Source organism: Pedobacter sp. ISL-64 (genome assembly GCF_018613605.1).
In the GTDB taxonomy this organism is placed as follows: domain Bacteria; phylum Bacteroidota; class Bacteroidia; order Sphingobacteriales; family Sphingobacteriaceae; genus Pedobacter.
Map to the genome: position 1 here is coordinate 115,343 of NZ_JAGGPU010000009.1, position 91,599 is coordinate 206,941.

The window sequence follows — 91,599 nt, forward strand, 5'->3', positions numbered from 1 at the left end:
AGAAAAACTAGGTGTTGACGAAAGCGAAGTTACGCCAGAGGCTTCATTCACCAACGATTTAGGTGCAGATTCTTTAGATACCGTAGAATTGATTATGGAATTTGAAAAAGAATTCAATGTAGCTATTCCTGATGATCAGGCTGAAACCATCGGTACAGTTGGTCAAGCGATTGCTTATTTGGAAAAAAACGTTAAATAGAATTACGCTTTTTCAGTATAAATGGAATTAAAAAGAGTAGTAGTAACAGGGTTGGGTGCGCTCACTCCTATAGGCAATAATGTTCCCGATTTTTGGGAAGGATTGACTAACGGGGTGAGTGGCGCTGCTCCTATTAAGGGTTTTGATACTGAAAAGTTCAAAACCAAATTCGCTTGCGAGGTAAAAAACTTTAATCCTGAAGATTTTTTGGAGAAAAAGGAAGCCCGCAAGCTAGATCCGTTTGTACAATATGCTCTTGTAGCAACAGATGAGGCTGTTAAGGATGGTGGTTTTGATTTTGAAAAATTAGATACCAATCGGATCGGAGTTATCTGGGGCGCGGGCATAGGTGGGTTGAAAACTTTTTTGGATGAAATTTCGAATTTCGCTAAGGGAGATGGTACGCCAAGATACAATCCATTTTTTATCCCTAAAATGATTATTGATATTGCTCCAGGGCATATCTCGATCAAATACGGCTTACGTGGGCCAAATTTTGCAACCGTTTCGGCATGTGCTTCTTCAACAAACGCAATGATTGATGCATTTAACTATATCCGCTTGGGTATGGCTGATGTAATTATCAGCGGCGGTTCTGAAGCGATCATTAACGAAGCGGGCATGGGCGGTTTTAATGCCATGCATGCATTATCAACACGGAACGAAGATCCGGCAACGGCATCACGCCCTTTTGATAAAGACCGTGATGGTTTCGTAGCCGGTGAAGGTGCAGGAACCATTATTTTAGAAGAACTTGAACATGCAAAAGCAAGAGGTGCAAAAATTTATGCAGAGCTTGTTGGCGGTGGAATGAGTGCCGATGCTAATCACATCACTGCACCACATCCTGAAGGTTTAGGCGCTAGAATGGTAATGACCAATGCACTAAAAGACGCTGGTTTAACAACTGCTGATATAGACTATATCAATGTACACGGTACTTCTACGCCTCTTGGTGATATTAGTGAAACCAAAGCCATTGGTACATTATTTGGTGAGGATGCTTATCGTTTAAACATCAGCTCAACCAAATCGATGACTGGCCACCTTTTGGGTGCAGCTGGAGCTATTGAGGCTATTGCAGCAATTCTTTCTGTTAAAAATGATATTGTTCCTCCAACAATCAATCACTTTACAGATGATCCTGCATTTGACCCTAAATTGAATTTTACTTTTAACAAAGCGCAAAAACGTACCGTAAGAGCTGCTTTAAGTAATACTTTCGGTTTTGGCGGCCATAACGCTTCTGTTATTTTTAAGAAATACGAAGATTAATTTAAAACAGCCCTGCTATATAATTTTGTATGCTAATTAAAAATAGATAACTTAGTTAAATATGCTAATTAGCCGTTAATTGTGTTATTTATTTAATGCCGATATTAAAATTATATAAACTTTACCTCTCTCCCGAAAAGGAGTTTGTTAAAAAGCTGAAAAACATTTTGGGCTTTGTTCCAGGCAATGTTACGCTCTATAAAATGGCGTTCAGGCATCGTTCTGTAGCAAAAGTTTTAAAAAATGGAAGCAGGAGCAGCAACGAACGCTTAGAATTTTTAGGCGACGCTGTTTTAGGTTCGGTGATAGCAGAGCTGCTTTTTAAGCATTACCCCTACAAAGAAGAAGGTTTTTTAACCGAAATGCGTTCGAAGATTGTAAACCGGGCTAATTTAAATCAGTTAGCAAAGAAAATTGGTTTTGATAAGCTTATTCAGTTCGATCAGCGTTCAGTGAGCGTACAAACCAAGCACAATTCGATGCTGGGTGATGCTTTTGAAGCCATAGTGGGTGCCATTTACATGGATAAGGGTTACAACTTTACCAAAGAATTTTTATTGCGCAGGATTGTAAAACCACACATCGACATCCACACTTTAGAACTTACAGAAACCAATTTCAAAAGTAAATTGATCGAATGGTGCCAACGCCATGGTAAGGATGTAATGTTCGAACTGGCAGAGAATGGCGAAGGCGAAAGCGCTAAATTATTTACCATTAGTGCTGTAGTAGAGGGCGAAAAAGTAGGTACCGGACGAGATTATAACAAGAAAAATGCTGAAAAATTAGCCGCAGAGAAAGCTTGCGAAGCATTGAGCATATAACACTGGTTAATTGTTGAAACTGGTTAATCGGTTAACTGTAATGGCAAAGCCTTAAAACTTTCGATTTTTGCTAAAGACACACTCAACCCGAGCACTAAACTGACTAAAGACTTCGGACTAAGGACTCTCGACTGAGAACTAAAACCTACTTTCCCTTCCCTAGCGTATCCGTAAATTTCTTCGAAGATTCTTTAATGTATTTAATGTAATCGTAACTGTTCCAGTATTGAGCTTTATCAAATTCCGGGCGACAGTTTAACATGTATTTCTCTAAAGTATCGCCTCTTAATTCGGTATTGTTTTTAATAATGCTCTGGTTGAAGTATACGTCAATTTGCGATTGTTTGATTTCATTATCGGCATACCTGCCAAATCTCCGTGCATTTTTAGGGTCAGTGCCAAATAAGTTATATAGTGCATTTAAAGGACTGAATATAGCAGACAAAACGGTTGTTTTACCACCATTGTACACCCCCTTATTTTTAAACTCGCGCTTAATTTCGTCCAGATCCTCTTTTTTGGTATTTCCCCTAATGGTAACATCGGCTAGCGTAGTACTTCCTCTAACCAGATAAATTACCAGGTCTTTTTCATTGTTTACCACCACACGCTGATCGATCAGATCCCTTTTAATTACCAGTAGTGTATCACCAATTCTGGCCTTCAACTGGAACATACCAATGTCATTACTGCCCACACCTATTCCGGTGCGCAGGTTGGTAATTTCTGATAAGGCAATCCTGATATTCGAACCTTTTTCGATCACCACACCTTTCACAATAAAATCCTGTGCCTTTGTAATGAAGCCAATTGAGGTAAAGACGAAAAGTATAATGACAAATTTTAAATTTTTCATTGTGTGTTATTTGTGTTTCTCAATGTATCGGTATATTTCTTTGCCGATTCTTTGATGTATTTAACAGCATCGTAATTGCTCCAGTTAATGGTAGTGCTGCGTGTTGGGTAATAATCGAGCAAAAATTTATCGAGGTCTTTCCCTGTTAATGTTGTATTTTTCGAAACAAGGCTTTTATTAAAAAACTTATCCACTTCGATTAAACTTAATTCCTTTTTGTAATACCGGTTAAAGTTACGGGCTCTGGCTGGTGTTTTGCCAAAAAGCTCGTAAAAAAATGTTAAGGGGCTACCGCCAAAAGGACTGAGCAATACTAACGGTGGTTTACCTTCAAAAAACGAACCATTCCGTTTAAAATCCCTTTTTATTCCTTCCATTTCCTGTTTTTTGGTCTGGCCTTTAACCGTAACCTCTTCTAACATTGTGCTTCCTCTAACCAAATAGATTAACAGATCATCATCTGTTTTAACCACTACTTTTTGATCGTTCAGATTTCTTTTTTGGATCAGCAGGGTATCGCCATTCCGGGCGTTTAACTGAAAAATTCCGATATCGTTACTCGTTGCACCCATTTTACTGCGGATATTGGTAATCCCAGCCAAGGCAATCCGCACATTCGATCCTTTTTCGATCACGACACCTTTCAGCACAAAATCTTGAGCCTTGATTTTTAAGCCTTGTGTTAAGATGATCAATAAAAGAAAGAGGTTTAAATGATTCATGGTGTACTTAAAGTATCTAAATATTGTTTTGCTGATTTTTTAATGTATCCAGCGGCATCATAAGTATTCCAATCTTTAATCTGTTTATATTTCGGCCTGTAATCCAACATAAACTTATTCATTTGCTTACCCGTTAATGTTGTATTATTTTTGACAATTCTAACGTTAAAAAAACGGTCTATTTCCAATTCTCTGGTCTCATTTTCATAATAACGATCAAATCGCCTGGCATTTTTCCGCTCTGCACTAAACAGCTCCATGATGGCTGCGAGCGGGTAACGTGCATAATAAAGCGGATTTCTTTTCTTACCATAAAAATAAGTTTTCTTACGGTGTTCTAACCTAACAGCCAATAAGTTTTGTTGTTTGTTTTCTGCTTTAATTGTTACATCTTCCAACAGCATCTCGGCCCTGAATAGTTTTATAACCAAATCCTGATCATTGATGAGCACGACAGTAATATTGTCGAAGTGCCTTTTACTGATAACCAGGGTATCACCAATTTTGGCCTTGATCTGAAAGAAACCCATATCATTACTGCCAACCGATTGTTTGTTGTTGATATTGGTTACTACAGCCAATGCAATGCGGATCTGCGTTCCTTTTTCTAAAATAACGCCTTTAGCCGAAGTAATTTGAGCGAGCGTTTTTTTAGGCAAAAAGAACAATAGTAATGAAAGTGATAGCGTGATTAAAAATGCTTTCATATCTATAAGATATTTTTTGTAAAATTAACATTTGTTAATCTTGCAAACTGTTAAAGAAACGTTAATAACCATGAGAAAGCTATTGGGTGGATTTTATTTAGGCTATTCGGCAATCGTATTTTTTATACTCATGCTTATTGTTTGCCCCTTTATTCTGATCAGTACAGGTATTTTTAAGGAAAAAACAGGAAGAAAAATTTCATTCTATTTTTTAAAATTCTGGGCATGGAGCTTTAGCGTTTTAACTTTTTTATGGTTTACCGCAGGTGGAGAAAAAATTGACACTTCGCGGGCTTATATCTACGTAGGCAATCACAGTTCATTTTTAGATGCCGTGGCCATTGTAATCTGCATTCCACAGGCCTTCAGTCCACTGGGAAAGATCGAAATGCTTAAAATCCCGGTATTTGGATGGATTTACAAAAGTTTGGTGGTGATGATTGATCGAAGTAGCAGAGAAAGCCGAGACCATTCTGTAGCCGAACTGAGAAAAGACCTGGCCGATGGACAATCGATCCTGATTTTCCCCGAAGGGACAATGAATAAATCCAATCAGCCTTTAAATCCATTTTATGATGGCGCGTTTCGCCTGGCGATAGAAACCCAAACATCGATTTTACCTTTTGCGATATTGAACAGTAAGGAACATTTACCCCGAACAAACCCACTTTTACTCAACCCCGGGATGATTAGAACAGTATTTGGAGAAGCCATTGAGGCGAAGGGATTGGCTGCCGATGATCTGGAAATGTTAAAGGAAAAAACTTTCAACGCAATTTTAGCACTGTTAATAAAATAGCTAATCTTTATTTGAAAATGAGGGATTCGGTACTTTTGGCTAAAGCAGTCCTGCTCCGTTTTATCTCGATGGAAGAACCGGGGATGTTCACTCCCATCAGGTTTAGCAACAGAGGTTCTGCACCCTGTAGGTAACAGCCCCCTCCAAAAGCTGCCCAACTTTGTTAATTAAACCCGATTGTAGCGAGCACGCAGTGTAACGAAGTAAAGCGTAAAGCGGGGCTGGCAGCTCCCGAAGAAATACTGAACGCTGGTTTTCCCAATATTTAGAACATTGTTTTTTATTGTTATTTCCGTGCAGGTTCTGCCGCTTGGCCATTATTATTTCTCCTTTCGGCTTAAAACCCTATCTTTGCGCATGATAAAATCCATGACAGGATACGGCTTAGCAACAGCCGATTATGCAAATGCGAAGTATAGTGTCGAAATCAAATCGCTCAACAGTAAATTCCTGGAGCTGAATTTAAAATATCCTAAAGCTTTTTCTGATAAAGAGCTGATCCTGCGCAACATCTGCAGTAAAGACATCGAAAGAGGAAAGGTAAGTTTAAGCATCAATGTAGAGCGCACCAATGGTGAAGTTACAGGTGCTACCATCAATACGGCATTATTGAGTCACTACTACAAACAACTTATTGCCGTTAACAACGAATTGGGTGCTGGTAGCAGCAACTTATTGCAAACAGCATTAACTTTTCCTGATGTAATCAGTTACAAGGAAGAAAGTGTAAGTGAGGATGAGTGGAACCATTTATTTCAGATTTTCACCTCGGCTTTGGCCAATTTCAATAAATTCAGAGAAGATGAAGGCTCAGTTTTAAAGGCTGATTTAGAACTGAGAATTAAAAATATCCTTTCTTATTTCAAATCTGTTGAAGAATTAGAACCTAAAAGAATTACCGCAATCCGCGATAAATTTACCCAGTTTTTAGACGATGCTGTAGGCAAAGTAAATATCGATCAGAACCGTTTCGAGCAGGAATTGATCTACTACATTGATAAAATAGACATTACCGAGGAGAAAACACGTTTAAAAAGCCATTGCGATTATTTCTTGCAAACTTTAGCAAGCAAAGAAGCAAACGGTAAAAAAATGGGCTTCATTTCTCAGGAAATAGGAAGAGAAATTAATACCATGGGCGCTAAAGCAAATGACGCCCAGATGCAACAATTTGTTGTAGGTATGAAAGAAGAATTAGAAAAGATAAAAGAACAGTTATTAAACGTATTATAAGGAGAAAGACTAAAGACTAAAGCATAAAGCAGCTTTGGTCTTTCAGCTTTTTGCTTTCAGCTTACAAAATGAAACAAGGCAAATTAATCATATTTTCGGCACCATCAGGAGCAGGTAAAACCACTATAGTACACCATTTATTAACGAAATTTCCTGAGCTGAGCTTTTCTATTTCTGCGACTACCCGCGAATTGAGGGGGGCTGAAACACATGAAAACGATTACTATTTTATTAGTAAGGAAGAGTTTTTACACAAAGTTGCCCGCCAGGAATTTGTAGAGTTTGAAGAAGTTTATAACGGCACTTTTTATGGCACTTTACGTTCAGAGATTGAGCGCATCTGGAATGAGGACAAACATGTTATTTTCGACATTGATGTAGAAGGCGGTATCCGTTTGAAAAGAAAATATGAAGAAGATGCTTTAGCAATTTTTGTTCAGCCACCATCATTAGATGTTTTAAAAGAACGTTTAAGCGGCCGCGGAACAGATAGTCCGGAAAAATTACAGGAACGTTTTATCAAAGCTGAAAAAGAACTGCTTTATGCAGATAAGTTTGATGTGATTTTAAAAAATTACGATCTGGCTACAGCTTGTGCAGAAGCAGAGCAGTTGGTCGGAGATTTTTTGAAGAAATAGTTTTCTCAAAAAAATAGATTTTTTTAAATTAATCCGTCATTGCGAACCGCAGCGACGGGAAAAGAGTATAAGAGTGAAGCAATCTTTTTTTTTGCAAAATGGATTGCTTCGGCTCCCTCAGCCCAGCCTCGCAATGACGGATCATAAATACTGAAAACCGCAAACATGAAAACTGGTCTTTTCTTTGGTTCATACAACCCCATCCATACCGGGCATTTAATTATTGCCAATTACATGGCTAACCATACCGAGCTTGATGAAGTATGGTTGGTAGTTTCGCCACATAATCCGCTAAAAGATAAAAGTGGCTTAACCAATATGTACGACCGTTTGGAAATGGCCAAACTGGCGACAGAAAATGCAGAGCATATCCGAGTGAGCGATATTGAATTTTCGCTACCTCAACCATCATACACTATCGATACGCTCACCTACTTACATGAAAAATATCCTGAAAAGGAATTTGTGTTGATTATGGGCGCCGATAATCTGGTATCATTCAAAAAATGGAAAAACTACGAGGTGCTTTTAAAAAACTATCAGATTTATGTTTACCCACGCCCAGAGGCGAATGTAAGTGAATGGGAAAACCATCCTTCCATCACTTTTACCAAAACCCCTTTAATGGAAATTTCGTCAACTTTTATCCGCAAAGCCATTAAAGAGAAAAAGAATATCCAGTTTTTCCTGCCCGATAAAGTGATCGATTTCATTGAAGGCAAAGGAATGTATAAATAGCAGAGATCGATATTTCTAACCTATACAGCACCTAAAAAAACAACGGGCTTACAACATATTGTATTAAATCGATTACTTGGATTGGTTTTTGTTTAATTCGCCATTTGATTACTAATTTAGCGGCAGCAGATACAACAAAACACGTGAAAAAAAACTTATTTATACTCATTGCCCTTTGTGGCGCTGCATTCTCGGCAAGCGCACAACAGAAAACCTATTTAGAATTATTGGCCAATCAACCTAAATGGGTAGATTCGGTTTTTAACAAACTTAACCGTAGAGAACGTATTGCACAGATGTTCTTTGTTAGGGCACATACCAATCTGGGTAAAAAATATACCGATTCGGTTGGTCAGGTAATTAAAAAAGAACAATTGGGTGGGGTTATTTTTTTTCAGGGAGGCCCCGGTCGGCAGGTTTTAGCCACAAACGCTTATCAAAAACTGAGTCGGGTGCCATTAATAGTGGCAAATGATGGTGAATGGGGCCTGGGCATGCGTTTGGATAGTACCATTTCTTATCCTTATCAAATGACTTTGGGTGCCATCCAAAACAAAGAATTATTGTATAAAATGGGCCTTGAAGTGGCTAAAGATTACAAGCGCATGGGGATGCAGATGAATTTAGCTCCTGACGCGGATATCAATAACAACCCCAAAAACCCTGTAATCAATTACCGTTCTTTCGGCGAAAATAAATATAACGTAGCCACTAAAGTTGCCGCTTATATGAAAGGTATGCAGGATGGTGGCTTATTAACTACGTTGAAACATTTCCCTGGTCATGGCGATACCGATGTAGATTCGCATTACGATTTACCACAGCTTACTTTCTCTGCTACACGTTTAGATACATTGGAGATGTACCCTTTTAAAGAGCTGATTAAACAAGGTGCATCGGGGGTGATGATTGCCCACATGAACATCCCATCGTTAGATGCTACACCAAACCTACCTTCTACCCTATCTAAACCGATTGTTACGGGCATTTTGAAGCAGAAATTAGGCTTTAAAGGTTTGATTATTTCTGACGCGATGGATATGAAAGGCGTGGTAAAATATTTCAAAGATGGTGAAGCTGATTTAATGGGTATCATTGCTGGAAACGATATTATTGAGCTATCTGAAAACAGCGACAGGGCCATTAAATTGGTGCGTAAAGCCGTAAGGCAGGATCGTGTAAGTATGGCCGAAATAGACCAGAGTGTGCGTAAAATATTGACTGCAAAATACTGGGCAGGCCTGGCCAAACGCGATACGATTGTAACCCAAGGTGTTATTGCAGGTGTAAACCGCAAGTCGAGCAATGCTTTGGTGCAAGAGCTGGCAAATGCATCGGTAACGCTGTTAAAAGGTAAAGATTATATCAAGCGCCTCATCCCGATCAGAAGAACGGCCATTATCAGTATTGGTGTACCTTCGGTTACCACTTTCCAAAAAGAGGTTTCGAAAGGTTATTATAACTCTGTTTATTATGTGCTGGATAAAGATGCCAGTGCTACTCAGATTTCCAACATTGCCCGCGAAATCGGCGCATTCGACCAGGTGATTGTGGGTATTCACGATAGTCGTGCAAGACCAGCCAATAATATTCCGCTAAATGCAGGTGTAAAGAACTTTATTAAAGAATTATCGGCAAAGAATGCTGTTTTTGCGCTCTTTGCAAATCCATATAATCTGGCTGGTTTATCGGGTTTAGAAAACAGTAAAGGTTTGGTTGTTGCCTATCAAAAAGAAGATTATATGCAAATTTCAGCTGCTGCTGTAATTAATAACAGATTGGCACCAACAGGAAAGTTGCCTGTAGGCGTGGCGCCATTCTATAAATTTGGAGATGGTCTTTAACCCCTCCAACCCTCCCTTAAAAGAGAGGGCTTTAATTCGAAAAAGAATTGCATGCCGAATGAGTAAATCATCCGGCATTTTTTATTTATATATTTTAGCTCCGGAAATACAGAGTTTACAGATAATCAACCAATTGCTTTGGTCTTTCAGCTTTAGTCTTTTAGCTTTCCCTAAAACAATTTCACTTTCAAAACGATTATCTAATATAAAACCTTAATGTTATGATAGATCCAGAAGATGACAATTATTCAAACGATCCGAATGATGCTTTACGCAGAGAGGATGATGTTGAAAATATCAACGAAATTAATGGCGACGACACCAACATTGAACATGATAAAGATCTGTTGGAACAAGCCGACGAAGCATCAAGGGCTTCCTATGAGTTAAACCTCGATGATGAGCTAGATGGAGATGATTTAGACGATTAACAAAAAAGCCATCCTGATTTTACATCAGAACGGCTTTCTTGCTTTTTTAGGCTCCGGCTATTGTGGTTGGGCCTTAACCCTCACACCCTCTACCTTAAACCTCTATTTGGCCTTCGGCTTATAAGTTTGGGGATTAACCGCGGTGGTTGTCCATCCTTTTAAAAATGAAGTGATTTTCTTTACATCATGCCCGACTTTCTTTTTACCATTAGCGCCAATTTCTTCGGTTTCTAAGTAAGAAGAATTTTCGATGTGTAATACTTTGCCTTTCCCATCCAGAATTAAAAATACCGGAAAACCAAAACGTTGAGGGTAGCCTAAGCTGGCTAAAACAGTTTCGTTTTTATTTTCAGGGCTGTAATTAACCAGAACGGTTTCAAAATTATCGTTAATGTATTTTTTTAGCGTTGCTGTGCTGTCAACCAAATTATGGAATGCAATACACCAGCTGCACCAATTACCACCAACCTGTAACAAAACATGTTTATTTTCTTTGGCTGCTTTTGCAACCGCAGCAGCAATTTCAACTTTAGCGTCTGCTTTTGGGTTATAGATATGAACACCTTCTTTTTTCGCCTGACTAAACGCCGCTGTCGAAATTAACGCGGCAGTTAATAAAATGATTAATTTTTTCATGATTTTCGATGAATAATAGCAAATGTAATAAAGTCTAGTATTACAATGGATTATTTGCGAATTCTTTACAGAACGGAAACAGTCCGTAGAATGGAAAGGATTAAGAACGAAGGTTTAATCAAATATGAATTTTACATTATCCATCTCCAATTCTCCATCTTCATTTTACATATCTTTGTTTTCCAATGGATTTTTTAGACATACATACCCACAAAGTTGCCACCCAACCTGGGGTAACCAGCATTCAAAGTTTGTCGTTAACCAGCGATATCTTTTTGGCAATGCCTAAAACCAAGGCAATTTCTGTTGGGATCCATCCCTGGTTTGCTAAAATTGATCACCTCGAACTACAGATGAAATATCTAAGCGTTGTGGCCAATCAAACAAATGTGAAACAGATTGGAGAGTGTGGTTTAGATCGGTTGAGGGGTGAAAACCTGGAAAATCAGACCATAATCTTAGAAAATCAGATCGAATTGGCAGAAAAAATTAATAAACCATTGATTTTACATTGTGTTAAATGCTTTTCAGAGTTAATTGCAATTAAAGAACGATTAAAAGTTAAAGTACCGATGATTATCCATGGTTTTAACAAAAATGAGCAGCTTGGCCAACAGCTATTGGATAAAGGTTTCCTTCTTTCCTTTGGAATAACTGCTTTAAAAGAAAATTCGGGTGTAGCTAAGCTGATTCAAAGTACCGATCAATTTTTCCTGGAAACTGATGATTCGGATATCTCAATTGAAGAAATTTACCAAGCCACAGCCATTTTAAAAAAATGTAGCATTGATGAGCTTAAAGCTCGTATTTTTGCAGACTGGAATAAATTGATTTTAAAGAAATAACCACAGATAGATAACATCTGTGTTCATCTTTTACATCTGTGGTAAAATAGTAAATATATGTCTGATGTTAGCTGGCTTTCGCGCTCTGCCCTCCTTGTTGGGAATGATGGAATAGATAAACTCCAATCGAAACACGTTTTGGTTATCGGTTTGGGCGGTGTAGGCTCTTTTGCTGCCGAATTTATCTGCCGTTCAGGCATTGGCGAAATGACCATTGTTGATGGTGATATAGTTGACCCGACCAACCGGAACAGGCAGCTACCTGCTTTGGCGACCAATCATGGTGTGAGCAAAGCCGAAATAATGCAAGAGCGTTTATTGGCCATTAATCCCGAACTAAAACTTCACGTGGTAAATACTTTTCTTAGTCCTGAAAAATGCAGGGAAATTTTAGAATCTGGCTTTGATTACATTATGGATTGCATCGACAGTGTAATGCCAAAAATCACTTTATTGGGAACTGCTCTTGAAAAGAATATCCCTATTGTTAGCTCAATGGGTGCTGGTGGCAAAATGGATCCTACCAGAATAAGGATTACGTTACTTCCTGATACTTATCAATGCGTTTTTGCGAGTTATGTGCGTAAAAGGTTAAACAAACTTGCAAATGCCAGCAAAATAAAGGCTGTTTTCTCAACAGAAGAAATGGACAAAAACTCGATGATCATGACTGATGGGAGTAATTTCAAGCGCTCCGCTTATGGCACAGTTTCTTACCTGCCTGCAGCATTTGGCGGTGCCTGCGCCTCGGTTGTAATCCGCGATCTGCTTGGTCTGCCAATTGAAATGGCCGAACGCCCTGCAAGGATCAGCCATAAGACATTGAATAAAAGGAAAAGTAAAAAATCCTAATAGAGGTAGAATTGTTGATATCATGATTTCGGGAAAATTTTAAATTGTTGTAAGTTAGGGTAAGATAATAATGAATCTCTAGTAACCACCCCGCCCTATGGGCACCCCTCCAAAGGAGGGGAATAAAACACAAAGCAAGAAAATGCAAAGGAAAACTAACACCCCTGCCGATTTAGGCATCCAGAATTCCCCTCTCCCAGAGGGGTGTCCGCAGGACGGGGTGTTAAAAAGTACGTTACAAAAAGATTTAGTAATTAACGGAATAACACTAAAGCTAGCACCTATAACAGATTTACCTTATCAACCTCGACTAAAAGAAAAAGCTAAAGCATTGCGACAGGCTGGCAACTTACCAGAAGTTTTATTCTGGATGCAGGTAACGAAAAAGCGTTTCTACAAAATAGATTTTGACAGGCAACGTATAATCGGAAATTACATCGTTGATTTCTACATCAAACAACTTGGCTTAGTAATTGAAATCGATGGCTGTAGTCATGATGACAAACAGGATTATGATAAACTAAGAGAAGATTATTTAATCTCTTTGGGATTAAAAGTATATAGGATTACCGTTGACGATGTGATGAAAAATATGGATTTTGTAATCATGGGATTAGAGGATTATATCGTTAGAGTTTACGGGGATTAACTTACCGTAATTAAATCAATTAGATGCGACGTTAAAAACAATATTTAACCACCCCGCCCTGCGGGGTACCCCTCCAAAGGAGGGGAATTAAGAAAACAATATGCCCCAAGCCCTCAAAATTCTTCAGGCCTCCGCAGGTTCCGGTAAAACATTCAGTCTTACCGCTCATTACCTTACTCTGCTTTTTAGCGGAGACAATAAGTATCGTGAAATTTTAGCGGTAACCTTTACCAACAAGGCGACCGAAGAAATGAAAACGAGAATCCTGGAGGTGTTGCTCGGGCTAGCAAAAGGCAATCCATCGAAAAAAATCGAAGACTATCGGAAGCTTATTTTACTCGCCTATCCAATATTAAGTCCACAGGAGTTACAGTTTAAAGCAGACAAGATTTACCGGAAAATTTTGCACGATTACAGCCGTTTTTCGGTAAGTACGATTGATGGTTTTGTACAAAAAGTAATCCGTGGTTTTGCTTTCGAGTTGGGACTAAATGCCGATTATAATTTAGAAATGAATTATGACAAGGTAAAGGATGACCTCGTAAATAAACTGGACGAAGCTTTAGACCATAATAAACAGCTCTTACAATGGATCATCGATCTGGCTATCGAACGCATTAGTGACAATAAAAGCTGGAACTATAAATTCGAACTTTATAATTTAATTGGAGAAATATTTTCCGAACGTTTCCAGATTTTTGAAGATGCGGTAAGCACCCTTGGTTTAGAAAACGTCGACGAATTATTTAAAAAATACATAGAAGTTACCAAAACAGAAATCAAGAACTTTGAAGAGGAACTGATTTCTCTGGCAACCGAAGCGAATGAAGCCCTGAATGTAATCGGTGTAGAAACCGAACATCTCAAAGGGAAATCGCGTAGCCCGCTGGCTAAAATTATCCTGGTTGCAAGAGGCGATTTTTCTAAGATAGAACCACTATTCAATTTAATCGACGAACCCGATGAGTGGTTTCAAAAAAATGCAAATTTTCCGGAGGCTTACGATACGGTAAATCCGATCCTCCAGAAATTAAAAACGCATTATTTAGCACATTTACCAAATTATAGCCTGGCCATCGCTTTTAATAAAAATCTTTACTATTTAAGGTTGATGCAGGAAATTGCCGTATTATTGAAAGAGTACCGGGCTGAAAATGACAATCTGCTCATTAGCGATGCGCAAAAACTGATCTCCGGAATTACCGAAGATGCAGGTGATAACCCTTCTTTTATCTGGGAAAAAGTTGGCAACCGCTACCGTAATTTTTTATTCGACGAATTTCAGGATACCTCTACCAGCCAATGGGGAAGTTTTAAATCGCTCTTAACAAATGCGATGGCCACGCCTAGTCAGGATCTGATCGATCACCTGATTGTTGGCGATACCAAACAATCTATTTACCGCTGGCGCAATGGCGACTGGAACATCCTGCATAAATACGCCAAGTTAGACGTTGGCGCAGAGAATGTACTGGAGGAAAGTTTGGAAGAAAATTATAGAAGTGCCGAGAACATTATCACTTTTAACAATTTCCTTTACAAAGCTATCCCTTTAACGCTGCAGAACGAACTGAACGAAAACCTCGCAAGCAAACCTGAAAGCATCTCTAAATGGTGGCAGGAACAGCATTACCAACAGATTATTACTGATATTTATAGTGGCTCAACCCAGAACTTTGCCACCAATACCTTAAAGGGTGGAACCATCAAAATTAAAAAGTTCGGCAAAGATCATGCACCTAATGAAGCGCGTTTTACCGAAACCGTTTTCAGGGACATTGCTTTAGACGATATTGTTGAAGAAATAAATCATCTCAAAAACCAGCAGCAGTATGCCTTAAAGGATATTGCCATTTTGGTTCGTTCGAACAGTGAAGCCTTACTGACGGTTAAAAAATTAATGGGGCATAACTTACCGGTTTTATCGGGCGATGCTTTATTGATTTCGAACAACTCGGCTATCCAGCTCATCATCAATACCTTGAAAGTGCTCATTGGTTTAGAATCGCAAACAGCATTATATAAAGCCAATTGTATTGCGCTATATCTTTCCTTGCACGAGAAAGAGATCAATGCCAATTATTATTTAAACCTTAACAATAAGCCTTTAAACACACTCACCGAAGTTTTACCCGTAGCGTTGTGCGAGAACTGGCAAAGCTGGTTACAGCTTCCCTTGCCTGAACTGGTTGAGATTTTAATTGAAAGCTATGAGCTAAAAAACCTGACCGCCAATTTACCCTATTTGTTGGCTTTTAGAGATCTCACCGCTTCTGCCGGCAAGCTTGGCGAAAAAGGTATAATTTCCTTTTTAACCTGGTGGGAAGAAGATGGTATCAAAAAATCACTACCCTCGCCAGAAGGTGCAGATGCCATACAGATCATCACCATACATAAATCTAAAGGACTTGCCTTTAGGGCTGTTTTTGTACCTTTTTGCAACTGGGAAATTAAAGGTAAACCGAATGGCACTTTTTGGGTCTCTTCTGAAGAAACGGTTTACAAGGAACTTAAAGGGATTCCTTTAAAATACAATGAAGCCCTGGCCGATTCGGCCATTGCAAAGGCATATTATGAAGAGTTACTTTATAATAATATGGATGCATTGAATATGCTTTATGTGGCTACCACACGTTCAAAAGATTATTTGTACATCGCCACGATGGCAAAAAAAGAGCTAAAATTGTCCAATATGGGCGATGTGATCAATTTTACTTTCGATGAGCAGTTTGATGAAAACGGGGTATACGAAATCGTAGATAATGTCTCGATCGAAAGTAAATCAGAGGATTCGAATTTTATCAATTTAAATAGTTATCCAACCACAACCCGATTATCAGAGCTATATATCCCTTCAGAAGACAAACATCTAAAGCATTTGGTCAATATTGAAAAATCAGGAAGAAAAGGTTCGTTGTTACATGATATCCTGGCCAGTGCAAGTACTTCAAAAGAGGTAAATGATTATACAAGCAATCTGGTTTTGCAAGGCACTATCAAGGAAGAAGAAAAGCAGAAATTAATCGATTCGGCACTTGAAGTATTAAACAATCCCGAACTTAAGGCCATTTTGGATAAAGCGAGCGAAAGTATCGTAGAAAAAAATATTATTGATGCCCATGGTAAGCTTCATCGCCCCGATCGGGTTTTGATCAATGCAGATGAGGTAATTATTCTGGATTATAAATTTACCTTGGAAGAAAGCGACAAACACATCGAGCAGGTAAACATTTACAGAATATTGCTTACTGAAATGGGTTATCAAAATATCAGAACCTATCTTTTCTATGCAGTTAAAGGTAAGTTGAAATTAGTATAATATGCAGATGAAACCATTTTTACAGGAAGTTGCCGAAGATTTAGTTACCAGATTTGGAAATCAGCTTGAAAACTGTGCCATTGTTTTTAACAACAAACGGCCATCAGCCTATTTACAGAAACACTTCGCCGATATTATTGGCAAGCCTTTTTTTAGTCCCTCATTTTTTACCATACAAGAGTTTTTTGCCAGTTCTACAAGTTATAAAATAGCCGATTTTTACCTTCAGTTTTTTACTTTACACCGTATTTATAACCAACTGCTTGCTGAAGAGCAGCTAGAAAGCATTTCGAGCCATAAGTTTTTTCCCTTGGCCAAAATCATCCTAAGTGACTTTAATCAGATTGATGCCGACCTTGTTGATGCAGAGAAACTATACCGCGATCTGGAAGACATTTCAGTGATCAATAAAGATTTCGATTATTTAAGCCCTGAGCAGTATGAGTTCCTAGCCCAGTTCTGGACATCCTATTCTGAAGGAAAACACAAAAAACAACAGGAACTGTTCATCAGGATGTGGCGCAGGATGCCCAAGCTTTACCATAAATTCCACTCAACGCTTAAAGAACAGGGATATTTAACCAATGGCTCTGTTTATCGCCACCTTGCCGATAACATTACCGATCACCAGCAGTTTATTTCGAATTTTGATAAGGGCAAGATCATTTTCGTTGGTTTTAATGCTTTGAGCAGTGCTGAAGCTAAAATATTTACCCAACTACAAGAAGCTGATAAAGCATTGTTTTATTTTGATGCTGATACTTATTATTTAGATGATATATCGCAAGAAGCCGGTTTGTTCTTACGCAAAAACATGATCCAACTGGGTTTAAAAAATGTATTTGCCGACCATGAAAGTTTAATGAAAACTGCAGAACACCATGTGAAGGTTTTCAAAGTTCAAGGGCAATCGGCACAGGCCAAAATTCTGAATAATATTTTAGAGGAAGATTATACAGCTACTGAAACTGTTGGTAAAACAGTGGTGGTTTTGGCAGATGAAAGCCTATTGATTCCCACGCTGCAAACGATTCCAACTAACCTGAACGGAAAAGAAATTGACCTCAACGTAACGATGGGTTTTGCGCTGTCAACCTCAAGCATTTTTGGCTTGGTCGATTTATGGCTGGGCAGTCAGTTGGAGATTTTACAGCGGAATAAAGTAAGCTATAAAAATGTAGAGGCTTTTTTAACCCATCCCTTAACAGGCCTTACCCAAAAAATGCGGGATAAAATTTTAACCGCATTGTTAGAAGAAAACCAGGTGGAGATCGATCATAAACGATTACTACGCCAAAGTGGGCTGTTTGAAGCTTTTTATAAAAAAATTGATGATCCGCAGCATGTAGTAACCAATTTACTCGATGTATTGGATTATGTGTTAACAAGATTATCGAATGCGAAAACATTAAAAAAAATCGATGCAGAACTGTTTGTAAAAACCATACAGGAGCTAAATAGGCTACACGATACTTTTAGCAACCACATCGGTAAAGAGGAAATCCTTTTTGTAATTTACCTCGTTCAAAAATCGCTGCAGGCCATTGCGGTACCACTTTCAGGCGATCCACTGAATGGGATACAAGTAATGGGATTACTCGAAACCCGAAACTTAAATTTCGATAAAGTGGTAATTTTGGGATTCAATGAGGGTATTATTCCAAAATCATCCATTGGTAACAGTTTTATTCCTGATTCTATACGCCGTGTTTACGGCCTTCCGGTTCTTGAAAATCTTGATGCCATTTCATCTTACATGGTATACCGTCTATTACAAAGAGCAAAGAATATCAATTTTGTCTATAATAGCTTAACCGACGAGTCTACTTCAGGCGAAGCCAGCAGAATTTTAAAGCAGCTTGAGTACGAAAGCGGCTTCGATTTTGCATATAATGAGCTTAATCTGGAGGTAAAAACCGAGCCTTTTAAGGAAGTAAAGATCGAGAAAACCAATAATGCCTTTATCCAGGAAACGCTTCAGAAATACCTCGATAAAAAGAAGATACTTTCGCCATCGGCACTTACCCAGTATATCTCCAACCCGATAGATTTCTTTTTCAATTACATTGCAGGCATTAAAGAGCCTAAAGAGATCAGTGCAGTGGTAGAAGCCAACGAAATAGGTTCGATTTTACACAAAGTGATGGAGTATTTTTACGAGGATTTAAGGTCAGCTGAAATTACTGCAGAGCGGATTAAAGAGAAACGGAAACAGATTCCCACTTTGATACAAAAAGGTTTTAATGCCGTGATGTTTAAAAATCCCGATACAGTGATGGAATATAAGGGTATGCAAAAGGTAATTTTATCGATTGTTGATGCCTATGTAAACATCATTTTAAATCAGGATGAAGCACAAACGCCATTTACAATCATTAGCCTAGAGCAAAAAGTAGAAGCCGAAATCAGTTTCCCGCTTAAAGGAAGAGAAGCCAGCGTTAAAATATTTGGTTTTATAGACCGTGTTGACGTAAAAGATGGGGTAACTAAAATTATTGATTACAAAACAGGAAGTGATAAGTTAACCTTTAAAGACATCCCTGAATTATTCAATTCTGATGGCAAACATATCAACAAAGCTTTAATCCAAACTTTATTGTACACCTATGCTTATGAACAATTCTCGGGCAGAACTTTTGTAGAACCCAACCTGTATGTTGTAAAAACAATGAGCGTAGATGGCGTTTGGTTTAAGTCAGGCAGGCAAAACCTATCTGGAGCTTATTTGGAAGAAATTAAACCGGAGTTTCTTGCCGAGTTAAGAAAAAAGTTAACCGAACTTTTCGAAGCACCTTATTTCGTTGCCAGTGCCATTGAGGATAATTACAAATATTCGATTTATAAAACGCTGTTTGGAAAATAGGTTTGGCTAAAGCCAGTTAAGCATTCTGCATTTTAGCTGTTGGCTGAAGCCAACAGCTATGAATGATCGTCGTGTTGCAATATAAACCCTGCTATTCAATTCATTGCAGCCTGCTTCAGCTGGCTGTAACAATAACATATCTCCATCTGGCTTTAGCCAAAACTCAACCTTTAACATTTGCAAATAAAAAACCTTATATTGGTCTTAGTCAAAAACTTAAACTATGTCGCATGTAAGAATTTGGGTTCACCTGGTGTTCTCAACCAAAAACCGACATCCCTATTTAACAAAAAATATCCGCTATAAAGTTCAAAAGCACATTATGGAAAATTGTAGAGAAAAATCTATTTTTCTACAAGCAATTAATGGATATACCGAACATATACACTGTTTGATATCTCTAGGAAGAGAACAAACAATTGCAAAAGTAGCTCAGCTCATAAAAGGTGAATCATCATTTTGGATCAATAAAAATATGCTAACAGACATACCTTTTATGTGGCAAGATGACTATTTTGCCGTATCCGTTAGTGAATCTGGTTTGCAAGCAGTTACCAATTATATTAAAAATCAAGAAATTCATCACACCAAAAAATCTTTTGAATCTGAAGTCAAAAAATTTGAAGACAAGTATGGATTTATCTTAGAAAAAGAAGATCTTTAAAAATGCTAACCTTAAATTTCACAAAATTCCCCATACTCGAAACGGAACGCTTAATCCTCCGTGAACATGATCTTGCTGATGCCGAAGCACTTTTTGCCATGCGTACCAATGAAACGGTAATGAAATATATTGACAGAGAAAGGCCCAAAGATATTTTTGAGATCAAAGATTTTATCTCACGTTTTAGAAATGGTTATGAAAATGGTGATAACCTGGCCTGGGTAATTGCCTTAAAAGAAAACCCTAAACAAATGGTCGGTTCAGTAGGTTACTGGCGCACTGATTTTGCCAACCACAGGGCTGAAATTGGCTACATGCTCCATCCCGATTATTGGAGAAAAGGAATTATTTCGGAAGCATTAAAGAGATCAATTGCATTTGGCTTTGAAGAGGTTAATCTACACACCATCAGCGCCAACATTAATGTCGAAAACGATGCCTCAAGGCAAATGCTGATTAAACACGGTTTTGTAAAAGAAGCACATTTTAAACAAGATTATTATTTCAGGGGCCAATTTCTGGATAGCGAAATTTATGGCTTATTGAACCCAAATCATTAAATCATGGTAAAAAATGAGGCTTTTAATAAAAAGGGGCGTCATCTCGACCGGAGCATGGCGGAGCGGAGAGATCTATTATGCGCCAGTCTCCTATTTATACGATAGCAATAATATTATTCATTTTAAGAAGATATTTCGAAAAAAGCATAAGCTTTAATACAATAAGCGTATCAAAAACACAATCGCCCAATATTATTTCTTCTTTTAACAGCTAAACAAAAAATACAGCATCAAAATGGCTAAATAATTAGCAGAATTACCTATAATTATTACAAAACATAGGTATTATAGCCTTTGGTTTCAAAGCGATTAATAATTATATTTGCCACCGTTATTAAAATTTACAATGAGAGAAATCCAATTTAGAGAAGCACTACGCGAAGCCATGCAAGAAGAAATGCGTAAAGATGACCGCGTTTTTTTATTAGGTGAAGAAGTAGCAGAATATAACGGTGCGTACAAAGTAAGTCAGGGTATGCTTGATGAGTTTGGTGCGAAACGCATTATCGATACCCCGATTGCCGAATTAGGTTTCGCAGGTATTGCAACTGGTGCTGCAACAGCAGGCCTTATTCCAATTGTGGAATTCATGACCTTTAACTTCTCATTAGTAGCAATCGATCAGATTATCAACGGTGCCGCTAAAATTTTATCAATGAGCGGTGGTCAGTTCTCATGCCCTATGGTTTTCCGCGGCCCAACAGGTAACGCAGGTCAATTAGGTGCACAACACTCTCAAAACTTCGAAAACTGGTTTGCAAATACACCAGGATTAAAAGTGGTAGTTCCGGCTACACCTTACGATGCAAAAGGATTATTAAAGCAATCAATTATAGATCAGGATCCGGTTATTTTCATGGAGTCTGAAGTAATGTACGGCGATAAAGGCGATGTTCCTGAGGGTGAATATTATATCGAATTAGGAAAAGCAAATGTAACCAAACAAGGTACCGATGTAACCATCGTAACCTTCGGTAAAATGTTAACTCGCGTTGTAAACCCGGCGGTAGAAGAATTAACTAAAGAAGGAATCAATGTTGAGGTAATCGATTTGCGTACTGTACGTCCTATCGATTATGATACCATTATTGCTTCTGTCAAAAAAACAAACCGTTTGGTTGTTGTAGAAGAGGCCTGGCCTTTGGCATCTCTTTCTGGAGAGATTGCTTTCATGGTACAAAAACATGCATTCGATTATTTAGATGCACCGGTTTTACGAATCACCTGTGCCGACGTTCCACTTCCATACTCACCAACTTTAATCGCAGCAAGCTTACCAAATGCTGAACGTGTGGTTAAAGCGGTAAAAGAAGTAATGTACGTTAAAAAATAAAATTGTCAGTCTGAGCATAGTCGAAGACCAAAACATATAAATCCTCCAAAGAAATTTGGGGGATTTTTTCATTTCTCTTTTCCGTGTCCTCTGTGTTTCCCTGGCAAATATTCGAAAATTTATGTTCAGTAATCCTTCGGTTTCATCAGCCCCGCCATTCATTGCAATCTTTTTGGCCGGTTACCTATTCCATTTATCGTCATTGCGAAGAGAAACGACGAAGCAATATTCATGTAGAACGCACCAAAAAGTATTTCCATTCCTGTCGGGTTTAGTGAACCATGGCCTGTATAAGAAACACAATTCAGTTTCCTGCTCAAAGCAAAAAAATACGTGATAATTTTTATATTCGTTGCACAAAGAAACTCCTTCCATGTCCGAATACATAGCCGATCAAACCTTCGAAAAAGCCGATTTTACCTTACGGGCACTGCCAAAAGCAGAATACGAAAACTGTAAATTCATCAATTGTGATTTCTCCAGTTCAGATTTAAGCGGCGTTAAGCTTTTAGACTGCGAATTTATCTCCTGTAACTTAAGTCTGGTAAACCTTACCAAAACCTCATTTATTGATGTAAACTTTCAAGACTGTAAAATGCTCGGATTAAGGTTCGAAAACTGCAATGATTTTGGGCTGGCATTCTCTTTCGGTAATTGTAAACTAGACCATTCCTCTTTCTACAAACTGAAGCTTAAGAAAACGAACTTCAAAAATTCACAATTGCACGAGGTAGATTTTTCCGAATGCGACTTAACCAGCGCAATACTCGATAACTGCGATTTATTAAACGCAACTTTTGATAGGACCATTATCGAAAAAGCAGATTTTAGGACCGCATACAACTATTCCATCGACCCGGATAACAATAGGATTAAAAAAGCAAGATTCTCGAAATCGGGCATCGCAGGCCTTTTACAGAAATACGATATTCAGATCAGCGAATAGGTTTTTAAGAAATTTTGTAAATTCAGCTTACAAAACCACCGACCATGGAACAGCCCAAACCAGAAAACATTGATCAATACATTGCTAATTTCCCAATAGAAACGCAAAAGCTATTACAGCAAATCCGTGAAACTATACACAAAGCCGTACCAGAAGCCAAGGAAGTAATCAGTTATGTGATGCCCGCCTTTAAACAAAACACGGTGCTGGTTTATTTTGCGGGTTATGCCAAACACATTGGCTTTTATCCAACCGGTTCAGGAATTGAAGCATTTAAAGAAGAATTTACCCAGTATAAATGGAGTAAAGGAGCAGTACAGTTTCCTTTAGACAAACCTTTACCGCTAGATCTGATTACCAGAATCGCCAAGTTTAAAGCAGAAAGAGATTTAGAGAAAGTTAAAAAGAAAAAATCATAATATTCCTGGCTTCCTATCTGGGAAAAATAAAGGTATAATTATGGAAAACAGTTCAAAAAAGCATCTGTTTAGTAAACCCTTGCTAAACCGACGCCAGACAGATGAAAAAAATACTTTTACTCCTACTCCTCTTTATCTCTGCCAAATCATTTTGCCAGAAAACAACAGTTGTAGAAATTGAAACACTTTCGAAACCAGCAAAACTTATTCCTGTTGTTCCTACTTCTGAAATACTCAAAGTGTTGAAAGCAGATGTAGAAAGAAATGTTGAAAATCTACCCGACAGTTTGGTTTATTATGGTGAGCACCCTTTCCTAACGGGCATTTTAAATTCATATATAGATCACAGGCCATTTGTGATTTCTCCCGATATTTTCTGGTTATTGATCAGCCAGGGTTTTGCCCGGCATATCACTCAAAATACAGAAGAACTTAGGTCGCAGATGGTAAACTTTGAGGGTAGAAAAACCTTGACTATTGTTTCAGATAAAATCCAGCTTGGTAATCCCCAATCCGATTGGGCTTCAATTTTCCCGCAGTTTAACGAGCAGATTAACGATTATACCGGCAAAAAATTGGTCGGCATTTTAACTTCCGATTTCAGCACCACCACCCCCACCTCCAAGATTGTGAGCCAGGTTACGATTATGGAAGCCGTAAAATCTTATTTCGAATTCAAAGTGATTATCATTGGCTGCGGCATCCCAAAAATCACCATCGAAGGCACAACACAAGATTGGAAAAAATTACTGGAAAACACCAAACACCTTGCCAAGTACAAACTAGATTGGTGGACAAATGAACTCATCCCGATTATCGAAGAAATCATAGCGGCTAAAAAAGGAAAAGTGAATAAAGATTTCTGGATGAATATGGTAAAATACCATACCGAAAAGAAATATGGAACGGTAAATACCATTGACGGTTGGATTGTAAAGTTCTTCCCGTATACCAAAGAAGGAAACAAAACAGGTTTAAAACCAATTACCAGTGTAAACAATCTGGCTTCGGAAATTGTAAAAGTTCCTTTTATTTTGGAAGACGAGCAACACCATACAAAGCACAATATGGAAATCTGGGCTGGCTTTATCGGCCTTTCTCAAAACAATAAAGACTTTGCCATGAAACCAGAAATGAGCTGGGCGATCATCAATAAAAACAATGCTCCTTCTGAAACTTCTGTTTTCGATAATAAAACCCATGCCGATGATCTTTCCATGAGCAATATCAATGAAATTCCGAAAGCCTTATATAAGTTGGAAAGTATTGGTTCACTTAGGATCAAGTTCACTAAAAATATTGTTATCCCCGATGAACTTAGTAAAATCAAGATCAGAAGCTTAAATTTATACGGGAAAATTACTGAGGTGGAAACACAGAGGATTTTAAAACTTTTTCCAAACAGTTGGCTGATCATAAATGGCAAATCAGTCGATCGTTGATAAATATATCTACCATTTTTTTAAAACTTACTCACAAATTTCGGTGGAAAACTTCATTCTAAAAATCATTAAATCCCGCAAATCCTGATTAGCTTTGCTTCCTTTAATTTTTACCTTTAGGATATGTTAACCCACCATAAAATAATTGCAGCCGAGTTAAAAGTTGCAGAAAAACAAGTAACAGCAACCGTAAATCTGTTAGATGAAGGTGCAACTGTACCCTTTATTTCGCGTTACCGTAAAGAGGCCACAGGCAGTTTAGATGAGGTTGAAGTAGCTGCAATCCGTGATCGGGTTTTGCAGTTACGCGATTTAGACAAGCGCAGGGAAGCGATTTTGAAATCGATGACCGAGCTTGGCAAGTTAACCCCCGAACTGGAAAAAAAGATCAACGAAGCTGAAACCATTTCACTTCTAGAAGACATTTACCTGCCATTTAAACCTAAGCGTAAAACACGTGCATCAGTTGCAAAAGAAAAAGGATTAGAACCTTTGGCCCTGCAAATATTTGAGCAAAATACTTTTGATTTAGAGGCATCAGCTGATAAATTTATCGATGCTGAGAAAGGTGTAAACTCACTCGACGAAGCTTTAGCAGGTGCAAGGGATATCATTGCCGAAATGATTTCTGAAAATGTGGAAGCCCGTACCAAAATGCGCATCTACTTTCAGGAAAAATCTGCTTTTAAGTCGGAAGTAATTAAAGGAAAAGAAGAAGAAGGTATTAAATATAAAGATTACTTCGAATGGAGCGAGCCGGTTAAAACAGCGGCATCACACCGTGTTTTGGCCATGCGCCGCGGCGAAAAGGAACTGTTTTTAAGGCTAGACGCACTACCTCCGGCAGAAGATGCTATTGCCATTTTAGAAAACCAGTTTATTTTAGGCAATAATGCAGCTTCAAAGCAGGTTCAGCAGGCTTTAGAAGATGGCTATAAACGTTTGCTGGAACCGGCAATGGAAACAGAGCTCCGTGTATTTACCAAACAAAAAGCAGATGAAGAAGCCATCCGGGTTTTTGCCGAAAATGCACGTCAATTATTATTGGCAGCACCAATGGGACAAAAAAATGTATTGGCTATCGATCCCGGTTTCCGTACAGGCTGTAAAGTGGTTTGTTTAGATAAACAAGGGCAACTGTTAGAAAACACGGCCATTTACCCACACACCGGACAGGGAAATGTGAAAAATGCCGAATTTACTATCCAACAGCTTTGTGAAAAACATAATGTTGAAGCTATTGCCATTGGTAACGGTACCGCAGGAAGAGAAACCGAAGCTTTTGTTCGTGCGTTGAATTTACCGCACATCACCATTGTAATGGTTAACGAAAGTGGTGCTTCGATCTATTCGGCTTCTGATGTTGCCCGCGAGGAATTTCCAACTCAGGATATTACCGTTCGTGGTGCAATTTCAATCGGTCGCCGTTTAATGGATCCATTGGCCGAACTAGTAAAAATTGATCCGAAATCTATCGGTGTTGGACAATACCAGCATGATGTTGATCAGCATAAATTACAGGCAAGTTTAGATGATACCGTAATTAGTGCGGTAAACGCTGTTGGTGTAGAATTAAACACCGCCTCCAAACAGATCTTAGCCTATGTTTCTGGCTTGGGTCCAACTTTAGCACAAAATATTGTAGACTATAGAAATACGCATGGTGCTTTTAAAAACCGTGAAAGTTTGAAAAAAGTACCACGCTTGGGCGATAAAGCTTACGAGCAGGCAGCAGGTTTCTTACGCATCCGCAATGCAGAAAACGTTTTGGATACCAGCGGTGTTCACCCTGAGCGTTATGCTGTAGTAGATAAAATGGCTAAAGATCTGGGCACTACCGTTTCCGCTTTAATGAAAGACACGCAGCTGCAAAAACAGATTAAACCACAGCAATATGTAACGGACGAAATCGGTTTACCAACACTTACTGATATTTTAAAAGAACTGGCAAAACCTGGCCGTGACCCTCGTGAACAGTTTGAGGCCTTTAGCTTTACCGATGGCGTAAATGAGGTTTCAGATTTAAGAGTTGGAATGAAACTTCCTGGGATTGTAACCAACATTACCAACTTTGGTGCCTTTGTTGATATCGGCGTGCATCAAGATGGCTTGGTTCACACCAGTCAGCTGGCTAACCGTTTTGTAGCCAATCCAAATGATGTGGTTAAAGTGCATCAAAAAGTCGAAGTTACGGTTATGGAAGTTGATGCTGCCCGTAAAAGGATTTCGCTATCGATGAAAACTGAGGCCAGTCTGAAGTCGGAAGGCCGGAGCCGGGAGCCTAAAGAACATAAGCCAAAACAAGAATATAAACCCAATAACAGCAAGCCTAATTTTAAACCCCGCAATGAACCAAAAGATGCTGATGGAGATTTGCAGGAGAAATTGGCAAAGCTGAAAGGTATGTTTAAATAAAAAAATCGTCATTTCGAGCGGAGTGCAACGCAGTCGAGAAATCTATGAATAAATTTTTAATAGATTTCTCCACTACGGTCGAAATGACGATCTATCTATATCCTTAAACTCCAATCTTTTCTTCGGTAAGCTTTCAGGGTAATTTGTTTGAATGAACGAAATCATGGCTTCCCTTACGTGGCAACGTAAATCGAAAGCCCTGGACGAATTTGAAGCACTCATCAGAAATCTGACTTCAATGGCACCATCTTTAGTACTATCGGTAACCTGAACTACATTTACCCGTTTATCCCATAGTGGGTTTTCATTCAAAAGTCTTGTTAATTCCTGTCGCATAGGTTCAATAGGAATGGTATAATCGAGGTATAAAAAAACTGTTCCGAGCAGATCGGCCGAAACACGCGTCCAGTTTTGGAAGGGCTTTTCGATAAAATAAGTAATCGGCAGGATTAACCGCCGTTGATCCCAGATATTAACCACCACATAGGTTAAAGTAATCTCCTCTACCTTACCCCATTCGCCTTCCACAATCAAAACATCATCAATCCTGATCGGTTGGGTAAAGGCAATTTGAAAACCTGCCAATAAATTTCCAAGCGATTTCTGCGCGGCAAAGCCTATAATAATTCCGCCGATGCCAACTCCGGTAAGCAGCCCAGCCCCGATTTTGCGCATACTTTCAAAACTCAATAAAATAATAGCAGCAGTAATTAGAATAATAAGCGAAACAATAAATTTTCGAACAAACTGTAACTGTGTTCTGATTTTACGCTCTTTTAGGTTATTTTCTTTGTTTAGATCATATTTCAGGTAGAAATAATCTTCCAAAACGTTAATTGTCCTCACCAAAATAAGCGCAAAAGTAATCGTCAGGGCAATTTCTAATATCTTGGTTATTGGGAGACGATATGTTGGCGTCATCTCCATCAGCGTTAACGAGAAGTTAAGGAACAATAAGGGGATAAAAATAGCTACAGGCCTCCTCAAATGCTTTACTGTCGATTTTATAATGATAAAATCCCACCAACGCGAAAGCAGGATGAAAGTTTTGTGAATGATAAACTTGATTAAAATACCAAGAGATACCGCTATTAATCCAATGATAAGATTCTTAAAAAACAAAGGAATTGGATAACCGAAAATCTGGTCGATATATTGCATAAACGAAATTTGTGGTTAATAAATACGGCGATCAGCCAATGGATATTCTTATAACAGCTATATTTTTGGATTGTTTGCGAACAGAAAACCAAGAGCCGCAAATAAATTATTTACATTAGCATTTTGTAGATCTTCAAAAAAGAAAAGATGGATTTTTTCGATGCCAAAAGTATATTTTTCACGGTTCTTGAATATAAAATGAGCTATCTGGAATTCTTCGCGGTAATTACGGGGATTATTTCAGTTATTCTTTCAGCAAAAGCTAGCATTTGGAGCTGGCCCGCTGGCATTGTTAATGTATTTTTATCAGCCTTTTTATATTACCAAAACCAGCTTTACCCCGATATGTTTTTGATGGCTTTCTTTTTTATAACCAACATTATGGGCTGGTGGCGATGGACAAATCCAAAACCGGAAGAAGAAGACAAAAACAAAGAACTTAAAATTAGTTTTATGCCTGTAAGGCAGTTTTTAATCTTACTGGCGATAGGTCTTGTTGGCACATTGCTGATGGGTACTCTGGCCAGTCAGCTCCACAATTGGCTTCCACTACTCTTCAACCTGCCAAGTGCTTATCCTTTTGTCGATTCATTTATTTTTGTAATGAGTGTAATCACTACTTTTTTAATGATCCAGAAAAGAGTAGAATGTTGGATTATCTGGCTAATTATCGATACTGTAGCCACTTACCTGTACTTTTTAAAAGGTATCAAGTTTATGGGGGTAGAATATTTCATCTTCACCATTATTGCTGCTTTTGCATTGTGGCATTGGATAAAAGAATATAGAAGCTATACTAAAACGGCATGAAAAGAGGCTTAGTGATTGGCAAATTTATGCCGATTCATAATGGGCATATTGCATTGATTAACTTCGCTGCTTCGCAATGTGATGAGCTGATTGTATCAATGAGTTTTACTCATGAGGACAAGATTGATCCGGTTTTACGTTTTGAATGGATCAAAGAGATTTTTAAGGATCGGCCCGGCATCAAACCAGCCATTATTGCTGATGATTTTGATGATGAAACCCTGCCATTGAACGAAAGGACAAATAGTTGGGCGATCAGGATGCGGGAGGTATATCCAAAAATTGATATTCTTTTTAGCTCCGAGTTTTATGGAGCACCATTTGCCTCTAATTTACAAGCTGAACACATCTTATTTGACGAGCCAAGAAAATCCATCCCCGTTTCAGCAACCCTAATCAGAAACCATCCGTTTCAACATTGGGAATTTATTCCAAAAGAAGTCCGGCCATATTTTGTAAAGAAGATATGTTTTTACGGCCCAGAAAGCACAGGAAAATCGACAATGGCCGAAAAAATGGCTATGCATTATCAAACTACCTTCGTTCCGGAAGTCGCGCGCGAATTAATTACCTCGAACGATATTACTGTCGATGACATTATCAAAATCGGGACAGCACAAACTGAAAGGGTAAAAGAAAAAACCAACGTTGCGAATAAGATCATTTTTTGTGATACTGATCTAATTACTACAAAAATATACTCACGATACTATTTAAATGAGATTCCGGATATTCTAAACGATCTTGAAAATGAAATCAAGTACGATTTATATTTCCTGCTAGATATTGATGTAGAATGGGTAACTGATCATCTCCGCGATTTTGGAGATAGGCGGCTGGAGATGTTTAATCTGTTTAAGGATGAGCTCGAAAAACGTCGAATAGACTACATTCAAATCAGTGGCAATTATAGAGAGCGGGAAGAAAAGATCAAAAAAATTATAGATTCAATTTTGGCTTAAAGAATCTATTTTTTGTATCTTCAATTCAAATCCAAAAATGATATGACACTAAACAAGTGCTTCCTATCATCCCTGACAATATTGTAGTTAATAAAATTTACGAGCTAAGAGGTCTTAAAGTGATGCTTGATAGCGATTTGGCGGAGCTTTATGGAGTAGAAACTAAGGTTTTAAATCAAAGTATCCGCCGAAACATGGAACGTTTTCCCGGTGATTTCATGTTCCAGCTAACCGTTGAAGAATGGGAATTTTTGAGGTCACAAATTGTGACCTCAAAAAATGCAAAGTTTCGTATTCACTATTATTGCCGGTTTCGCTTTATGGAGCTGGATAAATGAATACAGGAAATAGCCTAAAACGCCGACAAATAATGCTTAACTTATTTAATCACATGCATACTTTAAAGTATAATATCCATTTTGCTGGTAAGCAATGTATTCTGGATAATTTATGTTATGATACTTTTGAAGTATGTTTTCAGTAAAGTTTATTATTTTCTGTTCACTATCCCTTAAATAAACAAACGAATACACATTCGTATAAATCTCTTTTGTTAAAGTATTATTCGTAACCTCATTTACTTTAACAACCTGGTTTTTACTTACATTACCAAAAAAACCAGGAAGAACCTCTCTAATTTGCATATACTTGATGGGATCAGTGCCTCCAGGCAAAGTTGTAGCAGGATTATTATCATAAGTAAACTCTGTTATACTATTGGAATTATAATATGGCGTAACACCCGTAATTTTTGAAATATTTCCATCCTTATAAAATAATGTATATTTGGTTTGAATATTAGAATCTTCGTCAAGAATGACTTCATCCAAAAAACCAGCAGAATTATATGTAAACTGATACTTATAATACCCCCTAAAGGTATTCGCGCGAATTATCCTTTTTTTATCATCTAAAACATAAGTCCAATCACCATAATATTTTGTCTTAAGCGTGATTAAGTTCGTTGCATAAACCACAGAAAAAGATGTGAAAGATGAATCCTGTGTACTTGCAATACCTGTTAAATTTTGTAAATCATCATATGAAATTGTTGCCGTTACCCCTTTTTTATCAAGATCATTAAAAGCTGTCACAGAAATGACCCTACACTTATTCTTGATTTGTGGTTTATCCAGGTTTTCGATTGGAGTTTCTTTATTACAAGAAACAAGAAGTATGGCAACAAATAATAGCGGGAGCGTTAAATATTTCATTTTTAAGAGCGGGTTATTTTTTGCTAAGATAATTTATTTAGACAGTCTACTCAAATTAGTAAGTATTAAAACTTGAGGTCGCAAATTGCGATCTCAAAATTAATTCAGGAAATCTGCTGTTAACCAGTGGTGCTACATCACCCCTGTTTTCTAAACGGGATTGTAGCGATATCCTTTTAAATTTGCATTGGCTTCGTTTACAATATCATTCTGAGGCACGAAGAATCTGCGACCGATGAAACAGATGCTTCGTACCTCAGCATGACAGCAGCATTTAAAAGATTTAGCGTAAAGCCCGGCTGAAACCAATCAAAGAATTTCTGGCTTTGCTTTCCACAACTTCAAAAAGATACAGCTTATTAGATGCTGAAATAAATTCAGCATGACGTCCGCCATATAAAAACTGCAAACTTTTTTCAATCAACTATTTGATAATAAAAGTATTCTATCTATCTTTGCAGTCCCAAATTTAATGGGAATAATAAATTGTTTAATAAATTAAATACAAGCAAGTGAATACGTTAAGTTACAAAACTGTCTCGGCCAATGCGAAAACTGTTAACAAACAGTGGATTGTTGTTGATGCGCAAGGCGAGATTTTGGGGCGCTTGTCATCGAAGATCGCTATGATCATCCGTGGTAAAAACAAGCCTGAGTACACCCCACACGTAGATTGCGGAGATAACGTTATCGTTATTAATGCAGACAAGGTTAAATTGACAGGAAACAAATTCAGCGAAAAGCAATATGTTTCTTATACTGGTTATCCAGGTGGTCAACGTTTTATTTCTCCTAAGGAGTTAATGGCGAAACACCCTCAACGTGTAATCGAGAAAGCGGTACGCGGTATGCTACCGAAAACTAAATTGGGTAAAAAATTATACACCAATCTTTTTGTGTATGCTGGTGAAACTCACCCTCATGCGGCTCAATCTCCAAAAACCATTAAACTTTAAGAAATGTCAGTTACTAACACTTCAGGAAGAAGAAAAACAGCTGTTGCACGTATCTACTTAAAAGATGGTGCTGGCGCAATTACCGTTAACGGTAAAGATCACAAAGTATATTTCCCAACTTTACCTTTGCAATATATCGTAAACCAAAGTTTAGAAGTTTCTGAGCTTGTAGGTCGTTATGATATCACTGTAAATGTACAGGGTGGTGGAGTAAAAGGACAAGCAGAAGCTGTTCGTTTAGCTATTGCTAAAGCGATTGTTGAACTAGATGCGGAGAAAAAACCTGCATTACGTGCTAAAGGACTAATGACGCGTGATATGCGTATGGTTGAGCGTAAGAAACCAGGACGTGCTAAAGCTCGTAAGAAATTCCAATTCAGTAAACGTTAATCACAGGAGGCAAAGACAATGGCAAGAACAACTTATCAAGACTTATTGGATGCAGGTGTACACTTTGGTCACCTTACCCGTAAATGGAATCCAAAAATGGCTCCTTACATTTTCATGGAGCGTAATGGAATTCACATTATAGATTTAAATAAAACTTTAACTAAAACTGAAGAAGCTGCGGCTGCGATTAAACAAATCGTAAAATCAGGACGTAAAGTATTATTTGTTTCAACAAAAAAACAAGCAAAAGGAATCGTAGCTGAACAAGCTAAAAAAGTAAACATGCCTTTCGTAACCGAGCGTTGGTTAGGTGGTATGTTAACTAACTTTGCTACTGTTCGCAAGTCAATCAAAAAGATGTCTAACATCGATAAAATGACTAAAGACGGCACTTATTCGATCTTATCTAAAAAAGAGCGTTTAATGATTCAGCGTGAGCGTATTAAATTAGAATCACTTTTAGGTGGTATTGCTGATTTAAACCGTTTACCTGCAGCTTTATTCTTAATTGATGTTAAGAAAGAACACATCGCAGTTACTGAAGCGTTAAAATTAAACATCCCTACTTTTGCGATGGTTGATACTAACTCTGATCCTTCTAACATCGATTTCCCTATCCCGGCGAATGATGATGCTACAAAATCAATCTCTTTAATTACTGATGTAATTATCAAAGCTATTGAAGAAGGTTTAGATGAGCGTAAACGCGAAAAAGATGATGAAGCTGAAAAAGAAGCAGTAGCAGCGAAAGTTGCAGCTGATGCACCTGAATCAAAAGAGCCTAGAGCAGCTGGTGAAAAAAGACCAACTACTAAAAAGGTAACTGCTGAAGCAGAAGTTGAAGCTCCTTCATCAGAAGAAACTAAAACAGAAGAATAGTAATATTTTTTAATTGCAGGTTACTGGTTTCAGGTTTTAAGTTGACTTAACATGAGTTTAACTTGACGCTTGTAACTTGTAACCTGTAATTGTTATAACAAGATTGTAAAATTTAAAAAAGGAAATAAAATGTCTACAGTACAAATTACTGCCGCTGATGTAAATAAACTACGCCAACAAACTGGTGCTGGTATGATGGATTGCAAAAAAGCATTATTAGAAGCTAATGGCGATTTCGAAGCTGCTGTTGATTTATTGCGCAAAAAAGGTCAAAAAGTATCTGCCGCTCGTTCTGGCAATGCTACATCTGAAGGCCTGGTATCAATCAATGTTTCTGCGGATGGCACAAATGGTAAATTAGTTGCTTTAGCTTGTGAAACTGAGCCAGTTTCTAAAGTTGAGGATTTCCGTAATCTAGCTCAAGCCGTTTTAGCTGCTGCAGTTGCCAACAATCCTGCTACTACTGAAGAATTATCAGCAATTGTTTTGGAAGACGGACGTACTGTTGCCGAAACCATAACTGAATTAACTGGTAAAATTGGGGAGAAAATCGTTATTCAAGAGTACGCAAATGTATCTGGCGAAAAAATTGTTTCTTATATCCACTCTAATGGTAAAATGGGCGTTTTAGTAGTATTTGAAGGTGCTAACGGTGCAGATATTACTGAAGCTGGTAAAGATGTTGCAATGCAAATTGCTGCAATGAACCCAGTTGCTGTTGATAAAGACGGTGTTGACCCTGCTACTATTGAACGTGAAATCGAGATTGCTAAAGACGTTATCCGTCAAGAAGGCAAACCAGAAGAAATGGTTGAGAAAATTGCTGCTGGTAAATTGAATAAATTCTACAAAGACAGTACTTTATTAAACCAGGAGTTTGTTAAAGATAGTTCTATCGATGTGCGTAAATATTTAGATAACACTTCTAAAGGTTTAACAGTAACGGCTTTCAAACGTGTACAATTAGGTGCGTAAGCACTTCTAGAATAATAAAAAGCTCCTGGTGAAAAATCAGGAGCTTTTTTTATTTGTTATCTCCAACAATAATCGTCATCTCGACTGAAACGCAGTGAAATGGAGAGATCTATCAAGATAGATTTCTCGACTACGTTGCACTCCGCTCGAAATGACGACCAGTTGCGCCACCCTACTTCCTCAAAGCAGTATAAGCACCAACTTCCTTACCCGAATCATCGAGCATACTCGCCACCAATTTATTTTTATCTGCTTTTATCTTGGTGATTGTTCTTGTTCCTGTCCTTGGGCCGCCGCCAATAATTAAAGGGTAATGGTTTAATGCTTTATCAGGCTGGTGCACCATGTACTTATGGGTATGACCACTTAAAACCAAATCAACTTTACCCTGATTCAACAATGGCTCAAATAGCTCAGTGCAATGTTTTGGTCCATGTGCATCGCCCGAAAAGCGTGGTGGAATATGCATCAATACAACTCTAAACGGTGCCGTTTTAAATTCCTTTGAATTTATTTCTGTCTTCAGCCATTCAGCCTGTTGAGCTCTATAATCATCAAAATCTACAATACCGGCATATACTGGATGCGCATCTTCTTTATCTTCACCAGTATCTAAAATCACAAAGCGAACAGGCCCTAAGGTAAAAGCTGCATGGCCAACATGCATATAATACTGCGGAAATTCACGTGCAAATTTACCACGTGTTTCGTGATTGCCCCTTACGTAGATAAAAGGTGTACGCTTTGCAAAATTATCTACACAGGGTTGCAGCATATGTTCGATAATCTGTTTCTCATCGGTTTGATAATCGAATATATCTCCATTAAAGAAAATAAAGTCTTGCTTCTTATCGGGAACAAGCGCTAACAATTGAGGGATTGATTCCGGGCGATCGTGCGTATCATTCATCATTAAGAACGAAACCTCGTCTTTCGCTCGGTCTGCATTCACAAATTCTTCAACAGCACTGCTTACCGTTACACCGTAGGTTAATTTGTAAGGCTGGAAATCTTTAATTTCTTTCGAAACAATTTTATAATAATATTTTGTTCCTGGTTTTAAATTTTTGAGTGTTACGGCATTTAACTTGCTATTAGCCTGCATTAAACCCAATTCGGCCTTTCCATATGCTTTTTGGCCAAGCTGATCTGCCTGTTCTCCAAATTCTACCCAGCCTGCAGCATTTTTATTGGTTAACCAAAGAATGGTCATCGAGTTATTGAAATTGGTTTGGAGATAAGGGCCTACTGCAATTTTAAAACCCTCTTCCTCAGCGGGTACATCTGCAATCGCCATTGCTGGAGCTACCAAAGTAGTAGCACCTAAAGTTAGTCCGGCCTTTAAAAAACCTCTTCTATTAGACTGATTTTCATTCATTTGGTTATTTTATCTTATTACCCAAATATATAGCTACAATATTTAACTTTGACCGTGTAAGATTAAATTTACTCAAACGTTTGATATGCCTAAAGTAATTTCCAATACCTCCTATTTTAAGGGCAACGATTTAAAAAAGAGTCAGAACATCATAATTAATGGCGCTCTAATTTCCAATATTAAGGCAAGCGGCAACAAAGAAACCAGCCATTCGCTCGTTGTACCAGGTTTTATAGATTTACAGATTTATGGTGCCGGCGACAGGTTATTTTCAGCCGAGCCAAGCAGCGAATCATTAAGCATCATGGAAAATGACCTGCTTAAAAAAGGCACTACAGGCTTTTTAGCTTGTATGGCAACAAATTCTCCTGAAGTTTTTGATGAATGTATCAAAGCAGCTAAAGAACACCGTATAGCTGCAAAAAATTTCTTGGGCCTACATTTAGAAGGACCATTTTTAAATCCAAAACGCTTAGGTGCCCATGTTCCCGCCTTTGTACGAAAGGCCTCGTTAGATGAAATTAAGAAATTAATTGATTTTGGTGATGGCGTAATTAAAATGATGACCATTGCCCCAGAACTGCAGGATGACGAAGTGATCCAATACTTATTAGACCATGGTGTCGTGGTTTCATTAGGGCATAGTAATGCAACCTTCGATGAGGCAATAGTCGCTTATAACAAGGGCATCCAGACCACTACACACCTTTTTAATGCCATGAGTCCTATCCATCACCGCGAACCGGGTATCCCGACCGCTGTTTTTAGCCACGACAAAGCTATGGCCAGCATTATTGCCGATGGTCAGCACCTGGATTTCGAAGTAGTTAAGTTTGCCCAAAAACTTTTAAAAGAACGTTTGTTCCTCATCACCGATGCGGTTACTGCTTGTTCAACAGGGCCGTATCAGCATGTTCAAAAAGGCAATAAATATGTTATGCCTGATGGTACACTTTCCGGCTCATCGCTCACGATGTTAGAAGCTGTTAAAAATTGCGTATTACATTGTGACATCAGCTTAAATGATACGGTTAAAATGGGAACGCTCTACCCTGCCCAATTGATCGGCATCGAAAATCTTACTGCAACGATAGAAACTGGGCATCAGGCAAACTTATTGGTACTTGATGATGACCTGAATTTAAAAGAGGTAATATTTAAAGGCGAAACGATATAATTAATTTAACATGTTCAAAAAAATCCTCGCAGCGATAATATTCTTGTCAGTTTATACCAGTAATTCCTGGGGACAAAAAATAGGTACTGCTTTTACAATAATACCCCTCGGAGTGAAGGGCGGAGATGATGAGAGCAATTTATCCTCTTATATGATTGCTCCAAAAGGTAGCGCAAATTATGTTTGTTTAGATGCAGGTACCATAAATGCCGGTATTCAAAAGGCCATTGAATATAAATCATTAAGAGGAATAAGCGAAGAGATTCAGCGAAAACAGATTAAGGGATATTTGATTTCACATGCACATTTAGATCATGTAGCAGGTTTGATTATCAACTCTCCAGCCGATACATCCAAAAACATCTACGGAATACCTTCTGTCCTGAATATTTTGAGGGATAAATATTTTACCTGGGATGCCTGGGCCAATTTTGCAAATGAAGGCGAAAAACCACAACTAAAAAAGTACATCTATTCACCGCTTAATGAAGGTGAAACTTATCCGCTTGATGGAACGGAAATGAAAGTGAGAGTTTTTGAGTTAAGTCATGGCAATCCCTATAAAAGTACTGCTTTTTTGATCAGTCACAATGATAGTTATGTATTGTACCTTGGAGATACCGGTGCAGATGAAATTGAAAAATCGGACAAACTTGCCAACTTATGGCAAACCATAGCGCCGATTATTAATGCAGGACAGTTAAAAGCAATCTTTTTGGAAGTTTCTTTCCCAAATGAACAGCCTGATAAACAATTATTCGGGCACCTTACACCAAAGCTTTTTTATAGTGAAATTGGCAAACTTAAAAGCTTAACAGATGGTGACGCCATTAAAAAAGTTTCTTTCATTGTAACCCATATTAAACCCCCGCAACATAGTGCCAAAAAAATAAAACAACAATTGCTTACTGAAAATATACTGAATTTAAACTTAATATTTCCTAAGCAAGGGAAGCTGTTAACCATTAATTAATATAAATGTAACATTAGCTACAGTAAGTCGGAGTATTTTTGCTTAAAAATTACTCATGAAAAAAACCTTACTTCTATTTACAACATTTCTATCTTTAATACTCTTAAAAATAGATGCTGTTGCGCAAAATGAAACAACAGCCTCTATAAATGGAATGGTTGTCGATGCTAAAGGGCCAATTAGCGGGGCTACTGTTATTGCCATACATGAACCATCAGGTTCGAGATATGCCACTTCTACCCGATCGGATGGCCGTTACAATTTACCAGCCATGCGTATTGGTGGCCCTTACTCCATTACCGTTTCTTTTATTGGCTTTAAAAATCAAACACAACGTATTGAAAAATTGGCCCTTGGCCAAAGTTCTACTTTAAATGTATCTTTAAGTGAAGACGCCAGTAATTTATCAGAAGTTACGGTATCAGGAAAACAAAGTAAAGTTTTTAACTCGGGAAGAACGGGTGCATCACAGAATATATCAAGAACAGCAATTCAAAATTTGCCAACTTTAAACAGAAGCTTTACCGATTTTGTGAAGCTTACCCCGCAGTTCTCTTTACAGTTTGGAAGCCCAAGTATTGCGGGAAGAAGTAACCTGGCCAACAATTTTACGGTTGATGGAGCGCTGTTTAATAATGCATTCGGTTTACAAGGTACCATTGGGAGCCAAACGAGTTCTCAACCGATTAATATGGATGCCTTCGAAGAAATTACAGTCAACATTGCACCATATGATATCCGTCAAAGCGGTTTTACAGGCGCTGCAATAAATGCGGTAACCAGAAGTGGTACAAATGAATTTCAAGGCTCTTTAAATACTTACTATAGAAATCAGGACCTGGTAAGTGATTACAACTATGCTGGATTAAAGGTGCCTGTAACCAACTTCAGCCTTAAAGGTTATGGTTTTACTTTAGGTGGACCGATTATTAAAAATAAATTATTCTTTTTTGCCAGTGGAGAATTGGAAAGAAGATCAGATCCAGGAACCGGATTTTCAGCTTCAAGGGGTGGAAGCACAGGACCAAATATATCTCAGGCAAAAGGCGAAGACTTAGATAAGTTAAGTTCTTTTTTACAATCACTTGGTTACGCCCCAGGGGCTTACGAAAATTATGCTTTAAAAACAAGGAGCGATAAACTATCTGCCAAATTAGACTATAATATTGATGATAAAAACACTTTAAGTTTAAAATATTTCTATTTCAGATCTTATAAAGATATTTTGCCAAGTAATAGCGGTGCTCCAAAAAATAACCGCCAGCCATCGCAGTTGGGCCTTCCTTTTCAATCGGCAGGATATGGTATAAACAACAACATGGATAATGTTAATCTTGAGTTTAGAACACGCTTTAACAATAAATTCTCTAATCAGTTAACTGTTGGTTACAACAGCATGAATGATTTCAGAGAATCAAAGGGTAACAAGCCTTTTCCACTTGTTGATATTATGAATCCTGATGGAAGTTCCTACACCGCCTTTGGCTATGAACCTTTTACTGCCTTTAATACCTTAAAAACTAAAGTTTACCAAATCACAGATAATTTTAATATTTATGCAGGCCGCCACGAAATAACATTGGGCGCCAATTATGAAGGCTACAGAACGCTTAACGGTTTCGCCCCCAACTATTATGGTGCCTATACCTTTAACAGCCTTGCCGATTTTTATAACAGCGCCAATAATGGTGTATCAAATGCAACGAAATACCAGGTTCAATATTCGGTTATGCCTGATGGATCATTCCCTTATGCAGATATCCAGTCGAATATGTATGGCTTGTATGCGCAAGATGCTTTTACGGTTAACGATCAGTTAAAATTAACCCTTGGCTTACGTGCAGATTTAACCAGCGTTTCTTCACCAGCATCACTAAACAACCCGAACGTGGAAAAGCTGACTTTCGAAAATGACGAAAAAATTGATGTGAGCAGATTTCCTAAAAGTTCTATTTTATGGTCGCCGCGTTTAGGCTTTAACTGGGATGTAAACCATGCCGGAAAAACACAAGTACGAGGCGGTACCGGGCTATTTACAGGAAGACCTCCACTGGTTTGGGTATCTAACCAGGCCAGCAACAATGGCGTTCAATTTGGTTCTGAATCGATTAACAACCCAACCAACAGACCATTTACCCCCAACGTTGATGCTTATAGAAATGTAAATAAGGCTACAGCAGCAAACAACACAGCCTACAATCTGGCAGTAGCCCAACAGGATTTTAAATTTATGCAGGTTTGGCGTTCAAATTTGGCTGTTGATCAGAAATTGCCTGGCGGTATAACCGGAACAATCGAAGCGCTATATTCAAAAGACATTAATTCTGTTTATTTCCGCAATGTGAATTTAAACACTTCGGCATATACCCTTTTAAAAGGTGCTGATAACCGTCCGAGGTACACCAGTTCAAGAATTTACGGATCAGCAACCCCTACTCCTACTAACCCCAACATTTCTGATGCAGTTGTAATGACCAATACCAATAAAGGCCATAGTTTAGCAATTACAGGAACATTATCAAAAGAGTTTGCAGGTGGTCTTTTTGCAACTGCAGGTTATACTTATACCGATTCGAGATCAGTTAATGATGGTGGCTCTATTGCTCAAAGTATGTGGAGAGACCGTCAGGTTTCTGGCAGCCCGAATACAGATGCACTTTCTTATTCAAGCTATATGGTTAAAAACCGCTTCATTGCATCTGTTGTTTACAGAAAAGAATACATTAACCACTTAGGTACAACATTCTCTATGTTCTATCAACTACAAGATGGCTTTAGATATTCCTATACTTATGGAAACGACTTAAACAATGATGGTTTAAGCGGAAACGACTTAATTTATGTTCCGGCAAATAAATCCGACATTGTTTTGGTACCAGAAAATGCTGCTGATACCCGCACACCTGATCAGCTTTGGGGTCAATTAAACAGCTACATCAGTCAAGACAATTATCTTAACAAGAAAAGAGGCCAGTATGCAGAAAGAAATGGCCTTGTTGGTAATGTAATCGGTACGCTTGATATTCGACTAGCACAAGATTTATTCGCAAACCTGAAAGGCAAAAAGCATTCTCTTCAGCTTACTTTTGATATTTTCAATTTCGGAAATATGATCAACAAAACCTGGGGAGTTCCAAAATTTGCCAATAGGGCTAACGGACTCCTTAACTTTAAAGGAGTGGATGCAACATCAGGTAAACCTACATTTTCTTTCCCTTACCTCAATGCAGATAACAGCGTGCCTTTGGTTAATACATTTTCAAGCAATATTGATGAAACTGCCCGTTGGAGAATCCAATTTGGATTAAGATATAGATTTAATCAATAATTTTTAAAAATCAAAAAATCAAAAAATGGCTGGATCGGATAACGATTCAGCCATTTTTTGATAAAAAGGGATAATGTAAATGTAACAAGCCGGCAATAATTGCTTAACATAATTAAAGTAGGTTTAAATATCTTCAATCTATCAATATTATGAAAAAACAATTTAAATTAACAGGCTTCGCTTTAATAGCGTTTGCTACATTATTAAGCTTTAGCGCTTGTAAAAAACAAGAAATTGAAACCAGCCAAAACGCTTTACCTAAAGTAAAAGTATTAGGCCTCTCTGCTTCAAATGCTACACTCACGGCACAAACTTTAGAAAATTTTGAGGTAGGCTCAACCAGTCCTAAAACGGCTTATGATGTTTCTCCTTCTGGCTCAGCAAGTGGAGATGACATTACAATTAGCGGAAAGTCATGGAATTTTTTCGATGCGTTAATCGGAAATCTTGCTGCTGATAAGAAAAATGGTTCATGGTCTGCCCGTATCCGTAACTCAGGAAAAATTACGATGCAGTTTGATATTGCAACCGGCATTAGTACGGCAAGCATTCAACATGCTACTTATGGCACAGATGCCGCCAGTCAATGGGGTTTATGGTATTCAACTAATGGTGGAAGCAGCTGGACCCAGTCGGGCACCAATATAACTAGTACATCAACTTTACAAATACAATCTTTCAGCCTAAATCTTACCGGAAATGTCCGCTTAGAAATCAGAAAACTTTCAGGCGCTTCAAACAGAATAAACTTTGATGATATTACCATTAATGATAACGGTGGTGGTACCGATCCAGGTACAAATCCTGTACTTACGGGCAAGAAGTTTTTATTCGATGCTTCAAAATTGGAAAATGCAGGTAGTGCCGATTGGCAGATAGACGCAGATGGCACAGAAAGCGTTCCGGGTTATCAAGGAGGAACCTCTGTTGAACTTAAAGCACAAAGATTTCCTACACCCTCATATATCGGTATAACTGCTTCAACTCCTGAAACCTACTGGAAAGGCGCCATGTCTGCCTGGGCTGTAGAATTGGTAAAACGTGGCGAACTGGTAGAAACTTTGCCAGGGGGTACTGCCATTACTTATGGCAATACCGCTAATCCCCAGGATTTAAAAAATTACGATGTTTACGTGGTTATTGAACCGAATAAATTATTTACTGCCGCCGAAAAAACGGCAATTATGAATTTTGTGGCCAATGGCGGCGGTTTAATGATGGTGGCCGATCATACTGCTGCAAGTACAGCCGGAACAGATGCAAATGGTTATAATCCTTCAGACCGAGATGGCGATGGCTACGATTCTCCAAGAGTTTGGAATGATTTGATGAGCAATAACGGCATTAACAACAACAAGCCTTTCGGCTTTAATGTAGATTATGTTGACATTAGCGAAAAACCAAGTACAAAGGTTTACTCCGGAACAAATACCAGTGCCAATCTGGTTTTAAATGGTGCTGCCGGAAATGCTTCAAAATTAGCTTTCTATAATGGTACAACTGCAACCTTGTTTCCGACAGAAAATTCTACAGTACAAGGATTATTTTGGAGAATGAGCAGCACATTAGGAAGTAATAATGGTGTAATGGCATTAATTTCGACATATGGAAGCGGAAGGGTAGCCTTTGTTGGCGATAGTTCGCCTTCTGATGATGGAACCGGCGATACGAACGATAATTTATTTAATGGTTGGTCTGGTGATGTACCATCTGGATACATCTCTCATCCAGCTTTGCATTTAAATGCCTCATTATGGCTTGCTAAAGCACAATAATTAATCCAATAACAGAAGGGGTGATATGAAAATATCGCCCTTTTTTATTTATATACCTAACCTAATTAAATATTTACATCAAATATTAAAACGATAGCCCGTAAGTAAAAAATTGTTAATATTTTTGAGGTCATGAAATACAAACGCATCCTATTAAAACTTAGCGGAGAATCGCTAATGGGCGACAAACAATATGGAATTGATAATGAACGCGTTAAACAATACGCAGAAGATATCAAAGCCGTACACGATAAAGGTTTAGAAATCGCAATCGTAATTGGAGGAGGAAATATTTTTAGAGGTTTAAGCGCCGAAAAAAGTGGGATGGACAGGGCACAGGCCGATTATATGGGCATGTTGGCAACAGTTATCAACTCTATGGCCTTACAAGATGCGTTGGAAAAAGTGGGGATTAAAACACGTTTACTTACTGCCATTAAAATGGAGCAGATCTGTGAGCCATTTATCCGCAGAAGAGCTGTTCGCCATTTAGAAAAAGGCCGTGTGGTTATTTTTGGTGCAGGAACGGGAAATCCATACTTCACAACCGATTCTGCAGCAGCTTTACGTGCTATCGAAATCAAAGCTGATGTTGTTTTAAAAGGAACACGTGTTGATGGGATTTATACGGCCGATCCTGAAAAAGATCCGTTGGCCACTAAATACGATGAAATTTCTTTTAGGGAAGTTTATGATAAGGGGCTTAATGTAATGGATATGACCGCATTTACCCTTTGCGAAGAAAACCAAGTGCCAATTATTGTGTTTGATATGAACAAACATGGCAATTTCATGAAAATCGCCAATGGCGAACCTATTGGAACCCTGGTTAAATAAGGAATAAAAATTATTATTTTTGTAGAAATACACACAATTATGAACGACCTCATACAATTACAATTAATGGATGCTCAATCTGCAATGGATAGAGCCATCGATCATTGTGAATCTGAATTAACTAAAATCAGAGCTGGTAAAGCATCAGCTGGAATGTTGGATGGTATTTTCGTGGATTATTATGGCGCAGCTACAGCATTATCACAAGTAGCCAGTATTAATACGCCTGATGCCAGAACAATCGTAATCCAACCTTGGGAAAAATCACTTTTAACTGCGATTGAAAAAGCTATTCAGGTAGCCAATATTGGTATCAATCCACAAAATGATGGTATTGTTATCCGCCTGGTTGTGCCGCCTTTAACAGAAGAGCGTAGAAAAGACTTGGTGAAAAAAGTAAAGGAAGAAGCCGAAAGAGGCCGCATTACCGTTCGTAACATCCGTAAGGATGCCAATACCAAAATTCAAAAACTGAAAGGCGAAGGTGTTTCTGATGACGAGATTAAAACAGGTGAAGGCGAAGTGCAAAAATTAACCGATGCTTATATCATCAAGGTTGACAAACACGCCGAAGCTAAAGAAAAAGATGTAATGACAGTTTAATCTGTATAAAATACAATCAGAAAGGGAATGGACTAAAATCTATTCCCTTTTTTATTGCTTTGCGCTTGAGCCCCTAACGTTTAAGATAGTGGGTAACGACACCTGCATGTTTTCAACAGGCTTTCCTACTTTCTTAAGCTTGTTCAATAAAATTTTCATCACGTTTTCTGCAATGGCCTCAAGAGGCTGTGCAATAGCTGTAACCGGAGGCTCGCAAAACTCCAGGATTTCGAAATCATCAAAAGAAACAACAGCCATATCCTTGTGGATCTGAATACCTAGTTTTCTAAAAGTTCTTAAACCGTCTAAACAAATATAGTTGGCAGCAAAAACTACCGCATCTAGCTGTTTCTCTGCTTTAAAAAACTTTATCATCTCCTCAATTGATTCGGCAGAGTTTACATATTTAATCTTCTTTACAATTGCCGGCAAGTTATATTTTTCTACAGCGCTTTCGTAACCCGCCAAGCGGTCTACCATCTGTTGTTGTAAGGTATCGATGGTTACAAAACCTATTCTTTTATAATTATTCTTAATGAGGTGCTCGGTAGCTTCGTAGGTACTGCTTAGATTATCGATTATTACATAATCTGTTTTAACGTCCTGTACATACCGATCGAAAAGTACCACCGGGGCGTCTGTTTGAATCAATTTTTTAACTTCTTCTTCCAAACCTTCAGGCAAGGCCATAATATAGCCATCAACATGCCTGTCTTTAAAAATCTGCAGCAATTCTATTGCCTTTTCGGTATCGTTCCTGGTACTGCTAAAAAGTATCTTATAACCAAGGCTCGAAGCAATTTCATCAATTCGGCGTGCTATACCCGAGAAAAAAGGTTCAGAAATATCATCAACCAAGAAGCCTATAATTTTTGTTTTGCCTGTTCTTAAACTTGTTGCAAGGGTATTGGGCTGATAATTTAATTCAGCAACCAGTTCTAAAACTTTTTTGGTAAGCGATTCGCTAATATTTTTTTCTCTTGCTTTCCCATTAATCACAAACGATACGGTGGTAATGGAAATATTTAATTGTTTAGCGATATCTTTAATCGAAACGCGTTTCTTCATCACAGGCATTGAACGAATAAAATTTTGATTGGTAATATAACAATATATCTATAAATATAGGAGGGTTATGAAAAAAACTAGGCTAAAAAGAAAAAGAGCAACCTATCCAGGATTGCTCAATTAACTAACTTATTATTCATAAAAAATGCTGTTGGGGAAGGAGTCGAACCTTCAAGGGGTAGTTAGCTACAGTTCAAAAAATTAATTTGTGGTCAACCCAATAAACTGCGTTTGTCCCATTATTCCCCACCACCGAGACAAGGAGGCGTGTCTGCCAATTTCACCACCCAACAATTTTAGTCATTAGTCCAAAGTCTGCAGTCATAAGTCTACTAAAGACTATGGACTCTTGACTTAGGACTAAAGCCGCTGTAGGGGAAGGAATCGAACCTTCAAGGAGTGGTTAGTACCGAAACCGGTATATTCCCATTATTCTCCGCCACCGAGACAAGGAGGTGTGTCTGCCTGTTTCACCACCCTACATTATGTTATGCAATTTTGAAAGAACGTTTCCTTTTTGTTAATTGCTTGATACAAATGTAAAGGAACAACCAATACCTTGCAAATATTTTAAACATTTAATTTTATTTTTATAATATTGATAAATATTCGTAAATTCGCTTATCATAATTCAAAAATATGCTTAAAAAAGACAATTCCAATTTAGAAATTGACAACCTCGACATCGATATATTGAAACAATTGATGCAGGATGCCACTAAACCTTATACAGAAATCGCTAAAGATCTGATTGTTTCGGGTGGAACGATACACGTTAGGATGAAGAAACTGCAGGAAATGGGCATTATTAAAGGCTCGCACTTAATCATTGATCCGCAGAAGGCTGGGTATGATATCTGTGCTTTTTTGGGTATTTACCTGGAGAAAGGAATCCAGTACAAAGATGCAGTTGCACAATTGAGCAAAATTAAAGAAGTAGTAGAATTGCATTATACTACCGGTGCCTACAGTATGTTTGCCAAAATTATCTGCAGGGATACCAATCATTTACGCCACGTTTTAAACGAAGAAATACAGGCCGTGAACGGTATTCAGCGCACGGAGACTTTAATCTCGTTAGAAGAGAGCATAAAGCGTCAGATTGAGCTGGGGTAAAGCAGAAAGACTAAAGGTGAAAGGCTAAAGCAAAAGATATTATTAAGAACATCGAGCTTAAATGATCTTATATGTCTTATATGGTAAAAATCATTAGGTAATGGTTAGTGGCTTATTTGAAAATGAGGGCTCAGTAATGCTTCGGGAACAATAGCCCCGTTATCTACTATAGCTCCGATAAAGGATCGGAGGCTGCCGCTGCTACCTGGTTTAGTAACAAAGGTTTGTGCAGGGTAAGCATCCAAGCAAAAATAGCATCAACTAAAGAGCCACCTAGGCCCGATTGAAGTGAACATGAAGCCGCAGGCGAAATAAAACGGAAAGCAGGAGGAAACGCAGATAGTTGTACAGAAACTGCTCTCCTAATTGCCTTTATATAATTTTTATCTGAAAATGAGCATTCAGTAATACTTCGGAAACAGCAGTCCCGTTATTCGCTATAGCTCCGATAAAGGATCGGAGGCTGCCACTGCTACCGGGTTTAGAAACAAAGGTTTGTGCAGGTAAGCACCCAGCCAAAAATAACACCACCTAAAGAGCCACCTAGGCCCGATTGAAGTGAAGATGAAGCCGCAGGCGAAATAAAACGAAAAGCGGGAAAAAACCCAGATAGTTCTACAGACGCTGCGCTCCTAATAGCTTTTATATAATTTTTTATTTGAAATGAGCATTCAATATTAATCGGGAACAGTAGTCCCGTTATTCGCTATAGCCGATGAAGAATCGGGCTGCCGCTACTACCGGGTTTAGGAACAAAGGTTTGTGTAGCTAAACACCCAGCCAAAAGTAGCACCACCTAACGAGCCACTTAGACCTGATTGGAGTGAGCATCCCGGCATTTTCAGTCGGGATAAAACGGAAAGCAGGAAGAAACCTGGATAATTATACAGGAATTGCTCTTCTAACCTTTAATATTATAATCTGATAACGAATGTCCTTCGACTACGCTCAGGGTGACATAACACTATAATACGTTGTTGTAAAAACTATTATTTTAGCTTAGTCGAGATATTAAGTCTGGAGCCAGGTTTATCAAGACAGATTTCTCGGCTGCGTTGCACTCCGCTCGAAATGACGGATCTATTTATTTCAACAACTGATAAGCAACAAGCGCAGCAACGTAAGCCATGGCTGTCATATAAGCCAATTGGATAACCGGCCATTTCCAGCCTTTAGTTTCGCGGTATACAATAGCTACTGTGCTCATACATTGCATGGCAAAAGCATAAAAAAGCATTAATGAAATGCCAGTAGCAAAAGTATATACAGGCAAACCGGTACGACTGTTAACCGAGGCCGACATGCGTTCTCTAATGGTGCTTGTATCCTCATCACCGCCATCGACGCTATAAATCGTAGCCATAGTACCTACAAAAGCTTCGCGGGCAGCAAAAGAGGTAATTAAACCAATGCCAATTTTCCAATCATAACCCAGCGGGCGGATGGCAGGCTCGATCCAATGGCCAAGAATGCCCACATAAGAGTTTTCCAATTTCTCGGTAGCCACCAGGGTTTTAATGTGATCTGTATTTTTTGTAGTATCGGCCAGAGCAGATTCGTATTTTTTATCGATACTTTCGAAACGGCTTCCCGGCCCGAAAGAGGCCATTACCCAAAGAATGATGGAAATGGCGATGATTACCTTACCCGCTTCGAAAACAAAAGTTTTTGATTTCTCGTACATGGTGTAGAACACATTTTTCCACCTTGGCATGCGGTAAACCGGCAACTCCATGATAAAATAAGATCTTTCTTTGGTTTTGATGATGAATTTCATTACCCAGGCCACCAGTACCGCAGCAATAATCCCTACCAGGTACATCACCATTAGCGCCAGTCCCTGCAGGTTAAAAACACCTAAAACGGTTTGAGAAGGAATAATTAACGAAATGATTAAAATATATACCGGAAGCCTTGCCGAACAGCTTACCAATGGGGTAACCATGATAGTAATCATCCTGTCTTTCCAGTTTTCGATATTTCTTGCAGCCATGATAGACGGAACTGCACAAGCCAAACCGCCGATCATCGGCACCACCGATTTACCGTTAAGGCCAACCTTGCTCATAATTTTATCCATCATAAAGGTAACACGGGCCATGTAGCCAGTATCTTCCAAAATGGATATAAAGGCAAAAAGGATTGCAATCTGTGGGATAAACACGAATATGCCGCCTAGCCCGGCAACAACACCATCCAATAACAGATCGGTAAGCATGCCCGCCGGCAAATATTCGTGACCGGTACTCGTTATAAAACCAAAACCAGTCTCAATCCAGTCCATTGGATAAGATGACCAGGCAAATATGGCATTGAAAATAACAAAAAGAATCAGCAAGAAAATGGCAAATCCCCATACTTTATGGGTTAAAATAGCATCTAATTTATCGCTGAAAGAAAACTTCTTTTCGGTACCCTTGTCAACAACCACATCAGATAAAATAGTACTGAGGTGTTTGTACCTGGCAATGGTTTCTGCAGCCTGAATTTTTGAAGACTCAAAATGGTGCGACTGCTCTATATTTTCAATTTCTTCCTGTTCTTTTTCGGTAAAGAAAGTTAAATGCTCATGTTGGTGCAAAACCTGCAGCGCATAATAATCGTTATCAGAATTAAGTTTCGATTTTATGGCATTAATAGCTTCAGGAGCCAGAAAATTCACATCTACATCCTGGAGCTGTGTGGCAATTTTATTGGTATTGGCAATAGCCTGTTTTAGTTTGTCAATCCCAATGTTGTTCCGTGCTGAAATGGGAACCACCTGGACACCCAGTTTCTCTGCAAGTTTATCCAGATTGATCTCGATCCCTTGTTTATCCGAAAGATCGATCATATTCAGGGCCAAAATCATAGGAATGCCTAAATCTGCCACTTGCGAATACAAAAGCATATTACGCTTTAAATTGGAAGCATCGGCAATGAGGACAATAACATCAGGATGGCTATTGTTTTTTTTATCTGCAAGTACTTGAAAAACGATGCTTTCATCAGCACTTTTCGGATATAAACTATACGTTCCCGGTAAATCTATTATTTCGGCTTCTTTACCATTGGCAAGTTTTGTAAAACCTGTTTTCTTATCGACAGTAATGCCTGGAAAATTTCCGATTTTTTGATTTAACCCTGTTAAACGGTTAAATAAAGTAGATTTACCTGTATTGGGATTACCAACTAACGCAACTTTAATATCCAAACCCAGCTTTTTATTGAATAATGATAACATCGGCTTCGCTTTTACGCAAGCAAAGCTGATAACCAGCAACACGGATCGCCATTGGATCGCCCAGAGGAGCAAAACGCTCTACTTCTACCACCTCACCCGGCAAGCAGCCCATCTCCATCAACTTTACAGACATATCTAAATCTGTAAAAGCTACAATTGTTCCTTTTTCTCCAACTTTTAGGTGCGACAGTTTCATGTGCTAAATTTGGCGCAAGTTAACCTTTCTTTAGATTTATTCCAAATAAGATAGTCGTGTGTGGGATATAAATTACACAGCTTTACCCTAAAATGATCTAGTTCCGCTGTCTGCCCCCGCCAAAGCCGCCACCGCCATTACCTCCACGGTTCCTGCCACCCTCTTCGCCTCCCCTGATGCGGTTTTTACCCCCCATGCGGTTAAGTGAATAGGTAAACGAAAACATAAAATAACGCTGCAGTACATTATAACTTACATCCTGGATGGTATTGTTATTGGCTGTACGGCTTACGCCCTGGTTTTCGTTCAGCAAATCGTTTACCGCCGCTTTAAAGGTTCCCCTGTTTTTAAAGAACTGTTTGCTGATGTAAGAATTAACCAGGGTAAAATGAGTATCAAAACCCTCTCCCCTTCCGGTATTCTGGTTATAATCGGCATCTATTGCCCAACGGATATCACCAGGGAATAAATAACTTACACTCACATTTGGACTAAAGGTATAATAACGCGTATTAGAATTAGGCTGAACCGAATAGGTTGCACGGTTAATCGAACCATTTAAACCAGCTGTTAAATCGAGCTTATCTAAATTGGAAACCAAGCGATAACCATTGGTAATAGACCAGCTATTGGTAATATTTTTTAAAGCGTTGGTAAAGTTTACATCCCTATCATAACTACCACTAACATTGATATGAAAGTTCAGCTTATTCTCTGCCATAATCGGCAAACTTAATGAAGAGGAAATAGACCCCGAGTAAACACCGTTTACATTCACTGGAGTAATAGCCAGTTTTCCCTGGTCTTCGCCACTTTGAATTAAGCTACTACTATTCGCAATCCGGTTTGAGGTTTGGGTAAGGTTTAAATTCACGAATAACGATCTGTTTTTTCCAACGGTAAACGTATTGTAGGCTACGCGAAGGGTATTATTGAATTCGGGTTTCAGATCGGGGTTACCAACGGGGATACTTTGTGTGTTGGTATTGTTCCGGATCGGCTGTAACTGCTGAATGGTTGGCTGGTTTGTGCTACCCCTATAGTTAAACACCAAGCGTTTACTGTTGCTAAAATTATACCTGAACATGGCCGAGGGCGTATAGTTGAAAATGTTCTGCTTGAGTACAAATCCCTTACTGATATTGTTATTTGTGCGATCAGTATTCTGAACCGCCATGCCCACATTCCAATTGTATTTTTTCGCCATTTTATTAAAGCTAAAACCTGCCGAGTTGGTTAAAATGGTATTTTCGTAGGCATTGCTAAAGGTTTCATCCAATAAATCGTATTGTAAGGTAGCTGGATTGAAATTATAGGTAAAACGATCGGATGTATTGTGGTTATAACCGTTCTGATAATTAAACTCCAAGCTCAAGGTTTTATCCAGGGGCTCGGTATATACCAATCTTGTATTCTGATTGATGGACTCGCTCTCCTGATCGTTAAACTGGTCGGTCGTTTTTTGAGTGGTCGTTCCGTTTTCTTTTCTGGTTTCAGGATTTGTATTGTAATTATCAGCATCGTTATTGTTGATGTTGGTACTGAAGTTTAATGAAAGTGTTCTTCCCCTTCGCATAAATTTTTTACGCAATAAAATGTTGTTGCTAATGGATGGTGCAGTATTATGATTTCTTAACGATTGTGATCCGGTAATCATATACTTATTAAAATCACGGGTATAGGTGCTGTTGTTTAAGCTCTCGTTATCGGTATAACTTAAATTCGGCTGTATCCGAAGTGATGTCAATGAATCAATCTTGGTATCAACCATAAAGTTTAAGCGGTGATTTAACCGATCGGAATTATTGGTCTGATTGTTCTTAAAAACCGTAGTTTCATCACCCAATAAATTTTGCCTTACACTGTTCGACAGAATAAGGTTGTCAGATTTATTAACGAAATAACTCAGGCTAATTTCGGTTTGATCGGCATATTCATCCGAAAAATTAAACCCGCCAGCCTTTGTATTGGTAATTCCGCCCCGGCCACCATTACTGCCGCCATTTCCTCCACCTAAACCACCACCAAAGTTTTGTTTGTTTACATTGTTGAACTGTGCAATTACGCTTAAGCGTTTGTCCTGATTAAAATGGTTGATGTTCGCATTTACATCGTAACGGTCGTTAGAACCATAACCTCCAGAACTGTTTCCGAAATAACCATTTTTCTTATCCTTTCTGGTGGTGATATTAATGATCTTGGTTCTCGAACCATCATCGATTCCGGTAAACTGTGCCTGATCTGACAGTTCATCAATAATCTGAATTTTATCGATCATATCGGCCGGAAGATTTTTAGTGGCCAATAAAGGATCGTTCCCAAAAAACTCTTTACCATCTACCTTAACTTTTGTAATGGTTTCGCCCTGGGCTTTTACTGTTCCGGCCTTATCTACCTCTACGCCTGGCAATTTCTTTAACAGATCCTCAACTACAGCATTCTCTACCACTTTAAACGAGCTTGCATTAAACTCGAGCGTATCCTTTTTTACTACAATTGGCGGAATTTCTGCTTTAATATCAACCGTTTGAAGGTCTATTGCGCCACCTTCTAAAACAATATCGCCCAAGGCCACATCTGTTTTATCTGCAGCGATTGTAAAATCTTTTGTAATATTCTTTAAGCCTAAAAATGCAGCATAAAGTCTGTAAGTACCCGGATTTAAGTTTTTGAAAACAAATTTTCCATCCTCGCTGGTACTCACTGCACCAACCATGCTCGAATCGGTTAGGTTTCTAACAGCCAAAGAAGCATAATCGATCGGTTTTTTATCTTTTGATTGAATAACCCGTCCGCTAACTGAACCCGTTTTCTGAGCGTAAACATAAAAAGATGATAAAATAAGTAGGAGCGTAAAAATTTGTTTCATTCGGTTAGTTTGGTTTATAGCATAGAGACTAGCGACTTTTACAAAGGTTTATTTTACTTAGGTAACATTTGAAATACACAAATGTCAATCACACATTTAATATGGAAACGAAATGGGCATAAAAAGAAAAGTCCCGATTTTCATCAGGACTCTCATTATTTTAAGCATTATACTTTACATTCTTATGCGCTGGCCGCCACCGCCACCGCGTTGACCTGGCATCTGCATATCTCCACTCATTGTTCTGCCACCAATACGGGTTAACGAATAAGTGAATGACAACATATAATAGCGTTTTAACACATTAAAGTTAACATCCTGAATTGATGTACCTGTAGCTGTTCTGCTTACTCCTGTATTCTGGTTAAGTGCATCATTAACAGAGAATTTAAATGTACCTCTGTTTTTAAAGAACTGACGGCTGATGTATGGATTAAGGATAGTATATTCCTGGTTATACAGATCGCCACCACCAAAATTTCTGAAATAATCAATATCTATGGCTAACCTGATATTGGCTGGCAATACATAACTTACATCGAAGCTTGGATTAATGGTATAAAACTGTGTATTGGCAGATTGTTGGGCTGAAAAGGATGAATTGGTATAGCTACCGGTGATACCACCCGTTAAATCAAATTTATCAACGTTGGTAACCAGTTTATAACCGTTGGAAATGGTATACGTATTGGTAATGTTTTTAACTGATGTGGTACCGCCCTGTGGAACAATGTAATTTACATTCCTGTTATAAGCTCCATTACCTGATATATTTAAGGTTAATTTACGCTCTGCCATTAAAGGTAAAGACCATGTTGCATTAGCATTACCTGCATAAACACCATCAACATTAATATAACTCACCTGTTGAATACCACTAGGCAGCTGTGCAACACTATTACCGATACTGTTGAAAGTTTGTGTCAAATTTAGTCCTGCAAAGAAAAATCTACCGTTTTCAATATTAAAGTTATTGAAATTAATCCTTAACTGGTTATTAAAAGAAGGTTTTAAAGCTGGGTTACCTACATAAATAGTTTGCGAATTTGTATTATCAGGAATTGGCTGAATCTGATCGATGCTTGGTTGAGTGGTAGAACCACGATAATTAATAAACAAGCGTTTACGGTTGCTAAAGTTATACCTGAACTGCGCAGAAGGGGTAATATTAATAAAATTCTGCGTACGCTTTAAGCCAGTAGTTAAATTCGTGTTCACCCTGTTGGTTTGCTGTGCAGCTACTCCAATATTCCAGTTATACTTTTTCTCTGTTGTTGTTAAACTAACGCCTGCCGCATTGGTAAGGGTACGGTTATTATAAATATTCGAGAAAGTATTGTCTACAAGGTCATATTGCAAAGTTAAAGGATTGTAATTAAGAACATCTCTTTGCGAATCGCTATTTGAATACCCATTCTGGTAATTAAATTCTACACTTAAGGTTTTATTTAAGGGCTCAGTATAAACTAATCGTGTCGTATTATTAATCGAATGACTGCTTGTATTATTCAACTGGTTGGTTAATGAATCTCTCTTTGAAGTACCAGTGGTAATCGTTTCATCTCTATAGTTAAGATTCGTACCATTATTATCATTAATACTGGTACTAACGTTTAACGAAAGGGTACGACCTCTACGTTTAAAACTTTTTCTTACTAATAAATTATTGCTAAACGCAGGCGTAGCTGCAGTTGTCGTGTTCCGTTGTAAACCTTCTGTTAATGAAGTTATAAAATTACGGGTATAGTCTGTAACGCTGTTCCCATCAGTTTCGGTATAGGTTACATTGGGTTGAATCTTGATCGATAACGAAGGGTCTATTTTAGTATCAACCATAAAATTGAAACGATGGTTGATCCGATCTGTAGTATTATCTAATTTCTGATTAATATCGGTTGTTCCTGTACCTAAAAGATTTTGTGTGCGCGAATTCTGCAACAGTTCGGATGTTGCTTTGTTAAAGAAATAACTGGCCTGAAACTGGGTCCCATCTTTATAGGTATCTGCAAAGTTTAAACCCGCTGCATTTGTATTGGTGATACCACCATTTCCACCAGCGCTACTTCCGCCTCCACCGCCGCCAAAACCGCCGCCTCCACGACCACCACCGCCTCCAAATCCGTTGCCTACACCACCGCCCTGACCAAAGTTTTGTTTGTTCACGTTGTTAAACTGGCCAATAAAACTAATCTGCCTGTCTTCATCAAACTTGTTGACGTTCAAACTTGCATCATATCGGTCATTGGAACCGTAGCCTACCGTACTGTTTCCAAAATAACCATGTTTCATGCCGCTTTTGGTTGTAATGTTCAGGATTTTATTTCTTGTTCCATCATCAATACCGGTAAACTGGGCCTGCTCGGAAAGCTCGTCAATTACCTGAATCTTATCAACCATATCGGCAGGAAGATTCTTTGTAGCCAATAAGGGATCGTTTCCAAAAAATTCTTTTCCATCCACCTTTACTTTGGTAATGGTTTCGCCCTGGGCTTTAATACTTCCATCTTTTGCCACCTCTACGCCTGGTACTTTTTTTAATAAATCTTCTACAACGGCATTTTCGCGTACCTTAATAGATTTGGCATCAAATTCAATGGTGTCTTTCTTTACCACAATTGGAATGGTTGCGGTAACGTTAACATCTTTTAAATCAACGCCATCGTCGCTCATGGCAATTTCGCCGGCATTTACTGCTGCTTTAGCCACTTCTATATCTTTAGTAGCTGTTTTTAAACCTAAAAAGGCGGAGTAGATTCTATATTTACCTGGGGCAATGCCCTTAAAACTAAAAGATCCATCCGGATTGGTTTGCCCTGAAGCAACAACACTCGAATCTTTTAAGCTCTTAACTGCTATTGTAGCAAAGTCAACCGGCTTTTTATCTTTCGCGTTAATTACTTTACCGCTTATTGAGCCAGTATTTTGAGCCTGGGCAATATATCCACAAAATAGGAGCACAATGAATATTGCCCGCTGAACGTTTTTTTTCATCAAAAAATTAGATATTATAATACAAAACTAAGCTATCAGACTAGGGAAAGGCGCAAAGGTTTGTTAAGGTGTGTTAAAAGCTTGGTAACATTTTAAATACAGCTTTTTAGCAAGGCGATCAGACCTAAAAGGAAGGTCGATCGAAGAGGGGATTATTTTTGTGGCGAAGGATAAGTTTTGTAGTACACTTTTGGACAGTTACAGTTCTTTTTAAAGATACTGCATCCACTTAAACCTATGGCCACAATTACACAGATGATACTAACTTTCGTTTTCATTGATTTTATTTTATTTTCAATTGCAATGAAGCTATTCCGGATACATTAATTGTTTTTGGTAAGCGGCGTATTCGTCATGGTTTCATTGAAATTTAATTTATGAAGCAATACATAACTAAAAACTGCCATAGATGCACCTAACATGTCGCAGCCAAAATCCCACCATTCTGCAGACCGGTAGGTAAAAACTTTCCATTGTAACAGTTCAATTCCGCCTCCAAGTACTGCATTGATAAGCAATATTTTAAAAATGGTTAATGTTCTGAAAGCAAAGGTATGCTGATATCTTATTTTCCCGTAGAAGAGTAATACAGATAAGACAAAGAAAAAACCCATATGGGTCATTTTATCAAAGCCTTTAAAGAAAAAACCGCTTCCACCTACCGAATCGGAAATTTCCATATTACAAAGCACTAAAACCACTATGGTCCATAGAACGGCCCATTTTTGCTGTTTCAGTGCTTCGTACAAAATATAATAATTAAGCCCCTACCAGTTCCTGGTAAGCTTCTGCTGTTAATAAATCCTCTACCTCAGCTAAATCAGCTAAAGATACTTTTACCATCCAACCTTTTCCATAAGGATCAGAGTTTACCAATTCCGGATTGTCGTTTAGCTCAGCATTAACTTCTAATACCGTGCCCGTAACCGGCATATATAAATCAGACACCGTTTTAACAGCTTCTACAGTACCAAAAACTTCTTCTTTTGCTACTTCGCTGCCTACGGTATTGATATCAACATAAACAATATCACCTAATTCGCGCTGAGCGAAATCAGTAACACCGATAATAGCTTCGTTACCTTCAACTTTAACCCACTCGTGGTCTTTAGTGTATTTTAATTCTGATGGAAAATTCATTATAATTTAACTTATTGAATATGAGTATTTTGTATTAGTTCTATTTTGATTGTTGCACACGTAATTGCAAACATTTATTCATTTGCTCATAATTCTAAGTATGTCAACGGCCCAAAAGTACAATTTAGTTTCACCAATAGCAACGCCTTAAAAAAAAGTTTTATCTATCAATCGATTCCATCTATTTAATTAACTTGGCTTGTTGTAAATACCGTAAAATGATTACATAGAAAACGAATTAAGCTATTAAGGGAATTGTTGATTGATATAAACCAACAATTCCCTGCTTGATAAGGAAGGTCTTCAGTATTACGGTAAAATAAAAACAGGTAAGCTATTACTACTAAGCCAAAAAGCTTGTGTACAACCTGATTTATATTCATTGTAGTAGTCAGACAAGTTTGGATACGAAGCAATTAATTCATCTATATGGGCTAATTTTGCATTAATATAGTTCACATTTGCTTGTCTAATTTGAAAAGCGGTACCTGTTAGTGATTTAACAGTAATATAGCAATTAGCCGCTGTACATTTATCTGGTGTAGTTTCCGATAAATCAGTGCCTCCATATTCATCAATTTTATAATAAGCAACTACAGGATTGTAAATATTGGTATTTGCGAACAAATCTTTAGTTTCGAGTAACACCTCCTTAATCCCTTTTGCAAGTCCACAGCCAGTGCTCATTGATCCAGTAACCGCGCAATGGGTGTCATAATAATAACCTGCCGTTACCGGATCACCAGATACTGGAGTAGGGGGAGTGTGACCTGGTCCAGTTTCACAAACATCACCAATTCCATTCCCATTCGTATCTTCCTGGCCAGGATTGTAATTATTGGGACAGTTATCAGAATAGTCGGGGTGTCCGTCACAATCAGAATCATCTAGATAAGGGCATGGTGTACCATCAGCTCGTAAATTCCTATTACCTTTGAACGTTGTAAGTTCTGGTTCTTCATTAGTAAATTGCTTCTCACAGCCTACAATAAAAAAGGCAAACAGCAATGCTAATCCAATTAGTTTAATTTTTTTCATAGTTTTAATTATTAGTTTATCCTGCTGTAAGATAGTATTAAAAATTAAGTCTAACTAGTTATGCATTCATGAATTATTAATACGAATCTCAAATCTTGTCTTGTATTTTAAACACTGAATTGGACTGCTTTATATTAGCTTGCAAAGCATATCTCTATAGGTTGGCATACAATTAATTTGCAACCGATCTATCCCATACTGGGCGTTTCACTTTAATTCCTACGCACCATCGTTACATATAAAAGTTCTAAAAATATTTTCCATTTTATAAATATAGAAACATATCGGCAATGGCTGCGGCCTTACGTGCATGCGTAGTGATGTCGGTTAATTTCCAAAACATGAAAATTTGAGTTCGACGTGGTTAATCGAACTCAAATTTTTAAATCCCAAAATGCAGTCTAATTCAATGTAAACCTTAAGCTAAATCCAAAGTTACTGAACGAAGTATTAAAAGTTTGCGAAGTATAAGGCTTGGTAATATTCGAATCGTAAAACAATTTGATATTAAATTTCTGATTCAACACATAATCTACACTCGGCCTTAATGTAATGTTCTTCGCGCCTGAAGAAACTTCGGCTTCGGTCACATCTGCACGGTAAATAACGGTTTTATTATCGCGGATAGCCACATCCAGTTTGAAATCCATGTTGTTATCCATTTTGAGGCTTTTAAACCATCCAAATGGGAAACGGAATTTATTGGTACGGTAGCCCAATCCTAAAACCATATTGTTTTCTGATAACTGCGCCAATTGGCTGTTTGATAAACTTAATCCCAATAAACGTGAACGGTTTAATTCGAAAGAAGCGGTCAGGTTATTTTTAAACCTGGTATCAACACCAACCAACGGAGAAAAATATTCAGAAATGGTTACCTGAGCAAACTGGTATTCCGGTAAAAAGTTATTATTTACATCTCTACTGCTAACCGCACCATTGGTTTCCTGGTAGCGCAATAATGAGTTAAAACCATTAATATTGTAGGCAGAGCGATAGCCGTGTCTGATATCGACAGACGAAAACTTATCGGCGATAAAAGGAATACGTGTTAAACCGCTATAGGTTAAACTCCAGTTTGGAAGTGGAATTTTAGGGAAGGCGTTCATTTTCGTTTTCCCGGCATCTTTGCCCGAATAAGCAGCCATAAAAGCAGAGATAATTACATCCTGACTTTCTTTGCTATAACCATCGGCATAACCGCCGTTTACACCCCCTGAATTTGGATTCTGAGCACCCAATCTTCTGGAGATAATGATCCTATTCGCCATAAACTGGTTAAACAGACCCGAAATTACCGTTGAATTATTTTCTTTGAAAGCCGTACCCAAAGCAATATACGATACGCTATAATCGCCCGTGGTGATAGCACTTAAGTTTTCGAACGATGATACACTGGCTACATACCTGAAATTGGTAGAAAAGTTTCTTGTTTGCGCCTTATTGGCTTTTAGCGTAATCCGTAAATCTTTAAATGGCTCTACCTGCCCGGTAAGCTGAAAATCTTCTCTGAGTGTGTTTACATACAGTTGGTTCTGTAAGGTATCAGTGGTTAGCCATCCGTTGTTTAATGCCATATCGCGAATATCGCGCTGACTTCCGAAAGCAAAGCCCAAGCCGGGTGCCCCCGTTGCATTATCGATACCAAAATACCTGGTGGTTGGCAGATAGCCCGGCAAGAAAATACCTTTGGTTTGTACAAAGCTGGCATTAACGTTTTTTACACTCGTTAATAGATTAATAAAAAATGTCTTAGCACCACTTCCTTCCTGGTCGTTGCCTGCCTTTCTGATAAAACCAAACTTGTTGTATAAAGTAGTTAGGTTTAAGGTTGGGTTTATCTGTACCGTTCTGCTGTTCTGTACCGTATTACCCAAATTAATATTCGGATCGCGTAAAGTAGAAAGCGGCTCAGTTTGCCAGTTAAAGTTGGTACCATAACGGGTTTTTACGGTAATCCAGTTTAGTCCTGGTATTTTATCAATTGGCAGGTTATAAGTAACGTTTAAATTATGGTTATAATCGGTTGTACGCCCTAAACGTTTTAAGTTTTGCCAAACGGTATCACGTTTTAAACCGTCAAGTCTTCCATCCGGTTCATCAATGATCGAATAATTTGTGGCATTAAAATCTAACTGTAACGAACGGGTAAGGTTCCAGGCGACACCATAAATCCTGCTCATGGTAAAGTTCTTGTTAAAGGTGGTACCGTAGCCACTCTGGTAAACCCCGATGGTATTATTCGGATCGTTATTCCGTAAGGTATTTTCTGAATATAAGCGATCTACATCTATTCTGAAATTAATGGCACTTGGAAAAATACTAAAGTTGAAATCCTTCAATAAAGCCAGCATGTTTGATTTAATAATCTTTTCAAACGGCGCTATTGTTTTGGCTTCTTTAGAATAACTGTACTGCAGCGATGCCCTATAGGTATTCTGAATGCTGCTCTGATTAATAAAATCGCGATGATTATATTGGGTATAAGCATAACTTGCGGCAAAATTTTCAATATCCCACAGCCTTATAGGTTTACTGTTATTAGTGCGCTCTTTTCTAACATTGGTAAAGTTTATGCCTCTTCTAACGGTATAATCCTGTGCAAAGTTTAAAATCGAATCTTTTTGTTCTTTTGTCGACTGCTCTAGCGCATTTTTAAGCTCGATATCTGGCGTTCTTGGATTGTACTGCGGAGTAGAAACCTGTTTAGAGTAACTCACAAACATTGGGATTTTCACACCCGATTTTTGCGGCAGAAACTTACCTAATTCCATAGCAGAAGAAACATCAAGCAATACATTATCCGCACGGTTCCGCTCGCTCACCTTCGAATCGATAGATCCGAAACCGATGGTAGATTTACTTCCGGAAATATTTACATCTGCAAAATCAGCCAATTTTAAGTTCAATCTTCCGGTAGCTGCCCAACCGCCTTTTTCGTCAAATTCAGTTAACCTCAATTCGTTAAACCAAACCAGTGCATTTTTATCAAGGCCATCGTCATTCCGTTCATCACTGGCAGCACGGAGCGGATTTTTAATCCCTACCATATACACCCTAACCTTGCTCATATCAGGTTGCCCTTTAACTATAATAGTTCTATTTCCGTCGGTATAGGTAAATGGAACATTTGTAGGCCATGGTTGTCCGTTGGCTTGTTTAGCTACGTTACGGGCCAGCTTGGCATTTTGGAAAAGTGTTAAATCAATATCCATTCTATTGGCTTCCGGCCAAATGGCATCAGGATCGCTTGTACCCGGATTGGTTACCTTTAACGGGATTACATATTCATAATAATTATCCTGGTTATCGGTTCCGATTCTTAAGAATGCGGCAACATCATTATCATTTAAAATTTGATTATTAACAGCCTCGGCATGAATAAACATTTCCAAATGTTTGTAAGACCTGAAATCGCTATAGGCTGTTTTAAATGCTGCTCTACCATAGCCATCTCTTAACGATTTTACAATAACCGATAGCGATTGCTCATTTAAACGTGTATCGCCACGATAGTTGCTATAGTCGCGCTCGCGAAGAATGCCCGGAGGGGTAACATATGGAATCGGTGAACGCTTTCCATTTTCTTCAATATTTACTGTCGAAACTTCAATAGTAGAATTATCAGGGGTAAGTGCGGGCAACGATGGATCGACGATTACCTGTGCAGCTTGGTTGGAAGCATTATATTCTCTCCACTCCCCACGGATTAACTGCAACTTGGCAAAACGCATCACCGCAGTATCAGCGAAATTGGTCATAAACATCCTGAAAAAACGGATCGATTTAAAATCCTGGATACCGCCTACTTTCTCCTGGTACTGACCGATTGGGATTCTGAATTGATACCATGAAACGGCCTGGGTATTTCCATTGGCCAATTTTACCTGCGAGGTAACCTTATCGGTAATAAAGTTCTGACCAACATTTAAATCTCCCGGGCGGATAGAAACTTTATACTGAAAATACTCATCACTTTGCGTCATGTTATTATCGCGGTTGATGTCTTCCCCATCGGGTAAAGAAGTAGATGCAGAATTTTCAAGTCCTAGTTCTTCTTGCGACTGTTGCGAAGTTTTAGAGTTTCCTTCCGTTCCATTATATTTTTCGTAGCGTTTAAGAATACCCGCGTTGATCTGATCTAATGCCGGACCTCTGAAATAAGTATAATTATCTGATGATGGATCGGCATCAAGTGCGGCAGAAGCGGTGGCATTTAACTGCGATTTAATCTGCGTAATTGCCGCAACAAATTTTACTTTTTCATCAGCATCTGATAATCCATCCAAACCCACATCCTGTGCTCTACGCGAACTGGCATTGTTATCGAAAGCCTGTACAACGGGTTGCAATTTGGGTACACGGCCCCAAGCGGTTTCTTCGTATTTGCTTGGGTCGTTTGTGGCTGGCAGACCATTTTCTAAGGATTTTCTGCCATCCTTAAGAATATCTTCTGAGATATTTCCCAAGTTAAAATACATGTCGCCACCGGTAGAATTTGGCTTATAGATGAATGGATCCATTACCCAAAACTCAATAAAACCCACATTTAAGGCTTCAAAATCGTTGGTTTCGATTTTTCTTTGGAAACCTCCCCAGTTATTTTTAGGCTGCAATAATGTTCCATCCGGTCTAAAATCTGTAGGGCGGAAGTTATATGGCCCCCTAACAGTTGGATAATAAGCCACATCGAAAGTGGTAATGTTTAAGGCCTGCCCGGTTGCCGTTTCTTTAAACGGAAAAACCTCCTGCTCAATTACCTCTCTAACATAGTGATTGGAAAGTTCTCCCCGGTTGCCCCTGATATTTGCAGGAGTGGTAGATGCCGCCGAATTATAAAAAGTTGGGTCGATGTTATAAAATGCAATTCTTGCCCGGTTGTAACCGTAAGATAAATCGTTGGATTTATCAAACTCTGAGAAAAGCTGTGGCGTACCTGATAGCTGCCAGGCAATGGCACTCTTTAAATCGATTACCGATCTGGATGCTTCGAAATCATCCAAGTAACTTACTCCGTTTTTACTGCCGGCAAAATTCAATGCCCTTGGGTGCCCAGGGATCAATTGTGCAAACTCTCCATAAAACGTTACACTCGAAGGTGCTTTGGTTGAAATGAACGGAAGTTTATCAACCAGTTTTGTTAAAAATCTTGATGGCGAGCTGTAGTTAATATCTGCTCCCCAAATGGTATTTGAAATAGGCTCTTCGCCGATGTTTACCTTTTGGGTTAAAGGTTTCTCGGTCAGGTTCATGATAGTACCGCCCAGATTTAGTTTATTGTTTACACGGTAATCTAAACGGGTTCCAAAAAGTGATCGTTGCTGCAGGCCAAAGGTTTCACTGTTTTCAGTAGTGATCCGAATCGGTTGACCAGACACCAAAAGTGCCTGGTTGATGATGCTCACCCGGCCACCCTGATAATCGACAGTAAAATCTATCCCCTCAGTTAATGGCATTGTTCCTGCAAAAACCTTTACCGATCCTTCCGGAACGTTAATGGCATTTAAACTAAATTCAGAAGAAATATCAGATTGGTAATTTACCTTAATGGTGTACCTGTTCTGGTTTTGGAACAACTGCTTAGCGATGGTTTGGGTTGAATCGTAAAGCGCAGTAAAAGTATATTTATTGATCAATGCCTGCTCGCTCGGTAAAAACTTCGCAGCTAAATCTTTACCAAATGGCTCAATCACAGGGAAAATAATTCTTCCATTTGCCGGATCGATGGTGATATAACCCGAATTGGTATTGGTTACCAACGAAGTTTGTCCATTGCTCCCCACGCCGAACATACTCGCCTGATTGGCATTGCTTGCGGTAGAATAAGACCCAAAAGCATTATTTGTGGCCACGAAATCGAAAACTCCATCGGGCCTGCGTTCATTTTGCTGGTTCAAACGATCAAATTCAGTTAAGGCAATCCACTGCTTATTTGCAGTATTTTGTCCTTCAGTCATTACCGGGTTATCCACACCGGTTTCGTTATCGATACGGTAAATATCAAGTTTAAAATTCTGACTGCTGATCTGGTACCCTCCGATAGAGTAAATATTTTTCATCATCAGATCCCATGTTGGCAATTGGATCTTGGTGGTTTCGTTCTTTAACAATTTAGCATAAAGTACTTTTGGATTTGCCGCATCAAAAGAAACATCGGTAGAAAACTCACCTACCTGATATTCCACACCGTTGTAGGTATAACGGTAGGCAACAGCTAAAACCTCATCAGCATTTAATGGGTTGTTCAACGATAAATAACCCAACTGTGGCTGAAAGGTAAACTCACGCTCGGTTAACTTTCTGGCGTAAACCAGTTTAGCAAAGTTATCGGTATTGCTGCTATTGGCCGGTGTTGTCTGGAAGAAAGAAAGGACGGCATTAGAATTTGTCTGTCTTATAGCACCGCCCTGATAAGCATTTAACTGCGAGATCAAGTTGTTAGACTGTTGCGGGAAACCCGTAGCGGTAGTTCCTGCCGGCAGACCGGAAGTTCCTCCGGTAATTAAATTATTGTTAAAAGGAACATTTTCACCCAAATCCATCAAACCCAATACATCTCTGGAGTCGGTAGTATTACCTGCCTTATTGGTAATCCATACCTCAATTTTGGTAATCTGAATCGGAGAGGTAATAATAGGTGCGTTAGCAAGATTTTTATTGTAGTTATTCCTAAAATATTGTGAGAGGAAATAGTGTTTATTGGCTTCGTAGCTATCAATATTTACCGTGGTGGTATTTTGTTGCGCCCCATTGGTAATTTTAATTTCCCGTGATTGAGATTTTTGTTGCGTGTAAACACTTGTTACGTTTAAACGCCCAAATTTTAATTGTGTTTTAATACCGAAGAGTGCCTGGGTTCCGGTAATTAAAGAGGTATTTAAAGGCAAGCTTACATTACCCGCTTCAATTTTTTGGATAATATCATCAGGTCCGCCGGTATAATCGAGCTTAATCTGATTTTCGAAATCAAATTGGGCCTCGGTATTGTAATTACTTTTAATTTTTAGTTTGGTTCCGATATTACCAACCAGATCCATCTGGATTCTTTGGTTAAAATCGAAATTGGTCTGTACCCTTTGTCTTTCGTTAAAAAGCGGGTTTTCATTCTTATTTACCCGGCCTAAAAAGGTGAGTTCTGCCTCTCCACGGGGCTGAATATCAATGGTTGTTCCACCAAATAATTTTTCGAAAGCTTTGCTGTTTACCTGGATCTGAGGAATGATGCCAGTGCTTCTGTAATCACTTACTTCTGCATTTGAAATGCTACGCCAGTTACCGCGTTTTATCTCGCTGTTAACCAATCGCTGGTATTCATCAATGGTTAAATATTGTGTGTTTAAAACAAATTTTTCGCCAATTAACTCCTTTACCACATAACGTTTATTCTTGGCATCGTATTCTACAACACGTTTTAAATTGCTAGGTGCCGGATAAAACGGATTAACGGCCGGACTAAGTCCTAAATGCTCTTTCTCGCGTAAACTAAAATTATTTTTTGGGGTAATAGTATCCGCTTTGCTTGGAACAACTTGAGAGAAAGCGTTTTGAGAAGCAATTAAGAAAAGAGGGATGAGAAACAGAAATGTAGATATTCTCTTCAAAGGCAGTAGATCTATAAAGTTTTTAAAGCTTGTTTAATTAGTTGCTCTACCGAAAGTGTTCCCTCTGTCACTTTTAAAATCTGGTCTATAGTTTTTTCGGCGGTTTGTTTGGCGAATCCGAGCATTACTAATGCTGATAACGCTTCATCTTTAACAGTATTGTGTTGAGGCATAGAAATTAATGAATCTACCCCTTCTTTTTTTAATTTATCCTGCAACTCTAAAACCAGGCGTTGTGCGGTTTTAGCGCCTAAGCCCTTAATTCTTTGAATTAGAGGCAAATCTGCTTTAACAATTGCGGTCTGGATTTCTATAGGTGTGATAGATGATAAAATCATTCTGCCTGTATTTGGCCCAATTCCCGATACCGATATTAAATGTAAAAATAAACGGCGTTCGCCTTCATCGGCGAAGCCGTATAATGTATGTGCATCTTCTTTTACATGCAGCCAGGTGTATAGTTTACACCTTTCTGCATCAGCTAAAGCGCTGTATGTATTTAAAGAAATGTTTATATGATAGCCTATACCTCCGGCTTCAACCACAACATATGCTGGGTTCTTGAATGTCAATTTACCATCAATATAGGCGTACATGTAATTCTACTTTTTAGTTGTTTTTCCAAATATACCTTTTCGTTTCGATGTTGCAATTTCTTCTTTTGCTTGCACATCTACAACAGCAATGGTAACCATATTGACGATTTCGCGTACAGAACTACCTAATTGAACAATATGAACAGGTTTATTCAGTCCTAACAAGATCGGCCCCACCGCTTCGGCACCGCCTAACTCTTGTAACAATTTGTATGCAATGTTTCCAGACTCCAGATTTGGGAACACTAAAGTGTTCGCCGGAGCATCGGCCAACGTGCTAAATGGAAAATTATCTTTCAGCAGTTCGTTGTTGATGGCAAAGTTTCCTTGCATCTCTCCATCCACAATTACCTCTGGATGATTTTTATGCAGGAGTTTAACCGTTTCCCTTACTTTATTTGGTGTTACACCATCGTTTGAACCAAAGTTTGAATACGATAATAAAGCGATACGGGGCTTGATGTTAAACTGCTTAACAGATTTATCAAGCAATAAAGTAATATCTACCAGTTCTTCTGCTGTTGGATCTACATTTACAGTGGTATCGCCGAAGAAAACAGGACCTTTTTTGGTCATCATCATGTACATACCAGCAACGCGTTTTACACTCGGATCAACACCGATTACGTGTAAAGCAGGTTTAATGGTAGATCCATAATTTTTGGTCAGGCCCGAAATCATCGCATCTGCTTCGCCAAACTCAACCATCGATGCGCCATAGTAGTTACGGTCTCTCAATAATTTAGTGGCATCAGTTAATGAAACCCCTTTACGCTGACGTTTTTGATAAAGCGCCTCGGCATATTGTTTGGTTTTATCAGGATTCTGCATCTGATCGATGATCTCAACACCTTCTAACTCTAAACCGTGTTCATCAATAATGGCCTGTATTTTATCTTTATTTCCTAAAAGGATCGGAATAGCGATATTCTCATCGTTAACAATCTGTGCGGCCTTTAAAATCTTGTAATTATCGGCTTCAGCAAATACGACTCTTTTTGGATCTGTTTTAGCTTTTGTAGTGATGGCACGCATAATGGCATCATCCAAACCAAGGCGTTTTCTCAGTTCTTCGCTATAGGCATCCCAATCGGTAATAATTTTACGGGCTACGCCACTTTCAATTGCTGCTTTAGCTACCGCGATAGAAACTTCTGTAATTAATCTAAAATCAACAGGTTTTGGGATAATATATTCTTTACCAAATTTAAGGTTACGGGCGTTATAAGCTAAGTTTACCGATTCTGGAACAGATTTTTTAGCTAATTCTGCAATGGCTTTAACGGCAGCGATTTTCATCGGCTCGTTAATGCCTGTTGCACGAACATCAAGCGCACCACGAAAAATATAAGGGAAACCTAAAACGTTATTTACCTGGTTCGGATAATCAGAACGGCCGGTAGCCATAATAATATCTTTACGGGTTTTAATCGCCAGTTCGTAGGCAATCTCCGGATTAGGGTTGGCCATCGCAAAAACGATAGGGTTTTTGGCCATCGAAGTCAGCATTTCTGCTGTAACACAATCTGCTGATGAAAGACCGATAAATACATCAGAATCTTTCATGGCCTCTGCCAAAGTGTTGATTTTCCTGTCGGTAGCAAATTCAGCTTTAATATCATCAAGTACTTCACGGTCTTTACGGATCACGCCAGAACGGTCGCACATAACGATGTTTTCTTTTTTAGCACCCAAAGAAACATAAAGTTTGGTACAAGAAATTGCAGCGGCACCAGCACCATTAACTACAATTTTGATCTTATCCATTTTTTTCTTGAAGATTTCGCAAGCGTTCAACAATGCCGCAGCCGAAATAATCGCTGTACCATGTTGATCATCATGCATTACCGGAATGTTCATTTCTTCCTTTAAGCGACGCTCAATTTCGAAACATTCTGGTGCTTTGATATCTTCTAAGTTAACACCACCAAATGTTGGCTCCAAAGCCTTAACAATTTTCACAAAATCATCAACATTTTTGGTATCCAACTCTAAATCAAATACATCAATATCAGCAAATATCTTGAAAAGTAAACCTTTTCCTTCCATTACCGGTTTTCCGGCTTCCGGGCCAATATCGCCTAAACCTAAAACGGCTGTACCGTTACTGATTACCGCAACCAGGTTACCCTTTGCGGTATATTTATAAACATCTTCTTTATTTTCTGCAATCTTCAAACACGGCTCTGCAACGCCAGGAGAATACGCTAAAGTTAAATCTCTTTGCGATGTTGTAGGTTTTGTGGGTACTACTTGTATCTTTCCTGGACGGCCTTGCGAGTGGTAATCAAGCGCATCTTGCTTTCTAGTGGTCTTACTCATTACGTAACTTATTAGTGACGGGGGCAAAGGTACAATTCTTTTTATGAGGCATAAAATAAAAAGCCCCTCAAAAAAGTTAAATAAGACGTTACACTAAGCTACCGTTACACTAATTGGATTAAACCAAGCACTGTTAATAGAATTTCAGATTTTTTAATCAAGAAATGAATGCCATTGTCAGGTTTGCCCTGTTATCCTCTGTTGATTTTCAGGATCATCCCTACTTGCAAACCAGCTTTTGATAAACGGTTATCTCTTCTGATGCTCTGAACGGTTGCACCGTCAAATTTCTCTGCAATTTCAGACAGGGTATCGCCGGTTTTAACCTTGTAACTTAAAAACGATGATGGTGCTTTTAATGGCGTCCGGTTTTTGGCGTAAATCTTTAGTTTTTGTCCCAGCACCAGCGTTTTGCTTTTTAAACCGTTCCAAACCCTTAAATCCTGTACCTCTACACCATATTTATCGGCTACAGTTGTTAAGTTCTGTCCTGAGCTAACTTTATGATAAACTACTGAGGATGTAGCTATACTTTTGGTTTTCTTCTTTCTTAAATCTCTTGCATCATCGGTACTGGCGGCTAGTACTTTCATGTTCACAGCCACGTCCTGATTGTTGAGCACATCATAAATACCTGCATAATCAACATCCCTTAACTTAGGCATTACAATACGCTTCGGCTCATCATCTGTACCATTTACGATCTTTTTCTTGTAGGATGGATTTAAGGCCATAATCGCCGCCTCATCAATATTTAACACTTTTGCAAGCATAGACAGCGACACGAAACGGGTAGTTTGAACCGTATCGGTTTTTAAGAACATGCTCGAGGCTTGCGCGGTAATCTGATGTTTGCCAGAATAATTCATTACATAAACTGCGGCAATAAATGCCGGCACATAATTTCTGGTTTCTTTAGGTAAAAACTGTCTGATTACCCAAAAATCCCTCGATCCTGCTTTATCAATAGCCCGGTTAACATTCCCCTTTCCGCAGTTATAAGCGGCAATGGCCAACAGCCAATCGCCAAGCTCTTCAAAAGCATCTCTAAAATAGGCTGCCGCTGCATAACTGGCCTGGATGGGATCTTTACGTTCATCCACAAAGTTATCCATCTTTAGGCCATAGGCCTTACCAGTGCCGAACATAAACTGCCAGATACCTGTTGCTCCTACTCTAGAAATGGCATGCGGATTCATCTGTGATTCGACGATCGTTAAATATTTTATTTCCTGTGGAATATTATAATCTTTTAAGGCTTTATCAAAAATCGGGAAATAATAGCTAGATAAGCCGATCATTTTCCCGAACATATCTTTACGCTTGGCATAAATATCGATATACTGCTGAACGTACTCGTTGTAAGGAAGAGGTACCGTTTTAGCAATAGAATCGAGCCTGAGTTTATAGATAAAGTTCTGGCCCATGGTTAATGGGTTTTCTGAAACAGCCGGTACAGCTACGGTATCGGTATTGATAAAGATGTTGTTGTGAATCTTCGGAAGACTATCCAGTTTGAGCGTTTGTTGCGCGGAAGAAGAAGAAATGTATCCTAAACAAGCGCAAATTGAAGCAAAAAGTAATTTTTTAATCATGGGCTATTGGTTCAAATTTCCATTAACTGTGGCTTATGTCCTCACAAACCTTTATACAGACTCGTCTTTTCATAACAAGGAAAAGAGTAAGAACCTGCGAACCTTCTAGACAACGCCTAGAAAAACAGTTAATAAAATGCCATTGCCATACTTAACTATAATGCTTGGTAACTCGCAATGACGATAAAACTATGATAAAAATGCCTGAGAAAAAGCCAAAAGCTTATCTTCCTCAAAATGTTTGGCTGTAAACTGTATACTTAACGGCAATCCTGCTGCATTATTGCCTAGTGGCAAAGCAATAGCCGGATTTCCGCTTAAAGAAGGCAATACGGTAAATATATCGGCCATATACATCACAATTGCATCCTGAACATTATCGCCAATTTTAAAAGCTGCTGTTGGTGCCACAGGAGAAAGAATTAAATCATAATCCTGAAACAAAACATCCATTTTTTCTCTGATCAACCGGCGAACCTGCTGTGCTTTCTGATAGTAAGCATCGTAATATCCCGCACTTAAAACAAAAGTACCTAAAAGGATGCGGCGTTTTACTTCCTCGCCAAAACCTTCGGCGCGTGATAATTTATAAAGTTCATTTAGCGATTTCGCCTCTAGGTTACGATGTCCGTAATGAACGCCATCATAACGCGAAAGATTTGAAGAGGCTTCGGCCGTTGTTAAGATATAATAGGCCGGAACCAGATAACCCAACAGATCAAAAGAAACATACTCAACAGTGTGTCCATCTGACTTGAGCTGCTCGATTGATTTTAAAATAGCCGATTTGATTTCGGGATCGAGGGCTTCGCTCTCAATAGTTTCTTTTAATACTGCTATTTTTTGTTTTTTATGTTCATTCAAATGAGCAGGGTAATCGGGCACTGCATCTGGCGAAACAGTAGAATCGTAATCATCAGCGCCGGCTAAAACCTGTAAAAGCAAGGCCGCATCTTCTACTGATGATGTAATTGGCCCAACCTGATCGAAAGAAGAAGCGTAGGCGATAACACCATACCTTGAAATGCGCCCATAAGTAGGTTTAAGCCCGATCTGACCACAAAATGCAGCTGGCTGTCTTACCGAGCCACCGGTATCGGTACCCAGGGCAGACAAACACATATCGGCCTGAACGGCTACAGCTGAGCCGCCTGAAGATCCACCAGGAACAAGGTCGGGATTTGCAGCATTTTTAGCAACCCCATAGTATGAAGTTTCATTAGAGCCGCCCATCGCAAACTCATCACAGTTTAAACGGCCGATAATAACGGCATCTTCCTGTAATAATCGCTGCACAACTGTAGAAGAATATGGAGATACAAAACCTTCGAGCATTTTTGACGATGCAGTAACGATATGGTCTTTATAACAAATATTATCTTTAATACCAATTACCATCCCTGCAAGTTTACCTGCAGTACCTTCTTCTATTTTTTGCTGTATCGCTTTCGCCTGAACTTCGGCCGATAAAAAAAACACCTCATTAAATGCATTGAGGTGTTCATTATTTTCAATTTGCTTAAAATAATAAGCTAATAAATCGGGTAAAGTTAATTGCTTTTGCGCAATGAGTGTTTGAATCTCTTTAAGAGAGCTGTATTTCTTCAAAACTAAAAATTATTGCAATTAAACGGTTTTATCACGGTTAGACGGATCTACCTGTTCTCCATCAACGCCATCTTTACCATCTTTAAATTCTTTAACACCTTTACCTAAACCTCTCATTAATTCAGGAATTTTTTTACCACCAAATAATAACAATACCACTACCGCAATAATGATAATTTCTGGTGTTCCAAGCATTGCTGCTATTGTTGTATTTAACATGATTTTTTTGTTTAAACTTTTTCTTTGTCAGTTACAATTTTTTCGTCAGTAGGCTTGCTCAGATCAATGTGTGACTCACTTGCCTCTATTTTTTCATCAACCGGTGATTCTTCTGTTGGATGATGACGCTGACTATGGTTTACCGCTGTTTCTTCTGCTGCTTCTTTATCTAAATCCATTGCATTGATATTCCGATGGATTTCACGCTTAACACCATCAGAGGCATCTTTGAATTCTCTGATCCCCTTCCCTAGTCCTCTTGCAAGTTCAGGTAATTTTTTACCTCCGAACAACAATAGAACCACCACTAAAATGAGTACGATCTCTGATCCACCCATGTTTAAAAACTCTAATAACGTGCCTTGATACATCACTAATATAATTTATACAAATATAGACATTTTAACTTGTCTTAAGTTTATTTACTAATCCAAGCTTCAGGATTTAAAGTTCCCTGGCCTCTTCTAATCTGGAATTTTAAAATGGCGTCGTCACCAGTATTTGCTACAATTCCAATAGCCTGTTTGGTTTCAACTAAATTACCCACGCTCACACTAACCGATCTTAAGTTTTGGTATACTGTAAAATACTCGCCGTGGTTAATTACTACAGCAGTTCTGCCCATAATATTTTGCACCATAACAACCTTACCTGCAAATATACTTCTAACAGCTGCCCCATCAGTTGTAGTGATATCTACTCCATCGTTGGTATAACTTGCCTGGTCGATCTTATGTAAACCAAACCTTTCGGTTATTGTTCCTGTCGCTACAGGCCAAGGTAACCTTCCTCTGTTATTTTCAAAACCTGCCGATAATCTGGCTGCCTCAGGTGTTGCAGTAAGCAATTCTCCCGTCGATTTTGCTTTAGCGGTTGGTGTAGCTGGTGCAGTAGGTACAGGTCTATTTTCAGCCTTGGCTTTTGCCGCCGCAATCCGTGCTTCTTCAGCCGCTTTTCTTCTTGCCTCTTCTGCGGCCTTCCTTCTCGCTTCTTCAATTGCCCGCTGAATTGCAGCACTAATGGCCCTGTCTATCTGAGCCTGTTGCTTTTTACGACTGGTAATATCCTGTTTAAACTGTTTTTCGTCCTTGCTCAGTTTGTTTAATTCTACTGATTGTTTGCTTTTATCCTTGCTTAAACGCTCACGCTCTCTTTCCTGTTCCTTCAACAGATCACTTTTTTCCCTGAGTGTTTTATCCAGAACCTTAATCTTGCCGTTCAGATCTTGCTGCGTATTCTCAATGTATCCAGCCTGTTTTTTACGGTATTGACTAAACTGCTGTAAATACTTTATTCTTTTATATGCCTGGTTAAAATCCTTCGCCGCAAAAATGAACATCATTTTATCGTACGAATTTCTGTTACGCTGTGCAAAGCGGATCATTCCCGCATACTCTTTTTTAAGGTCGCCCAACTGACCTTGCAACGTATGTACGGTATTTGTGTTCTGAGAGATTTGGTTATCGAGATTTTTTATTTCAGAGTTGATTGTACCGATCTTATCCTGGCGTAGCCTAATCTGGGCATTTATAGTATTAATCTGCTGTATAGTAAGCTTTTTACCACTCGCAGTTTTATTCAAATTCTTTTGAAGCTGTTCAATTTCGCGTTGTATAGCTTCTTTTTTCCTTCTGAGCTGGCTTTCAGTTTGTGCAACCGCCGAAAAGGTTAACACGCTTAAAAAAAGGATAAATAGGAGTTTTTGTAGCTTCATTAAGCCAAAAGTATAAAAATTTTTGTAGTAAAAATATTAAAATCGAGATACTAAAGTCATAATTGCTTATTACAGAACTGTCTTCACTCAATCTTCATACATCACAAAGATTGCCAGCGCCGCTGTACTAATGCAGTGTCTAACCTGGCAAATCACTGATAGAATATGTGAATGTAGTTTTTAAACCTACTTTACAACCGTAAATCTCTTTGGTACATTAAACGGAAAATCGACAGGAACATTGCCATCAATTTTTACAAACTGTAGGTCGATGTTTATCCGCTTTGCTTTAGATAGTGTTTTGATCTGCAATGCGCTAGGGAATAATGACTCGTTTAATTTTTGATAGTCGGTATACGTAACTTTTAGCGCCTGACCGTTTTTAACGTCATTTAAATTGGTTTCAGATACTTTAAAAAGCGTATTAAAAAGCAATTTATAATCTAACTCCGATTTGCTTCCGGAAACCACCCAAACACCATTTTCCTGTTTAACATCTGATTCTGTTGTTAAAAACTCGCCCATGGCATTGCCCGTTAAAACGGCTTGTAAAGTATTAAAATTAACCTGTTTATTGGTGAAATTGTAAATATAACTAAAAGGTTTTTTTAGGTATTCGCTTTTCATCCGGTTCATGATCTTGATACTATCAGGCGTAATCAAAGCCCTTGCCACCTCTGCCATTCCACCTAAGGCTGTAATGCTTACCCAAATGGCTTCCTTGTCTTTCATCTTGAAATTCATGGTTACATCGTTTGCATCGCCGGCAATATCTAAAGTTGCTTTTGCTTTTAAGGAAAGTGTATTAAATTTAAGTTGTTTGCTATTTAGTAGTGTTAAAGCTTCTGCTTTCGAATTATCAGTTTTGGTTTCTGTTTTGGTAGGCGGAGCCACTACAATTTCTTTTTTAGGTTTACATGCCGAAACAAAAACTACAGCTCCCAATAGGAATGCGCTATTTAAAATACTTCTTTTCATTTATCTTTTTAATTAATACTTCTGATCCGTTTCCGGTCTCTCTTGCTTTTTGCCATTGGATTAATGCAGCATCCTTTTCACCCTTCATAAAAAGTATATCGCCATATCGCTCCAAGTAAACACCGTTTTTACTGCTATTGTTTTGCAAAGCCTTTTCGATCCATGTTTTCGCCAAATCGTATTTTTGCTGTTTAAACAGAATAAACGCATAGGTATCTACAATTGAAGGATTATTAGGCATAGCATTGGCCGCTGTTTCTGCATATTTCGCTGCCTTGGTTAAGTCGTCATTTCTTAACGCCAGATAATAGGCATAATTATTCATGATGAGGTAATTATCGGGCTCTGTTGAAATGGCTTTTTCGAAAGCTGTTTTAGCTAAGGCAAAATTATTCTGGTTGATGTAGATATCGCCCTGTAGTGCATAAATCTGCGCCTGCAGGCTTTTATTCTCCACATCCAACTGTAAGGAGGTTTTTAAATTGCTTTGAGCGGGCTCATATTTACCTGTTTTAAACAGGGCATAAGCCATATAATAATATAAGCTGGCCTGATTGGGATAAATGCTTAAAGCCTCATCGCCAACCTTTATGGCTTCCTCATAGTGCCCAAGCAGTGTTTGGATATTAATGACCTGTTCCCACACTATATAAACCTGTTCGTTAAGTTTTAAAGCAGCCTGATATTGGGACAATGCATCTTTTAAGTGGTTCTGCTGATAAAGTACATCGCCATAAAGTGCCAATGCTTTTGCATCAGCCGGATTTTTTTCTGCAACCAGTTTACTTAGTTCAGTTACATTTTTGGCAACAACGGGTTGGTTAAGTTTCGAAAAAAGTGCAGCGATAATCTTCACCTTTTCCGTAAGAGGCATTTCATTGCTTTCGAAAGCCAATTTTAAGGAAAAAAATGCAGCTTCGTCATTTTTCTGCTTACGGTAAATATCAGCCAAAGCCAGGTTTACCTCAAAATTATTGGGTTCGAGCTGCTGGGCTTTGGTTAATACCTTTAATGCTTCCGGATCATTTCCCTTCTGCAAAAGCAAACCTGCAGCATATAAATAGTTCTTTACATCAGCCTGATTGCCTTCCAATAATTTAACAATATCACTTTCAGAGGCATTCCCGTTAGATTGCAGACGTTTTCTGGCGTTTACCAAATCCCTTGATTCGCCAAATTTAGTCTGAATTTCATCATAGGTCTTTTTTGCAGCATCCAGCTGATTGCTTAAGAACTGCGCATTAGCTTTATCAAAATAATAGGCATCGTTTTCAGAATCGAGACGGATCAACTGATTAAACACTTCGATTAGTTCGGGCATTTTATTGGTGCGCTTGTATACCTCACCAAGTAAGCGCCAGTACCATAAATTGCCGGCATTTAATTTAATTGCCTGTTTTATATTCTGTTCAGCTTCCGAAAGTTTATCTAAACGCAGGTTTGCATTGGCCAGCTCGAAATAGGCTGCATGGTTATTCGGATCTAAACCAACAATTTTATTGAAATTGGTAGAGGCGACAACATAATTTTCAGACATTTTCTCCCGTAAGCCCGCAAAAAACAATTGTTTTACCATGTTGCTATCGCGATTGGTACTTGGCGTAACCGTTCCCTGCCCAAAAGCCTGGAAGCTCACTAAAGTAGCGCCAACAAGAAAATGTACTTTGTATTTCATATCATTTTATTCATCCAAAAATTAACTCCAAACTGAAAACTGCTAACTCCAAACTATTTACCAGTATGTCCGTAACCGCCTTCGCCGCGTGCAGTTTCCCCTAATTGTTCAACGGTTTGCCAGCTAACGGTTTCGTGTTTTGCCACAACCATTTGTGCAATTCTATCGCCATTAACGATTTTAAAATCTGTATCTGATAAATTTACCAATAAAACTTTTATTTCACCACGGTAATCGGCGTCAATTGTACCAGGAGCATTTACAATGCTAATACCGTGTTTATAGGCCAGGCCGCTTCTGGGTCTGATCTGTGCTTCGTAACCGATCGGTAATTCAATAAACAAACCCGTTGGCACCAATAAGCGCTGCAAAGGTTTCAATATCATTTCTTCTATTATTGATGCCCTCAGATCCATACCAGCCGCATGTGCAGTTTCATATTGTGGAAGTGGGTGTTCGGATGTATTGATAATTTTTATTTCCATTTTATTAGATATGAGATTGGAGACACTAGATTTTAGACAAAACCAGAAGCCTTAAACCCTAAACCTTTTAGCCGTTTACCTTTTTAGTATTTTCATTAAATCATTCTTTTCAAAATAGGCAATACCCGCAACAAAAGCAATCAACATGGCATTGCCAATATAAATGTTTCTATGGAATACGAAAAACGAAGAGAATACCAGTATGATCGAAATGATTAAGTAAGATAAAATCTTTTTAAGATTATAGGGGATTGGATAATATTTCTGTCCGAGGATATACGAAATAATCATCATCGTTCCATAGGTTGCCATCGAAACCCATGCCGAACCCATATAACTAAATTTTGGAATCAATATGATATTGAATACAATGGTGATAAGGGCCCCAATTAAAGAAATATACAATCCAAATCTGGTTTGATCAGATAATCTATACCAAATAGAAAGGTTCATATAAATCCCTAAACATACGTATCCCACCAGCAAATAAGGGACTGCAGGCAAACCTACCCAATACTCGGCCAGGTGTTTTGCATCCCGGCTGATAAAGTATTTCAGAATTTCGATATTTGCAGTGAGCGCCACAAAAAGAATGGAAAGTGCAATTACAAAATACTCCAGAATTTTGGCATAAGTAATCTTTGCGTTTTCATTTTTGGCGTAGCTGAAGAAAAACGGTTCTGCACCCAGTCTAAAAGCCATATTGAAAATACTCAGGAATATAGCCAGCTTACAAACAGCACCATAAATACCTACTTCTGCTTCGGTTGTATATCTATCCAAAAGTATTTTGTCAAGATTTTCATTAACGATGAAAGATAAATTTGCGATCAGGACAGGCCAACTGTAAGAAAGCATTTTTTTAAATAAATCACGGTCAAATTTAAACTGCACCTTTAAAAATTCTGGCACTAAAAGCAAAAATGTAAGGGCACTTGCTACCAGATTTGCAATAAATACATACCCAACCCACTTATCACGGAACCAACTTTGGAAGAACGCTGCACCGGGCAAGTCGTGTTTAATGATCAGTGGAATACCGTAAATAAAAAACAGACTTAAGAGCACATAGCTTAAGATGTTCACAAATTTAATGATGCTATATCTAAAGGGCTTTCCATCAGCCCTGATCCGGGCAAAGGGAATTACACAAACGGCATCCGAAAACAAGAGCCAAAGAAAATACTGCACATATCTTTTTTGATCCTGATAGTGCGACATATTACTGTTTAACAACCATTTGGTGATCGGTTCGGTAAGAACAAGGCCAGTAATCAAAAACAGTATGGATATAAAGGCAACGATCAGGAAAGAATTGTTATAAACCTGCTGTTTTTTATCTTCATGTTTATTGAGGTACCTAAAAAAAGTAGTCTCCATTCCAAAGGCCAGTATAGCATTTGTCATAGATGCATAAGCATACATTTTGGTAAAAACACCTAATGCACTAGCACCGTAACTCCTGGTAAATATTGGTGTTAATATGAAATTGAGTAATCGCGAGGCGATGGTACTGATACCATAAACCATGGTTTGCCCAAGAAACTTTTTATATACAGACATTTATGATTGATTTGAGTACTGCGTATTGAGATAGGCTCCTTAGCGGAACAATATAGCAATCCAACAATTCAGCAATTTATTTTCTTAAAATTTCAAAATTACGATAGTTTTTTACTTCACCATCGCTTACCGCCACATTTTCTACACGCGAGCGGTCTGGCCCTTCGTGGCACCAGTTTACAAATTCTTCCAGAAAAATATTGTCGCCTTCCGCTTCGATATAAACCGATCCGTCTTTTTCATTCCTTACAAAACCGGTTACCATCATTTGGTTGGCAATAATTTTTGTGGTTTCCCTGAAGCCAACGCCCTGTACTTTACCTGTTATCGTTATATTGAGGTGTTTCACCCCTAAATTCCCTTGAGGGGACTGTATATTTTTTTCGCTCATGCTAAAATTTATTGTTGCAAAGTTAGTAAAGCAATTGTGTATCCCTATGTTTATAAGCCCAATTCGCTTTGTAAACTGTTAATTTTTTGCAGTTCGGACCTAAAATCTGACCATATTTCTTCCAGGATTTCTTTAGCAGGTTTAATTTCATCCAGCATAGCTGAAACCTGACCGATTTCGAGTTCTCCGTTTTCCATGTCGCCTTCAAACATTCCTGCTTTTGCCCTTGCTCTGCCCAAAAGTTCCATTAAGCGGCCTCGGTCTGCGCCTTCAGCTTCTGCTACCGATATTGCATCGGAAAATTCATTTTTCAGCAACCGCACCGGAACCAGTTTTTTCATGGCCAGCCTAGTATCGCCTTCAGCAGCAGCAATAATTTTATTTTTAAATGCCGGATGAGCAGATGATTCTTCGGCAACAGCAAAGGCCGAACCGATCTGAACCGCATCTGCTCCTAAAGCAAACGCAGCCAACATGGCTTTTCCACTACCAATGCCGCCAGCCGCAATAACCGGAATTTTAACAGCATCCCTTATCATCGGAATTAAACACATGGTGGTGGTTTCTTCTCTACCGTTATGTCCACCCGCTTCGAAACCTTCGGCAACAATGGCATCAACGCCAGCTTCCTGGGCTTTTATGGCAAATTTTGTATTGGCAATTACATGAACGACAGTAATACCCTTTTCTTTTAAAAAACTCGTCCATGTTGCAGGATTACCAGCAGAAGAAAATACAATTTTTACTTTCTCTTCAATTACCACATCTATAATTTCCTGAATATTAGAATAGAGCAATGGAATATTAACACCAAACGGCAGATGGGTTGCTAATTTGCACTTTTGAATATGTGTTCTTAAAACATCAGGATACATTGAACCGGCTCCAATAATGCCAAGGCCTCCTGCATTGGAAACTGCCGATGCCAATCTCCAACCGCTGCACCAAACCATTCCGGCCTGAATAATTGGATATTTAATATTGAAAAGTTTACAGATTGGATTCATATATTTTAAATTAACCGCTTTACTTGATCGCTTTCTATCTTAAAATCAAGGGATAGCTGGATTAGATTCAATCCTGGCTTTTTACCAACCTCGATTGTTCCAATTTGTTGATTAAGCTCCAAAAATTCGGCTCCATTTATAGTTGCCCAATTCAAAAGTTTTCCAAAAGTAACCTGCTTGTATTTCTGTAAGGTGATCATTTCTGATAGGATATTAAGTTGATGGTTACTCGCTAAACTATCTGTTCCTAAAGTAATCTTTACATTTTCTTCAATTAACAGATCAACATCGGGTAAAGCATTTTCGATATATAAATTGGCTTGCGGGCAAAGGCACCAATATAAATTATTGTTGTTTTCTTTTGCAAAGGCGATATCAGCCTTACTCGAAACCGTGTTATGCACCAACAAAGTTTTTTGCTCCTTAATAGAGGATAGCCAAGTTTGTAAAGATGTTTTTTTGGAGGGGATAAAGAAAGAAATATCGAGCCCTAGAAATTTGTATAGCGCTAAAAACCCACCCGATTTATTTTCGAAGAAAGCATTTTCATCCTTAGTTTCCTGGTTATGAATACTAATAAAGGCATTATCTTTTTCAGCTTCCTCCTTTATTAATCCAAATAATTCAGGCGATACCGAATACGGTGCGTGTGGTACAATAGATGCAGGCAAAGGTTCAAAGGCTTGTTTAATCGCTTTAGCGAAATCCATTATAGCGTCTGCTCGCTCAGGATTAAAACCCATGGCCTCTATAAAGGTGTGATAATATATTTTGCTATTTTCTTTTACTTTTTTTGATGAAATTTGGTTGGAAATGTCGCCAACAGCTACAATCCCGTTTTCGAACATTTTTTGATCAGCAACATACATAGCCTTTTTAATCTCTTCTATATCGCCCTGCCTGCTTTTAATAATACTTTGGACGAATTCTACCAAACCCGTTTGCTCTGGAATTTGCCCCAGCATATGCGACAGTTCTAAATGGCAATGGGTATTGATAAAACCCGGAACGATTGATCCTTTATGTTTTGTAATGGCTAAACCAAGACTTGCGGCCTCTTCCTGGGTTAGCACTTCTTTAATTTCACCATCTGGATTTACGGCTACCACTCCGTTTTTAAGCGGAGGTGATGAAACAGGAAATATCCAATCGGCTGAAAAGTATTTTAACATACCGCAAATTAGCGGAATAACCGGAGCAAATAAAATATTTTTCTACGCCAGGACTATTCTGATAATGAAATGATTTTTGAAATTACGCTTCTAAAAGAAATTAAATTAGAAAACGGGGAAAGAAAAAGAGCCTCCTATCGGAATCGAACCAATGACCTACTGATTACAAGTCAGTTGCTCTACCAGCTGAGCTAAGGAGGCTTTTAATCGGGCTGCAATGATAGAAAAAAATCTTCTTTTTTAAAAATTGAAAATTATTTTTTTCTGGCGTGCTGTCAGATGTTGCCATTTGACAGCGAATTAACTCCACCAAGGAATTTTAAAATCCGTCAAATGGCAACATCTAACGGCACAAGAACGCTCTACAAGCAATCTGCATTTCCAATTATGAAAAAATAACGCCAAAACTTGTAGTCATTCACCACAAAGTGTGGAGAAGCTCCACAATGCCAAAATCTTGACACACACACAAACGTCTAAAAAACAGATAGTTAAACAAAACCAATGGTTTGGCATTATTGTGAAACATTAGCAAGTATTGTTACACAAATTAAATTTTTAATTATATACTATGAAAAAGTTCGTTTTAGCAGCTACAGTATTAGCATTAGCAGGATTCTCAGCAGTACAGGCAAGTGAGGTAAAAGATTTTAAAACTACTGCAATTGTTGCAGTTCAAGATAGCGCAGTGAAAACTCCTGTTAAATTGGAAGAACTTCCTGAGCCAGTAACAACAGCATTAAAATCTGATGCTTACAAAGGATGGACCGCTACCGAAGCTTGGTCGGTGAAAGAAGGAGCAAAAGAGTATTACTTAATCAACGTTAAAAAAGAAGCAGAAACCAATTCTGTTAAAATTGACAAAGACGGTAAACCAGTTCAATAAATAAGATCGGTTAGCGCTCCATAATTAACAATTAACGAGTATTTAACGTAACACGAGTTACAAATCATATTTTAAACATAATATCATGAAAAAGATCATTTTAGCCGCTACTTTAGCATTCGCAGGATTCACAGCAGTTCAAGCAAGTGAAGTTAATACAATTAAAAACGCTGCAATTGTTGCAGTTCAAGATAGTGCCGTAAAAACTCCAGTTAAATTGGAAGAACTTCCTGCACCAGTAACTACCGCATTAAAATCGGATGCATACAAAGGCTGGACTGCTACTGAAGCTTTCTCTGTTAAAGAAGGTACAAAAGAATATTTTTTAATCAATGTTAAAAAAGAAGCAGAATCTGGTTCAGTTAAAATCGACAAAGACGGTAAGCCAGTACAATAATCTCAATAAATACGCCGCACAGGCATAATCAACATAAGCGTAGCTTTCGGGCTACGCATACCTAAAAATACATACTATGAAACCGTCATGATTTTCAGAATCACAAAGTAATTGATTAAATCATGGCAGCTTCATCACAAATAAAACAAAATTTTAAACAGATGAAAAAATTAATTTTATCAGCTGCGTTCTTAGCTTTTGCAGGATTCTCAGCAGTTCAGGCAAGTGAAGTAAATACAATCAAAAATGCTGCAATTGTTGCAGTTCAAGATAGCGCAGTAAAAACTCCAGTTAAATTGGAAGAACTTCCTGCTCCAGTTACAACAGCTTTAAAATCCGATGCTTACAAAGGATGGACTGCTACTGAAGCTTGGTCTGTTAAAGAAGGAACAAAGGAGTACTACTTAATCAATGTTAAAAAAGAAGCAGAAACTGGTTCGGTTAAAATTGATAAAGACGGTAAGCCAGTACAATAAAACCCAAATAATTACATCTACCTATTATAAGAAAGCCGGATTATGTCCGGCTTTTCTTATTTTTGTTACATGGCGAGAATCCTGATCTTAGAAGACGATACTACATTTGCTCAATTACTTGAAGGTTTTTTAACAAAAAACGGTCATGAGATTACCCTTGTAACCCAAGTAAAGCAATCATTTAAGCAAGTTGAAAACAATGAATTCGACTTACTTTTAATCGATTACCGTCTTCCGGACGGAACAGGTCTTGAAGTGCTTAGCCACATCCGTGATCTGGGGCTATCCATACCTGCAATCATCATGACCAGTTTTAATGATGTTCGGACTGCGGTCAGATCTATCCAATTAGGTGCTTTTGATTATATTACCAAGCCGGTTAATCCAGATGAGTTGCTAATGGTGATCAAAAATTCTTTAGCTAAAAAGGATTTAAAAAGTGTTGAACCAAAAGAAACAAACAGTGATTTTATAAAAGGGAAAAGTGCCGTTGCAGATAAACTGTATGAACACATTAGTTTGGTAGCCCCAACCGACATGTCGGTAATTATACAAGGCGAAAGCGGTACGGGAAAAGAATTTGCTGCCAGAACCCTGCACCAGCAGAGCAAGCGTGCCGATAAACCTTTCGTAGCAATAGATTGCGGTGCATTATCGAAAGACTTAGCTGCCAGCGAATTATTCGGGCATGTAAAAGGCGCTTTTACAGGCGCTTTAAATGACAAGAAAGGTCAGTTTGAGGCTGCAAATGGCGGAACATTATTTTTAGATGAAGTGGGTAACCTAAGTTACGAAGTGCAGATTAAATTACTTAGGGCCTTACAAGAAAGGGTAATCCAGCCTTTGGGCAGTACCAAACAAATCCCTGTTAATGTTCGCATCATTACCGCTACAAATGATGATCTGTCTAATAGCATGCAACAGGGTGAGTTTAGAGAAGATTTATATCATCGTTTAAATGAGTTCAAAATCCAGCTTCCGCCATTGAGAGATAGAGGCGGAGATTTAGAACTGTTTATCAACCACTTTATACAGCTATCAAACCGCGATTTAGAACGGAATGTGAAAAGTGTTTCTAATGAGGCAAAAACACTTTTGCTTAGTTACGATTGGCCAGGAAATTTGCGCGAGCTTAGCAATGTGATTAAACGTATGGTTTTATTAAGCCCAGGCGATGTTGCCCAGATTGGCGCATTACCTGATGAAATGATGATTTCTGTCCATCACCAGTCAGCTCCAGGTAATTCATCCGACCTTAAAGCGGTAAACGAACAGAATGAAAAAGCATTGATTACTGAAACGCTGATCAAAGTGAGACATAACAAATCAAAAGCCGCCAAGATTTTAAACATCGACCGTAAAACCCTTTACGCCAAGATGGAGCGTTACGGCATAGAATAATTATCCGGCATTGGCGTAGTCGATTTCCTCCATAAAGGCAATTAAGCTATCCAGTTTTCTGATCTGTAGTAAAACTTCAGATTTAATATTGGTGGTTAGGCCTTTTTCGGCAATTTCTAATTCCAGGGTGCGGAATGCGTTTGCCAAAGTCTTCGAACCCATCTGCGCCGTTCGTCCTGCAAGGCGGTGAACCAGTAACCTGGCCTGATCTAAGTCATTATCGATCAAATGTTTTTTCAACGCTGCAGCGTCATCTATAGAATCCTGTTTAAAACGGTTCAATATTTTCTCCAGCATTTGCTGGTCGCCAAAGGTCATTTTCTCAATGGAAGAGAAATCGAATTCAGGCTGCTGGGTTAAAATTTCGGTTCTATCAAATATAGATAGGATATCAACTGCCCTAAATGGCTTCATTATCAGTCCATCAAAGCCCTCGCTCAAAACCATTTCACGTTCTTCGGGTAAAACCTGTGCAGTAATAGCGTAAAATTTAATGTGTGCTGGGAGTTTCTTCTTTAATAAATGACAAAGTTCGAATCCTGTCATTTCGGGCATGCGCATATCAACCAGCACATATTTTAAATCCGGCTCAGGTGCTGCGTGCAGGATATCGGCTACCTGGGTAAAGCTTCTAAACGGGATTTTATTTTTCTGAAAAATCATTCCGCATAAATCTAGAATAAGTTTATCATCATCAATTACCCAAACTGTGCCTGGGTTTACAATCGCATAATGTTCTAAGTCTAAAGTATCGTTTACACGCTCGGTAGTATTTTCATATTTCATGTAAATATTAAATGTGGTACCAATGCCCGGTTTACTTTTCACATAAATTCTTCCTCCCTGTGTTTCGATCAAAGATTTAACAATAGGCAGTCCCAACCCCGTACCAGCCTGGTTGATAATATATTTTTCAGGAGATTCTATCTGCTCAAATTCATTAAAGATTTTGGGAATATCTTTTTCTTCAAAACCGATTCCGGTATCTTTTATAGTAAAATGGAAATGCAGATCGTCGCCTTGCTTTTTATACGATACAGAAAGTTTAATTTCACCTCTCAATGTAAATTTTACGGCGTTACCCAATAAGTTAAATAAAATCTGCTTTAGCCTAAAAGCATCGCCCTTTACAAATTCCAGATCGGCAAGATCAAGTGCTGTATTTAACTGAAGTGATTTCTGTTCTGCCAAAGGCCGCATTACCGAAACTACCTCATCTAAAGCTTTTTTGATGTTGAACACCTGGTTATTGAAACTAAATTCGCCCGAAATAATCCGGTTATAATCTAATACCTCGTTCACAATTTGAAGTAAGTGAATGGAAGATTGATAAATGGCATCCACATCTTTCTTATTCGGCACATCCTGCTGGGTAATCAGCTCGGCATAGCCTAAAATAGATTGCAGTGGCGTTCTGATCTCATGGCTCATGTTCGATAGGAACCGTTGCTTAGCCTTACCATGGTATTCTGCCTCATCTTTGGCAAGCTCCAATGCCCTTCTGTACGTGTTGCTTTTTGTAATGTCAGCTAAAATTAAATACAGCAGAATAACCGTTAAGAGAAAAAAGATAATGATAATGGTTGTGATCTGCGTAATCCCATCATTAACCACCTCTTTGGCCTGTATACCGTTTAAATCTATCTGGGCCACTGCCTCCCCCTCCACTTCTCTTAAAATCTGTAGCATCTGGGCAGTCAGGGCATTACTGGCATTTGACAGGTCTGCTTCGCGTTTTAAAAATTTCTGACTTTTCTGGCGTTGCTCCAGTTCGATATTTTTTAAGGCACCCGTCATGCTCTTCATAATGCTATCTTCAGCTTTAGCATTCAGCGTATCGCGCTTTACCTTAAATTCCTCATTAATGATTTTATACACATCAGATTTTTTCTTACCAAACAGTTTACTCAAAAAACCCCTAGATTTCTGTTCTTCTTCAGGTGCCACCGTAGTGGTCGATGTAGTTGTCTCGGTGGTCAGTACTGCGCTATCTGTATGCCTGGTACGTGTAGCAACCAGTTCGTTTAATTTCTGCACCTCATTAGAGAACGATTTGGTATTCACCAATGTTTCTCTCACCTTTAAGTAATTGATAAATTGTTTATCCCGGTCGGTTAACAGATTCTTGATCGACTTTATTCTGGCCAACTGGGCGGAATCGCCCTTGTACAATTTACGTAAGGTATCTAAACTAGCCCTTAACTTACGCGACTCTTTAAGAAAACTATAGGTACTTTGTTTATTGAAAGCTTCATCCCTTTGTAACTGATCTAACCTGGCAATCTTATGTGAGAGATCATTTACGATCCTTAAGCGGTCGTTCGGGGCCGAAATTTCTTCAACAGTATCCAGCATCCGCGTAAAAGCAAACTTGCTGATGCCCCATGCCAATAACAATGCAAAACAGGCAAATAGGAAACCTATAATCACTTTACTCTTTATTGCCCGGAAGAAACGCTTTTGGATAATAGCAGCCATTTAATTCAGATTATGTATGATAAACCCTAATTATAACGGTTTAACCAATAGAATTGATATGTATTTATCTTTTACAAATAACGTACCACAAGAAAAATTGATTAAAAAACTTTAATTTTAAGTGCCTAAAAAAACAAACTATGAACCGTATCGACCGACTTTTCGGAATCTTAACCCTGCTTCAATCCAAAAAATACATTACCGCAGAAAAAATTGCGGAAAGGTTTGATATGAGCATACGCACGGTTTATCGCGATATTAAAGCATTGGGCGAACAAGGAATACCGGTAAGTTTTGAGCAGCATAAAGGCTATTATCTGGTTCAAGGTTATTTCCTGCCACCAGTTTCTTTTAATATGGACGAAGCCAATGCACTGCTATTGGTTGAAAGTTTGGTGAACGGATTTGCGGATAATTCCATCCGCGCCCATTACTCCACAGCACTGACAAAAGTAAAGGCGGTACTAAAATCGGGACAAAAGGAAAAGCTCGAAACCTTAAACCAGCATATTAAACTGCAGATTCCGGAAAGGTTAAATTTTAACTTCGAATACCTATCACTTATTCAACACGCTATTGCCGAAAAACACCTGATCGAACTCGATTATAAAAACAATAAGGAGGAAGTGAGCAAAAGGCAAATAGAGCCAATTGGATTGATTTTCTATGCTTTTAGCTGGCATTTAATTGCCTGGTGCCATTACCGGAATGAATACCGTGATTTTAACCTCACCCGGATTATCTGCCTTAAAAACCTGGGTATTTCTTTCAAAAAAACGCAGCACATGCCGCTAAGTGAATACATGCACCTGCTCCCTGTTAATTATTAAAAAAATATTTTTCACACTGCCATAGGGTTGTCAGTGGGCTGTATTTTCTTTGTGTAACTAAACACCAAAATATGAGTATAGCCGATTTACTACTAATGGATTTAAACACCGCAGAAAAAACAAAACAGAAAAATATGGACATTATTAAATTATTATTGAAAGAGTTAGAAGCCGAATTTAATACGACAAAAAAATTCATGGCTATTGTACCTGTAGATAAATTTGACTGGGCACCACACGAAAAAAGCATGAAAATGAAATCGCTTGCGGTTCATATTGCTGATCTACCGAGTTGGGTTTCACTGGCTTTAACTACCGTTGGACTGGATTTTGAAACAGCACCTTATGTAGAACAACCTGTAGAAAGCGCCGATGACCTGGTTAAAATTCTAGAGAAAAATTATGCACTTGGAAAAGCAGAATTGGAAAAAGCAACGGAAGAAGACCTAAATGGCCGTTGGGTATTGAGCATGGGCAAACAGGTTTTGGCGGATTATTCTAAATACGAAACCATCCGCCATTCACTTAGCCAAACCACTCACCACAGGGCGCAGTTAGGCGTTTACTTAAGATTACTTGATATCCCGATCCCAGGCAGCTATGGCCCAAGTGCAGATGATCAAAACTTTTAGTTGTTAATATGTTTAGAATAGGCTGTCGAAACCTGGTGCGTTTCGATGGCCCGTTTTGAAATGACAACACGATTACCAGACCACCTTGATATTCCATTTACGCTTTGCTACTTTTAGCAATGAAAAAAATATTGGCAATTTCTGGAAGCACGAAAGCAATATCTACCAACGCACTTTACATTACAGCTATCTCCCGGCTTTTGGGCGAAGAATTCGAGGTAACAAACTTTCCGTCTATTGCAAATATCCCACACTTCAATCCTGATTTAGATCAGGAAAATCCACCACAGGTTATCGAGGCGCTTCGTTCAATCATCAAAAAGGCAGATGGAATCATCATCTCTACACCAGAATACGCGATGGGTTTACCAGGATCGCTAAAAAACCTGCTCGATTGGACCGTAAGCTCAGCATCATTTTCGGAGAAACCCGTTTTAGCACTTGTTGCTTCAACCCAGGGTGAGAAAGCCTATCAATCCATCATCGATATTTTAACAGTAATTGAAGCAAGGGTATTGCCCCAGCTTATCTCATTTGCAAAAGCGAAGATCAATAATGAGGGAGCGATTACCGATGAGGAAACCTTAACCGCACTCAAAAGCACCATCGATTCATTTGTTGCCAGTATGGAGAATGGATAACACGATTTATTTCCGTAAAATTGCAGTATGAACAATAACTCTGCAACCCGTTTAAATAAATTCATCAGTGAAAGTGGATTATGTTCACGCCGTGAAGCAGACCGTTATATTGAAAAGGGTACCGTTTTCATCAATGGAAAAAGGGCTAAAGTAGGCGATCAGGTTTTTGCAGGCGATAAAGTGATGGTAAACGGTCATAATATCGAACCTAAAGAAGAAAGTAATTTCATCCTTTTGGCTTTTAACAAACCTGTCGGCATTACCAGTACAACGGAAGGCAGCGTACGCGATAATATTGTTGATTACGTGAACCATAGCGAAAGAATATTTCCAATTGGCCGATTGGATAAAGATTCGTCAGGTCTGATCTTCCTGACCAATAACGGCGATATCGTTAACAAAATTTTAAGGGCAGGGAATAAACACGAAAAGGAATATGTGGTAACGGTAAACAAACCGATTACCGAAGATTTTATTTTCGAGATGAGCAATGGTGTTCCAATTTTAGGTGTGAATACGCGTAAATGTAAAGTAAGGCAGATCAGCACATTTGTATTCAATATTATCTTAATTCAGGGCTTAAACAGGCAGATCCGTAGAATGTGCGAGCATTTTGGTTATGAGGTTACCAAGCTCGAGCGTACTCGCATTATGAATATCAATCTAAAAGGTATTCCTACAGGAGAATTTAGAGAACTTACCGAAGACGAGATGAAAAGCATCACCAAAAGTGTTGAAAATTCATCATCCGAAGCTAAAATAAAACCTAAAAGCGCTAAGAAAAAAGCAAATGCACGGGAGGAAATCCCCGAACTTAGAGAAGAACAGCCAAAAAAGGCATTTAAACCAAAGCCGTCTGGCCCAAAGTCAAAAAAGATCGCAGGTCATTCCAGAGCAAAACCAACAGGTAAAAGCAATGCGGGAAACAGAAATTCCAAACCTGCCAAAGGTAAGGCTATCAGCAAGTCAAACTCAAGAGGCAGAGGAAGATAAAGCTAATTAATTGTAAAATTTGGCATCTTGCAGGCACCCTCAACCTTCTACCTTTCTGCCTTACACCTTTTTTAAGTACCTTTGCAACAAATGGTAACAGCAAAAAAAACCGATATCCGTGCATTGGATCTACCTCAGTTGCAACAACATCTTGTAGCGATGCAACAACCTGCATTTAGGGCTAAGCAGATTTACCAATGGCTTTGGGAGAAATCGGCTACAAGTTTCGAGCAGATGAGCAATCTTTCTAAAGATCTTCGTAAAGCATTGGACGAAACTTTTGCCATTAATGCTGTTCAGGTTAACAATTCTCAGTTCAGTAACGACCATACCATTAAAAACACTTTCAGGTTAGCAGATGGTAATATTGTAGAGGGGGTTTTAATTCCTTTAGAAGACCGTATGACTGCCTGTGTAAGCTCTCAGGTAGGCTGCAGTTTAACCTGTAAGTTCTGTGCAACTGGCTACATGGACCGTAAGCGCAATTTAAACGCTGATGAAATTTATGACCAGGTAGTATTGATCGATAAGCAGGCTAAACAGAATTACAACAATCCCCTTACCAATATCGTGTATATGGGCATGGGAGAGCCGCTGTTAAATTATGCCAATGTATTGAAATCGATTGAGCGTATCACTGCACCAGATGGCTTAAACATGAGCTATAAGCGTATTACAGTTTCTACAGCGGGTATTGCTAAAATGATCAAAAAATTGGGCGATGACGGTGCTAAATTTAATCTGGCACTTTCGCTTCACGCCGCTGATGACAAAAAGCGTAATGAGATCATGCCGATCAATGAGGCCAACTCGTTAAAAGCATTGGCAGATGCACTTAAATACTATTTTGCTAAAACCAAAAACCCGGTAACTTACGAATACATTGTTTTTAATCATTTTAACGATGAGATTTCGGATGCTATGGATTTAGCTAAATTCTGCAAACATATTCCTTGCAAGGTAAACCTCATTGAATATAACCCTATTTCTTTCGCCGATTTCACCAATGCGGAAGGCGATAAGATCGATGCTTTTTCCAATTATTTAAAAAGCCAGGGGATCAACACTAACATCCGCCGTAGCCGTGGTAAAGATATTGATGCTGCTTGCGGGCAGTTAGCGGTTAAAGAGGAAGCTAATGCTTAATCTCCTCATTTAAAATTCAATATTATTTGTTAAGCATAATCTAAAGATTATTTTTTTGATTATCAGGAGCGCAGTAACAGTAACATGTAGGCTGGGTTCCGTCCTGTTGTCCGCTGCAATCCTTTTTGGAAACCCTTGGGATAGACAATCTACCTCTGCCAAAAAGGGATTTCCGCTGCCATCAGGGCTATTTAACCTGGGACGGAAGATGTAAACGGAAGAGGGATCAGGTTTGCGCAAATCAGCGTAATCTGCGGGAACAGAACCTTACCCCTTTTTAAACACCTTAATGGAGAAATAACCGCCGCTGTTACAATTCCTCTCACCATTAAGGCATTAAGGAACATCCGGCATCAGGTCCCTTAACTTTTATTCACTTCTTAATGGTGCAAAAATTAGCGGACATAATAGAATGGCCATAAACCCCTTAATGGCAGAAATAACCGCTGTTACAATTCCTTTCACCACTAAGGGATTAAGGACATCAAGAAGATCATATTGGAAAAGGCCCTTAACCATCTTCAC

76 protein-coding genes and 2 tRNA genes (1 of these 78 running past the window's edge) are annotated in these 91,599 nt (G+C 38.6%); 44 read left to right on the top strand and 34 right to left on the bottom strand.

Annotation, left to right across the window (positions count from 1 at the left end):
• From J7E57_RS13790 to rnc, 3 genes are all read left to right on the top strand, one after another.
• Positions 1–199 carry the 3' portion of an acyl carrier protein gene (locus J7E57_RS13790; RefSeq protein ID WP_008508386.1) on the top strand. 38 nt of this gene lie to the left of the window's left edge, so the window shows 199 of its 237 coding nt (coding positions 39–237); its start codon lies off the left edge, out of view; it ends in the stop codon at positions 197–199.
• Positions 200–220: 21 nt separating this feature from the next.
• Positions 221–1,474, top strand: coding sequence for a beta-ketoacyl-ACP synthase II (fabF, locus tag J7E57_RS13795; protein WP_029274997.1), 1,254 nt, complete (start codon positions 221–223; stop codon positions 1,472–1,474).
• A gap of 95 nt (positions 1,475–1,569) precedes the next feature.
• Positions 1,570–2,298: a ribonuclease III gene (rnc, locus tag J7E57_RS13800; RefSeq protein ID WP_215124919.1), complete on the top strand. Its 729-nt coding sequence runs from the start codon at positions 1,570–1,572 to the stop codon at positions 2,296–2,298.
• Between the two features lie 145 nt (positions 2,299–2,443).
• Here rnc and J7E57_RS13805 read toward each other — a convergent pair whose 3' ends face one another.
• The 3 genes from J7E57_RS13805 to J7E57_RS13815 are packed head-to-tail and all read right to left on the bottom strand — an operon-like array spanning position 2,444 to position 4,583.
• Complete coding sequence (locus J7E57_RS13805; RefSeq protein WP_215124918.1) at positions 2,444–3,154, bottom strand: hypothetical protein; 711 nt, start codon at positions 3,152–3,154, stop codon at positions 2,444–2,446.
• Positions 3,151–3,876, bottom strand: coding sequence for a hypothetical protein (locus tag J7E57_RS13810; RefSeq protein ID WP_215124917.1), 726 nt, complete (start codon positions 3,874–3,876; stop codon positions 3,151–3,153). The genes J7E57_RS13805 and J7E57_RS13810 overlap by 4 nt, the downstream gene beginning before the upstream one ends.
• Complete coding sequence (locus tag J7E57_RS13815) at positions 3,873–4,583, bottom strand: hypothetical protein (protein WP_215124916.1); 711 nt, start codon at positions 4,581–4,583, stop codon at positions 3,873–3,875. The genes J7E57_RS13810 and J7E57_RS13815 overlap by 4 nt, the downstream gene beginning before the upstream one ends.
• Positions 4,584–4,653: 70 nt before the next feature.
• On the opposite strand from J7E57_RS13815, the gene J7E57_RS13820 reads away from it, so the two are divergent.
• From J7E57_RS13820 to J7E57_RS13845, 6 genes are all read left to right on the top strand, one after another.
• Positions 4,654–5,382 carry a lysophospholipid acyltransferase family protein gene (locus J7E57_RS13820; protein WP_215124915.1) on the top strand — a complete coding sequence of 243 codons (729 nt, stop codon included), beginning with the start codon at positions 4,654–4,656 and terminating at the stop codon, positions 5,380–5,382.
• A gap of 369 nt (positions 5,383–5,751) precedes the next feature.
• The gene (locus J7E57_RS13825) at positions 5,752–6,615 is read left to right on the top strand and encodes a YicC/YloC family endoribonuclease (protein ID WP_215125003.1); all 864 of its coding nucleotides are present in this window, start codon (positions 5,752–5,754) and stop codon (positions 6,613–6,615) included.
• 68 nt (positions 6,616–6,683) lie between these two features.
• Positions 6,684–7,253: a guanylate kinase gene (gene gmk, locus J7E57_RS13830; RefSeq protein WP_215124914.1), complete on the top strand. Its 570-nt coding sequence runs from the start codon at positions 6,684–6,686 to the stop codon at positions 7,251–7,253.
• Between the two features lie 165 nt (positions 7,254–7,418).
• Complete coding sequence (gene nadD, locus J7E57_RS13835) at positions 7,419–7,991, top strand: nicotinate (nicotinamide) nucleotide adenylyltransferase (RefSeq protein WP_215124913.1); 573 nt, start codon at positions 7,419–7,421, stop codon at positions 7,989–7,991.
• 143 nt (positions 7,992–8,134) lie between these two features.
• Positions 8,135–9,835 (top strand): glycoside hydrolase family 3 protein, encoded by a 1,701-nt coding sequence (locus J7E57_RS13840; RefSeq protein ID WP_215124912.1) that lies wholly within the window; start codon positions 8,135–8,137, stop codon positions 9,833–9,835.
• A gap of 221 nt (positions 9,836–10,056) precedes the next feature.
• Positions 10,057–10,266, top strand: coding sequence for a hypothetical protein (locus tag J7E57_RS13845; protein ID WP_215124911.1), 210 nt, complete (start codon positions 10,057–10,059; stop codon positions 10,264–10,266).
• A 102-nt stretch (positions 10,267–10,368) separates the two neighbouring features.
• On the opposite strand, the gene J7E57_RS13850 is transcribed toward J7E57_RS13845, so the two are convergent.
• Positions 10,369–10,902 carry a thioredoxin family protein gene (locus tag J7E57_RS13850; protein WP_215124910.1) on the bottom strand — a complete coding sequence of 178 codons (534 nt, stop codon included), beginning with the start codon at positions 10,900–10,902 and terminating at the stop codon, positions 10,369–10,371.
• Between the two features lie 185 nt (positions 10,903–11,087).
• Between J7E57_RS13850 and J7E57_RS13855 the strand changes: the two genes are divergently transcribed.
• From J7E57_RS13855 to J7E57_RS13910, 12 genes are all read left to right on the top strand, one after another.
• Complete coding sequence (locus J7E57_RS13855) at positions 11,088–11,747, top strand: TatD family hydrolase (RefSeq protein ID WP_215124909.1); 660 nt, start codon at positions 11,088–11,090, stop codon at positions 11,745–11,747.
• Positions 11,748–11,804: 57 nt separating this feature from the next.
• The gene (locus J7E57_RS13860) at positions 11,805–12,599 is read left to right on the top strand and encodes a ThiF family adenylyltransferase (protein ID WP_215124908.1); all 795 of its coding nucleotides are present in this window, start codon (positions 11,805–11,807) and stop codon (positions 12,597–12,599) included.
• A gap of 97 nt (positions 12,600–12,696) precedes the next feature.
• Positions 12,697–13,248: an endonuclease domain-containing protein gene (locus J7E57_RS13865; protein ID WP_215164995.1), complete on the top strand. Its 552-nt coding sequence runs from the start codon at positions 12,697–12,699 to the stop codon at positions 13,246–13,248.
• Between the two features lie 100 nt (positions 13,249–13,348).
• Positions 13,349–16,567 (top strand): UvrD-helicase domain-containing protein, encoded by a 3,219-nt coding sequence (locus J7E57_RS13870; protein WP_215124906.1) that lies wholly within the window; start codon positions 13,349–13,351, stop codon positions 16,565–16,567.
• Between the two features lie 7 nt (positions 16,568–16,574).
• Complete coding sequence (locus J7E57_RS13875; RefSeq protein WP_215124905.1) at positions 16,575–19,430, top strand: PD-(D/E)XK nuclease family protein; 2,856 nt, start codon at positions 16,575–16,577, stop codon at positions 19,428–19,430.
• Positions 19,431–19,653: 223 nt separating this feature from the next.
• A complete protein-coding gene (tnpA, locus tag J7E57_RS13880) occupies positions 19,654–20,094 on the top strand; it encodes an IS200/IS605 family transposase (RefSeq protein ID WP_215124904.1) in 441 nt (146 codons plus the stop codon).
• Between the two features lie 2 nt (positions 20,095–20,096).
• Positions 20,097–20,654 (top strand): GNAT family N-acetyltransferase, encoded by a 558-nt coding sequence (locus J7E57_RS13885; RefSeq protein WP_215124903.1) that lies wholly within the window; start codon positions 20,097–20,099, stop codon positions 20,652–20,654.
• A 346-nt stretch (positions 20,655–21,000) separates the two neighbouring features.
• On the top strand, positions 21,001–21,987 hold the full coding sequence (locus tag J7E57_RS13890) for a pyruvate dehydrogenase complex E1 component subunit beta (protein ID WP_215124902.1): 987 nt from the start codon (positions 21,001–21,003) through the stop codon (positions 21,985–21,987).
• A gap of 373 nt (positions 21,988–22,360) precedes the next feature.
• The gene (locus J7E57_RS13895) at positions 22,361–22,933 is read left to right on the top strand and encodes a pentapeptide repeat-containing protein (protein WP_215124901.1); all 573 of its coding nucleotides are present in this window, start codon (positions 22,361–22,363) and stop codon (positions 22,931–22,933) included.
• A gap of 44 nt (positions 22,934–22,977) precedes the next feature.
• Positions 22,978–23,352, top strand: a complete 375-nt coding sequence (locus J7E57_RS13900) for an iron chaperone (RefSeq protein ID WP_215124900.1) — start codon at positions 22,978–22,980, stop codon at positions 23,350–23,352.
• 101 nt (positions 23,353–23,453) lie between these two features.
• Positions 23,454–24,794, top strand: a complete 1,341-nt coding sequence (locus J7E57_RS13905) for a DUF4419 domain-containing protein (RefSeq protein ID WP_215124899.1) — start codon at positions 23,454–23,456, stop codon at positions 24,792–24,794.
• A gap of 123 nt (positions 24,795–24,917) precedes the next feature.
• Positions 24,918–27,209 (top strand): Tex family protein, encoded by a 2,292-nt coding sequence (locus J7E57_RS13910; protein WP_215124898.1) that lies wholly within the window; start codon positions 24,918–24,920, stop codon positions 27,207–27,209.
• Positions 27,210–27,281: 72 nt separating this feature from the next.
• On the opposite strand, the gene J7E57_RS13915 is transcribed toward J7E57_RS13910, so the two are convergent.
• Positions 27,282–28,370 carry a mechanosensitive ion channel family protein gene (locus J7E57_RS13915; protein ID WP_215124897.1) on the bottom strand — a complete coding sequence of 363 codons (1,089 nt, stop codon included), beginning with the start codon at positions 28,368–28,370 and terminating at the stop codon, positions 27,282–27,284.
• Between the two features lie 147 nt (positions 28,371–28,517).
• Between J7E57_RS13915 and pnuC the strand changes: the two genes are divergently transcribed.
• Genes pnuC through J7E57_RS13930 form a run of 3 tightly spaced genes read left to right on the top strand, consistent with a single transcriptional unit; the run spans position 28,518 to position 30,480 of the window.
• Positions 28,518–29,180: a nicotinamide riboside transporter PnuC gene (gene pnuC, locus J7E57_RS13920; RefSeq protein WP_215124896.1), complete on the top strand. Its 663-nt coding sequence runs from the start codon at positions 28,518–28,520 to the stop codon at positions 29,178–29,180.
• Complete coding sequence (locus tag J7E57_RS13925) at positions 29,177–30,142, top strand: AAA family ATPase (RefSeq protein WP_215124895.1); 966 nt, start codon at positions 29,177–29,179, stop codon at positions 30,140–30,142. Before pnuC ends, J7E57_RS13925 begins: the two co-directional genes overlap by 4 nt.
• Positions 30,143–30,198: 56 nt before the next feature.
• On the top strand, positions 30,199–30,480 hold the full coding sequence (locus J7E57_RS13930; RefSeq protein WP_317196551.1) for an ORF6N domain-containing protein: 282 nt from the start codon (positions 30,199–30,201) through the stop codon (positions 30,478–30,480).
• Positions 30,481–30,525: 45 nt separating this feature from the next.
• Here the strand turns inward: J7E57_RS13930 and J7E57_RS13935 are convergent, their stop codons facing one another.
• The gene (locus J7E57_RS13935; protein ID WP_215124894.1) at positions 30,526–31,356 is read right to left on the bottom strand and encodes a hypothetical protein; all 831 of its coding nucleotides are present in this window, start codon (positions 31,354–31,356) and stop codon (positions 30,526–30,528) included.
• A gap of 512 nt (positions 31,357–31,868) precedes the next feature.
• Between J7E57_RS13935 and rplM the strand changes: the two genes are divergently transcribed.
• The 4 genes from rplM (at position 31,869) to tsf (ending at position 34,556) form a co-directional block, all read left to right on the top strand.
• The gene (rplM, locus tag J7E57_RS13940; protein ID WP_010602007.1) at positions 31,869–32,312 is read left to right on the top strand and encodes a 50S ribosomal protein L13; all 444 of its coding nucleotides are present in this window, start codon (positions 31,869–31,871) and stop codon (positions 32,310–32,312) included.
• A gap of 3 nt (positions 32,313–32,315) precedes the next feature.
• Positions 32,316–32,702, top strand: a complete 387-nt coding sequence (gene rpsI / locus J7E57_RS13945) for a 30S ribosomal protein S9 (RefSeq protein WP_029279076.1) — start codon at positions 32,316–32,318, stop codon at positions 32,700–32,702.
• An 18-nt stretch (positions 32,703–32,720) separates the two neighbouring features.
• Entirely contained in the window at positions 32,721–33,581 is an 861-nt protein-coding gene (gene rpsB / locus J7E57_RS13950; RefSeq protein ID WP_029279074.1) for a 30S ribosomal protein S2, read from the top strand.
• Positions 33,582–33,710: 129 nt separating this feature from the next.
• Positions 33,711–34,556, top strand: a complete 846-nt coding sequence (tsf, locus tag J7E57_RS13955; RefSeq protein ID WP_215124893.1) for a translation elongation factor Ts — start codon at positions 33,711–33,713, stop codon at positions 34,554–34,556.
• 172 nt (positions 34,557–34,728) lie between these two features.
• Here the strand turns inward: tsf and J7E57_RS13960 are convergent, their stop codons facing one another.
• A complete protein-coding gene (locus tag J7E57_RS13960) occupies positions 34,729–35,934 on the bottom strand; it encodes an FN3 domain-containing metallophosphoesterase family protein (protein WP_215124892.1) in 1,206 nt (401 codons plus the stop codon).
• Positions 35,935–36,019: 85 nt separating this feature from the next.
• On the opposite strand from J7E57_RS13960, the gene nagA reads away from it, so the two are divergent.
• From nagA to frr, 6 genes are all read left to right on the top strand, one after another.
• Entirely contained in the window at positions 36,020–37,111 is a 1,092-nt protein-coding gene (gene nagA, locus J7E57_RS13965) for an N-acetylglucosamine-6-phosphate deacetylase (protein ID WP_215124891.1), read from the top strand.
• Positions 37,112–37,121: 10 nt separating this feature from the next.
• Positions 37,122–38,084 carry an MBL fold metallo-hydrolase gene (locus tag J7E57_RS13970; RefSeq protein ID WP_215124890.1) on the top strand — a complete coding sequence of 321 codons (963 nt, stop codon included), beginning with the start codon at positions 37,122–37,124 and terminating at the stop codon, positions 38,082–38,084.
• Between the two features lie 55 nt (positions 38,085–38,139).
• On the top strand, positions 38,140–41,412 hold the full coding sequence (locus tag J7E57_RS13975) for a TonB-dependent receptor (RefSeq protein WP_215124889.1): 3,273 nt from the start codon (positions 38,140–38,142) through the stop codon (positions 41,410–41,412).
• Between the two features lie 149 nt (positions 41,413–41,561).
• A complete protein-coding gene (locus J7E57_RS13980) occupies positions 41,562–43,187 on the top strand; it encodes a hypothetical protein (protein ID WP_215124888.1) in 1,626 nt (541 codons plus the stop codon).
• A gap of 132 nt (positions 43,188–43,319) precedes the next feature.
• A complete protein-coding gene (pyrH, locus tag J7E57_RS13985) occupies positions 43,320–44,024 on the top strand; it encodes a UMP kinase (RefSeq protein WP_029279061.1) in 705 nt (234 codons plus the stop codon).
• Positions 44,025–44,063: 39 nt separating this feature from the next.
• Positions 44,064–44,627, top strand: coding sequence for a ribosome recycling factor (gene frr / locus J7E57_RS13990; RefSeq protein ID WP_029279059.1), 564 nt, complete (start codon positions 44,064–44,066; stop codon positions 44,625–44,627).
• Positions 44,628–44,678: 51 nt separating this feature from the next.
• Here frr and J7E57_RS13995 read toward each other — a convergent pair whose 3' ends face one another.
• The gene (locus J7E57_RS13995) at positions 44,679–45,695 is read right to left on the bottom strand and encodes a LacI family DNA-binding transcriptional regulator (protein ID WP_215124887.1); all 1,017 of its coding nucleotides are present in this window, start codon (positions 45,693–45,695) and stop codon (positions 44,679–44,681) included.
• A gap of 148 nt (positions 45,696–45,843) precedes the next feature.
• Positions 45,844–45,988, bottom strand: a tRNA-Asp gene (locus tag J7E57_RS14000).
• A 346-nt stretch (positions 45,989–46,334) separates the two neighbouring features.
• On the opposite strand from J7E57_RS14000, the gene J7E57_RS14005 reads away from it, so the two are divergent.
• On the top strand, positions 46,335–46,811 hold the full coding sequence (locus J7E57_RS14005; protein WP_025145395.1) for an Lrp/AsnC ligand binding domain-containing protein: 477 nt from the start codon (positions 46,335–46,337) through the stop codon (positions 46,809–46,811).
• Positions 46,812–47,895: 1,084 nt separating this feature from the next.
• Here the strand turns inward: J7E57_RS14005 and feoB are convergent.
• The 24 genes from feoB to J7E57_RS14120 form a co-directional block, all read right to left on the bottom strand.
• On the bottom strand, positions 47,896–50,034 hold the full coding sequence (gene feoB / locus J7E57_RS14010; protein ID WP_215124886.1) for a ferrous iron transport protein B: 2,139 nt from the start codon (positions 50,032–50,034) through the stop codon (positions 47,896–47,898).
• Positions 50,015–50,230 carry a ferrous iron transport protein A gene (locus J7E57_RS14015; protein WP_055913318.1) on the bottom strand — a complete coding sequence of 72 codons (216 nt, stop codon included), beginning with the start codon at positions 50,228–50,230 and terminating at the stop codon, positions 50,015–50,017. Before J7E57_RS14015 ends, feoB begins: the two co-directional genes overlap by 20 nt.
• 97 nt (positions 50,231–50,327) lie before the next feature.
• The gene (locus J7E57_RS14020; protein WP_215124885.1) at positions 50,328–53,099 is read right to left on the bottom strand and encodes an outer membrane beta-barrel family protein; all 2,772 of its coding nucleotides are present in this window, start codon (positions 53,097–53,099) and stop codon (positions 50,328–50,330) included.
• A gap of 174 nt (positions 53,100–53,273) precedes the next feature.
• A complete protein-coding gene (locus J7E57_RS14025; protein ID WP_215124884.1) occupies positions 53,274–56,090 on the bottom strand; it encodes an outer membrane beta-barrel family protein in 2,817 nt (938 codons plus the stop codon).
• Positions 56,091–56,242: 152 nt separating this feature from the next.
• Complete coding sequence (locus J7E57_RS27275) at positions 56,243–56,368, bottom strand: hypothetical protein (RefSeq protein WP_262897863.1); 126 nt, start codon at positions 56,366–56,368, stop codon at positions 56,243–56,245.
• A 45-nt stretch (positions 56,369–56,413) separates the two neighbouring features.
• Positions 56,414–56,839, bottom strand: coding sequence for a VanZ family protein (locus J7E57_RS14030; RefSeq protein WP_251029917.1), 426 nt, complete (start codon positions 56,837–56,839; stop codon positions 56,414–56,416).
• Positions 56,840–56,849: 10 nt separating this feature from the next.
• Entirely contained in the window at positions 56,850–57,230 is a 381-nt protein-coding gene (gcvH, locus tag J7E57_RS14035) for a glycine cleavage system protein GcvH (RefSeq protein WP_108197822.1), read from the bottom strand.
• A gap of 309 nt (positions 57,231–57,539) precedes the next feature.
• A complete protein-coding gene (locus J7E57_RS14040) occupies positions 57,540–58,268 on the bottom strand; it encodes a thrombospondin type 3 repeat-containing protein (RefSeq protein WP_215124883.1) in 729 nt (242 codons plus the stop codon).
• 401 nt (positions 58,269–58,669) lie between these two features.
• On the bottom strand, positions 58,670–65,869 hold the full coding sequence (gene sprA, locus J7E57_RS14045; protein WP_215124882.1) for a cell surface protein SprA: 7,200 nt from the start codon (positions 65,867–65,869) through the stop codon (positions 58,670–58,672).
• 11 nt (positions 65,870–65,880) lie between these two features.
• Positions 65,881–66,465, bottom strand: coding sequence for a Holliday junction branch migration protein RuvA (gene ruvA / locus J7E57_RS14050; protein ID WP_215124881.1), 585 nt, complete (start codon positions 66,463–66,465; stop codon positions 65,881–65,883).
• Between the two features lie 6 nt (positions 66,466–66,471).
• Positions 66,472–68,787 (bottom strand): NADP-dependent malic enzyme, encoded by a 2,316-nt coding sequence (locus tag J7E57_RS14055; protein ID WP_215124880.1) that lies wholly within the window; start codon positions 68,785–68,787, stop codon positions 66,472–66,474.
• Between the two features lie 191 nt (positions 68,788–68,978).
• On the bottom strand, positions 68,979–70,382 hold the full coding sequence (locus J7E57_RS14060; RefSeq protein ID WP_215124879.1) for a lytic transglycosylase domain-containing protein: 1,404 nt from the start codon (positions 70,380–70,382) through the stop codon (positions 68,979–68,981).
• Positions 70,383–70,571: 189 nt separating this feature from the next.
• Positions 70,572–71,990, bottom strand: coding sequence for an Asp-tRNA(Asn)/Glu-tRNA(Gln) amidotransferase subunit GatA (gatA, locus tag J7E57_RS14065; RefSeq protein ID WP_215124878.1), 1,419 nt, complete (start codon positions 71,988–71,990; stop codon positions 70,572–70,574).
• An 18-nt stretch (positions 71,991–72,008) separates the two neighbouring features.
• The gene (locus J7E57_RS14070) at positions 72,009–72,209 is read right to left on the bottom strand and encodes a twin-arginine translocase TatA/TatE family subunit (protein WP_029287719.1); all 201 of its coding nucleotides are present in this window, start codon (positions 72,207–72,209) and stop codon (positions 72,009–72,011) included.
• An 11-nt stretch (positions 72,210–72,220) separates the two neighbouring features.
• Positions 72,221–72,580, bottom strand: a complete 360-nt coding sequence (locus J7E57_RS14075; RefSeq protein ID WP_215124877.1) for a twin-arginine translocase TatA/TatE family subunit — start codon at positions 72,578–72,580, stop codon at positions 72,221–72,223.
• A gap of 47 nt (positions 72,581–72,627) precedes the next feature.
• Positions 72,628–73,923, bottom strand: coding sequence for a murein hydrolase activator EnvC family protein (locus J7E57_RS14080; RefSeq protein ID WP_215124876.1), 1,296 nt, complete (start codon positions 73,921–73,923; stop codon positions 72,628–72,630).
• 186 nt (positions 73,924–74,109) lie between these two features.
• Positions 74,110–74,901, bottom strand: coding sequence for a DUF4292 domain-containing protein (locus tag J7E57_RS14085; RefSeq protein WP_215124875.1), 792 nt, complete (start codon positions 74,899–74,901; stop codon positions 74,110–74,112).
• Entirely contained in the window at positions 74,879–76,576 is a 1,698-nt protein-coding gene (locus J7E57_RS14090) for a tetratricopeptide repeat protein (RefSeq protein WP_215124874.1), read from the bottom strand. The genes J7E57_RS14085 and J7E57_RS14090 overlap by 23 nt, the downstream gene beginning before the upstream one ends.
• A gap of 53 nt (positions 76,577–76,629) precedes the next feature.
• Positions 76,630–77,061, bottom strand: coding sequence for a dUTP diphosphatase (gene dut / locus J7E57_RS14095; RefSeq protein ID WP_116248912.1), 432 nt, complete (start codon positions 77,059–77,061; stop codon positions 76,630–76,632).
• Positions 77,062–77,136: 75 nt separating this feature from the next.
• On the bottom strand, positions 77,137–78,624 hold the full coding sequence (locus J7E57_RS14100) for an oligosaccharide flippase family protein (protein WP_215124873.1): 1,488 nt from the start codon (positions 78,622–78,624) through the stop codon (positions 77,137–77,139).
• A 76-nt stretch (positions 78,625–78,700) separates the two neighbouring features.
• Entirely contained in the window at positions 78,701–79,015 is a 315-nt protein-coding gene (locus tag J7E57_RS14105; protein ID WP_251029918.1) for an acylphosphatase, read from the bottom strand.
• Between the two features lie 50 nt (positions 79,016–79,065).
• Positions 79,066–80,022, bottom strand: coding sequence for an NAD(P)H-dependent flavin oxidoreductase (locus J7E57_RS14110; RefSeq protein WP_215124872.1), 957 nt, complete (start codon positions 80,020–80,022; stop codon positions 79,066–79,068).
• Positions 80,023–80,027: 5 nt separating this feature from the next.
• Positions 80,028–81,194 (bottom strand): amidohydrolase family protein, encoded by a 1,167-nt coding sequence (locus J7E57_RS14115; RefSeq protein WP_215124871.1) that lies wholly within the window; start codon positions 81,192–81,194, stop codon positions 80,028–80,030.
• 128 nt (positions 81,195–81,322) lie between these two features.
• Positions 81,323–81,395 (bottom strand) — tRNA-Thr (locus tag J7E57_RS14120).
• A 370-nt stretch (positions 81,396–81,765) separates the two neighbouring features.
• On the opposite strand from J7E57_RS14120, the gene J7E57_RS14125 reads away from it, so the two are divergent.
• The 4 genes from J7E57_RS14125 to J7E57_RS14140 all read left to right on the top strand — a co-directional run bounded on the left by J7E57_RS14125 (position 81,766) and on the right by J7E57_RS14140 (position 84,354).
• The gene (locus J7E57_RS14125) at positions 81,766–82,080 is read left to right on the top strand and encodes a hypothetical protein (RefSeq protein ID WP_215124870.1); all 315 of its coding nucleotides are present in this window, start codon (positions 81,766–81,768) and stop codon (positions 82,078–82,080) included.
• Between the two features lie 85 nt (positions 82,081–82,165).
• Positions 82,166–82,477: a hypothetical protein gene (locus tag J7E57_RS14130; RefSeq protein WP_215124869.1), complete on the top strand. Its 312-nt coding sequence runs from the start codon at positions 82,166–82,168 to the stop codon at positions 82,475–82,477.
• A gap of 122 nt (positions 82,478–82,599) precedes the next feature.
• Entirely contained in the window at positions 82,600–82,953 is a 354-nt protein-coding gene (locus J7E57_RS14135; protein ID WP_251029919.1) for a hypothetical protein, read from the top strand.
• 69 nt (positions 82,954–83,022) lie between these two features.
• Positions 83,023–84,354 carry a sigma-54-dependent transcriptional regulator gene (locus J7E57_RS14140; RefSeq protein WP_215124868.1) on the top strand — a complete coding sequence of 444 codons (1,332 nt, stop codon included), beginning with the start codon at positions 83,023–83,025 and terminating at the stop codon, positions 84,352–84,354.
• On the opposite strand, the gene J7E57_RS14145 is transcribed toward J7E57_RS14140, so the two are convergent.
• Entirely contained in the window at positions 84,355–86,832 is a 2,478-nt protein-coding gene (locus J7E57_RS14145) for an ATP-binding protein (RefSeq protein WP_215124867.1), read from the bottom strand. It lies immediately after the preceding gene.
• 140 nt (positions 86,833–86,972) lie between these two features.
• Between J7E57_RS14145 and J7E57_RS14150 the strand changes: the two genes are divergently transcribed.
• The 5 genes from J7E57_RS14150 (at position 86,973) to rlmN (ending at position 91,074) form a co-directional block, all read left to right on the top strand.
• On the top strand, positions 86,973–87,662 hold the full coding sequence (locus tag J7E57_RS14150; protein WP_215124866.1) for a helix-turn-helix transcriptional regulator: 690 nt from the start codon (positions 86,973–86,975) through the stop codon (positions 87,660–87,662).
• A 71-nt stretch (positions 87,663–87,733) separates the two neighbouring features.
• Positions 87,734–88,294 carry a DinB family protein gene (locus tag J7E57_RS14155; protein WP_251029920.1) on the top strand — a complete coding sequence of 187 codons (561 nt, stop codon included), beginning with the start codon at positions 87,734–87,736 and terminating at the stop codon, positions 88,292–88,294.
• A gap of 119 nt (positions 88,295–88,413) precedes the next feature.
• Complete coding sequence (locus J7E57_RS14160) at positions 88,414–88,935, top strand: NADPH-dependent FMN reductase (RefSeq protein WP_215124865.1); 522 nt, start codon at positions 88,414–88,416, stop codon at positions 88,933–88,935.
• Positions 88,936–88,962: 27 nt separating this feature from the next.
• Positions 88,963–89,928, top strand: a complete 966-nt coding sequence (rluF, locus tag J7E57_RS14165) for a 23S rRNA pseudouridine(2604) synthase RluF (RefSeq protein WP_215124864.1) — start codon at positions 88,963–88,965, stop codon at positions 89,926–89,928.
• 90 nt (positions 89,929–90,018) lie between these two features.
• The gene (gene rlmN / locus J7E57_RS14170) at positions 90,019–91,074 is read left to right on the top strand and encodes a 23S rRNA (adenine(2503)-C(2))-methyltransferase RlmN (protein WP_029280032.1); all 1,056 of its coding nucleotides are present in this window, start codon (positions 90,019–90,021) and stop codon (positions 91,072–91,074) included.
• Positions 91,075–91,599: the final 525 nt, after the last annotated feature.

Coding starts and splice junctions, on each gene's coding strand:
- J7E57_RS13925 (WP_215124895.1), top strand. CDS start 29,177: ATGAAAAGAGGCTTAGTGATTGGCAAATTTATGCCGATTCATAATGGG.
- J7E57_RS13905 (WP_215124899.1), top strand. CDS start 23,454: ATGAAAAAAATACTTTTACTCCTACTCCTCTTTATCTCTGCCAAATCA.
- dut (WP_116248912.1), bottom strand. CDS start 77,061: ATGGAAATAAAAATTATCAATACATCCGAACACCCACTTCCACAATAT.
- J7E57_RS14085 (WP_215124875.1), bottom strand. CDS start 74,901: ATGAAAAGAAGTATTTTAAATAGCGCATTCCTATTGGGAGCTGTAGTT.
- J7E57_RS13805 (WP_215124918.1), bottom strand. CDS start 3,154: ATGAAAAATTTAAAATTTGTCATTATACTTTTCGTCTTTACCTCAATT.
- J7E57_RS13860 (WP_215124908.1), top strand. CDS start 11,805: ATGTCTGATGTTAGCTGGCTTTCGCGCTCTGCCCTCCTTGTTGGGAAT.
- feoB (WP_215124886.1), bottom strand. CDS start 50,034: ATGTTATCATTATTCAATAAAAAGCTGGGTTTGGATATTAAAGTTGCG.
- J7E57_RS14125 (WP_215124870.1), top strand. CDS start 81,766: ATGAAAAAGTTCGTTTTAGCAGCTACAGTATTAGCATTAGCAGGATTC.
- J7E57_RS13875 (WP_215124905.1), top strand. CDS start 16,575: ATGAAACCATTTTTACAGGAAGTTGCCGAAGATTTAGTTACCAGATTT.
- J7E57_RS14040 (WP_215124883.1), bottom strand. CDS start 58,268: ATGAAAAAAATTAAACTAATTGGATTAGCATTGCTGTTTGCCTTTTTT.
- pnuC (WP_215124896.1), top strand. CDS start 28,518: ATGGATTTTTTCGATGCCAAAAGTATATTTTTCACGGTTCTTGAATAT.
- pyrH (WP_029279061.1), top strand. CDS start 43,320: ATGAAATACAAACGCATCCTATTAAAACTTAGCGGAGAATCGCTAATG.
- J7E57_RS13935 (WP_215124894.1), bottom strand. CDS start 31,356: ATGAAATATTTAACGCTCCCGCTATTATTTGTTGCCATACTTCTTGTT.
- J7E57_RS14100 (WP_215124873.1), bottom strand. CDS start 78,624: ATGTCTGTATATAAAAAGTTTCTTGGGCAAACCATGGTTTATGGTATC.
- ruvA (WP_215124881.1), bottom strand. CDS start 66,465: ATGTACGCCTATATTGATGGTAAATTGACATTCAAGAACCCAGCATAT.
- J7E57_RS13825 (WP_215125003.1), top strand. CDS start 5,752: ATGACAGGATACGGCTTAGCAACAGCCGATTATGCAAATGCGAAGTAT.
- J7E57_RS13815 (WP_215124916.1), bottom strand. CDS start 4,583: ATGAAAGCATTTTTAATCACGCTATCACTTTCATTACTATTGTTCTTT.
- J7E57_RS14145 (WP_215124867.1), bottom strand. CDS start 86,832: ATGGCTGCTATTATCCAAAAGCGTTTCTTCCGGGCAATAAAGAGTAAA.
- J7E57_RS13870 (WP_215124906.1), top strand. CDS start 13,349: ATGCCCCAAGCCCTCAAAATTCTTCAGGCCTCCGCAGGTTCCGGTAAA.
- J7E57_RS13910 (WP_215124898.1), top strand. CDS start 24,918: ATGTTAACCCACCATAAAATAATTGCAGCCGAGTTAAAAGTTGCAGAA.
- rpsB (WP_029279074.1), top strand. CDS start 32,721: ATGGCAAGAACAACTTATCAAGACTTATTGGATGCAGGTGTACACTTT.
- frr (WP_029279059.1), top strand. CDS start 44,064: ATGAACGACCTCATACAATTACAATTAATGGATGCTCAATCTGCAATG.
- J7E57_RS14115 (WP_215124871.1), bottom strand. CDS start 81,194: ATGTTAAAATACTTTTCAGCCGATTGGATATTTCCTGTTTCATCACCT.
- fabF (WP_029274997.1), top strand. CDS start 221: ATGGAATTAAAAAGAGTAGTAGTAACAGGGTTGGGTGCGCTCACTCCT.
- J7E57_RS14070 (WP_029287719.1), bottom strand. CDS start 72,209: ATGTTAAATACAACAATAGCAGCAATGCTTGGAACACCAGAAATTATC.
- J7E57_RS14005 (WP_025145395.1), top strand. CDS start 46,335: ATGCTTAAAAAAGACAATTCCAATTTAGAAATTGACAACCTCGACATC.
- J7E57_RS13845 (WP_215124911.1), top strand. CDS start 10,057: ATGATAGATCCAGAAGATGACAATTATTCAAACGATCCGAATGATGCT.
- J7E57_RS14105 (WP_251029918.1), bottom strand. CDS start 79,015: ATGAGCGAAAAAAATATACAGTCCCCTCAAGGGAATTTAGGGGTGAAA.
- J7E57_RS13900 (WP_215124900.1), top strand. CDS start 22,978: ATGGAACAGCCCAAACCAGAAAACATTGATCAATACATTGCTAATTTC.
- J7E57_RS13890 (WP_215124902.1), top strand. CDS start 21,001: ATGAGAGAAATCCAATTTAGAGAAGCACTACGCGAAGCCATGCAAGAA.
- J7E57_RS13850 (WP_215124910.1), bottom strand. CDS start 10,902: ATGAAAAAATTAATCATTTTATTAACTGCCGCGTTAATTTCGACAGCG.
- J7E57_RS13980 (WP_215124888.1), top strand. CDS start 41,562: ATGAAAAAACAATTTAAATTAACAGGCTTCGCTTTAATAGCGTTTGCT.
- J7E57_RS14150 (WP_215124866.1), top strand. CDS start 86,973: ATGAACCGTATCGACCGACTTTTCGGAATCTTAACCCTGCTTCAATCC.
- nadD (WP_215124913.1), top strand. CDS start 7,419: ATGAAAACTGGTCTTTTCTTTGGTTCATACAACCCCATCCATACCGGG.
- J7E57_RS14060 (WP_215124879.1), bottom strand. CDS start 70,382: ATGATTAAAAAATTACTTTTTGCTTCAATTTGCGCTTGTTTAGGATAC.
- J7E57_RS14110 (WP_215124872.1), bottom strand. CDS start 80,022: ATGAATCCAATCTGTAAACTTTTCAATATTAAATATCCAATTATTCAG.
- tnpA (WP_215124904.1), top strand. CDS start 19,654: ATGTCGCATGTAAGAATTTGGGTTCACCTGGTGTTCTCAACCAAAAAC.
- tsf (WP_215124893.1), top strand. CDS start 33,711: ATGTCTACAGTACAAATTACTGCCGCTGATGTAAATAAACTACGCCAA.
- J7E57_RS14140 (WP_215124868.1), top strand. CDS start 83,023: ATGGCGAGAATCCTGATCTTAGAAGACGATACTACATTTGCTCAATTA.
- rlmN (WP_029280032.1), top strand. CDS start 90,019: ATGGTAACAGCAAAAAAAACCGATATCCGTGCATTGGATCTACCTCAG.
- J7E57_RS13855 (WP_215124909.1), top strand. CDS start 11,088: ATGGATTTTTTAGACATACATACCCACAAAGTTGCCACCCAACCTGGG.
- J7E57_RS14080 (WP_215124876.1), bottom strand. CDS start 73,923: ATGAAGCTACAAAAACTCCTATTTATCCTTTTTTTAAGCGTGTTAACC.
- J7E57_RS13995 (WP_215124887.1), bottom strand. CDS start 45,695: ATGAAGAAACGCGTTTCGATTAAAGATATCGCTAAACAATTAAATATT.
- J7E57_RS14135 (WP_251029919.1), top strand. CDS start 82,600: ATGGCAGCTTCATCACAAATAAAACAAAATTTTAAACAGATGAAAAAA.
- rnc (WP_215124919.1), top strand. CDS start 1,570: ATGCCGATATTAAAATTATATAAACTTTACCTCTCTCCCGAAAAGGAG.
- nagA (WP_215124891.1), top strand. CDS start 36,020: ATGCCTAAAGTAATTTCCAATACCTCCTATTTTAAGGGCAACGATTTA.
- J7E57_RS13960 (WP_215124892.1), bottom strand. CDS start 35,934: ATGAATGAAAATCAGTCTAATAGAAGAGGTTTTTTAAAGGCCGGACTA.
- J7E57_RS13885 (WP_215124903.1), top strand. CDS start 20,097: ATGCTAACCTTAAATTTCACAAAATTCCCCATACTCGAAACGGAACGC.
- J7E57_RS14075 (WP_215124877.1), bottom strand. CDS start 72,580: ATGTATCAAGGCACGTTATTAGAGTTTTTAAACATGGGTGGATCAGAG.
- J7E57_RS13820 (WP_215124915.1), top strand. CDS start 4,654: ATGAGAAAGCTATTGGGTGGATTTTATTTAGGCTATTCGGCAATCGTA.
- J7E57_RS27275 (WP_262897863.1), bottom strand. CDS start 56,368: ATGAAAACGAAAGTTAGTATCATCTGTGTAATTGTGGCCATAGGTTTA.
- gcvH (WP_108197822.1), bottom strand. CDS start 57,230: ATGAATTTTCCATCAGAATTAAAATACACTAAAGACCACGAGTGGGTT.
- J7E57_RS14155 (WP_251029920.1), top strand. CDS start 87,734: ATGAGTATAGCCGATTTACTACTAATGGATTTAAACACCGCAGAAAAA.
- J7E57_RS14015 (WP_055913318.1), bottom strand. CDS start 50,230: ATGAAACTGTCGCACCTAAAAGTTGGAGAAAAAGGAACAATTGTAGCT.
- gmk (WP_215124914.1), top strand. CDS start 6,684: ATGAAACAAGGCAAATTAATCATATTTTCGGCACCATCAGGAGCAGGT.
- J7E57_RS14130 (WP_215124869.1), top strand. CDS start 82,166: ATGAAAAAGATCATTTTAGCCGCTACTTTAGCATTCGCAGGATTCACA.
- J7E57_RS13865 (WP_215164995.1), top strand. CDS start 12,697: ATGGGCACCCCTCCAAAGGAGGGGAATAAAACACAAAGCAAGAAAATG.
- J7E57_RS14025 (WP_215124884.1), bottom strand. CDS start 56,090: ATGAAAAAAAACGTTCAGCGGGCAATATTCATTGTGCTCCTATTTTGT.
- J7E57_RS13895 (WP_215124901.1), top strand. CDS start 22,361: ATGTCCGAATACATAGCCGATCAAACCTTCGAAAAAGCCGATTTTACC.
- rpsI (WP_029279076.1), top strand. CDS start 32,316: ATGTCAGTTACTAACACTTCAGGAAGAAGAAAAACAGCTGTTGCACGT.
- J7E57_RS14090 (WP_215124874.1), bottom strand. CDS start 76,576: ATGAAATACAAAGTACATTTTCTTGTTGGCGCTACTTTAGTGAGCTTC.
- J7E57_RS13915 (WP_215124897.1), bottom strand. CDS start 28,370: ATGCAATATATCGACCAGATTTTCGGTTATCCAATTCCTTTGTTTTTT.
- J7E57_RS14020 (WP_215124885.1), bottom strand. CDS start 53,099: ATGAAACAAATTTTTACGCTCCTACTTATTTTATCATCTTTTTATGTT.
- J7E57_RS14160 (WP_215124865.1), top strand. CDS start 88,414: ATGAAAAAAATATTGGCAATTTCTGGAAGCACGAAAGCAATATCTACC.
- rluF (WP_215124864.1), top strand. CDS start 88,963: ATGAACAATAACTCTGCAACCCGTTTAAATAAATTCATCAGTGAAAGT.
- J7E57_RS13975 (WP_215124889.1), top strand. CDS start 38,140: ATGAAAAAAACCTTACTTCTATTTACAACATTTCTATCTTTAATACTC.
- J7E57_RS13810 (WP_215124917.1), bottom strand. CDS start 3,876: ATGAATCATTTAAACCTCTTTCTTTTATTGATCATCTTAACACAAGGC.
- J7E57_RS14055 (WP_215124880.1), bottom strand. CDS start 68,787: ATGAGTAAGACCACTAGAAAGCAAGATGCGCTTGATTACCACTCGCAA.
- J7E57_RS13970 (WP_215124890.1), top strand. CDS start 37,122: ATGTTCAAAAAAATCCTCGCAGCGATAATATTCTTGTCAGTTTATACC.